The sequence below is a fragment of the Streptomyces sp. CBMA152 genome (assembly GCF_014596475.1).
GTDB lineage: Bacteria > Actinomycetota > Actinomycetes > Streptomycetales > Streptomycetaceae > Streptomyces.
Map to the genome: position 1 here is coordinate 285315 of NZ_MECJ01000028.1, position 112114 is coordinate 397428.

The following is a 112114-nucleotide window of genomic DNA, read 5'->3' on the forward strand; positions in this document are numbered from 1 at the left end:
GGCGCGGCGCTCGCGCTCTGCTCGCTCGGCATCACCCTGCACCACCAGGGCAACCTCACCGAGGCGGCCGCGAAGCTGCGCGAGGCGATCGCCCTCCAGTCCGCGCCCGAGCAGGACGAGGACCGGGCGTGGTCGCTGCACGCGCTCGCGGCCGTCGAGCGCGACCGCGCCGACCTCGCCCAGGCGCTGACTCTCCTCGACACCGCGCTCGCCCTGCACCGCGAGGGCGAGTCGCTGCACGGCGAGGCCTGGTCCCACTTCCAGCTGGGCCAGGTGTGTCTGCGGATGGGCGATGTGCCGCGCGCGGAGGACGAGTTGCGCACGGCGCTCGACCTGTACGGGCGCACCCGCGACGGCCGCGGCGTGGCCTGGGCGCTCACTCAGCTGGCCCGCGCCCGCCTCGTCGACGGCGACCCGTCGGTGGCCGTCGACCAGCTGCGCCAGGCGCTCTCGCGCCACCGCGAACAGGAGGACGCGCGCGGCGAGGCGTGGACGCTGTACTACCTGGGCCAGGCCCTGGAAGAGCGCGGCGACCGCGACCAGGCGGTCCGCGAACTGGAGCGCGCCCGCACGATGTTCTCCCGCATGCGGGACGTGTACGGCCTCGCCTGCGCCCGCCACCACTCCGGCCGCGTGACGAGGGACCAGCGCGCCGCCCAGACGGGCAACCTGCGCAACTCCGGCTTCGCCCGCCAGCTCCTGGTCGACGCCCGCGCCGACTTCCACCGCATCGGCGTGGCCCACGGCGAAGCCTGGACGTGCCTCGAACTCGCCCTGATCGACGCGGGCAACAACCGCGCCCCGCAGGCACTTTCCCTGTGCGACGAGGCGGTGGAGCTCTTCGCCTCCTACGGCGACCTACGAGGCGGCGACTGGGCCCGCTTCCTGCGCTGCACCCTCCTCCCGTACGCCTCGGCGGGCGGCTCGGAGATCGGCGCGGCGGTCGCCCAGGAGGAACTCTCCCAACTGATCCGCGCCCGCCACGCCACCCGCGACAGCAAACTGGAGGACTGCGCGGAGGCGTACGCCCTGATGCTGGAGCGCGGCATCGAGCTGGAGGACGGCTGGCAGGCGTGGCTCCTCGGCATGGTCCCGACACGACACTCCCGGGAGGTCATGGGGGTGCCGGTGGGGGCGGCGCGGTGAGCCGGGGACCGCGCCCGCTGCCGCCGGATCCTGTGCCGTTTTCGGGGCGGGAGGGGGAGGTTGGGGAGTTACGGGAGGTCGTGGTGCAGGGCGCGGGTGCCTCCGCCCCGGTCCCGCGTGCGCTGGTTCTGTGCGGTGCGGCGGGCGTGGGGAAGTCGGCGCTGGCCGTGCGGGTGGCGCGGGAGGCGGCGGAGGAGCTGGGGGTGCCGGCTTGTTGGGTGCCGGTGGGGGGGCTCGTGCCGGAGGCCGAGGTGGTACGGCTGCGGCTTACGAGTCTGTTCGGCGGAGCCGCCGTACTCGTATTGGATGACGTTCCGTCGCGGGAGTGGGGCGCGGAGTTCCTGAGCCTCCTCCACCCCGGCATCCCGGTCACCGTCGTGATCACCACGCGGGACGAGAGCTGGTGGGAGGGGCACGAGCGGCCCCACCGCCACGCTGTGGGCTTTGTGAAGGCCGGCTCCGAGGCCGGGACAGAGAGGACACGGCGGCTGAACGAACTGCCAATAGGGGCCCGGGCACTTCTCGACGTACTACGGATGTATCCAGCACCCGAGTTCAGCCTCAAGACCGCCCGCGAGTTGATGCCCCACGCCGTCCTCGCACGGAACAGTGACGCCGACGAGGCCGTCGCGGAACTGGTCCGCGCGGGGCTCGTCGAGCCGGTGCGGGAGGGGTTGCACGTCCTACACTCGGTCGTACGGGACCGGCCTCCGAACGAGGGACAGCTCTCGGGGCCAGGCAGGGCCACGCTCGACACCGCCTACCGAGCCATGAACCAACGCCTGCTGTCCCTGCCCGCCGGTTCCCTCGACGAGTACGTCAATGCGGCCGTCCGGTCCCCACTCGCCCGCCGCCTGCTGCTGGAGCGGCTGAGCCGTCTGCTGGTGATGCGCGGTGAGCACCATGAACTGGCGGCCCTGGCCCACGCGGCCAGGGGAGAACCCGTCGTACTGGAGGACCTGCGCGTTCCGCTGGCGGTGTCCGCCCGCGACACGGGCGATCCCCTGGCGGCACTCGACCGGCTCGGCGAAGACTCGGACCCGGAATCCCTCGTCGTGCAGGCGGTGACCCTGCGCCAGCTCGGACAACTGGAACTCGCCGTCGCACGACTGGACTTGATGGATTCAGCCGATACCAGCCGAGCGATGCAATACCAGAGGGCGGCTCTCACCGCCCGGGGAGCTGTCCTGATCGACCTGGGCCGGGCCGACGAGGCCGACGCCGCCCTGCGCATGGCCCGGACCGCCCACATCATGGCGAACGACCACCACGGGGCGGCCTGGAACGACCTGCACGCGGCACGGTTGCACCTGCTGCGCGGCGACGCGGCCCGATGCGTCATGGTGCTGGGTTCGGTGTCCCGGACCTTCTCGAAGGTGGACGACGCACGCGGGCGCGCCTGGGTCGCCACGCTGCAGTTGCGGGCGAACCACCTGAGCGACGAGAGGGCGACGCTGCTCCGGCATCAGTGGGACGAGGCTATCGCGCTGCATCGGGCCGCAGGGGATGCACGGGGCGTGGCATGGACGCAGTACTGGTTGGCGCTGGTGTTCGCCGACCGCGCCAACATGCATCGGGCCAAGCTGATCCTGACCACGGCACGGCTCGGCTTCCGGCACGTGAAGGACTCCCTGGGCGAGGCGTGGGCCGAGCACCACCTGGGCGTACTCACCCGCGACCCCGAACAGGCGGTGGCCCATCTGACCGCGGCTGCCCGGCTGTTCAGCGAATGCCCTTGCCCGCACGGTGCCGCCTGGACAGAGCTGGAGCTGGCGTTGTGGGCGCAAGAGGGCCATCTCGATCGCTACACGGAAGACGGACTCACCCTTGTGCGCACGGCCCAACGGTATTTCGAAGAGATCGGCGACCGGAGCGGATGGCTATGGGCCGAGTACATCGGGTATCCACCGCCTGAGGGGTCGGGCCCGGCCGCACTGAGAGCGCTGTGCGATGCGAAGTACCCGGCCCACCTCACGGCCCGCACGAGGCTCGCCGCCCACGAGGGGCGCGGCCCCGGGCAACCGCGTGCCCCGCGCCCTCTCCCCCGTATCGCCCGCGACACCGTCACCTCCGGCACATGGGACCGGCCCGTCACCCTGCTGAAGCGTCTGCCCCCCGCCCCCACCCACTGCCAAGTCCGCCTAACACTCCTCGACGACACCCAACCCCACCGCATCCGCCTAACCCTCACCCCCGGCCCCGCCCACCCCTGGTCCACCGAAGCCACAGACACCGACACCCCCTGGCTGCAAGCCACCGCAACCCCCCTCACCCCCGCCACCCTCGACCCCCCGACCGCACTCGTCCGGCCGTCCAGGAACCCCGCCCACCAGGCCGAGTTCACCTTCACCCCGCACTGCGCGGGCACCCACCGCGTCCGGTTCACGATCACCGACGAGCGCACCGGAACCGTCCTCCAGCGGGTCGAGACGGAGATGGACATCCCGGAGGCGCTGCAGAACGACAACGTCAGCGCGCCGCACCCCGAACACGTCCGGGGGGTCTGAGCACGATGCCGAAAGACCTCCCCGTCCGCGTCGTCGACGACCCCAGCGACGGCTTCACCCGCCTCCCGGGCCTCCATGTCACCGGCCCCGACGTCGTGTTCAGCCTCGACCTGGGCGGCGACCGGCTGCTGGCCCGGATGTACGGGCCGCGCGTGCCCACGCTCAAGGGGTGCGAGCACAAGGCCGAGCTCGCTGCCCGGCCGGACGCCGTACGGGCGGCGGCCCGGCTCTGCTCGAAGTGGAACGAACTGCTCGTACGGCACCGGCCGTTGGGGCCGGACGGCATGCCTGAACCCGGGCGCCCGGAGTTCCCGTACACCGAACTCACCGATCTCACCGGCCAGCCGCCGGGCGAGCTCGACGCGATCGTCGACGAGCTCGCGCACATCGGCATGGACCTGCTCTTCGGCGTACTGCTCCACGGCGGCAGCCGCGAAGTCGACGTCTTCCGGGGCTATCTCGTCGACACGCTCGCCCAGCAGGACCTCCGCATCCGGTTCGACTCGGATCTCTTCATCCCCTGGTCGATGCTGGCCATGCCAAAGGAGCACGCCAAAGCGCCTCTGCACCGCTTCCTCGGCCACCGGCACCAGATCGAGCAGACCGGGCTCTCCTACCCCTGGCCGGACGAGTACCCGGCCGCGCCCTGCACGCCCGTCGTCAGCCTCAACCACGACACCGCCATCGACCGCCGCCGACTCACCCGCGCCGCCGACGTCGCCGCCGCGCTCGCGCGGGACACCAAGCTCGTCGAGCGCACCACCCGCCGGGAGCTGATGGCCGCGCTCGACGACCGCGATCTCGACGACCAGTTGATGTACTTCTGGTGCCACGGTCACTTCGCGTACGACGGGGGTCAACCGCCTTATCTGGTCCTCAAGTTGAGCGACGACGTCGCCATCGACGCGCAGCTCGTACGAGAGCGGCGGCGGGCGTTCGGCCCCGACAGCCCGTTCCGGCCGTTCGTGCTGCTCAACGCCTGCCACGCGGGCGCGTCCGACGCCGAGGAGGACCACGCCGACCTCGGCCGCGCCCTCATCAGGAGCGGGGCGCGCGGGGTGCTCGGCCCGCAGATCGCGATGCCGCAGGCGTTCGCCGCCGAGTACGCGCTGGAGTTCGTCACCCGCTATCTTCGCGGCGGGCGGACCGCCGGCGAGATCGCCCACGCCCTGGCCCGCCACTTCGCGGACACCTGCCGCAATCCGCTCGGCTTCGCGTACGCCCTGCGCTGCGGCATGGACAGCCGTCTGGAGCGCGCCGACGAACCCGTCGGGGAACAGGAAGCCACCGTATGAACGTCGTCGATCTCGACGAGAGCGGGCGCGTGCTCGACGCCGGGCACCCCGTCCCCGTACACCGTCTCGACGACCACTTCGCCGCCGAGCTGCGGCCGCCGCCGTACGCCACCGACATCGTCGTGTACGTCCACGGCTGGCGGACCGGGTCGGACGCGGCGCACGCGGCGGCCGAGCGCCTCCTCGCGCTCACCACCGAGCAGTACGCGCGCCACGGCGCCCTCTATCCGGCGCTCGGCGCCGACTTCGCGCCCTGGCCGGTGCTCGTGCGCTGGCCGTCGCACAGCAGTCCGTCCCTGCCGGGCTATCGGCGCATCCGCGACCGTGCGCACGTACTGAGCAGGGGCGACGGGCACGCGGGCCGGGTGATCGGGCAGCTGCTCGGCTATCTCGACGCGCGCCGAGCCGACCCGGCCGCCGGGGGTGTGCTCGCCAACCGGGACGGGCAGTTCCTGCATCTGGTGGGGCACTCGTTCGGCTGCCGGGTGCTGTGCGAGGCCGTGCAGTGGGCGGCGAGGGAGAGCGGCACGCTCGGCTGGAGCCGACCGGGGCCGCCCGGGCGGCCGTTCACGGTGGACAGCATGCTGCTGTTGCAGATGGCAGCGCCGCGCGACGCCTTCGAGGAGATCTTCACGGCGCTCGCCGAGGCGCCGCTGCGGGGGCCGGTCGTCGCCACGTACTCGCATCACGACCGGGCCACCGGCCTGTGGCACCGCCTCGCCGAGCAGCGCGCCGGGATCGGCGGCCAGGGCATCGGGACCGCGCCCGAGCCCGTATCGGCGATCCGGATGATGGCGCCGGACACGCCGTATCCCCGCCGCGCGCTCGACCACTGGTTCGTCAGTGTCGACGCGGGCGGGGTCTTCAGCGAGGGACGGGGCCCCGCGGGCGCGCACTCCGACCAGCTGCGGCCGGAGTCCGCGCACCTGCTGCTGTCCCTCGCCGACCACGCCCGCTGAGGCGCGGCCTCGGGTGACCTGCGTCAGGCCTTCTTCGGGGCACCGTTGCCCGAGGCGGCGGCCGGGGTCGGCTCCGCCGCCTCCGGCGGCTCCTCGAAGTCGACCTTGCGCATGTGGCGGTTCATCGACTTCATCAGCATCCACACGCCCACGGCGAGCGCCGCGAAGACGATGAAGCCGAGGACGCCGGGCGTCACCTTGTTGTCGTCGACCTCCTTGGCCAGAGGGACGAGATGTGTCAGTGCGAGGCTTGCGCTCATATCAGGCATTCTCGCGTACGCCCGCGAAGAGGTCGTCCTCGGGGAGGGAAGTGTCCACGAGCGACTTCGCCAGCTCGTACTCCTCCGTCGGCCAGACCTCCTTCTGGATCTCCATCGGGACCCGGAACCAGCCGCCGTCGGGGTCGATCTGCGTGGCGTGCGCGATCAGCGCCTTGTCGCGGATCTCGAAGAACTCGGCGCACGGAACGTGCGTGGTCAGCGTGCGCTCGACCCGCTCGAACTCCTTCCAGCGCTCCAGCCACTCCGCGTACGGGGACTCCATGCCCCGGTCAAGGAGCGCGTGGTGCAGCGCCAGGGTGCGCGGCTTGTTGAAGCCCTGGTTGTAGTAGAGCTTCTGCGGCTGGTACGCCGGGCCGAACTCGGACTCCGGGAACTTCTCCGCGTCCGCCGCGCCCTCGAACGCCACCATCGAGATCTTGTGGGTCATGATGTGGTCGGGGTGCGGATAGCCGCCGTTCTCGTCGTACGTGGTGATCACCTGGGGACGGAACGAGCGGATCTGCTTCACCAGCTCGCCGGCCGCCTTGTCGACGTCCTCCAGCGCGAAGCAGCCCTCCGGCAGCGGCGGCAGCGGGTCGCCCTCGGGCAGCCCGGAGTCGACGAAGCCCAGCCACTCCTGCTTGACCCCGAGGATCTCGCGGGCCTCGTCCATCTCCTTCTTGCGCACCTCGTGGATGTGCTCCTCGATGTACTTGTCGCCCTGGAGCTTCGGATTGAGGATGGAGCCGCGCTCGCCGCCCGTGCAGGTCACCACCAGCACGTCCACCCCCTCGGACACGTACTTCGCCATGGTGGCCGCGCCCTTGCTCGACTCGTCGTCGGGGTGGGCGTGCACGGCCATCAGTCGCAGCTGCTCAGTCAAGACAAGATCCTCAGTGATTTCGGCGCCCTCTGTGTTGCCCTCTGTGATCCGGCGCGATGGGCGGCTTCTATAGTGACCGAATCGGGGGACGGAAAATTCCGGCACCCCCAGCAGCAGGAGGACGATCATGGCCGCGGCAAGCCAACCGCTCCCGGAGGGGCGCTACGGACGCACCGCGGACCAGCGTGCCGACCACAAGCTCAAGGTCATCGGCGCCGTGCTCGGCGCGGTCGCGCTCGGTGTGATCGGCTGGATCGGATACGACTATGTGTCCGGGAAGTCGGTTTCGGCCCAGGTCATCACGTTCCAGGTGGTCTCCGCCAAGGCCGTTGACGTGCATCTGGAAGTGCGCAAGGACAGCGGCGAGACCGGTGTCTGCACGCTGCGCGCCCTGGAGGCCGACGGCGACGAGGTCGGCCGCAAGGACGTCCGCTTCGAGCAGCACTCCGGCCGGATCGACCAGGTGATCAGGGTCCAGACGACGTCGCGGGCGACCGCGGTCGACCTGGTGGGCTGCAAGTCGGCCTGACCGGATCTTCCGCGGTTCGGCCCGCTCGGCCCCGCTCGACCCCGGCCGGTCAACCCGACCCGGTCGGCCCGGAGCGTCGACGCCCCCGCCCCGACGGCGCTGACCTGCGGCGACGATTCCCATACGGTTTCCGTCCTCCCCCTTCGGGCCCTGAATTGTTAGGCTCGTGGTTTCGCCCACCCGAGAGGGAACATCCTTCTGGGTAGGGCGATGCGCTTGTATTCCCAGTACCGACGAGGAGCACCTGTGACCCAGACCAGCGACAACGTCACCTGGCTGACCCAGGAGGCGTACAACCAGCTCAAGGCCGAGCTGGAGTACCTGTCTGGTCCCGCGCGCACGGAGATCGCCGTAAAGATCGCGGCGGCCCGTGAGGAGGGTGACCTCCGGGAGAACGGCGGGTACCACGCGGCCAAGGAGGAGCAGGGCAAGATGGAGCTCCGGGTCCGTCAGCTGACCCAGCTCCTTGAGCACGCCAAGGTCGGCGAGGCCCCCGCCGCCGACGGCGTGGTGGCCCCCGGCATGCTCGTCACGATCGCCTTCGACGGCGACGAGGACGACACCCTGGAGTTCCTGCTGGCCTCCCGTGAGTACGCGTCGACCGAGATCGAGACGTACTCCCCGCAGTCCCCGCTCGGCTCGGGCGTGAACGGCAAGAAGATCGGCGAGGACGCCCAGTACGAGCTCCCGAACGGCCGCAAGGCCTCGGTGAAGATCCTCGCGGCGACGCCGTACACGGGCTGAGCCCGCGTACGAGATCAGCAGATCCGTCCCACGAAGCCCCCGGCGGGATGCCGGGGGCTTCGTCATGTGCCGCGTTCCGGGGTCACCTAAGGGGCGCGGGGAACTGCGCGACCAGCCCCCACCGGTCCGCACCCGAACATCAACGCATCCAGCGACGCGTCACGCAGTGGCAGACCGATACTTACGCACCGCAAGCGTCCGGAACAGCACGATGATCACCACAGACCACAGCAGCGACGCGTACACGGGGTGCTGCATCGGCCAGGCGCCCGACTGTGAAACGCCAGGGTTGCCGAAGAGGTCGCGGCAGGCCTGGACGGTGGCGCTGAACGGGTTCCACTCGGCGATGTGGCGCAGCCAGGGGGTCATCTGGCCGGAGTCCACGAACGCGTTCGAGATGAAGGTGACCGGGAACAGCCAGATCAGCCCGCCCGACGTGGCCGCCTCGGGCGTCCGCACTGTGAGCCCGATCAGCGCGCCGATCCACGAGAACGCGTACCCCAGCAGAAGCAGCAGCGCGAACGCGCCGAGCGCCTTCGGTATGCCGTGGTGGATCCGCCAGCCGACCAGGAAGGCAACGACGGCGAGCACCACGACGGTCAGCGCCGTCTGCACCAGGTCGGCCAGCGTACGGCCGGTGAGGACCGCACCACGGGCCATGGGCAGCGACCGGAACCGGTCGATGAGCCCCTTGTGCATGTCGTCGGCGATGCCCGCGCCCGCGCCCGCCGTGGCGAACGTGACGGTCTGGGCGAAGATGCCTGCCATCAGGAAGTTCCGGTACACATCGGCGCTAGTGGAGCCGCCGATGTTCATCGATCCGCCGAAGACGTAGCTGAACAGCACCACGAACATGATCGGCTGGATCAGCCCGAAGATGATCATCTCCGGGATGCGCATCATCCGTATGAGGTTGCGCTTGGCGACGACCAGCGAATCGTTGATCGACTGGACGACGCCGCCGCGCGGCTGCGGAGCGACGAGGCGCGGGGCATCGATGACGGCGGTCACGAGGAGACCTCCTGCTCGGTCGGGTTCTTGCCGCGCTTACGGGACTTGGGGTCCTGCGCCTCGCCGTTCTCCTCCCTGAGCTCGGCCGCGTGGCCGGTCAGGGAGATGAACACGTCGTCGAGCGTGGGGCGGCGCAGCCCGATGTCGTCGATCTCCACACCCCGGTTGTCGAGCTCGCGGATGACCTCGGCCAGCAGCTTGGCGCCGCCGCTGACCGGGACCGTGAGCTTGCGGGTGTGCTCGGCGACGGTGACCTCGCCCTTGCCGAACCCGGCGAGCACGGCCCGGGCCGGGCCCAGCTCGTCGTGCTCGTGCACCACGACCTCGACGCGCTCGCCGCCGGTGCGGGCCTTGAGCTGGTCGGCGGTGCCGCGCTCGATGACACGGCCGTGGTCGACGACGCAGATGTCGTGCGCGAGGTGGTCGGCCTCCTCCAGGTACTGCGTGGTGAGCAGCAACGTGGTGCCGCCCGCGACGAGTTCCTGGATGACCTCCCACAGCTGCTGCCGGTTGCGCGGGTCCAGGCCCGTCGTCGGCTCGTCCATGAACATCACGGGCGGTGACACGACCAGGGCCGCGGCGAGGTCGAGCCGACGGCGCATACCGCCGGAGTACGTCTTGGCGGGGCGGTCGGCCGCGTCGGCGAGGTTGAACTTCTCCAGGAGCTCGCCCGCCCGGACCTTCGCCTCCTTGGACTTCATCTGGTAGAGCTGGCCGACCATTTGGAGGTTCTCGCGGCCGGTCAGATACTCGTCGACCGCCGCGAACTGGCCGGACAGGCCGATCGCGCGGCGCACCTCGTTGGGGTGCTTCAGCACGTCGATGCCCGCGACCGTGGCCCGGCCGCTGTCGGGCTGGAGCAGGGTGGTGAGCACGCGCACGGTGGTGGTCTTGCCGGCGCCGTTGGGGCCGAGCAGGCCCAGGACCGTGCCCTCGGGGACATCGAGGTCCACGCCGTCCAGAGCCTTTACGTCGCCGAACGTCTTCACCAGGCCTTCGGCATAGATGGCGCCTGGCATGAGGTACCCCCAGAGTTGGGTGTCGTTTGTACACAAATCCTAGATTTGCCGGACATGGAGTGCCCGGTGGAGCTGTGGCGCAGGACACAGGCTAACGCGATGTATCGCGTTTTCTCAAGGGGTTTTCGGCGGCCTCGGCGCGGGCGTCAGGAGATGATCTGGTAGCCCGCCTCCCGCAGCGCCGCCGAGACCTCCAGGCAGTGCTCCGGCCCCTTCGTCTCCAGGTGCAACTCCACCTCCACTTCCGTGAGTCCGAGCCGCGGGTCGGTCCGTACGTGGCCCACATCAAGGACGTTAGCGTCGACCACTGACAACGCCCTGAGAAGCTCGGCGAGCACCCCCGGCCGGTCCATGATCCGCACCCGCAGGCTCAGATAGCGCCCGGCCGCCGCCATCCCGTGCCGCAGGATCCGCTGCAGAAGGACCGGGTCCACATTGCCGCCCGACAGCACCGCCACCACCGGCCCCCGGAACCGCCCCGGATCGCTCAGCAGCGCCGCCACCGGGCTGGCGCCCGCGGGCTCCACGACCAGCTTGGCCCGCTCCAGGCAGAGCAGCAGCGCCGAGGACAGATCGTCCTCGGAGACCGTGACGATGTCGTCCACCAACTCCCTGATCAGCGCGAACGGCACGTCCCCGGGCCGGCCCACCTTGATCCCGTCGGCCATCGTCGGCGCCGGGTCGATCGCCACCGGGTGCCCGGCCGCGAGCGAGGGCGGATACGAGGCGGACGCCGCCGCCTGCACGCCGATCACCTTCACATCGGGGCGGACCGCCTTCACCGCGACCGCGATGCCCGCCGCGAGCCCGCCGCCGCCGATCCCGACGACGATCGTGCGTACCTCCGGGCACTGCTCCAGGATCTCCAGGCCGACCGTGCCCTGGCCCGCGATGATGTCCGGGTGGTCGAAGGGGTGGATGAAGACGGCGCCCGTCTCGCGCGCGTACTCCTCGGCGGCCTCAAGGGTCTCGTCGACGACGGCGCCGTGCAGCACCACCTCCGCGCCGTACTCGCGGGTCGCGGCGACCTTCGGCAGGGGCGCGCCGACCGGCATGAACACGGTGGAGCGCACGCCCAGGAGCGAGGAGGCGAGGGCCACGCCCTGTGCGTGGTTGCCCGCGCTCGCGGCCACCACCCCGGCCGCCCGCTCCTCCGGCCGCAGCCCGGCGATGCGTACGTAGGCGCCGCGCAGCTTGAACGAACCGGTGCGCTGAAGGTTCTCGCACTTGAGGTGGACCGGGGCGCCGACCAGCTGCGTCAGGTGCCGCGACCCCTCCATCGCGGTCATCCGCGCGACGCCCGCGAGCATCTTCTGCGCGCCTCTGATGTCATCGAGGATGAGGGGACGCAAGGGGCCAGGCGTGCTGAAGCTCATGACGTCAAGTCTCGCAGCTCATCGGCCCCGGGGCCGCTGCGGACCGGATCCGCCGGGCAGTTGTCCACAGCTTTGCGCAGGGCCGGTACGCGTACGGGTCGGGCCGCGTACTCTGTCCCCCACCACACCGACCGCCGCACGAGAGAGCCCCGGCCATGCCCACTACTCAGGACATGACTTCCCATCTCGACCCAGGTCTCCTCGATGCCCTCCAGCACCAGGTGGCCATCTTCGCGCGCCGCGCGGAGCAGACCCGTCTCGGCGGCGTCGGCCAGGTCCGCAACTCGATGGACCGCGCCGCCTATCTGCTGCTCAACAGGCTTGACCAGGAAGGCCCGATGGGCGTCAAGGCGCTCGCCGCGGGCATGGGCATCGACTCCTCGACCGTCACCCGCCAGGTCGCGCCGCTCGTCGACACGGGCCTGGTGAAGCGGACTTCGCACCCGGAGGACGGCCGCGCCGTCGTCCTGCAGCTCTCCCCGCGCGGCCAGGCCCGCCTCGAAGAGGTGCGCTCCTCGCGGCGCGAGCTGATGGCGCGGGTGACCGACGGGTGGACCGAGGACGAACGCGAGTCCTTCTGCACCCTCCTGACCCGCTTCAACTCAGCTCTCTCGGCCCGCCAGTCGGCGACCCAGGAACCGGCGGCGCCGACCTCTTGACCTGCTGCGCGCGCTGCCTTCAGATGAGGCCATGCGCGCGCGCCAGGCGGAACTGCGGCGCCGCAGCACCCGCGAGTTCGAGGCGTTCGTGGCGGGCGCGGGCGGCAGGCTGCTGCATGCCGCCACCCTGCTCACCGCCGAGCCCCCCGAGCACAACGAACGGGCCCGCCGCCTGCTGACGGCCGCCCTCGCCCGCACGTACGCGCGCTGGGACCCGCTGCGCGGCGACGACCCGTACGTCCGCACCCGCCAGGAGCTGGCCGCCAGGTTCGCCGCCACGGCCTGGCGCCACCATCTGCACCACGACCGCTCGGCGGGTGTCCTGGCCCCGCTCACCCCGCAGGAGCGGCTGATCCTGGTGCTGCGGCTGTACGAAGGGGTCGCGGAGGAGCAGGTCGCCGCGCTGATCGGGCTGCCGGTGGACCGGGTCCGGGTGATCTGCACGCGCGCGATCGCGACGATGCGCAGCACCCCGACGGGTGCCCGGCAACCGCGCCCGAGGGCGACGGCGGAGGGGGTGTCATGAGCCTGCCCGACCGCAAGGAGGCGGAGGTCCGCCGCCTCCTGGAGGGCCCGCATCCGCCGGTCCCGGCCGAACTCGCCACACAGGCGGCCGAGTTGGGGCTACGGATGCTGCGCCGCCGACAGGCCGCGCGGCGGCTGATGTGGCTGGTGATCCTTGCGGCGACGGTCGCCTTCACGGTGTGGGCGGCGCGGGTCCACCCGTGGACGGCGCCGCCGTCGACGGTGGCGCCACCGGTGGACGGCTTCTGAGCCGCATACGTAGTGAGGGTCCTGGGGCCGTCGACCCCAGGACCCCTACGGGGTCATGAAGGGATCAGCCCAGCGCCTGCTGGAGGTCGGCCAGCAGGTCGTCGACGTTCTCGATGCCCACCGAAAGACGCACCAGGTCACCCGGCACCTCAAGCGCGGACCCGGCGACGCTGGCGTGCGTCATCCGGCCCGGGTGCTCGATCAGCGACTCGACGCCGCCCAGGGACTCGCCGAGCGTGAAGACCTTGGTGCGGGCGCACAGGTCGACCGCCTCCTGCTCGCCGCCCGTGACCCGGAAGGAGATCATGCCGCCGAAGGCGCGCATCTGCTTGGCCGCGATCTCGTGGCCGGGGTGCTCGGGCAGCCCCGGGTAGAGGACGTGCGACACCTTCGGGTGGCGGGTCAGCATCTCCGCGATCTTCCCGGCGTTCTCGCTGTGCCGGTCCATACGGACCGGCAGCGTCTTGATGCCGCGCAGCACCAGCCAGGAGTCGAACGGCCCGGCGACCGCGCCCATCGCGTTCTGGTGGTACGCCAACTCCTCGCCCAGCTCGGCCGAGTTGGTGACCAGGGCGCCGCCGACGACGTCCGAGTGGCCCCCCATGTACTTCGTCAGCGAGTGCACGACGACGTCCGCGCCGAGCGCGAGCGGCTGCTGGAGGTAGGGGCTCGCGAAGGTGTTGTCGACGACCAGCTTCGCGCCGACGTCCTTGGCGACCGCCGCGACCGCCGCGATGTCGGTGATGCCGAGCAGCGGGTTCGAGGGCGTCTCGACCCAGATGACCTTCGTACGGTCGTTGACGGCGGCCCGTACGGCCGCCGGGTCGGAGGTGTCGGCGACCGACCACTCCACGCCCCACCGGGAGACGACCTTGGCGAAGAGGCGGAAGGTGCCGCCGTACGCGTCGTTGGGGATGACGACGTGGTCGCCGGGGACCAGCAGCGTTCGCAGCAGGCAGTCCTCGGCCGCCAGGCCCGACGCGAAGGCGAGCCCGCGGACACCGCCCTCCAGGGCGGCCAGGTTCTCTTCCAGGGCCGTACGGGTCGGGTTGGCGCTGCGGCTGTACTCGTAACCGCCGCGCAGCCCGCCCACGCCGTCCTGCTTGTAGGTGGAGACCTGGTAGATCGGGGGTACGACCGCACCGGTCAGCGGATCCGCGGTGTTTCCGGCATGGATCGCGATGGTCTCGAAGCTCTTGTCGAGGTGCTCGTGGCTCATGAGGCCAGAGCCTAGTTCGCCCGGTGGCGACATTGGGGGCGGTCACCGGGTGATGAGACACGGGGCGGCGGGGGGTGAGACGGGGCGGGGGCGAACCGGCCCGGAGCAGGGCGTCGGTGGGGCCGGGTCCGACGCGGGTCGGCCGTGCGGGTCGGGCCGGGTTATCCACAGGGCGGGGCGCGGGTTGGCCAGATGTCCGTGGGGTCTGGTTCGCTTGAGGCATGGAGATTCTCTGGATCCTGATCGCCGCGTGCATGCTGAGCATGGCCCTCGGCCCATGGATGATGCGCCGCCGCCGGGCCGGCATCCAGCTGGCCGAGCCGGGCGCGCCCGACGCGGCGGACCCTCAGGCGTACGGCTTCGCGCGCCAGGAGGAGCTGGACGTGCGGCTGCCGGGCCCGGACCAGGACCTCCTGGACGTACTGGACGTGGTGCAGCAGACGCAGGAGTGGCGGGCCGCGGCGCAGCTGCTCGCGGGCACGCCCAAGGAGGGCGAGGTGCGCTGGCAGCGCGTCCAGGCGTTCGCGGGCGCGGCGTCGCTCGAACTGGCGCAGCGCCCCGGCGTGGGCGGCGCGTGGCTGCGCAAGTGGCGCTCGGAGGCGCCCAAGGACGCGGGCGCGGCGCAGGTGCACGCGGAGTTCCTTGTGCAGCAGGCGTGGCGGTCGTCGTCGGCCGGCAAGGACGACTTCCGGATCATCCTGGAGGAGGCGCGCACGGTCTGCGCCGAGGCCGCGCTGCTGGCCCCGGGCGACCCGGTCCCGTACATCACTGAGCTGGCGGTGGCCCGCGGACTGGCGTACCCGCACGCGGAGTTCGAGCAGCTGTGGGCCAAGGTGATCGACCGCGCGCCGCAGCACATGGGGGCGCATCTGTCGGCCCTGCACTACTGGTGCGAGAAGTGGCACGGCTCGCGCGAGCTGGCGGACGAGTTCGCGACGTCGGCGGCGGCGCGGGCCCCGCGCGGCTCGCTGCTGTCCGCGCTGCCGCTGTTCGCGGTGTACGAGCACATGGACGACATCGTCATGGTCAGCGACTTCCACCGCACGGCGGTGGTGAGCCGCGCGATGGAGGGCGCGCTGCACGCGGTCCACGTGGCCCGCCCCGACGACCCGGTCCTGGCCCACGTACGCCACCTGCTCGCCTTCTTCCTGGTCGGCGCCCAGCGCTGGTCCGAGTCGATGGACCAGTTCGTCCACCTCGACGGCTACGTCGGCGCGCTCCCGTGGACCCTGTCCGAGGACCCGGCGGAGCAGTACGCGATATACCGCGCGCTGGCGGTGGCGGGGTACGAGGCGAACGGCGGGAACCCGGCGACGCTGCCGAGGTAGCGGTGGCCGGAATCCCTCGCACTCCCGAAACGTTGAACGGGTTGCACCCGACGGAACCGAACTGACTGCGCCCGACCCGACTCTCCTGGCGGAGGAGCCCCCGCGATGTTCCTGAACAGCCGTACGCCCGTACTCCCCACCCCCGAGCAGGCCCTCAAGGGCCGCCCGGAGCCCGAATTCACGGTTCCGTCCCGCCACACGGTCCTCGGCAACCCGCTGCTCGGCCCGTACCCCGAGGGCCTGGAGGTGGCGGACTTCGGCCTGGGCTGCTTCTGGGGCGCCGAGCGCAAGTTCTGGCAGACGGAAGGCGTGTGGACGACCCTGGTCGGCTACCAGGGCGGCTACACCGTGAACCCGGCGTACGAGGAGGTCTGCTCGGGCCTGACGGGCCACACGGAGGCGGTCCGCGTGGTCTTCGACCCCAAGATCGTCTCGTACGCGACCCTCGTGAAGCTCTTCTGGGAATCCCACAACCCGACCCAGGGCTTCCGCCAGGGCAACGACGTGGGCACCCAGTACCGCTCCGCGATCTACACCCACACCCCGGAGCAGGCCACGGTGGCGGAGGCGTCCCGCGAGGCGTACCAGCAGGTCCTGACGGCGGCGGGCCACCGGACGATCACCACGGAGATCCTCCCGGCACAGGGCCGCACGTTCTACCCGGCGGAGCCGTACCACCAGCAGTACCTCGACAAGAACCCGGACGGGTACTGCGGCATAGGCGGCACGGGGGTCAAGCTGAGCGACCCGTTCGAGACGAACTGGGGGGCGTCCTGCCCGACAGGTATCGCGCCTGCTCCGAACGAGGAGTGACCTCCCGGAGGGACGGCCCGCTCTCGTCGGCACCGTTGGAACCGCAGCTCCATTCCCTGGCGGAGTGGGGCCGGGGTCACGAGCAGGCCGGGTTCAGAACGGAAGCTCGGGCGTGATCGCGCCTCGCGTGATGCTCAGGACCCGTTCGTGGAAGTCGCGCGTGGCGATCTCGCGGGGGAAGCGGGCGCGTAGTTCCTCGTCCAGCTCGTTGGCGACTAAAAGCAGGGACGGCAGAGACTTCCGGTCGGCATCAAGGGCTTCGGTGCCCATGCCGACGGCTTCTTCTATCTCGCCGGTTCGGGCGGCGGCGACTCCGAGGGTCAGGCGGGCCTCCGCTGCACGCATGGGAGAGATCTCGGTGCCGTCCGGGCCCGTGCTGATTCGGATCACCGACCGGGCGTGGGTGGCGGCGCGCTCGTCGTCTCCGAGCAGACGGTACGCGTCCATTTCGTAGAAGTCCCACTTGTCCGGGTCGATGATGAAGTGGTGTTCGGGGTGCTCAGGGCGGGGCAGGCGGTCGAGCCTCGCGCGCCCGGCGTCCAGGGAGTCGCGGACCAGTCGATGGTTTCCCATGCGGGCGGCGGCGCGGGCCTTGTGCGCGTACAGCTGCACGCCGACGGAGTGCGCCTGGTCAGCGATGTGCCCGGCCTCGACCGCGTCGAGCATGTCCTGCCACCGGTTCTGGGTGAGGGCGAACCATGCCTCGATCTCCCACGCCCATGCCTTGATCTCGCCGTGTCCGGCCTCGTCACCTATCCGGAGTGCTGCGGCCTTGCTGAGGTTGGCGGCCTCCCGCTGGCCCCGGTCGTACTGGACGCAGGCGTTCAGCAGGAACAGCCACCCGGCATCGACCAGCAGTTCCCGGTGCTGGCGCAGTGTCATCCGGCTCTCAAGCTGCCTGGTGACGTACTGCAAGCCGTTCCGGGTGCGCTGGTGCAGGTAGTCGGCATCGGCGTACGGGTAGGCGCGGGCCAGTTGGTCGATGCCCAGCTCGATCGACTCCAGCGCCGCACTGTTGATGCTGGACATCTCTGTCCGCCGCAGTAGCTCGGCGATGTCCCAGAGGCCCGCACCCCCCTCCGCGAGCAACGTGCTCGGGTCCTCCGGCTGGGACGTGTTCGCCCGCTGCTCCAGCTCCCACGGGCGTGGGGAGAACCCAGCGAGGCGGCCGGGGATACGTAGCCCGTCGACCACTTCAAGGATCTTGCGGTACTGGGTGATCCGGGGCCGGACGCCTTTGCCTTCGGTTTCGTCCTTGGCCATCTTGCCGATGTGCTCGCGCTTGTAGCCGACGGCTTCGGCGATCTTGGCGTAGCTGATCTTGCCGTGCAGCCGGGCGAGTCTGAAGACCTCGCCGAAGTCGTGGTTGGCGATCGCTGAACGGACGTCGGCACGTTCCAGCACATGCGGCGGGAGCGCTGCTGGCGTCGGAGCAACTCCGGTCATCTCACTTCCCCGTCGTGATTGACCTGACAACTCTTCGGTGTGCGTGTCGCGAGTGTACCCACGAGGGGGGTCCCCAAGAGGGGGGAGCGACGGCGGGTACAGGGGGTGCATCCTCGGCCCACCCTGCCGGGAACGTCCCGGCAGACGTGACCGAGGGCGGTCGATCGTGTCATGGAATCCGGAAAGATCGTGCGCGGCTTACTCCCGGCATCCGCGGTGGGAGTTGTCGGGCAGGCCGGGGTAGCCGCAACGGACCGTTTCCGTGCGCTCATGCTCTTCGCGGATGCGGAGGACACCCCGCAGGCTGCACGGCGTATGGCTGTCGGGACACTCATGAACTGGGACCTCGGCCGCCTGGCAGAAGACGTGGAGCTGTGCGTCTCGGAATTGGTCAGCAACGTGGTGCTCCATGTGACCACTGGTCGTGACCCGATGGAGCCCGGACACCGTCCCGTCGTCACGCTCACCCTGCGGTCCTGGCCGCGATGGCTGTTCGTGGAGGTGGCCGACGAAGATACCGACCCGCCGACGCTGCCGCTCGGTGACGGCTTCGGCCCGGATCTGGCCGAGGACCTGCCCGAAGCACTGTTGCCCGATCACGGGCGGGGGCTGCACATCGTGCGCACCCTGGCCGATGGCTTGTGGTGGGCGCCTGATGACGGCGGGGGTAAGAGCGTGCTTTGTCGCTTCGACCTTGACCGAGGCTCCGGCGGAGCGCCGTCTACGACTGCTGGTGGGAGGCGGTCGGCGTGAGGACGCGGGCGGTCTGGCGCTACGCAGACTGGGTACTGAGGCCGGACTCCTCCGGGAGCGGGCCGATCTACGCGGCGGAGTGCACGACCTGCGGGGACGCCTCAGACGGCGCGGAGGACACGGCGGCGCCGGAGATCTGGAGCCTCCGACACGCAGGGCGGACGGGCCACACGGGCTTTCGGAACATCATCACCAGCTTCTCGCGGGCCTCCCTGGTGGAGGGACCATGCTGATGCCACCCGTACCTGTCCCGCAGAGCTGGATCGCGTACGACAACCTCATACGAGACTCACGCTGGCCCGCCGAATCCGGCGGGCACCAGCCCCGACCTGCGGGGACGTCTCAGGGACGTCGGATGGCAAGGGGTGCAGCCCGCAGGAGCGTGGGCTCACCGACCTGAGTATGGCGGGGCGGCGGCCGGGCGCGCATGATCGGAGGAGAGGCACGCGGAGGTGCGCGATGACGCTGTCGGAGATCACGGAGAGCGTTCACGTGGATGCCGCTCCGGACGAGGTGTGGACGCTCGTGGCGGACGTGCGGCGGCACCCGGAGTTCGCCGGGCCCAAGAGCATCACCAAGGGCATCGAGTTCGACGGGCCGCTGGAGATCGGGGCGCGGTGGGTGGCGCACGAGAGGTTCGGGCCGTCGAGGTTCGACGCCCCGTCGGAGGTCACGGCGGTGGACCGCGGGCATGACTTCGGCTGGGTCTCGTTCCTTCCGATGAAGGAGGAGAACCGGGGCTCGGGCGGCCGTGCGTACTGGGACTACCACCTGGAACCCGAGAACGGCGGCACCCGGCTGTCCCACCACATGCGGGTGGAGGAACCGGCCAGGGGCGCACTGCCGATGAAGGCGATGTACAAGGTGCTGAACCTCCCGAAGAAGCAGCGCGCGGCCATTCTCACGACACTGGGGAACGTCAAGGAGGCCGCGGAACACCACAGCGGCGGAGGGTAGCGAGGTACAGCGGAGCTGAACGCACGGACGGCGACGTTCACTTCACATGGGGGGGTGTCCGGAGGTCGTGCCGGCCCGCCCGTCGGCCCGGCTCAGGTTCCAGCCGTTGAGGCGTCGACGGTCGATGTCCTCTGTCCCGGGGGCACCGGGTTTATGCGAGGACGTGCATAGTCGCGTGTATGCATGGACGGCCGCGCGCGACCTCCGTACCGTCGGCCTCACCGGCTCCAACCGGGGCCTCGCAGCAGGGGGTTTCGCATGGCCGAGCGTGCAGGGCTGACCCGCCTCACCGGCACGGGCAACGGGAACGGGGAGTGCGGCGAGGACGACTGCCCCCATGTGTACGCCACCGATCGTGGGTCGTTCGTCGTCCAGGGCGTTGTGTTCGGCGACTTCACTCCGCCTCAAGGGGAAGGGCTCGTCGAGATCCCGGAATCGGTGCTGCGGGAGGCAGTTCGTGCTCTTGGATGGTGACGAGTGGCGCGCAAAGCTCCGGGAGTTCCAGAGGGAAGCTTGGCGGCTGGAAACCCTGCCGCAGTATCTGGTCCCCCAGGAGTCCGCGGAGTTCGAAGCGTTCAAGAACGGCGCGCAGGTCGATCCCCGTTCGTACTCGTCTCCATATACGGAGGACTTGAAACGGTTGCGCAACGAGGGCAAGCAAAAGGGACGGGTCCATCTTCTCAGTCAGCCACTCTCGGACTACCTGCGCTTCGAGTTCTCCCGCTACTACACACCTCACTCTCTCGCCGGTGAGGACATCAGAATTCTGGACGTCACGGGCCGCAAGAATCCACTCCCGAAAGTCCCGGATTTCTGGATGTTCGACCGCTCCACGGTCGTCCTCATGCACTACGAGACCGACGGAACACAGATCGGCCGCGAGCTGTACGAGGGCGACGTCGCGCCGTTCATCGCGTATCAGCACATCGCGATATCCGAATCCGTGCCATTTCCGGAGTACGTGACTGGAGTACGTGAAGGGTGACGTTCGACCCTGAGCGGCTCGGTCGTTCCTCTCAGGAGCTGGCCGCGAAACTCCGCTCGCTGCGCAAGCAAGCCGGTCTCTCGGGGGATCGGCTTGCGGCGCGTTGCAACATGTCCCAGTCGAAGGTGAGCCGTATCGAGAACGGGAAGGTACGCCCTTCCCTGGTCGACATCGAGCAGATCCTGAAGGCTCTCGATGCGCCGCCCGACCTGGTCGCGGAGGTCTCCGCGCTGGCCCGGATCGCCAACACCGAGTGGCGCAACCTGCGGGATCTGCGGCGAAAGGGACTGGGCACCCGGCAGTCGGAGCTGAAGGCGCTCGAAGCTTCCTCGACCGAGATCCGCTTCTTCCTGCTCTCCATGGTCACAGGACTGCTGGCGACGCCCGAATACGTCCGGGCCAGTCTTGCCCACTCCACGGCGGATACGCGCAAGGCCGTCGCCGGGAAGCTGGAGCGACAGGCTGTCCTGTACGACACCTCCAAGACGTTTCGGTTCCTCCTCACCGAGCAAGCCGTCAGATGGCCCGTCGTCAGCCCCCTCGCTCTCGCCGAACAGATGGACCGCCTGTCGTCTCTCACATACCTGCCGAATGTGCGGCTCGGCGTGATTCCCGTGGGAGCGTCCACACCGACAGTCCCCTTGAATACGTTCACTGTTTACGACTCGTCATTGGCGACGGTCGAGACGTCGACAGGGAGCCTGGTGCTGCGTGACCACCAGGATATTCGCAGCTACCTCGCCGACTTCTCCGGATACGAGAGGTGCGCGCTCTTCGGATACGAAGCGAGAGGGAAGCTGTCCGAGTGGGCAGCTGTTTGCCGTTCCTGATCTTTAGTCGACAGCGCGACTGAATGCGCGTCCTGCCTGTTTTCCGGGCGACGATTGCTCGCGACGTGAGCAACCGCCCAGGGAGGCGTAGAGCGTGAGAAACACGAGGACGACAATGGACAGCCCAGTCAATCTGTCCCTGCCGTGCAATCCGCCCGAGCCGGCGAAGGGCTGCGACGTGTGCGTCGCGCTGGTCGGGCAGCGGCAGGGCGCGCGGGATCGGGGAGATCTGTCGGGTGTTACGGATGCGGACGTGGAGATCCGTAACCATCCGCATCGGACTCGGGGCCCGCGATGACCGCCCGCTCGGTACTGCGGTATGTCGAGCATCGGATCGCTCGACATCCCGGCACGGACGTGACGTTCGAGGCGGAGTGCCTGGGGTGCGACTGGCAGGCGGCGGCCTCAACGGACGGCGCGGCCGTCGACGTGGAGTGCATGAGCCACACAGGGCGGTCGGGGCACCCGGGGTTCCGTCGGGTGTGTACCTCGTTCGCTCGCGTCGAACGCGCCGAGTAGCCGCTTCAGGCGGCCCTGTCACCTCTTCGGCCAATGCCAGACCGGCTCGTCCAGCACCCCCTGTCCCTCCACCACCGTCTGGCCGAACTCCTTGACCAGTTCTATGACGTTGGCCCGGTGGGACAGGGCGTCGGCCAGGGGGCGGGCGTGGGTGACCACCACCAGTTGGGTGTGCTTCGTCGCCTTGCGGATCAGGGCGGACAGGGGGGTGAGCAGGTCGGGGTGGAGGCTTGTCTCCGGCTCGTTCAGGACCATCAGCGCCGGGGGGCGCGGGGTCAGGAGGGCCGCCACCCAGAGCAGGTAGCGCAGGGTGCCGTCGGAGAGTTCCGGCGCGGTCAGGGGGCGGAGCAGGCCGTGTTGGCGCAGGCGGAGTTCGAGGCGGCCGCCGACCAGGTCGATCTCGACGCGGCTGCCGGGGAACGCCGCGTCCACCGCCTCGTCCAGCCCCTCCCGGTCGCCGATCTCCCGGATCGTCTGGAGCGCGGCGGCGAGGTCCGCGCCGTCGCCGCTCAGGACCGGCGTACGGGTGCCGATGTGCGTGCCCCGGGCCGGCGCGTGCGCGTCCGTACGTACATGGTCGTAGAAGCGCCACGCACGGACGCGTTCGCGGACCGCCAGGACGTCCGGTGCCCGCTGCGGGTCGGCGAGTTCGCCGAGCATCGAGTCGTACGGACGGATCTCGCCCGCCGAACGCTGCCAGGTGCCGTCGGCCGACCGGACCTTCACCGCCTGCCCGGCCCGCTCGGAGAGCACGGTCGCCGGGCGCAGCACCGGGCCGCTCCAGATCGACTCGCGTTTGATCTCCGGGTCGAGCGTGAAGAGCGAGTCGGGGTCGCCCGCCGCGCCGCCGGGGTGGCCGAAGTCGACCGCGTAACCGAAGTCGTCGCCCGCGAATCCGAGGCGCAGGCTCACCGGTTCGGTGCGGACCGTGCCCTGGAGCGGGCTGCGGCCCTCGCGGACCGCCCGGCCCGTCCGCTCGGGGCCCGCCCACAGCGTCGACGGCAGTCCGCCCTCGCGCGCGAGGGCCGCGACCGCGCCCCCGCGCGCGGAGTCGGCGAGCAGCCGCAGCGCGCGGTACAGGGACGACTTCCCGGTCCCGTTGGCACCCGTCACCACATTGAGGCGGTCGAGTCGTACGACCAGGTGCCTCAGTGAGCGGTAGTTCTCGACGGCCAGCGTGGTGATCATGTCTTCGAGGGTAGGGACCAGGTCTGACAATCGCCGCCCGGCGACCGGCCGTGGCAACCCCCGTGCGTCCTGGTGCGTCCCTGTGGACAGCCCGTGAGAGCGATCACTGTCTGTGTCAGTGCGGGACCGTAGGGTGGGGCGACGTGGGGATCAGCCAAGTCCTGTGGACCGACAGGACCGACGCGACCAGGGACGGAGCCATCTCGCCGTTGCGCGGCGGATGGCTGCGACCCGAGTGGCGCGTGCCCGCCGTCGTCACCGCGGTCGTCGTTCCGCTGTACGTGGTGTGGGCGCTGCTCCTCGCGACCGGCGGCGGCGACCTCGCGGCCCAGCTCGCCTGGGCGGGCTTCGCGGCGCGGCATCCGGTCTCCGCGTACAACCTCTCCTGGTATGGCGGCGCGCACACCGCCAACTACAGCCTGCTCACGCCGTGGTTGATGGCCGCGTTCGGGGTGCGGGCCGTCTCGGTCGCGGCGGGGTTGTCCGGTACGTGGCTGATGGCCCTGCTGTTCGTACGGGCGGAGGGCGCGCGGGGCGACGGGGGTGACCGTCCCTGGCGGGGGCTGTGGCCCGCGCTTCTGGCGGCGGCCGCGCTCTGGTGCAATGTCGTCTCGGGGCGGACCACGTTCGCGGTGGGGGTGTCGTTCGCCCTGGCCGCCTGTCTGTTTGTGCAGGGGGCGGGGTCAACAACCGTTCGGCGAGCAGTGGTCCGGGATCGGAGCAGTGCTCTCGGATCGGCCGAGCGGTCCGGAACGCGACTCGTGCTCGCATGTGTGAGCACCGCTCTCGCCACCATGGCCAGCCCCGTCGCCGGGCTCTTCCTGCTCGTCGTCGGCGCCGCGTACGGGCTCGACAGGCAGTGGGCGAAGGCCGCCGTGCTGAGCGCGCCGCCGTGCGCGGTCGTCGGAGCCACCACCCTTCTCTTCCCCTTCGAGGGCGAACAGCCCATGGCGCTGGGCAAGGTGTGGATGCCGCTGGCCGTATGCGCCGCGCTGCTGCTCGCCGCGCCCGTCGCCCGTACGTGGAAGGTGGTGCGGGTCGGGGCCGCCGTGTACGCGGTCGGTGTGGTGCTCACGTACCTCGTCGCCTCGCCCGTCGGGTCGAACGTGGAACGGCTCGTCGGGCTCGCCGGGCCGCCCGTCCTGCTCGCCGCGCTGCTCGCGCCCGGGCTCGACCGGACGCGGCGGGTCGTGCTGGCCGTGACGCTGCTCGTCTCCGTCAACTGGCTGCGCGACAAGACGCTCGACGACATTCACGTCTCCACCGTCACGCCCGCGTGGGCGGCGCATACGGACGGGCTGGTCAGCGAGTTGCGGCGGCTCGGGGCGGACCGCACGCGGGTCGAGGTCGTACCGGCGCGCAACCATCGCGAGGCCGCGGTGCTGGCGGCGGACGTCAATTCCGCTCGCGGCTGGAATCGGCAGCTCGACGTCGAGCGCGGCCGCCTGTTCTACGACGGGTCGTTCACGGCGGCGCGGTATCGCGACTGGCTCGATCGGTGGGCCGTCGGATACGTCGCCGTGCACGACGGGCTGCCCGACGGGCCCGCCACGGCGGAGGCCTCGCTCGTTCGGGAGCAGCCGCCGTGGTTGGAGCATGTGTGGCGGGATGAGCACTGGACGGTGTACCGGGTGCGGGGTGCCGTGCCGTTGGTGTCCGCGCCGGGGGTGGCCGTGGGGGGTGATGACGCGTCGCTCGTGGTGCGGATGCCGCGTGCGGGATCCGCGGTGGTGCGGATCGCGTACTCGCCGTGGTTGCGGGCGACGGGGGGTGCGTGCGTTGCTCGTGACGGGGAGTTTGTTCGGCTCACCGTGCCGCGGGCCGGGGAGTATCGGCTTGAGTCGCCGTATCGGTGGCCTCGTGGGGGCGGGTGTTGAGCGCCGCCGGGGTTTGGGTGAGTGGTGCGGTGCGGGTTGTGTGTGGCTTGTCGCGCCCACGCGGCGGAGCCGCACAATGTCACAGCCCCGCGCCCCTAGGAATCTTCGGCTCCGCCGTCGTCACCGTGCGGACCGTGCTTGGTTGATCGCGCAGTTCCCCGCGCCCCTAAAAGCCCTGTAGGGCGCCCCAACTACGCCGACTGCGCGGCCCTGAGACGGGCTGCCGTCGTCGCCGCCTGGTAACCCTCCCCCACCCCCTCCACCAGCACCGCATCCCCCTCGATGTGGTTCGTACGCAGCGGGAGCAGGGCCTGGTACTCCGGGGAGTCGTACCAGGCCCGGGCCGCGGCTATGTCCGGGAACGCGATGACCACCAGGGCGTTCGGCCACGTCCCCTCCCGCACCTCCAAGGTCGCACCGTGGACCAGGAAGTGGCCGTCGAAGGGGGCCAGGGTGGACTGGATGGTCTCCATGTAGACGAAGACGTCCTCGGGCATCGTCGCGGTGCGGCGCAGGTTGGCGATGGCGTACGCGGTCATGGCAGTGACCTCCTCGGTCGGCAGTCCCCGCCCGGATATGCCGGTGCGGCGATGCCCCGATCCTGCCGGGCCACCGCCGCACCGTCGATTACCTCAGACGTAAGGCAAACGGACTCAGATCGTCGCCGCGTCGATCACGAACCGGTAGCGCACATCGCTGGCCAGCACCCGCTCGTACGCCTCGTTCACCTGCTCCGCGCGGATCAGCTCGATCTCCGCGCCCAGGCCGTGCTCCGCGCAGAAGTCCAGCATTTCCTGGGTCTCCGCGATGCCGCCGATCATCGAACCGGCGAGGATCTTGTTGCCGCCGATGAGGCCGAACATGTTGAGCGCGTTCGGCTCCTCGGGGGCGCCCACGTTCACCAGCGCGCCGCCCGGCTTCAGGAGCGAGAGGTAGGCGCCGAGGTCCAGCGGGGCCGAGACCGTGGAGACGATCAGGTCGAGCGAGCCCGCGAGCTTCGAGAAGGTCTCCGGGTCGCTCGTCGCGTGGAAGTGGTCCGCGCCGAGCTTCAGGCCGTCCTCCTGCTTGCGCAGCGTCTGGCTGAGCACGGTCACCTCGGCGCCCAGCGCGTGCGCGATCTTGACGCCCATGTGGCCGAGGCCGCCGAGCCCGAGGATCGCGACCTTCTTGCCGGGGCCCGTCTGCCAGCGGCGCAGCGGCGAGTACAGCGTGATCCCGGCGCACAGCAGCGGCGCCGCGACGTCCAGGGAGAGGCTGTCGGGGATGCGCAGGGCGAAGCGCTCGTCGACGACGACGTGGGTGGAGTAGCCGCCGTAGGTGGGCTCGCCGTCGCGGCCGATCGCGTTGTACGTGCCGACGCCCTGGGCGCAGAACTGCTCCTGCCCGGCCCGGCACTGCTCGCACTCGCCGCAGGAGTCGACGAAGCAGCCGACGCCGACCCGGTCGCCGACCGCGTACTTCGTCACGGCCGAGCCGGTCTCGGCGACCACGCCCGCGATCTCGTGGCCCGGGACCATCGGGAAGATGGCCTCGCCCCAGCCCTCGCGGGCCTGGTGGATGTCGGAGTGGCAGATGCCCGCGTACTTGATCTCGATCAGGATGTCGTGCGCGCCGACGGGACGGCGCTCGATGGTGGTGCGCTCCAGCGGTGCCTTGGCGGCGGGGGCGGCGTAGGCGGCGACGGTGGTCATTGCCTTCTCCTCAAGATCTCGGATACGTCCACCACGGTGCCGCGTCCGGGGCCTGTCACCCAGCCCCCTGGTCTACGTACGTCCGCCGTGCGTACCACCGGTGTGCGTACTACTGGCAGGGTCAGGCTCACGGTCGTACGACAGCGGATACTGGGATGTCATGGACCAGCGTGCCGAACTCAGCGAATTCCTCCGCTCCCGCCGGGCCCGGCTCAAGCCCGGGGACGTGGGGCTGCCCGACTTCGGGCGGCACCGGCGGGTGCCGGGGCTGCGCCGCGAGGAGCTGGCGCAGCTGGCCGGGGTGTCGGTCGCGTACTACACCCGCCTGGAGCAGGGGAACGGGCAGAACGTGTCGACCGAGGTCCTGGACGCGATCGCCCGGGCGCTGCGGCTGACCGAGGCCGAGCAGCAGCATCTGACGCACCTCGCCAAGCCGACCACGACGAAGAAGAAGCGGGCGGCGATGGCCCGCCAGCAGCGGGTGCGGCCGGAGCTCCAGCATCTGATCGACTCGATGGAGTCGGTCCCGGCGTATCTGCTCGGCCGCCGGCTCGACCTGCTGGCCTGGAACCGGATGGCGGCCGCCCTGATCGGCGACTTCGTCGAACTGCCGCCGGAGGAGCGCAACTTCGCCCGCCATGTCTTCCTCGACCCGACCGCCCGCGAGCGCTACCTCGAATGGGAGGACAAGGCGGCCGAGGTGGTGGGCGTGCTGCGGCTGTGCGCGGGCTGCTACCCGGACGACCCGCTGCTCACCGCGCTGGTCGGCGAGCTGTCGGTGAAGAGCGACGAGTTCCGTACGTTGTGGGCGGCCCACACCGTCCGCCAGAAGGGCCACGGCAGCAAGCGGCTGCACCACCCGGTGGTGGGTGAACTGACCCTCTCGTACGAGACGTTGAAGATGCCCGACGAGCACGATCTGTCGCTGGTGACCTATTACGCGGAACCCGGCTCGGCCTCGGCCGACTCGCTGCGGCTGCTCGCGAGCTGGGCGGCGGCCCCCGAGACCGGGAGCCGCCCCACACCCGTCACACCGCCCACCGGCGCCGCGTAGACGTCACGCCGCCGACGCGTTCTCCGTGATCGTCACCCTGCCCTTGCGGATGACCGCGATGCGCGGGGCGCGGCGGGCCAGCGCGGTGTCGTGGGTGACCATCACGAACGTGAGGTGGTGCTCCTTCCAGAGCGCTTCGAGCACCTCCATGATCTCGTCGCGCATGCCCTCGTCGAGGTTGCCGGTGGGCTCGTCGGCGAGCAGCACCTTGGGGCGCTTGACGACCGCGCGGGCGATCGCGACGCGCTGCTGCTGACCGCCGGACATCTCGCCGGGCAGATGGGACAGCCGCTCGCCCAGGCCCACCGACGTCAGCGCCTCGGCGGCGCGCTCACGGCGGTCGGCGGCCTTGAGGCCGAGCGGGACGAGGGCGGTCTCGACGTTCTCCTGGGCGGTGAGCGTCGGGATCAGGTTGAAGCTCTGGAAGACGAAGCCGATGGACTCGGCCCGCACCTTGGTGAGCCGGGCCTCGGGCAGGCGCCCGAGGTCGACGCCGTCGAGGACGACGCTGCCCTCGGTCGGCCGGTCGAGCCCGCCGAGCATCTGGAGCAGGGTGGACTTGCCGCCGCCGGTGGGCCCCTGGATGACCAGGCGTCCGCCGTCCTCGATGGTCAGATCGACCCCGTCGAGCGCGTTGATGGTGTCCTTGCCCCGCCGGTACCGCTTGGTGACGCCGCTGAGTTCGTACATGACTCGGGGTCGGTTCCTTTCGTACGTACGTGAGATGGGCGGTGCGCGGACGGCTACTCGACGCGGCGCAGGGCGTCGGCCGGGCGCAGCCGGGAGGCGCGCCAGCCGCCGAAGCCGCCCGCGACGAGACCGCCCGCGACCGCGAGGGCCACGGCGAGGCCGATGGTGGTGAGGGAGACCGGCGCGGTCAGCGCGATGTCGACGGCCTTGGCGGCGCTCCGGCGCCCGAAGCCGCCGCCACCGAAACCTCCGCCGCCGTTGCCGCCACCGCCGCCGAGCTGCGCGGTGAGCGTCGGGCTGATCGCGGTGACCGCGTACGCGCCCGCGAGGCCGAGCGCGATGCCGAGTGCGCCGCCCATCAGGCCGTTGACCAGGGCTTCTCCGACGACCTGGCGGGTGACCCGGCCGCTCTTCCAGCCGAGCGCCTTGAGCGTGCCGAACTCCCGCACCCGGCGGCTGACCGCCGACGAGGTGAGCAGCCCGGCCACCAGGAAGGCGGCGGCGAGCACCGCGATCGAGAGCCACTTGCCGACGTTGGAGGCGAGGCTGGAGGCGGTGGACAGCGAGCCGGACACGGTGTCGGCGAGATCGGCGGAGGTGGTGACCGTCGTCCCCGAGACGTTCTTCTGGATGGCCGTCTTCACGCCCGCGATCCGCTGCGAGTCGGCCGCCTTCACATACACCGTGGTGATCTTGTCCTTGGCGCCCGCGAGCGCCTGCGCCTCGCCGAGCGGCAGATAGACGTTGGCGGCGGCGTTCCCGCTGTCGGCGGTGGCCAGGCCGATGATCGTGTACTTGGTGCTGGAGATGGTGACGCTGCCGCCGGCGGCCAACTGCTTCTCCTTGGCGTACGCGCTGTCGACGACCGCGACCTTGCCGGCGCTCTCGTCGCTGCGGAAGGTACGGCCCGAGGTGATCTTGGAGGAGGTCAGCGGGCCGAGCTGCTGCTTGGTGACGTCCGTGCCGTACACCGTGAAGGAGTTGACGTCGAAGGAGGCGCCGCCGCCCTGGACCTCGCCCTGCGGGCCGGTGCCGCCCGAGCCGCGCCGGGACTTCTGCTGCTGGCGGTACTGCTTGAACTCGCCGCGCGTGAACTGGCCGTTGACCTTCAGGACGGTCAGGTTCAGGCCGCCGACCGCGTCCGCGACGCCGTCCTGCTTGTCCACCTGGCCCACCGTCGAGGACGCCAGGGTCTGGAAGCCCTGCACCATCACCCGGTCGCTGCTCTGGTCGCCGGTGTCGCCGCTGCCCTTGGCGTCGAACTTGAAGCGGGGGCGGCCGCCGTCCGAGGAGCCGGGCGGGGGCGCGGCCTTGGTGACGGTCATGTCGGTGCCGAGCCCGTACAACGACTGCAGGACCTTGCCCTGCGCCCGCGTCATCCCGGTCGACACCGAACTGACCACGATGACCAGCGCGATGCCGAGCGCGAGCCCCGACGCGACGACGAGCGCCGCTTTTCTGCGGCGGCGCAGCTCGCGCCGGAGATAGGTGAAGAACATGGGCGCGAAGGTAGGCGCGAGGGGTGATGAGGAGTTAAGGCCGCGATGAGAGCGCCATGAGAACCCTCAACGACGGCTCTGTGTACGGACGTACGACAGTGGCCGCGCACCGGAATCCGGGCGCGGCCGCTGTCGTACGGACGGAAGGGGCTCAGGCGGCCGAGCCGGCCTGCCAGGCCGACCAGCTCAGGTTCCAGTCGCTGAAGCCGTTGTCGGGCGCGATGGTCTTGTCGCCGGTGTTCTTGACGATGACCACGTCACCGACGATCGAGTGCTCGTAGAACCAGGCACCCGCGGTGCCCGCGTCGTCGGCGCCCTTGGTGTCGGACAGGCCCACACAGCCGTGGCTGGTGTTGACGCTGCCGAAGATGGACTTGTCACCCCAGTAGTTGCCGTGGATGAACGTGCCGGAGGCGGAGAGCCGCATGGCGTGCGGGACGTCCTTGATGTCGTACTCGCCCTTGCCGTCACCGTCGGTGAAGCCGACCGTGGCGCCGTTCATCCGGGTCTCCTTGAACTTCTCGGAGATCACCATCGTGCCGTTGTACGTCTTGTGGTCGGGCGCGCCGGCCGAGATCGGGATGGTCTTGACCGTCTTGCCGTCCTGGGTGACGGTCATCTGGTGCGTGTTGGCGTCGACCGTCGAGACCTGGTTGCGGCCGATCTTGAAGGTGACCGTCTTCTCCTGGACGCCGGTGATGCCGTTGGACGCCTGGACGCCGTCCAGGTCGAGCTTCATCGTCACGGTCGAGCCGGACTTCCAGTAGTCCTGCGGACGGAAGTCCAGGCGCTGGGCGCCGAACCAGTGGCCGACGACCTCCTGGCCGCTGCTGGACGTCACCGAGATGTGGGACTGGACGTCCTTCTTGTTGGTGATCGCCTTGTCGAAGGTGACCGAGACCGGCATGCCCACGCCGACCGTCGAGCCGTCCTCCGGCGTGAAGTTGCCGATGAAGCTGTTGCTGGGCGAGACGGTCGAGAACGAGGCGTTCTCGTGGGCCTCGCGGCCCTTCGCGTCCTTCGCGGCCGCCGTGATCTTGTACTTGGCGGAGCGCTTCAGCTGCTTGTCCGGCGCCCAGCTGGCGCCGTCCGCCGAGATCTTGCCGGTGACCGCGGTGCCGTCGGCCGAGGTCATGGTGACCGAGGTCAGCTTGCCGTCGGCGACGGTGACCTTGGTGCCGTTGTTGATGCCGACGTTGTCGGCGCCGTTCTTGGGCGTGATGGTGATCTTGGCGTCGGAGGTGTCCTTCTCGGCCGCCTTGTCGACCTGGGACTGTGACGTCTTCGAGGCGTCGGCGCCGCCCTTGTCCTTGGAACTGTCGTTGCAGGCCGACAGCACCAGAACGCCACCGAGCACGGCGGACGCGACCACAAGTCCCTTGCGCCGCTTACTCTCCGTTATCACACGCTTCTCCATCATCGCCGGTCCCCAACCATCGACTGAACAACGTAGCCGCTGAGGCTGTGGTTCCATTTCCGGAGGAGGTGTGGGAAAGCCCACCCGGCGGCGCCACCCGGGCCGGGTGACCCCGGCCCTGCGGCTCCGCGGACGCTACGGCCTCGGGCCGCCGTCCCCGTCCTCCTCGTCCGTCTCATCTTCCTCGTCGAGGTCCCAGTCCTCGTCGTCGGGGTCGTACTCGATCTCCTCGCTGCTCCACGAAGCCTGGGCGAGCTCGACCCCCGGCACCTCGGCGATCAGGTCGAACGGATCGACCAGATACGCCAGGGCCTCCGCCTCGTCTTCCCGCACCGCCGACTCGGCATGCGCGCGTTCGAGCTCCGGAAGGAGTTCGTCCGCCGTGATGCGCTCAAGCGCCGCGCCCGTCAGCGCCTCCGTGTCGTCGATCTCCAGGATCAAATCAACCCGGAGGCGTACATAACGTGGTGTCTCTTCAGTGGTCATGCGACGGAGCGTAGGGCTCCGGGCCGCCGCGACTTTCCTGCGACCCGCTGCTTTCACTAGCATCGGCACACACCACCAATTCGCCGTATCCACAAGGGGGATCGACCAGGTGCCCATCGCTCGCCGGCCGCTGCTCACCGCCACCGCGGCGGGCTCGCTGCTCTGCGCCCTGTGGTTCGTCCCATCCGCCAACGCCACGGACGCGCCCGGCAAGCCGCAGTCGGCCCCGGCCCACTCTTCGGCGACCACCTCCGGCACGGAGTCGGACCCGGCCCTCGCCGACACGGGCAGCGTGGACACGTCCCCGTACCTCTTCGGCGGCACGCTGTTCCTGGGCGTGGGCGCCGGTTTCGTCGCGTTCTCGGTACGGCGGGCGCGCCAGCAGTACTGAGCACGTACGAGACCGTACGAGAAAGGGCGCCCCGGAAATCCAGGGCGCCCTTTGCCGTACGTACGGATCAGGCCAGCGGGCCCGTCACCGGCTCCACGGCGGCGACCAGCTCACCGCTGCGCACGAACGCGTCGGCGGCGGCCAGGTCGGGCGCCAGGAAGCGGTCGGGGCCGGGGCCGCCGACACCGGCCGCGCGGGCGGCCGCGATGGCGGCCTGCGAGGCGGGCGCGGGGGTCAGGCCGTGGCGCAGCTCGATGCCGCGGGTCGCCGCGTACAGCTCGACGGCGATGATCCGGGTCAGGTTGTCGATCGCGGTCCGCAGCTTGCGGGCGGCCGACCAGCCCATCGAGACGTGGTCCTCCTGCATGGCGGAGGAGGGAATCGAGTCGGCGGACGCCGGGACGGCGAGACGTTTCATCTCACTGACCAGGGCGGCCTGGGTGTACTGGGCGATCATCAGGCCGGAGTCGACACCGGCGTCGTCCGCGAGGAACGGCGGCAGGCCGTGCGACCGGTTCTTGTCGAGCAGCCGGTCGGTGCGGCGCTCGGCGATCGAGCCGAGGTCGGCGGCGGCGATGGCGAGGAAGTCCAGGACGTACGCGACGGGGGCGCCGTGGAAGTTGCCGTTGGACTCGACGCGGCCGTCGGGCAGGACGACCGGGTTGTCGACGGCCGAGGCGAGCTCGCGCTCGGCCACGGTCAGGGCGTACGCGATGGTGTCGCGTCCGGCGCCCGCGACCTGGGGCGCGCAGCGCACCGAGTACGCGTCCTGGACACGCGGGGCCTCGTCCTGCTGGAAGTGTCCGGTCAGGCCCGAACCCTTCAGCACGGACAGCATGTTGGCGGCGGAGGCGCCCTGGCCGGGGTGCGGGCGGATCGCGTGCAGCTCGGGCGCGAGGACCTTGGCGGTGCCGAGGAGCGCTTCGAGGGAGAGGGCGGCCGTGATGTCGGCCGACGTGTAGAGCTTCTTCAGGTCGGCGATGGCCATGACCAGCATGCCGAGCATGCCGTCGGTGCCGTTGAGGAGGGCCAGGCCCTCCTTCTCGCGCAGCACGACGGGCTCGATACCGGCCTCGGCGAGCAGTTCACCGGCGGGCCGCACGACGCCGTCGGGGCCTTCCGCGTCCCCCTCGCCCATGAGCGTCATCGCGCAGTGCGAGAGCGGGGCGAGGTCGCCGGAACAGCCGAGCGAGCCGTACTCGTGGACGACCGGGGTGATGCCGGCGTTGAGGATGTCCGCCATGGTCTGCGCGACGGACGGGCGTACGCCGGTGTGGCCCGAGGCGACGGTCTTGAGCCGCAGGAACATCAGCGCGCGCACGACCTCGCGCTCCACGCGCGGGCCCATGCCGGCGGCGTGCGAGCGCACGATGTTGCGCTGGAGCTGGGCGCGCAGGTCGGGGCTGATGTGCCGGCTGGCGAGGGCGCCGAAGCCGGTGGAGACGCCGTACACGGGCTCCGGCTTCGCCGCGAGGGCGTCGACGATCTCGCGGGCTCTGGCGAGGGCGTCGAGCGCTTCGGCCGAGAGTTCGACCCGGGCGCCCTGACGGGCGACGGCGACGACGTCCTCCGGGGTCGTCCCGGACGTCCCCACCACGACAGTGTGCATATCCATATTCAGCAGCGTACGGACTGAATCGCCGCGTGTCACTAGTGGGCGGGGGGAGGACCCCTTACGGGGGCGATTCCCCACCCCGCCCCTTCCCGAAAGCCCTGGGCGGGCGGCCGGGTTCTTTGGCTGACCGCCGGTGGGGGCTTGTCGCGCAGTTCCCCGCGCCCCTAAAGGAGGGCCCGAAGGGCCCATCTAAGGGGCGCGGGGAACTGCGCGCGCAACCCAGCACGGTCCGCACCCGAAGAGCCCCCTCGGAGAGTTTCGGGAAGGGGCGGGGTGGGGAATTCACCCCCGGCCACGGAAGCGGCGGCGTTCCGCCCGTTCCGGCACAGGCGCGTCCGCCAGGGGGACCACCGCGTCGTCCCGGCCCGCCACCACCGGCTTCGGCGCGCGCGCAGCCTTCGCGCGGTACTGGGCCGCGTCCGCGAGGCGGAAGAGGCGGCGGGCCGAGCGGACCGGCCCGATGGGGTCACCCGTCGAGGCGACACCGCACGCCACACCCTCACCCAGCTCCAACTCCCCCGCCCGCAGGCACAGTTCGGATGCCACCCGCACCACCTCCTCCGCCGACGGACCCAGCGTCAGAAGGCAGAACTCGTCACCGCCCAGGCGTGCCGCGAGCGCGCCCGGGAGCATCGCGCCGCACAGCGACAGGACGGAGCCGAAGCGCTCCAGCAGCCGGTCGCCCACCGCGTGCCCCCGCGTGTCGTTCACCCGCTTCAGCCCGTTCAGGTCGCACACGACCAGGCTCACCACCACCCCGTCCCGCCGATGCGCCTCGATCGCCTCGTCGAGACGTACGTCCACCGCGCGGCGGTTGGCCAGACCCGTCAGCGGGTCGGTGAAGGCGAGGCGGCGGACCTCTTCCAGGCGTTCCGTCTGGGCGATCCCCGCCGCCGCGACGGAGGCGAGAACGGTGGCGAAGTCGGCGTCGGACGCGTCGAAGACGGGGGCGCCGAGCGGACGGGCCACGTACAACTCGCCCCACGCCCGCCCGTGCAGCACGATCGGCGCGACCACACAGCAGCCGCGCCCGCGCCGGCGCAGGGCCGTCACCCGCTCGTGGCAGTAGCCCGCCGAGTCGTCGGGCCCGGCCGCAGTCTCCACCCACGCGTTGGGCTCGCCCCCGCCTGCCCAGCGCTCGTGCAGGAACTCGGTGATCTCGGGGAACTGGTGCACCGGATACGTCTCGTCCTCGGGGAACTCCTCCTCCCCCGCAGCCCGTTCGCCCGCGTTCACCAGCACCCGCAGCCGCCCCAGCTCCCGCTCCCAGGTGGAGAGCGCGGCGAAGTTCCCGGCGAGCGCGTCCCGCGCGCCGAGCGCGGCCGCCCGCCAGGACTCGCGCGGGGTGTGGGCCGCCGCCATGGCCTGCGCCAGCGACACCACGGCCCTCAGCCGTACGTCCTCGGCTCCGCCGACACCCTCACCCTCACCGCGCATCCCTCCAGCTTAGGTAGGTTTGCCCGGTTTTGAGCCACTGGCCGGGCCAGCCGTTCACGCCCCCGGCCCACCTACCGGCTCACTCCCCCGGCCACTTCGGCTTCCGCTTCTCGTTGAACGCCGCCACGCCCTCCGCCCGGTCCCCGGAGAAGGCCACCGACCGCCAGGCCGCGTCCTCGACCTCCAGGCCCGCCCGCAGGTCGAGGCCGTGGCCGAGCCGCATCGCCCGCTTGGCCGCGCGCAGCCCGACCGGCGAGTTCGCGGCGATCCGCGCGGCGAGCGCCAGCGCCTCGGTACGGTCCTCGCCCGCGTCGACGAGTACGTCCACGAGGCCCAGCTCGCGCGCCTCCGCCGACTCCACCCGCCGCGCGGTGAAGACCAGTTCGGCCGCCCGGGCCGCCCCCACCCGCCGGGGCAGCAGCTGCGTACCGCCGCCGCCGGGGATGACACCGACGGAGACCTCGGGCAGCCCGACGACGGCCGTCGCGTCCGCCACGATCAGATCGCAGGCCAGCGCCAGCTCGAACCCGCCACCGAGCGCGAAGCCGTGCACGGCCGCGACCGTCGGCATCGGCAGGTCGAGCACGCCGGTGTAGCAGGCCCGCGCGGTCGGCCGCTGGCGTACGAGCTCTGCGTCGGTGAAGGAGTTGCGTTCCTTCAGGTCCGCGCCCACGCAGAACGCCCGCTCGTGCGTCGACGTCAGCACGGTGGCGCGCACCTGCGCGTCGGCCGCGAGCGCGTCGCAGGCGGCCGCGATCGAGCGGGCCATCTCGGACGAGACGGCGTTCATCGCCTTGGGCCGGTCCAGAACCAGCTCGGCGACGTACTCATGCCGCCGCACGGCCACGAACTCCCCGTACCGCTGCTCATCCGTACCCATCAGACCCTCCCGACGACGTTAACGAACGTTACGTCGGGGATCCTAGGCGGACTCTTGGAAGGCCGATACGGCGCCGGGTGCCCTACTAGGGGCGCGGGGAACTGCGCGACCAGCCCACGACGGCCCGCAGACGAGTAACCGCACCCCTGGCTAGGCGGAGCTACGTACGCCGGTGCAGCATCCACGGCTCCACCACGCCCAAGCCACGCACCGGCCGCTGCCACATCGGCTGGAGCGCGAACCGGTACCGAGGCGGCTCCTCGCCCTCCTTCTCGGCGGCCGCCGCCTCCTCGGCGGCCTGCGCCTCCGAGACCGGCGCGTCCCCGGCCCGGGTCAGCTCCTCCGCGAAGGCGCCGTCGACCAGCACGGAGTCCTTCGGCGCTATCGACGTGAGCCGGCTCGCCAGGTTCACGGTCGTGCCGAAGACATCGCCCATCCGGGTGGTGACCGTGCCGAACGCGATGCCGACGCGCAGCGCCGGCATCGTCTCGTCATGGCTCATGGTCTCGATCAGCCGGAGCGATATCTCGGCGGCGGTCCCGGCGTCGTCGGCCGCGAACAGGACCTCGTCGCCGAGCGTCTTGATGAGGCGGCCGCCATGGGCCGCGACGAGGTCGGCAGCGGTCGTCTCGAACGCCTCGACCAGCTCGCCGAGCTCCTCCTCCTCAAGGCGCCGGGTCAGCCGGGTGAAGCCGACGAGGTCGGCGAAGCCGACGGCGAGACGCCGGTCGACCATCTCCTCGTCGTCGGCGGCCTGCACCACGCGCCCGGTCGCGGCGGCGAGCTGGCGCCGCCACACATAGACCAGGAACTCCTCCAGCTCCGGCAGCAACAGCTCGACCAGCGGATACGTCACTTCCGTACGGGTCATACCGGGCTCGGGCGGCTCGGTCAGGCCCTCCAGGAAGGAATCGATCTGCCACTCCGCCAGCCGGGCGGTGGTCTGCCCGGTGGAGCGGGCCACCTGGACGGCCATGGGCTCGCTGAGCAGCCCCGCCTCGACCAGACCGGCCAGGCGCCGCAGCGCGAGCACGTCCGCCTCGGTGAGCGCCTTGGCCTGTCCGATGTCGGCGAACCCCATGGCCCGCCAGAACCGCGAGGCGAGCTCCATGGAGACACCAGCCGTACGAGCCGCCTGGAACGGCGTATAGCGGCGGTCCGCGCCGAGGATCAGCTGCTCAAGCCGGATCGCGAGCGGGTCGTGCGTCGGCTCGGCGGTGTGGTCCACGGCGTGGTGCGGGGTCGGGTACGCGGAGCTTGGGGCCGGTTCCGACGGAGGGCGGCCCCCCTCGCCGGACTGCTTGTCGTCGACGGTCACCAGCCGCCTCCTGCCCGTTCCCTGCGCATTCCCTGCCGATCTGTCGCTGGATCGGGCTCCACGATACGGCAGGTGTGCCGTAGCTCACGTCCCTGTGGCCCGTCGACTCTCCGCCAGGGTGGTGCTGTCGCTACCCGTCCGCCCGGCGCGTCAGCTCGCGGCGGGGCGCAGGTGGACGATGTCGCCCGCCGCAACGGGCTCGCGTACGCCCTCCTCCGTGGCCAGGACCAGCCGCCCGTCGCCGTCGACCGCGACCGCCTCGCCGGTCAGGGAGCGGTCGCCCGGCAGCTCCGCGCGCACGCTCCGGCCGAGCGTCGCGCAGCCCGCCGTATACGTCTCCTGCAACCGGGACGCCGCCGGGTCGCCGCCCGCCTCGCGCCAGTCCACGTACCACTGCTCAAGCGAGCGCAGTACGGCCCGCAGCAGTGTGTCGCGGTCGGTGGAGACGGCGCCGGCGAGCGCCAGCGAACCGGCGGCGGGGACGGGGAGTTCGTCGGCGCGCAGCGACACGTTCAGGCCGATTCCGACCACCACCGCGTCCTCGCCCGCGCGCTCGGCCAGGATGCCGCCCGCCTTGCGCTCCTCGCCGTCGACCGTGACCAGCAGGTCGTTGGGCCACTTCAGCGCGGTGTCGACGCCCCCGGCGCGGGACAGACCCGTGGCCGCCGCGACACCGGTGAGCAGCGGCAGCCAGCCCCAGCGCTCCATCGGGACGCCCGGGCCGGGCTTGAGCAGGACGGAGAAGAACAGGCCGGAGCGCGAGGGCGCCGTCCAGCTGCGGTCGAGGCGGCCCCGGCCCGCCGTCTGCTCCTCGGCCACCAGGACCGCCCCCTCGGGGAGCGAGGCCGCCCGGGCCGCGAGGTCGGAGTTGGTGGAGCCGGTCTCCTGGACCACCTCCAGGGAGGTCCACAGGGCGCCGGGCCGCACCAGCGCGTGGCGCAGGGCGGCGGCGTTGAGCGGCGGCCGGTCGAGGTCGGACCAGCGGCTGTCGGGTGCGTCCGAGGGCGTCATGTAGCCAGGTTAGGCGGGAGAACAGCCGGTTCGGGACACCTGCGGGGGCGCACGCCGGTGTGGCCAACGCCGCACTGCCGAACGGTATCCGCGCCACTACCCTACGAGTCAGTAGCCAGCCGAACCCGTGACCAGGCAGGGAGCCGCATCCCGATGTCCGAGCCGGAAAAGACCGACATCCACACCACCGCGGGCAAGCTCGCGGATCTGCAGCGCCGTATCGGCGAGGCAACGCACGCCGGCTCCGAACGCGCTGTGGAAAAGCAGCACGCGAAGGGCAAGTTGACCGCCCGTGAGCGGGTCGACCTGCTCCTCGACGAGGGGTCGTTCGTCGAACTCGACGAGTTCGCCCGGCACCGCTCGACCAACTTCGGGATCGAGAAGAACCGCCCGTACGGCGACGGTGTCGTCACCGGTTACGGAACCGTCGACGGCCGCCCCGTCTGCGTCTACTCCCAGGACTTCACCATCTTCGGCGGCTCGCTCGGCGAGGTCTACGGCGAGAAGATCGTCAAGGTCATGGACTTCGCGCTGAAGACCGGCTGCCCGGTCATCGGCATCAACGACGGCGGTGGCGCCCGGATCCAGGAGGGCGTGGTCGCGCTCGGCCTGTTCGCCGAGATCTTCCGCCGCAACGTGCACGCCTCGGGTGTCGTCCCGCAGATCTCGCTGATCGTCGGCCCGTGCGCGGGCGGTGCGGTGTACTCGCCCGCCATCACCGACTTCACGGTGATGGTCGACCAGACCTCGCACATGTTCATCACCGGCCCGGACGTCATCAAGACGGTCACCGGCGAGGACGTCGGCTTCGAGGAGCTGGGCGGCGCGCGCACCCACAACACCACGTCGGGCGTGGCGCACCACATGGCGGGCGACGAGAAGGACGCCATCGAGTACGTCAAGTCGCTGCTGTCGTACCTGCCGTCGAACAACCTGAGCGAGGCCCCGGCCTTCCCCGAGGAGGCCGACCTCGAAGTGTCGGACACCGACCGGGAGTTGGACACCCTCATCCCGGACTCCGCGAACCAGCCGTACGACATGCACACGGCGATCGAGCACGTCCTGGACGACGGCGAGTTCCTGGAGACGCAGGCCCTGTTCGCGCCGAACATCCTCACCGGGTTCGGGCGCGTCGAGGGCTACCCGGTCGGCATCGTGGCCAACCAGCCGATGCAGTTCGCGGGCTGTCTGGACATCGACGCGTCCGAGAAGGCCGCGCGGTTCGTGCGCACCTGCGACGCGTTCAACGTGCCGGTCCTCACCTTCGTCGACGTGCCCGGCTTCCTGCCCGGCGTCGACCAGGAGTACGGCGGCATCATCCGGCGTGGCGCCAAGCTGATCTACGCGTACGCCGAGGCCACGGTCCCGCTGATCACGGTCATCACCCGCAAGGCGTTCGGCGGCGCGTACGACGTCATGGGCTCCAAGCACCTGGGCGCCGACCTCAACCTCGCCTGGCCGACCGCGCAGATCGCGGTGATGGGCGCGCAGGGTGCGGTGAACATCCTGCACCGCCGCACGATCGCGGCCGCCGACGACGTCGAGGCCACGCGTGCAGAGCTGATCGCGGACTACGAGGACACGCTCCTCAACCCGTACATCGCGGCCGAGCGCGGTTACGTCGACGCGGTGATCATGCCGTCCGACACCCGGGCGCACATCGTGCGCGGGCTGCGTCAGCTGCGCACGAAGCGGGAAAGCCTTCCCCCGAAGAAGCACGGCAACATTCCCCTCTAGGCCCCGAGGAGCCGTCATGATCAAGGTCGTACGGGGCAATCCGACCCCGGAGGAGCTGGCCGCCGCACTGGCGGTGGTCCGTGCGCGCGCCGCGGCGACGGCATCGGTGTCGTCCGGTGCGCCGCTGCCGCCCGAGGAGTGGTCGACCCCGGCCCGCATCGCCCGCCACCCGGTCCCGAGGCCGGGTCCGCGCGCGTGGGCACGTACGTACTGGCCGGCGTAGTCCCGAGGGCCCGGGCGCCTGAGTACTCGTACTCAGGCGCCCGGGCCCTCGCCGCCGCAGTATCGAAGGCATGCTGTGGTCCGACCCGAAGAACGAGCCGCCGAAGGAACTGCGCGAGGCACAGGCGAAGATGCGCCGCGCGGGGCTGGTGCTCGCGCTGCTGATGATGTTCGCGATGCTCGTGGTGAGCGTGCACTGACGGCTGACGTGCGGGGACGCCGTACGCCGTCAGAGCCTCGCGTGCGCGCTGTCTACGATGGCCCGTATGACTTCCGCCGCGCGCCGTCTCGTTCTCGCCTCCGCCTCGCCCGCCCGCCTCGGGCTGCTGCGTCAGGCCGGGCTCGCCCCCGAGGTGATCGTCAGCGGGGTCGACGAGGACGCGCTCACCGCGCCCACGCCCGGCGAGCTGGCCCTCGTCCTGGCCGAGGCGAAGGCCGACGCGGTGGCCGCCCGCCCCGAGGCCGCCGGAGCCCTGCTCATCGGCTGCGACTCGGTCCTGGAGCTGGACGGCGAGGCGCTGGGCAAGCCCGCCGACGCCGAGGAGGCCACCGCCCGCTGGAAGTCCATGCGCGGCCGCGCGGGCGTGCTCCGCACCGGCCACTGCGTGATCGACACCGCGACCGGGGCGCGCGCCTCGGCCACCGCCTCCACCACGGTCCGCTTCGGCGAGCCGAGCGACGCGGAGATCGCCGCGTACGTGGCGAGCGGCGAACCGCTGCACGTGGCGGGCGCGTTCACCCTGGACGGGCGCTCGGCGCCGTTCGTGGACGGCATCGACGGCGACCCCGGCAACGTCATCGGCCTCTCGCTCCCGCTGCTGCGCGCGCTGCTCGCGGAGCTGGGGATCGGCATCACCGACCTCTGGGCGTAAGACTTCAGGCGGTGGCAGGGCTCGGCGGGGTGCCGTTCTCCGTCGGGACCTCCGCGGGCTCCCCGTCCTCCGGCTCGGGCGGCGCGGCGGGCGCGTACATCATCAGGACGAGCACGATCAGGGCCAGCACGACCATCATGAACGCGAAGGCGGTCCAGCCCACCAGACCGACCGTCAGCGCGCCCAGCACCCCGTGCACCACCGCGCAGCTGATCAGCAGGATCCGGCCGAAACGCCCGGGCGCACGGTCGCGTACGGCGATGAGCAGCATGGCCACCCCGCACACGGCAAGGTAGAAACCGGACACGCCCCCCATGATGTACGTGCTGTTTCTCATCGTGTCCGAGGAGATGCCGCCGAGGGACATGTTCTGCTGATCGACGAGCCGGCCCATGAACCAGTTGATCAGCACGATGCCGAGGGCTTCGCCCAAGAGAACGATCGCGGCCACCACGGCCACCGGTCTGCGCGCCATGGGCGCACCACCCCCTGTGTTCCTGCGACCTACCCCTGTTACCGGTAGTACGTCTGACATGGGAACGCTACTAACGGGTAAACCTGTGGGCAAGGGTCCGGACGTGACCTTGAACCGGACCTTTCACTCGCAAAGAATCATTCGGCCATTCGTAGGGACTCCACAAAGAATGCGAGCCGCCCACTGGCCGGGCGGACAGAGACCTTGACCACACCGGAACGCTAATGTGCCGGACAGGGACCCGGCGTACCGTGGTGCGACAAGGGATTTCGTCACACGAGCGAGCCCCGGATCACACTCCGTGTGGGCAAGCTCACCACAGGGGACGGGTCGTGGGCCGGTGTACGGCTTCCCTAAACTCAGCTTGTTTCAAGGAGGGAGCCATCGTGCGCAAGGTGCTCATCGCCAACCGTGGCGAAATCGCTGTCCGCGTTGCCCGGGCCTGCCGGGACGCCGGGATCGCCAGCGTAGCCGTCTACGCCGACCCGGACCGGGACGCTCTGCACGTCCGCGCGGCCGACGAAGCATTCGCTCTGGGCGGTGACACCCCGGCCGCCAGCTACCTGGACATCACCAAAGTCCTCCAGGCCGCAGCCGACTCCGGCGCCGACGCCATCCACCCCGGCTACGGCTTCCTGTCGGAGAACGCGGAATTCGCGCAGGCGGTGCTGGATGCCGGGCTGACCTGGATCGGCCCGCCCCCGCAGGCCATCCGCGACCTGGGCGACAAGGTCGCGGCCCGGCATATCGCGCAGCGGGCGGGTGCGCCGCTGGTGGCGGGTACTCCCGACCCGGTTGCAGGTGCCCATGAGGTCGTCGCCTTCGCCGAGGAGCACGGCCTGCCGATCGCGATCAAGGCGGCCTTCGGCGGCGGCGGACGCGGCCTCAAAGTCGCCCGCACCCTCGAAGAAGTGCCCGAGCTCTACGAGTCGGCCGTCCGCGAAGCCGTTGCCGCCTTCGGACGCGGCGAGTGCTTCGTCGAGCGCTACCTCGACAAGCCCCGCCACGTCGAAACCCAGTGCCTCGCCGACACCCACGGCAACGTCGTCGTCGTCTCCACCCGCGACTGCTCGCTCCAGCGCCGCCACCAGAAGCTCGTGGAAGAGGCCCCCGCACCGTTCCTCTCCCCGGAGCAGAACGCACAGCTCTACAGCGCTTCCAAGGCGATCCTGAAGGAAGCCGGCTACGTCGGCGCGGGCACCGTCGAGTTCCTGGTCGGCGTGGACGGCACGATCTCCTTCCTTGAGGTCAACACCCGCCTCCAGGTCGAGCACCCGGTCACCGAAGAGGTCACCGGCATCGACCTGGTCCGCGAGATGTTCCGCATCGCCGACGGCGAAGCCCTCGGCTACGACGACCCGGCGGTGCGCGGGCACTCCTTCGAGTTCCGCATCAACGGCGAAGACCCGGGCCGCAACTTCCTGCCCGCCCCCGGCACCGTCACCACCTTCAACCCGCCCACCGGCCCGGGCGTGCGCCTGGACGCGGGCGTCGAATCCGGCTCGGTCATCGGCCCGGCCTGGGACTCGCTGCTGGCGAAGCTGATCGTCACCGGCGCCACCCGCGAGCAGGCCCTCCAGCGCGCCTCCCGCGCGCTTGCCGAGTTCAATGTCGAGGGCATGGCCACCGCCATCCCCTTCCACCGCGCCGTCGTGGTCGACCCCGCCTTCACCAGCGACCCCTTCACCATCCACACCCGCTGGATCGAGACCGAGTTCGTCAACGAGATCAAGCCCTTCGCCGCCCCGGCCGACGCCGAGACGGACGAAGAGGCCGGTCGCGAAACGGTCGTCGTCGAGGTCGGCGGCAAGCGCCTCGAGGTCTCCCTGCCCTCGTCGCTCGGCATGTCGCTGGCCCGTACCGGCCTCGCCGCCGGTGCCAAGCCCAAGCGCCGCGCCACCAAGAAGGCAGGCTCCGCCGTCTCCGGCGACACCCTCGCGTCCCCGATGCAGGGCACCATCGTCAAGGTCGCCGTCGAGGAAGGCCAGGAGGTCAAGGAAGGCGACCTCATCGTCGTCCTTGAGGCCATGAAGATGGAACAGCCGCTCAACGCCCACCGCTCCGGCACCATCAAGGGCCTCTCCGCCGAAGTCGGCGCCTCCGTCACCTCGGGCGCGACGATCTGCGAGATCAAGGACTGAACTCCCGCACCCAGCTGAGCTGTTGAGGCCCCCGCCGGTTCGTCCGAGCGGGGGTCTCGGCGTTCGGCCCGGCGGTACGCTGCGGCGGTGTCCGATCAACGCACCGAGGCCACCCGGCAGTTGATGGCCGGTGTCCATCTCGACGCCCGCTTCCGCGACGCGGTCATCGACGAGCTGTACGAGCACCCGGCACGCGTCGCCGCCCCCGCGTACGACTTCGACGCGGTCCCCGTCCTTGTCGAAGCCTTCCGCGCTCGCCGCCTGGCCCGGCTCTGGGCGCTGCCGACCGCACTTCTGTGGATCACCGGTTTCGTCCTGCTCGGCTGGCTCTTCGCGGTGTATGCGGTGGGGGCGTCGGCGCTGTTCGGCGCGGCCCGGGTGCTGGGCGACCGGGCGTCGCCGCTGCCCACCGCCGTGGTCGCCCGCCGCCCACCGCCGACGCGCGGGGCGCGGCTGTGGGGCGGGGCCCTGCGTGGCTTCGGACGGCTGACGCTGGTGGGGTACGCGACGCTGGTGGTGGCCTTGTCCGGGGTGGACGGGCCGCGCGTGTGGGGCGTGGCCCCCTTCGTCGCGGCGATCCCTCTGACCGCGATGATGGTGGTGGTGACGGGGTTCCATCGGCGCTCGGTCGTCCGGCAGTTGACCGGGATCCAGTCGCATCCGCCGAGCTCGCGCGGGCCCGGCGCCACCCTCGCCGAACTGGGCCCGACGATCTCCCAGATCACCCGCACCCAGGCTTCGCGGATGGTCGTGCACCCACCCGGCGACCCCTTCGTCGGGTCGGGCACAGCGCTGCACGCGGAGTGCGTCACCACCCGGCTGCGGCCGTCGGACCGGCCCGACGTGGAGCGCTTCGTCGCCCGCAGGATCCTGGACGTCGTCGGCGCTTCCGTCGCACGCGTGAGCGCTCTCGCCCAGCAGGTGGACAACTGCCTGTTCCTGTCCGAGGACGTGGCACCGCCCCCCTCCCGGCTGTACGACTCGCGGGACCTGGATCGGCTCCACGACAGCGCGTTGGGCGGCTCCGGCCCCGGCATCAGGCTGCTGCGGATCGTCTGCCGCGGCCCTCGCTCCCAGCTGACCACCGTGTTCGTACGCGTCCGGCTCGTCAACCCGTACCTCAGCGTCGAGCTCCACACCTACGTACTCCCACCGGTACGGCCGGACTTCGCGGCGGCCGGGCGGCCCGGGGAAGGGTGGCAATCCAGCGGCCACCCGTTCGTGCCGCGCTCCGAAGGCCGGTCTCTGGCCCTGGCGTTCCTGCGCACGCCCTCGGCCGGTGCGGGCGCCCTCGCCGAGCTGGCCGTATGGCCGGTGCGCCGACTGCGGGCGCTGTCGCTGCTCGACAGCCTCGGGGTCACCGGTCCCCGCGTCTCGATCCGCGAACTCGCCGCCGAGCGGGAGCTGTCGGAACCGGAGCTCCTGGACAGCCACCGGATCGCCGGGATCGTACGGCAGTTGGTGCTCGACACCGTGCGGGCCGAGCTGGCCGCCCTCGGACTGTCGGCGCCGGGCCTCACCGACCGCGAACACGAGTCGTACGAGAGCCGTGGCGGTATCCAGATCCAGATCGGCAACATCACCCCCGGCAACATGGCCACCGGCAGCTCGGCCCGCGCGACCGGCCCCCTCCGCCACACCTCCCCCGGCCCCACCACCAACCCCGACGACGACTCCTGGGACGACGACCTTGGGTGACATCGCCAAGGGGGTGCTCGGCGGGGCGTGGACGCTGCTCGTGGGGTGGATACTGCCGACCGCGCTGAACCTCGGCGTCTTCGCGCTGGCCGTCGCGCCGAGCCTGCGCCGGACCGCCGTCGCCCAGCGGCTGTGGCCGGGCAGCGCGCCCGGCGCGATGCTGGTGCTGCTGACCTCCGCGCTCCTGTTCGGCCTGGTCCTCAGCGCGCTGCAGAACCTGCTGTACCGCCTCCTTGAGGGGTACGTGTTGTGGCCCGCGCGGGCGTACGAGGCGGGGTGCCGGCGGGCGCGGGCCGCGCAGGGCGCGCTCGCCGACCGGCTGCTGCTGCTCGGCCTGGAGCGGCGCCGCAGGGACGGGACCGCGCTGGCACCGCTCGCCGCCGCCGATCTCGTACGCGTCAGCAGTGATCCACGGCTCGCGCGGGCCGTGCGCAAGGACCGGCGGCGCACGTCGGCGCAGCGGGCGCTGCTCCAGGAGCGCCTGAGCCGGTTCCCGGTGGACTCCGCGCAGATCGCGCCGACCCGGCTCGGCAACGCGATCCGCCGCTTCGAGGAGTACGGGCACGACCGGTACCGCCTGGACACCCAGCTGCTGTGGAACGAGCTGACCGGGGCGGGTCCCGACAAGCTGTGCCGTCAGGTCGAACTCGCGCGCACCAGCGTGGACTTCTTCGTCGCGCTGCTCGCCGGGCACACGGCGGTCGCGCTGATCGCGCTCGCCACGCTCCCCGCCGCCTCGGCGGACGTACCGCTGCTGCTGACCACGGCGGTGGCGCTCGGTGTGCTGGTGCCGCTCTGGTACCGGGCGGCGGTGACCGCGACCGACGAGTGGGCGGCGTCGGTACGCGCGCTGGTCAACGCGGGCCGCAAGCCGCTCGCGGACGCGCTCGGCCTGGTGCTGCCCAAGGAGCTCGCCGAGGAGCGCAAGATGTGGACGATGGTGTCGCGTCTGTCCCGCATCCCGTTCCATGAGCGGGCCTCGGCCCTGGACCGGTACCGGGCGGCCCCGTGAGCGCGGTGTTCGGGCATCCTTGGACTATGACGACGAGGCCCATGCGTGCCGACGCGCGGCGCAACTACGAGCGGCTCCTGGGCGTGGCCAGGACCGCGTTCGCGGAGCACGGGACGGACGCCTCGCTCGAAGACGTGGCCAAGCGCGCGGGCGTCGGGATCGGCACCCTGTACCGGCACTTCCCGAACCGGCAGGCGCTGATGAACGCGATCTTCCAGAGCGAGGTGGACGTACTCCTCACGCGCTCACGGGAGTTGCTGGACGCCGAGCAGCCGTGCACGGCGCTCGTGGAGTGGCTGCGCGCCATCATCACTCATACGGGTGAGTACAGAGGGGTGGCCCGAGCCCTCATGTCGGCGTCGCACGACGACAGTTCGGCCCTCGCGCAGTGCAGCGTGCCGATGCGCGAGGCGGGCAGCGCACTGCTCGTACGGGCCCAGCTGGCCGGGACCGTACGAGTCGACGTGACCATCGGCGATCTGATGCAGCTCACCAACGCCATCGCACTGGCGGCCGAACAGGCCCCGGACGACCCGGAGTTGGCCGACCGCCTCCTCGCACTGACGTTGCGGGGCCTGAAGCCGTGACAGCCTGCACCAGCTTGGCGCACCCGGACCGGAGGGCCCGGGTCCGCACGTGGCCGAATAGCCTCTAGCGGCGCCGCAGGTCGGCCACTCTCGCCCGGTCGCCGGGTCCCTGCTGGTCACCGAGCGCTGCCGCGCTGCGCAACTGGGGGCCCGCGCCCGGGACATGGCTGCGGCGCTGGCCGGGAACCGGCACGTCCCGGCGGGGCTGGCGCCCCGGCGGGACGCCCTCGCCGCCCGAGCCCGTCCCGGCCACCGCGATCTGCACGCCCTGATCGGCCAGAGCCTGGAGCTCGGTACCGGCCCGGTCATCATGGCCGGGGGGCTCGTCGGTGACCAGGCGCGTGATCACGTCCGTCGGCACCGTCTGGAACATGGTGTCGGTGCCGAGCTTGGTGTGGTCGGCCAGGACCACGACCTCGGCCGCGGCCTGCACCAGGGCGCGGTCGACGCTCGCGGAGAGCATGTTGGACGTCGACAGGCCGCGCTCGGCGGTGAGCCCGCTCCCCGAGAGGAAGGCGCGGGAGACCCGCAGCCCCTGGAGCGACTGCTCGGCCCCGCTGCCCACCAGGGCGTAGTTGGAGCCGCGCAGGGTGCCGCCGGTCATGACGACCTCCACGCGGTTGGCGTGGGCCAACGCCTGGGCCACCAGCAGGGAGTTGGTGACGACGGTCAGGCCGGGGACCCGGGCGAGCCGGCGGGCCAGCTCCTGCGTGGTCGTCCCCGCGCCGACCACGATGGCCTCGCCCTCTTCGACAAGACTTGCGGCGAGATCGGCGATGGCCGTCTTCTCCGCGGTCGCGAGATGGGATTTCTGCGGAAAGCCGGACTCTCGCGTGAATCCGCCCGGCAGTACCGCACCGCCGTGCCGGCGGTCGAGGAGTCCTTCGGCCTCCAGTGCCCGCACGTCTCGCCGTACGGTCACTTCGGAGGTCTGGACGACGCGGGCGAGCTCCCGGAGCGATACCGCCCCGTTGGCGCGCACCATTTCGAGGATCAATTGGCGACGTTCTGCAGCGAACACGAAACTGACAGTAACCTGAGCGGCCGATTGTTTTCAGCAGTTTGCGCCGAATAACAGAAGGTGTGCACAGAGGTGTCCACGAAGTGGTATAGGCGCCCTCTCGGGCGCCTTGTTCCGCGCCGCCGCGCTCCCCGCGCGCCTCTGTTACGCCTCCCCCGCCTTCTTGCGGGTGTGCAGCTGCCGTGCGACCTCGGCGATCGAACCCGACAGGGACGGGTAGACCGTGAACGCGTTCGCGATCTGCTCGACGGTCAGGTTGTTGTCGACCGCGAGCGAGATCGGGTGGATCAGCTCCGAGGCGCGCGGCGAGACGACCACGCCGCCGACGACGATCCCGGTGCCCGGGCGGCAGAAGATCTTGACGAAGCCGTCGCGGATGCCCTGCATCTTGGCGCGCGGGTTGCGCAGCAGCGGCAGCTTGACCACGCGCGCGTCGATCTTGCCCGCGTCCACGTCGGCCTGCGAGTAGCCGACGGTGGCGATCTCGGGGTCGGTGAAGACGTTCGAGGAGACCGTCTTCAGGTTCAGCGGGGCCACCGCGTCGCCCAGGAAGTGGTACATCGCGATCCGGCCCTGCATGGCCGCGACCGAGGCGAGCGCGAAGATCCCGGTGACGTCACCGGCCGCGTACACGCCGGGCGTGGACGTACGGGAGACCTTGTCGGTCCAGATGTGGCCGGACTCCAGGAGCTTGACCCCGGACTCCTCCAGGTTCATGCCCGCCGTGTTCGGGATCGCGCCGACCGCCATCAGGCAGTGCGTGCCGCTGATGACCCGGCCGTCGGAGAGCGTGACCTCGACCCGGTCGCCGACGCGCTTGGCGGACTGGGCGCGGGAGCGGGCCATGACGTTCATGCCGCGGCGGCGGAACACGTCCTCCAGGACCGCGGCCGCGTCCGGGTCCTCGCCCGGCAGCACCCGGTCGCGGGACGAGACGAGCGTGACCTTGGAGCCGAGCGCCTGGTAGGCGCCCGCGAACTCGGCGCCGGTGACGCCGGAGCCGACCACGATCAGCTCCTCGGGCAGCTCCTCCAGGTCGTAGACCTGGGTCCAGTTGAGGATCCGCTCGCCGTCCGGCAGGGCGTCGGGGATCTCGCGCGGGTGGCCGCCGGTGGCGATCAGTACGGCGTCGGCGGTGAGGATCTCCTCGCTGCCGTCGGCGGCGGTGACGATGACGTCACGGGTGCCGTCGATGCCCTGGGGTCCGCCGAGCTTGCCTCGGCCGCGCAGCACGCGCGCACCCGCACGCGTGACGGACGCGGTGATGTCGTGGGACTGCGCCAGCGCGAGGCGCTTGACGCGTCGGTTGACCTTGCCGAGGTCGACGCCGACGACGCGGGCCGCCTGCTCGTTCGGAGGGGTGTCGTCGGCGACCAGGATGCCCAACTCCTCGTACGAAGAGTCGAAGGTGGTCATCACCTCGGCCGTCGCGATCAGAGTCTTCGACGGCACGCAGTCGGTGAGCACCGACGCCCCGCCGAGACCGTCGCAGTCGACGACGGTCACCTCCGCGCCGAGCTGGGCGCCCACCAGGGCCGCCTCGTATCCGCCGGGTCCGCCACCGATGATCACGATCCGGGTCACGAAATGTTCCGCCTCGCATTGTGGAAATGCAGTACGTAGCTCATTGTCCCGCACGCTTCAAGATGCTTCGTCCCCGGGGCGCCATCCGGCCGTCACACCCGTGTGCCATTCTCGCGCGAGCACGCACGGGCCGCTGTCGTACCCTCGACACCATGTCGCTCTACGCCGCGTACGCCGGCAACATGGATCCGCGGCTGATGACGCGCCGCGCCCCGCACTCCCCGCTGCGCGGCACCGGCTGGCTCAACGGCTGGCGGCTGACCTTCGGCGGGGAGCAGATGGGCTGGGAAGGCGCCCTCGCCACGATCGTGGAGGCACCGCGCTCCCAGGTCTTCGTCGCCCTGTACGACATCGCGCCGCTCGACGAGGACTCGATGGACCGCTGGGAGGGCGTCGGCCTCGACATCTACCGCCGCATGCGGGTACGTGTGGACACGCTGGACGGGGAGGAGCCGGCGTGGATCTACGTACTCAACGCCTACGAGGGCGGTCTGCCGTCCGCGCGCTACCTGGGCGAACTGGCCGACGCGGCGGAGTCCGCTGGCGCGCCACATGACTACGTCATGGAGTTGCGCAAGCGCCCCTGCTGAGTGGACCCCCGTTCATCTGCGGACCGTGCTGGGCTGGTCGCGCCCACGCGGCGGAGCCGCACATGTCACAGCCCCGCGCCCCTAGGGGGTCGGGGCTCGTGGGAAACGACAACGCAACGATCCAACCCTTGTGCCGCCAGTCATCTACGCGCGTAGGGAACCAGCAGTTACCCTCGTCGTCGTGAACGCATCTGTTATTCCGGACAACATCCAGGGCGACCCCCACGCCGCCGCCGACGCCGCCGCCGCGCGCCTTCGCGAGCTGACCGGCGCCGAGACCCACGACGTCGCCCTCGTGATGGGCTCCGGCTGGGCGCCGGCCGTCGACGCGCTCGGTGAGCCCGAGGCCGAGTTCCCCGTCACCGAGCTGCCCGGCTTCCCGCCGCCGGCCGTGGAGGGTCACGGCGGCAAGGTCCGCTCGTACAAGATCGGTGAGAAGCGCGCGCTGGTCTTCCTGGGCCGTACGCACTACTACGAGAAGCGTGACGTCACCGCCGTCTCGCACGGTGTGCGCACCGCCGTCGCCGCCGGCTGCAAGACCGTCGTGCTGACCAACGGCTGCGGCGGTCTGCGCGAGGGCATGCGCCCCGGTCAGCCCGTGCTGATCAGCGACCACCTCAACCTCACGGCCGCGTCCCCGATCATCGGCGCCAACTTCGTGGACCTGACCGACCTGTACTCGCCGCGGCTGCGCGCGCTGTGCAAGGAGGTGGACCCGACCCTCGAAGAGGGCGTGTACGTCCAGTTCCCCGGGCCGCACTACGAGACCCCGGCCGAGATCAACATGGTCCGCGTGCTCGGCGGCGACCTCGTCGGCATGTCGACCGTCCTGGAGGCCATCGCCGCCCGTGAGGCCGGCGCCGAGGTGCTCGGCATCTCGCTGGTCACCAACCTGGCCGCGGGCCTGACCGGTGAGCCCCTCAACCACGAAGAGGTGCTCCAGGCCGGCCGTGACTCGGCGGCGCGCATGGGCTCGCTGCTGACCCGGGTACTCGACCGCATCTGACCCCGATCCGTATCGGAAGGGATTTCGACGTGACGCAGGACCTGATCGCGCTGGCCAAGGCCTGGCTGGCCGAGGACCCGGACGGCGAGACGCGCGAGGAGCTGGCCAAGCTCATCGACGGCGAGGACCTGACGGAGCTGGCCGCGCGGTTCGCGGGCACGCTCCAGTTCGGCACGGCCGGGCTCCGCGGCGAGCTGGGCGCCGGCCCGATGCGGATGAACCGCTCGGTCGTCATCCGCGCCGCCGCCGGGCTCGCCGCGTATCTGAAGGCGAAGGGCCAGGGCGACGGCCTGGTCGTCGTCGGCTACGACGCGCGCTACAAGTCCGCGGACTTCGCGCGCGACACGGCCGCCGTGATGACCGGCGCGGGCCTGAAGGCGGTCGTGCTGCCGCGCCCGCTGCCGACGCCGGTCCTCGCGTACGCGATAAGGCACCTGGGCGCCGTCGCGGGCGTCGAGGTGACCGCGAGCCACAACCCGCCGCGCGACAACGGCTACAAGGTCTACCTCGGCGACGGCTCGCAGATCGTGCCGCCCGCCGACGCGGAGATCGCCGCCGAGATCGCGGCGATCGCCTCCCTGCACGACGTCCCCCGGCCCGAGAACGGCTGGGAGACGCTGGGCGAGGAGGTCCTGGAGGCCTATCTGGCGCGTACGGACGCGGTGTTGACCCCTGGGTCCCCCCGCACCGCCCGCGTCGTCTACACGGCCATGCACGGCGTCGGCAAGGACGTCCTGACGGCGGCCTTCGCCCGGGCGGGCTTCCCGCCGCCGGCGCTGGTGGCCGAACAGGCCGAGCCCGACCCGGCGTTCCCGACGGTCGCGTTCCCCAACCCGGAGGAGCCGGGCGCGATGGACCTCGCGTTCGAGGCCGCGCGCGCGGTCACTCCGGACATCGTCATCGCCAACGACCCGGACGCGGACCGCTGCGCGGTCGCCGTGCCGGACGCGTCGGTCGAGGGCGGCTGGCGGATGCTGCGCGGCGACGAGGTCGGCTCGCTGCTCGCCGCCCACCTCGTCTCCAGGGGCGTCTCCGGCGTCTTCGCCGAGTCGATCGTGTCGTCCTCGCTGCTCGGCCGGATCGCCGAGGCGGCCGGTGTCGGTTACGAGGAGACGCTGACCGGCTTCAAGTGGATCGCCCGCGTCGACGGTCTGCGCTACGGCTACGAGGAGGCGCTGGGCTACTGCGTCGACCCCGAGGGCGTGCGCGACAAGGACGGCATCACCGCCGCCCTGCTCGTCGCCGAGCTCGCGTCCGTCCTCAAGGAGCAGGGGCGTACGCTCCTGGACCTCCTCGACGACCTGGCCGTGGAGCACGGGCTGCACGCCACCGACCAGCTGTCGGTGCGCGTCGAGGACCTCTCGATCATCTCGGACGCGATGCGGCGGCTGCGCGAGAAGGCGCCGACCTCGCTCGCGGGCCTCGCGGTCACCAAGGCCGAGGACCTGACCGAGGGCACCGAGGAGCTGCCGCCGACCGACGGTCTGCGGTACTACCTCGAAGGCGCCCGCGTGATCGTCCGCCCCAGCGGCACCGAGCCCAAGCTCAAATGCTACCTGGAGGTCGTGGTCCCGGTCGGCTCCGCCGACAGGCTGCCCGAGGCGCGCGACAGGGCGACCGTCCTGCTCGCCGGGATCAAGAAGGACCTGGCGGTGGCCGCGGGCATCTGAACCCCCTGCGGAGTCCGCCCGTACGAGTGAATCCCGTACGGCGTCCGACGCAGCTCCCGGCCCTTTCCGGATCATCCGAGAAAGGGTGGGCCGGTACCGTCCGCCGAGCCCAGGAGCAGCCGCAGTGCCCCCGATCGCCGCACCGGCGGCCCGTACGCGCACGCGTACGGGCCGCCGTCCCGTCCCCGCAGCCCGCCGCCACCAGGCCCCGGGCGGCGGGGACGGTTTCCGTTCGCCGCCGGCCCGGCTGGGCGACGCCCTCGCCCGGGCCGCGCCCGCGCTGCTCGGCTATCTCGCGGTCCGGCTGCTGGGCCTGGCGGTCCTCGCCAAGTGGGCGCACCTCAAGGGCCACGGCGTCTGGACGACGCTGGCCACGTCCTGGGACTCCCACTGGTACCTGGGCATCGCCGACCACGGCTACGACCAGGTGCTCGGGACCCAGCTCAACCACAACGACCTGGCGTTCTTCCCGCTCTACCCGGTCGTGGTGAAGGCGTGCGCGGCGGTAACGCCCGGCTCGCGCGCGAGCGTCGGGCTGGTGGTCGCGGTGGTGTGTTCGGCATTCGCCGCGTGGGGCGTGTTCGCGGTGGGCGACCGCTTGTACGGGCGGCGCACCGGAACCGTACTGGCGATCCTGTGGGGCTCGCTGCCGGTGGCGGTGGTGCAGTGGATGGGCTACACGGAATCACTCTTCACGGCGCTGGCGGCGTGGTCCCTGTACTGCGCCCTGACGGGCCGCTGGGTGACGGCGGGAACCCTGGCCGCCCTGGCGGGCCTCACGCGACCGACGGGGATCGCGGTGGCGGCGGCGGTGACCCTGGCGGCCCTGGCGACGCTATGGCGCTCGGGCTTCGCCAAGAGGCCACTCGCGGGGGCGCTCCTGGCCCCCCTGGGCTGGTTCGGATACGTGGCCTGGGTAGGGGCCCGACTGGGCCGCTGGGACGGCTACTTCGCGGTCCAGAAGCTCTGGGGCAACCAGTGGGACGGCGGCGCGGACACCCTGCGCGAACTGCGCACACTCCTGGTGTACGACCGCTCCCCGGCGCTCTTCCTGGTGGTCGTATCCCTGGTGCTGATCATGTCAGGAGCGCTGTTCCTGCTGTGCCTGGCGGACCGCCAGCCACTGGTGCTGCTGATCTTCACGGGAATGCTGCTGGTGGTGGTCCTGGGCAGCGGCGGCGTCTACTTCCCCAGAGCCCGCTTCCTGATCCCCGGCTTCCCCCTCCTGCTCCCCCTGGCCCTCTCCCTGTCGCGGGCGAGACGCCATGTGGCGGCATTGCTGACGGTGGCGGCGGCACTGTCATCGGCCTGGCTGGGCGCCTACATGCTGCTGGTGTGGCCGGGCCCACCGTGAGGGTCGGGGCGCGGCGGCCGGGCTCGCGATGACGGCTGGGGTGCCCAGGCTTTTAGGGGCGCGGGGAACTGCGCGACCAGCCACAGACGACCCGCAGACGAAACCGCACCTACAACCGCTCAGCCAACGGCAAGCAGCACCACAAGCAGCACCGCCCCCACGACAACGGGCGCGATGACCTCGTAAGCCCACCGCACGCTGGGCGACCCCTGCGCACCCTCACGCCCACCGTTGCGCTCGGCAAGCTCCCGAAGCTCACGAATGGTCCGGTCCGCAGGAGCAAGCCGGGACTTCTCGTCATCGGCCCGCGCAGAAGTGGACGTACGCCCGTACGGATCATTCGCCGCGTCACGAACCTGCGCCCGAGCCGCCCGCTTCCGCTGCCGCAGCGAAACAGGAATGGCCCACAGCTGGTACTTCTTACCGCCCTGGTCGAAGACTTCACTGGAGTACCCGGACCGCACGTCCGCGACCGACGCCCACGGCAGCGTGATCGTCCGGAACGGATTGCGCACCCGCAGCCGCTCGTCGTTGGCGTACACGGCGGGCCGAAGGGTGAACGCGAACACCAGCGGAACCAGGCAGATCACCCCCGCCAGCGCCAGCCACGGCGCACTGCCGTGGCCCCGCACGATCGCGTCCCCGGCGAGCCACAGCCCGAGGCCGAGCAGCAGCACGCCCGCGGCGATACCGGCGGGTGACCGGTACACGCGGTCGGCGTAGGTGGGCTCGGCGGGCGGCGTGGGGCTCGTCATGGGGCCGATTGTGCCGTACGTGTTCGAGTACGGCCGAGAGGGGCGCCACAGCGGAGCGGGGCGCCGCCACGGTGTCAGGTCGTGGCGGCGCCCCGGGTACGGGTGCGGCTCGGGTCAGCGGCGCGCGGACCGGCGGCGCAGCGCGGCGAAGCCGAGCCCGGCGACGCCCACGGACGCGAGGCCCGCGCCACCGGCGACGAGCGCGGTGTTGCCGTTGCCGGAGCCCTTGACCTCGGCCCCGGCCGCGACGGCGCCCTGGGGGACGATCTGCGGGCCGGTGGAGGCGGTCTGCGGGGTGACGTCGGAGGTGGCGGTGGCGGTCTTGGCCGTCGGCGCGCCCGCCTTGCTGCCGGACTTACCGGACGTACCGGTGGTGGTCGCGCAGCCCTTGCCCGACGGCTTCGCCGGGAACGGGATGGTGGCCCACATCTTCGTGCCCGGGGCGCTCGCCACGTGCATCTGGAAGACGGGCCCGCCCGCCACGTCCATCATCACCCGGGCGCCGCCGAGCACCCCGGTCGGGTGGGTGGCGGAGAGACGGTCGTAGACCGGGCCGCCGTGGACGTCACCCACCTCGGCGATCGCGCCCTCCGGGCCGTTCGACAGCTTCAGGTTCAGGCCCTCGAACGGGGTGCCGCTGGTACGGAACGTCGTGCAGCCCTTGGTGGCGTCGAAGTCGCCGTCGAAACGGCCGGGCGCCGGGTTGAGCCAGGAGCCCACCTTGCCGCTGCCGTTGAGGCCGACCCACATGCCGCCGATCTGCTTGCCGTCCTCGATGCCCGGCCAGGCCGTGACGGAGCCGCGCGGCTTGCCGTCCCGCGTGCCGAGCTCCAGGACGTACGTGCCGTCGTCCTTCTTCCACAGCTCGGCGGACGAGCCGTCGGCCAGCGCGCGGGCGCCCAGGTCCTGGCCCGCGGTCGCGCCGTCGTGCACGCGCTCGGGGAAGGAGACCGTGGTGTTGGTGCTGCCCTTGCCCGAGACGACGAGCTTCGGCAGGTCGCCCCGGTCCAGGTACAGGTCGATGCCGTCGACCACGGCGCTGGTCTTGTTGTCGTCCAGCACCTCCATGACGTGGAGCATGTAGTTGTCGCCGGGCTTCCAGTTCGGGCCCACGGCGCGGATCCAGGCCTCGGGGCCGCCGTCGGAGGTGTGGTTGCGCAGCACCGCGACGTACCCCTTGCCGATGTAGACCGGCGTTCCGGAGTAGCGGTCGTTGTTCGACGGGGCCGCCTTGGAGACGGAGACCGGGACGGACGGCGCGGCGAGCGCGGTGGTCGCGGCGACAACCGGGGTGAGGGCTACACCGGCGACGACCGCGCTGGCGAGGGCGGTGCGAAGGACGTTACGCATGACGACTCCCTTGGAGACAAGTGGTGTGAGTGGGAAGAGCCGCATGCCGCTGTTTTCTCGTTCGGTCGGGGCCGGTGAGCGTTCGGCGGGCTGCATGGATAAATCTATTGATCTTGTTCTTCGGAGCCGTCCGCTCCATGTCACAGCGGTGTGACAGGAACCCGCTCGCAGCGGTTCGATCAAGACCGGAGGCCCTCGTTCCAAAGCGCCCCTGGTCAGCGGGGCTGTACAGGACGCTACGCGCGTAGATATGCTCATCTGGTGACCATGCCCACCAATGCACCCGCAGCTGCCCTCGCCGACGCGACCGCGTCGGACGCGGCTCTGCGCCGCTTCCTCCACGGGCTCCCCGGCATCGATCCGGTGGGCCTGGAAGCGCGCGCCGCGTCCCTCGGCACCCGTTCGATCAAGACGACGGCCAAGGCGTACGCCATCGACCTGGCCATCTCGATGATCGACCTGACGACGCTCGAAGGCGCGGACACCCCGGGCAAGGTCCGGGCGCTCGCCGCCAAGGCCGTCCACCCCGACCCGCTGGACCGCACCACCCCGGCCACCGCCGCCGTCTGTGTCTACCCCGACATGGTCGCCACCGCCAAGGAGACCCTGAAGGGCTCGACCGTGAAGGTCGCGTCCGTCGCCACGGCCTTCCCGGCCGGCCGCGCCGCGCTCCCGGTGAAGCTCGCGGACGTACGCGACGCCGTGGCCGCCGGGGCCGACGAGATCGACATGGTGATCGACCGGGGCGCGTTCCTGGCCGGTCACTACCTCAAGGTGTACGAGGAGATCGCGGCCGTGAAGGCCGAGTGCGGTGACAAGGCCCGCCTCAAGGTCATCTTCGAGACCGGCGAGCTCTCCACGTACGACAACATCCGCCGCGCCTCCTGGCTCGGCATGATGGGCGGCGCCGACTTCATCAAGACGTCGACCGGCAAGGTCGCGGTGAACGCGACGCCCGCCAACACCCTGGTCCTGCTTGAGGCCGTGCGCGACTACCGCGCCCAGACCGGCGTCCAGGTCGGTGTCAAGCCCGCCGGCGGCATCCGCTCGACCAAGGACGCCATCAAGTTCCTGGTCCTGGTCAACGAGACCGTGGGCGAGGACTGGCTGGACAACCACTGGTTCCGCTTCGGCGCCTCCTCGCTGCTCAACGACCTGCTGATGCAGCGTCAGAAGCTGGCGACCGGCCGTTACTCCGGCCCCGACTACGTGACGGTGGACTGATCACCATGGCATCTGTTTTCGAGTACGCACCGGCGCCCGAGTCGCGTTCGGTCGTCGACATCGCGCCTTCGTACGGCCTGTTCATCGACGGCGAGTTCGTCGACGCGGCCGACGGCAAGGTCTTCAAGACCGTCAGCCCCTCGTCGGAGGAGGTCCTGTCCGAGGTCGCCCAGGCGGGCGAGGCGGACGTGGACCGGGCCGTGAAGGCCGCCCGCAAGGCGTTCGAGAAGTGGTCGGCGCTGCCCGGCTCCGAGCGCGCCAAGTACCTGTTCCGTATCGCCCGGATCATCCAGGAGCGCTCGCGCGAGCTGGCCGTCCTGGAGACGCTGGACAACGGCAAGCCGATCAAGGAGACCCGCGACGCGGACCTCCCGCTGGTCGCCGCGCACTTCTTCTACTACGCGGGCTGGGCCGACAAGCTCGACCACGCCGGTTACGGGCCGAACCCGAAGCCGCTCGGTGTGGCGGGCCAGGTCATCCCGTGGAACTTCCCGCTCCTGATGCTGGCGTGGAAGATCGCCCCGGCGCTGGCGACCGGTAACACGGTCGTCCTCAAGCCCGCCGAGACGACCCCGCTGACCGCGCTGTTCTTCGCGGACATCTGCCGCCAGGCGGGCCTGCCCAAGGGCGTCGTCAACATCCTCACCGGGTACGGCGACGCGGGCGCGGCCCTCGTCGAGCACCCGGACGTCAACAAGGTCGCCTTCACCGGCTCGACCGCCGTCGGCAAGGCGATCGCCCGGTCGATCGCGGGCACCGACAAGAAGGTCACCCTGGAGCTGGGTGGCAAGGGCGCCAACATCGTCTTCGACGACGCCCCCATCGACCAGGCCGTCGAGGGCATCGTCAACGGCATCTTCTTCAACCAGGGCCAGGTCTGCTGCGCGGGCTCGCGCCTGCTGGTCCAGGAGTCGATCCAGGACGAGCTGCTGGACGCGCTGAAGCGCCGCCTGTCCACCCTTCGCCTCGGCGACCCGCTGGACAAGAACACCGACATCGGCGCCATCAACTCGGCCGAGCAGCTGGCCCGTATCACCGCGCTCGCCGACACCGGCGAGGCCGAGGGCGCCGAGCGCTGGTCCCCGGCGTGCGAACTGCCCGAGAACGGCTACTGGTTCGCGCCGACGCTCTTCACGAACGTGACGCAGGCGCACACCATCGCCCGCGACGAGATCTTCGGCCCGGTCCTGTCCGTGCTGTCGTTCCGTACGCCGGACGAGGCCGTCGCCAAGGCCAACAACAGCCAGTACGGCCTGTCGGCGGGCATCTGGACCGAGAAGGGCTCCCGCATCCTCGCGGTCGCGGGCAAGCTGCGAGCCGGTGTCGTCTGGGCCAACACGTTCAACAAGTTCGACCCGACCTCGCCGTTCGGCGGCTACAAGGAGTCGGGCTTCGGCCGCGAGGGCGGCCGGCACGGTCTGGAGGGCTACCTCGATGTCTGAGTCCGCAACGTCCGCAACGCGTCTGAGCGTCTTCAAGACCTACAAGCTGTACGTGGGCGGGAAGTTCCCGCGTTCCGAGAGCGGCCGGGTGTACGAGGTGAGCGACTCCAAGGGCAAGTGGCTGGCGAACGCCCCGCTGTCCTCCCGCAAGGACGCCCGTGACGCGGTCGTCGCCGCGCGCAAGGCGTTCGGCGGGTGGTCGGGCGCGACCGCGTACAACCGCGGTCAGGTGCTGTACCGCGTCGCGGAGATGCTCGAAGGCCGCCGGGAGCAGTTCGTACGGGAGGTCGGCGAGGCCGAGGGCCTGTCGAAGTCGAAGGCCGCGGCCGTTGTCGACGCCGCCATCGACCGGTGGGTCTGGTACGCCGGGTGGACCGACAAGATCGGGCAGATCGTCGGCGGCGCCAACCCGGTCGCCGGGCCGTACTTCAACCTGTCCACGCCCGAGCCGTCCGGTGTCGTGACGGTCGTCGCGCCGCAGGAGTCGTCGTTCCTGGGTCTGGTGTCGGTGATCGCTCCGGTGATCGCGACGGGCAACACGGTCGTGGTGATCGCGAGTGAGACCGCGCCGCTGCCTGCACTGTCGCTCGGCGAGGTGCTTGCCACGTCCGACGTGCCGGGTGGTGTCGTCAACATCCTCTCGGGCAAGACGGCGGAGCTGGCGGTGCCGTTGGCTTCGCACCAGGATGTGAACGCGCTGGATCTGGCGGGTGCGGATGCCGAGCTCGCGCGCGAGCTGGAAGTCGCCGCGGCGGACAACCTGAAGCGGGTGCTTCGGCCTGGTGCCGTGGACTGGTCGGCGGACCAGGGGACTCAGCGGATGACTGCGTTCCTGGAGACCAAGACCGTGTGGCACCCGACGGGATCGCTTGGCGCGTCGGGCTCCGCCTACTAGGTCGGTTGTTTGACTGCGGGCCGTATGTGGCTGGTCGCGCAGTTCCCCGCGCCCCCAAGGGGGCGCCACCTCAGCCGGGGAAGAACAGGAGCGCCGTGCCCCCTGGGGCATAAAGCTCAGCCCGGAAGCAGTCGCGAAGCGGCGCCCAGGATCGGGAGGTCCTTCAGGGCGCCGCTTTCGTGTAGCGGGGCTGTGGCGAGCGCCGTGGAGATCGGCTTGAAGTCGGCCACCTGGGTGCCGACCGCGTTGTCCAGCGGGTCCACCGACGTCTTGGCGAAGGGGTTGAGACTGAGCGTCTTCGCGGGAGCGAGGCCGTTCGTCACGCCCGCCGACAGGTCGCCCATCACGGAGCGTGTCGGTCCGTCGAGCGCGGCCGGGTCGGCGGCCGGGCGGCCCACCGGCGGCGGGGCCGCCTCGGCCAGCGCGGCCGCGCCCACGAGGGCCGCTCCGGCCATCGTCATGGTGAGCCCGGCGCGCAGCAGTACGCGATTTCGTGCCATGGTCGTCCACTCTCCTCCGTATCGATACGAGCACGCAGCGTAGTTGAGGTGTGATGCTCGATACCAACGGGCTCCCCGAGGGGTCCACCTCCCGGGTGGATGCCTCAGACTGGTGTCCCGTGACCGCACACGCCATCCCGACCCGCGTCGTTCTGCTCGCCGGCCCCTCCGGTTCCGGAAAGTCGTCCCTCGCCGCCCGTACGGGCCTGCCCGTCCTGCGCCTCGACGACTTCTACAAGGAGGGCGACGACCCGACCCTGCCGCGTGTGCCCGCCTCCACGGACATCGACTGGGACTCCCCGCTCTCCTGGGACGCCGACGCGGCCGTGGCGGCCGTCGTCGAGCTGTGCCGTACGGGGCGTACGGCCGTGCCCGAGTACGACATCGCGACCAGTTCGCGGACCGGGACGAGCCTGTTCTCCATCGACCGGACCCCGCTGTTCGTCGCCGAGGGCATCTTCGCCGCCGACATCGTGGCCCGGTGCCGGGAGCTCGGCGTGCTCGCCGACGCGCTCTGTCTGCGCGGGCGCCCCTCGACGACCTTCCGCCGCCGGCTCGCCCGCGACCTCAAGGAGGGGCGCAAGTCGGTTCCGTTCCTGTTGCGTCGGGGCTGGCGCCTGATGCGCGCCGAACGCGGGATCGTGGCCCGGCAGTCCGCCCTGGGCGCGCACCCGTGCGGCAAGGAGGAGGCCCTGGGCCGCCTCGCGGCGGCGGCCGCCGGCCGGTGTGTCGCCGCGCCCAAGGCGCGGGTCTGAAGTTCCCCGTAACAGCGAAAAGCGGGACCGAGTGGGCCCCCCGGCCCCATCGGTCCCGCTTTCCCGTTTCCCCCGTCATCCGTACGTCCGACGTATCCCCCGAGACGCCGGCCCCCGTACGCTCCCCCCTGATCCCCGTACTCCGGTGGCTGCCACCACCGGCCCCGACCTTCAGGCCACCAGCTCGCCGAAGGACTCTTCCTCGTCACGGCCGAAGGCGAGGACCTCGTCCTCGCGCAGCCGGCGGAGCGACCGCCAGATGCTCGACTTGACCGTGCCGACACTGATGTCGAGTATGTCCGCGATCTCCGGGTCGGTGCGGCCCTCGTAGTACCGCAGGACCAGCATCGTGCGCTGGAGTTCGGGCAGTCGCGCAAGCGCCTGCCACAGGACCGCGCGCAGCTCCGTGCCGCGCATCGCGTCCGTGTCGCCCGCCGTCTCCGGCAGCTCCTCGGTCGGGTACTCGTTCAGCTTGCGGCGGCGCCACGCGCTGATGTGGAGATTGGTCATGGTGCGGCGGAGGTAGCCCCCGACCGCGGCCTTGTCGCTGATCCGGTCCCAGGCCCGGTAGGTCGAGAACAGCGCGCTCTGCAGCAGGTCCTCGGCCTCGTACCGGTCGCCGGTCAGGTGGTAGGCGGTGGCGTACAGGGAGGCCCGGCGCTCCTGCACATAGGCCGTGAACTCGGCCTCGGAGGCGGAACGCTCCCCCGTGGGCTCCCCGTACGCCGCATCCCCGCTCGTCCCCACGCCGCGCAGCGGCGTGACGGGCACCGCGTCGAGCACCGTCATGTACGTCTGGTGCTGACGCCCGGTGCCGCGAGCGCACCCCCGTCCGCCCACGGCACCGGACTTCTCGCTCCGCACGACGTCGTGGAGACGCGTGACAACTGCGCTTGAGGTGGTGCTGTGCAGTGCGTTCATCTCGCGCCCCCCGTCGGTGGAGTCTTGTTTCGGTCGGTACGAGGAAGACTCTGCCCGGCCAGTTTCATGGCGGTGTCCGACGACTGTCACAGGCCTGTCACAGCGCCCTGTGAACGGCGTTGTACGAGCGAAGTCCGGGGGAGGTCGAACTCCGCTCCCCCATGGGCCAGAATGACCTCCGTGCCTTTCCTGTTGCTGATCGAGGACGACGACGCCATCCGCACGGCGCTCGAACTCTCCCTGTCCCGCCAGGGCCACCGTGTGGCCACCGCGGCGACGGGAGAGGACGGCCTGAAGCTGCTCCGTGAGCAGCGGCCGGACCTTGTCGTGCTGGACGTGATGCTGCCCGGCATCGACGGCTTCGAGGTGTGCCGCCGTATCCGGCGCACCGACCAGCTGCCGATCATCCTGCTGACCGCCCGCAGCGACGACATCGACGTGGTGGTGGGCCTGGAGTCCGGCGCCGACGACTATGTGGTCAAGCCGGTCCAGGGCCGGGTCCTCGACGCCCGTATCCGCGCGGTGCTGCGGCGTGGCGAGCGCGAGGCGACGGACTCGGCGACGTTCGGCAGTGTGGTGATCGACCGCGCCGCGATGACGGTCACCAAGAACGGCGAGGACCTGCAACTGACGCCCACCGAGCTGCGGTTGCTGCTCGAACTGAGCCGACGGCCGGGGCAGGCGCTGTCCCGGCAGCAGCTGCTGCGGCTGGTGTGGGAGCACGACTACCTCGGCGACTCCCGCCTGGTCGACGCGTGTGTGCAGCGGCTGCGCGCCAAGGTCGAGGACGTGCCCTCGTCCCCGACACTGATCCGTACGGTGCGCGGGGTGGGCTACCGCCTCGACACCCCCTCCTGACCCTCGCTTCCCGGATGACCCCAAGAAAGCAGCGTTTCGGAACGTGAAGAAGGCGATACTCGCCGGCCTCCGCTGGACCAGCCTGCGCCTGCGTCTGGTCGTCGTGTTCGCGCTCGTCGCGCTGACCGCCGCCGTCTCCGCGTCGGGGATCGCGTACTGGCTCAACCGCGAGGCCGTCCTCGTCCGTACGCAGGACGCGGCTCTCGGCGACTTCCGGCAGGAGATGCAGAACCGGGCCGCCTCGCTGCCGCTCCAGCCCACCGAGCACGACCTCCAGGTGACGGCCCAGCAGATGGCAGCCAGCAGCCGCTCCGGCTACCACGTCAGCTCCGGCTACCAGGTGCTCCTGGTGGACCAGCGCGACCCGGGCAAGCCGATCATCGGCGCGTCCGACGTGGACCGCTTCACGCTCGACGACGTACCGGCCTCGCTCCAGGAGGCGGTGGACAAGAAGCAGAAGGTCACCGACTCCAACGCGTATCCGTACCACCTGTTCTGGCAGCGCAGGACCCTGCGCGGCAAGCCGTACCTGGTGGGCGGGACGAAGATCATCGGCGGCGGCGCGACCGGCTACATGCTGGCCTCGCTCGACCAGGAGCGCCAGGACCTCAACTCGCTCGCCTGGTCGCTCGGCATCGCCACCGCGCTCGCGCTGCTCGGCTCCGCGCTGCTCGCGCAGGCCGCCGCAACGACCGTGCTGCGGCCCGTCCAGCGGCTCGGCGACGCGGCCCGCCAGCTCGGCGAGGGCAAGCTCGACACCCGGCTGCGGGTCTCGGGCACGGACGAACTGGCCGATCTGTCACGTACGTTCAACAAGACCGCCGAGAGCCTGGAGAAGAAGGTCAGCGACATGAGCGCGCGCGAGGAGGCGAGCCGGCGGTTCGTCGCCGACATGTCGCACGAGCTGCGCACCCCGCTGACCGCGCTCACCGCCGTCACCGAGGTCCTGGAGGACGAGGCGGACAGCCTCGACCCGATGATCGCCCCGGCCGTGCAGCTGGTGGTCTCCGAGACCCGGCGCCTGAACGTCCTGGTCGAGAACCTGATGGAGGTCACCCGCTTCGACGCCGGCACCGCCAGGCTGGTCCTCGACAACGTCGACATCGCCGACCAGATCACCGCGTGCATCGACGCGCGCGCGTGGCTGGACGCGGTGGACCTGGACGCCGAACGCGGCATCATGGCGCGGCTCGACCCGCGCCGCCTGGACGTGATCCTGGCCAACCTGATCGGGAACGCGCTGAAGCACGGCGGCTCCCCGGTGCGGGTCTCGGTGCGGGTGGAGGGCGAGGAACTGGTGATCTCCGTACGGGACCACGGCCCGGGCATCCCCGAGGACGTGCTGCCGCACGTCTTCGACCGGTTCTACAAGGCGAGCGCGTCCCGGCCGCGCTCCGAGGGCAGCGGTCTGGGCCTCTCCATCGCCATGGAGAACGCCCATATCCACGGCGGCGACATCACCGCCGCCAACTCGCCCGAGGGCGGCGCGGTGTTCGTGCTGCGGCTGCCGCGCGACGGGGGTGAGGAGGCGTGATCGGACGACTTCTCAGACCCGCGCCACGGCGTGCCCGGCTGTTCGGCGGGGTGCTCGCGCTGCTCGCGCTCGGCGGGGCCGCCACGGGCTGCGGCATCCGGCCCACGGCCGTCCCGGTGGACGCGGGCCCGGCCCCCTCCCGGGTCCCCTGCGAGCTCCCGGGCAACGCGGTGACCCCGCAGTTCGAGGGCGTGACCGTACGGGTCTATCTGGTCTGCGGGGCCCAACTGGTCTCCGCCGAGCGGTCGGTGCGCATCCCGGAGGGCCGGGCCTCGGCGGACCGGCTGCGCTTCGCGGAGGCGCTGCTCGGTGAGCTGGAGGTGACCCCGGCGGGCGACGAGAAGGCCGCCGGGTACACCACCGACGTACGGGGCCCGCTGACCGTCATGGGCCCGCGCAAGGGCGACCCGGCGGGCGCGCTGCGCCTGAGCCGCCGCCCCGAGGACCTGCCGGCCCTCGCGCTCTCGCAGATCGTGTGTACGTACGCGGAGAACACCCCGACGTCCTCGGGCACCCAGCAGGTGGTCCTGGGCGGCCCCGGCGAGGACCCCGCGCGCGGCTACGCCTGCACGGCGGAGATGAAGACCCGCCCGGACGCCTCCCCGACCCTGGGCGACGCGCTGCACACCTGAGCCGGTCGGGGGCCGGGGTCCTGTCGGTCCGGGGGCTCCCGTCCCCTCGGCGGGCGCCCAGCGGCCCCCGCACCCCGCTCCAGGGCGCGGAAAGGGGCTCCGGGGACGCCGTCCCCGAGAACGCGGAACCGATCGCGCGATCCGGCGCGTCTTGGGGGGCGTGCAACAGCGTCATGGTCTCGGCGGCAGCGCCGCCCTCGGGTTCCGCGTGGTGGGATGCGCTCTCCTCCTCGCGCATCTGGTGCTCGTGGCGTGGCTCACGCTGCGGCCCCGCGACGTCATGTGGGTGACCGCCCCCAATCTCACCCCGCTCGCCGGGATCAGAGCCGATCTGGCTCTGGGCCCCCTGGAGGCCGCGCGGCAGATCGGCGAGGGGCTGCTGCTGCTCGCGCCCCTCGGCGTACTGCTGCCGCTGGTGGGCGGGCGTCTGGACGTCTCCCCGGTCGCCTCCCTGCTGCGTACGACCGCGTCCGGCGCGCTCGTCTCGCTCGGCATCGCGCTGTTGCAGACCGCGGTGCCGGGCCAGGTCGCCGATGTGGACGCGCTGCTCCTGAACACCGCCGGGGTCGCCTTCGCGCACATCGCCGTGGTGCCGTTCGGGCGCATCGCGCTGCGGCACCGGCAGGAGCGGGCCGTTCCGGTCTCCGTCCCGGTACCGGCTCAGGGTCGGACCCCGACGATTCCCAGGGTCGGAATCGCCCCGTAGTCCGAGGCTTTCGCCCGATTCGGGGCCCAGGATTGAGGCATCGCACCACACCACCTCACTCCTAGAAGGAGCCCCACAATGAACACCCTCGCCCGCCCCCGTGACGGACGGATGATCGGCGGGGTGTGCGCGGCGCTGGCTCGGCGCTTCGGCACCTCGGCGACCACCATGCGCGTGATCTTCCTGCTGTCCTGTCTACTGCCCGGCCCGCAGTTCGTGCTCTACATAGCGCTGTGGATCCTGTTCCCGGCCGAGAAGCGCCCCAGCACCGCGTGGTGAACCCCTAGGGGGCCCGCACGAGCCCTCAGCCCAGTACCTCGCGCACCTTCGCCAGTTGCTTGTCGGCCACATCCTTGGGTACCTCGACCAGCTCCTGCGCCTTGCCCTGCACGGGCGCGCCGAGGTTGATCGTCATGAACCGGACGATGACCGAGCCCTGGCGGACGACGACGATGTGGACCGGCGTCGTGACGTTCACCTGCGTGGACGCCGCGGACCAGCTCACCGACTCGTCGCCGCCGATCCGGTACGGCCGCGCCTTCACCTGTGCGTACGTACTGCTGCTGCCGCCGCCGAGCGCGGCGCTGAAACCGGAGCACCCGGCGACGGCCGTGCGCAGGTCCTTGATCAGGCGCTGCGCGTCGCCTTCCTTGTACGAGCTGAGCGAGGCGGCGACGGCGAGGCCGAGCTCGCGTTGCGAGCCGAGGCCCCGGTTGACGGTCTCGTGCGCCTGCGGGTTGGGCTCGTCGCCCATGATGTCGGCGAGCGGCTGGCAGGCCTTCTTGTCGGCCTGCGGGCGGGTCCGGCCCGTCGCCGTGGAGTCGGCGGAGACCTGGTAGCCGGGGACGTCGCCCTGTTCGAGGGCGGCCATCTGGAGTCTGGTGCGGGTCTTGGCCGAGGACGAGGAGCCGTTCGGCTTGGCGGTGGCGCCCCTGTTGTCCGAACCGCCGCCGGACGAGCCGCCACAGGCGGCGGTGAACAGCAGCGCCGACGCCGTCAGCACGGCAAGTCCAGTCGCCTTCACACGCATCGTCGCAACCCTACTCACCTGTCAATTCCCAGCGTACGAGCGGCGATCCTGACACACACGCGGTGGGGCGCACACCCGGAACCGGATGTGCGCCCCACCACAACGCCTCAACACGCCGCAGAACGGCGCGATTCGGCCATCGGCCGTCAGCCGCCGAGAGGCAGCCCGCCCAGCGCGCCGGTCGGCAGGCCGCCGCCGGCCGGCAGCCCGCCGAGCAGACCGCTCACCGGGTCGGCGCCACTGGTCGGCAGCGTGGACGCGCCCTTGGCCAGGGCGTTCTGACCGGCCGCCAGGGACTGCGGAGCCCCGGGCGTGAGCTTGTTGGTGACGTTTTCGAGGGGCAGCGACTTGGTGAGCCCGGACAGCGCCGGGAGGTCGGGGACTCCGGCCACGGCGGGGGCGGCCGAGGCCGTACCCGCAGCGGCGGCGGCGAAGGCGACACCGACAGCGGCGGCACCGAGAGTCTTGACGGCAGACTGCTTCATCTGGAATTCATCCTAGGGAAGGGGATGTGAGCGGCTCTGCAAGCTAGTCACGCCGCCGCACGGCCCGCAAACCCGCGAATATGACAGAAACGGCCGGGAAAGGTGATTCCCGGCCGCTTCTGCGTTTTACCTGATCAGCCCATGGATGCGGAGGATCCGCTGGTCGCAGAGGTCTGCTGGAACAGCCATTCGGATTTCAATTCCGCGTAACCGGGCTTGATCACGTCATTGATCATGGCGAGGCGTTCGTCGAAAGGAATGAACGCTGATTTCATCGCATTGACAGTGAACCACTGCATGTCGTCGAGCGAATAACCGAACGCGTCGGTCAGGTGCTCGAATTCCTGGGTCATGCTGGTGCCGCTCATCAGCCGGTTGTCGGTGTTGACGGTCAGCCGGAAGTGCAGCTTGCGCAGCAGTCCGATGGGGTGCTCGGCGTACGAGGAGGCGGCGCCGGTCTGGAGGTTGGAGGTCGGGCACATCTCCAGCGGGACGCGCTTGTCCCGTACGTACGCCGCGAGCCGCCCCAGCTTCACCGAGCCGTCCTCGGCGACCTCGATGTCGTCGATGATGCGCACACCGTGGCCCAGCCGGTCGGCGCCGCACCACTGGAGCGCCTGCCAGATGGACGGCAGGCCGAACGCCTCGCCGGCGTGGATGGTGAAGTGGTTGTTCTCCCGCTTCAGATACTCGAACGCGTCGAGGTGGCGGGTGGGCGGGAAGCCGGCCTCGGCGCCCGCGATGTCGAAGCCGACGACGCCCGAGTCCCGGTAGGAGTTGGCCAGTTCGGCGATCTCCAGGGCGCGGGCGGCATGCCGCATCGCCGTCAGGAGCGCCCCCACGCGGATGCGGTGGCCGTTGGCGCGGGCGCGGCGCTCACCCTCGCGGAAGCCCTCGTTGACGGCCTCCACGACCTCCTGGAGGGTCAGCCCCGCCTCCAGGTGCTGCTCCGGGGCGTAGCGCACCTCGGCGTAGACGACCCCGTCCTGGGCCAGGTCCTCGGCGCACTCGGCGGCGACGCGGAAGAGCGCGTCGCGGGTCTGCATGACGGCGCAGGTGTGCGCGAACGTCTCCAGATACCGCTCCAGGGAACCGGAGTCGGCGGCTTCGCGGAACCAGATGCCGAGCTTGTCGGCCTCGGTCTCCGGGAGACCCGAATACCCGGTCTCTTGGGCGATGTCGATGATGGTTCCCGGACGCAGACCGCCGTCGAGGTGGTCGTGGAGCAGCACCTTCGGGGCACGGCGGATCTGGTCCGGGGTCGGTACGTCGGTGGTCTGGCTCGTCATCTGCGCATGCTAGCCCCTACGCGCGTAGATCGCCGGGAGTCGATCGGTTGCCGATACGTAACAGTGACCGCGCGGACGGGTGGCGTACACCTCGCCTTCTGAGACTGTTCTGCCATGGCTCAGCTTGCGATCCCCCAGCCTGCCGCCAGGCTCGGACGGGCCGTCGGCGCACCCGGCGCCGGCTCGTCGGTCGGCGGTGTGGCGCTGGTGCTGCCCGACGGCGATCCCGTCTCGGCGCGCCGCCCCTCGTCCCTCGCGTACGTCTCGGTGCTGCCGCTGGCCCGCCGACTGGCCCGGGCGGGCCGCGACGACGGCCTGGTGGCGCACCTCGTCCACTACCGGGGCCGGGGCTGGAACGGCGGCGACGCCCGGCTCGCGGCGGACGCCGAGTGGGCGCTGGACGAGGTGGTGCGGCGGTACGGGGACGTGCCGGTGTGCCTGGTCGGGCAGGGCATGGGCGGCCGGGCGGCGCTGCGCGCGGCAGGCCATCCGGCGGTCAACTGCGTTCTCTCCCTTGCCCCTTGGCTGCCCGAGGACGATCTGGCGGCGACGTCGGAGCCGGTGAAGCAGCTGGTCGGGCGGCGGGTGATGATCGTGCACGGCACCAACGACCGGCGCAGCGACCCGGAGTTGTCGTTCCGGCTCGCTGCGCGCGCGAAGAAGACGAACCGCGACACCTGCCGCTTCGAGGTCCACTCCGACGGTCACGCGTTACGCCAGCACCGCTTCGAAGTCCTCAACCTTGCGGTCGACTTCGTCGCGGGCTCCCTCTTCGCCCACCCGTACGCGCGCCCGGTGGCCGACGCGCTGGCCGCGCCACCGCCGCTGGGCCTGCGGATGCCACTGGCGGCGGGGTTCGGGAAGTCACTGCGGGCGTGACAGTCGCTACGCGCGCGTACGGCCGCACAAGCGCCACGCACGTGTACGCCTTCACTCCGGCAGCAACTGCCCCCGGCGGGACAGCAGGAACGCCTTGAAGGCGGCCACCGGCGGGGTGTCCGGGTGGCCGTCCAGCCAGGCCACGCCGATCTCGCGGACCGCGCGCGGCGCCGTCACCGTCAGCTCGACGACGCCCGGGCGGGCCACGGCGGGCGGCGGCAGCAGGGCCACGCCCAGGCCCGCCGCCACGAGCCCGCGCAGAGTCTCCGCCTCCTCCCCCTCGAACGCCACCTTCGGTGTGAACCCCGCCTCGGCGCACAGGTCGTCCGTGATGCGCCGCAGCCCGTAGCCGGGCTCCAGGGTCACGAACGTCTCGTCGGCGGCCTCCGCGAGCCGGACGCGCTTGCGGGCCGCCAGACGGTGGTCGTCGGGGACGACGAGGCGGAGCCGCTGCTCGTCCAGACGCCGGGCCACGAGGTCGGGCGCGTCGGGGACGGGCGAGGTGAGGCAGAGGTCCAGCTCCCCCGCGCGCAGCCGCTCGATCATCGCCTCGCCGTAGTTCTGCACCAGCGTGAAGCGCACCCGGGGATGGTCGACCCGGAAGGCGCGGATGAGGCCGGGGACGGTCTCCGAGCCCATGGTGTGCAGAAAGCCGAAGGCGACCTTGCCGGTGGCGGGGTCCGCGTCGGCCCGTACCGAGTCGGCGGCCCGTTCGACCTCGGCGAGGGCGCGCTCGGCCGAGCCGAGGAAGGTGCGGCCGGCCGGGGTGAGCGAGACGGTGCGGCCCTTGCGGGCGAACAGCGCGACCCCCAGGTCCTCTTCGAGCCGCACCATCGCGCGCGAGAGCGTCGACTGGGGCACCCCGAGCTCGTGCGCCGCGCGCGTGACGTGCTCGTGCCGGGCCACCCCGGCGAAGTACGCGAGGCGGGGTGCGAGCACCGTGACGATGTCTTCTTCGTTACTGTTCAATGACAGACACCCGCCTGAACTGTGCTTATGCGTACGTGGATCGATTATGGCCACTTTTCGCATTGGACGCATAAATGCCGGCGGGCCTACGGTCGAGCCATGCCTCCTGCCAGTACCGGGGCACCCACCACCGTGGGTGCCTCCACCGCGCCGTCCCCTGTTGCGCCCTCCCCCGTTCAGCTCGCCCCGGGCGCGCCCGGCTACCGCCGGATGAGCTTCGCGCTCTTCGCCGCCGGGGTCGCGACCTTCGCCCTCCTCTACTCCACCCAGGCCCTGCTCCCGCTGATCTCCGGCGACTTGGGGGTGTCCGCCTCGGCGGCGAGCTGGACCGTGTCGGCGGCGACCGGCGCGCTGGCCCTGTGTGTGCTGCCGCTGAGCGCGCTGTCCGAGCGGTTCGGGCGGTCCCGGATGATGACGGTGTCGCTGGTGGTCGCGGTGGCGGTGGGGCTGCTCGTCCCGTTCGCGCCGAACGTGGGCGCTCTGGTGGCGCTGCGCGCGGTCCAGGGCGCGGCCCTCGCGGGACTGCCCGCCTCCGCCATGGCCTACCTCGCGGAGGAGGTGCGGCCCAAGGCGCTGGTCGCGGCGATCGGCCTGTTCGTCGCGGGCAACTCCATCGGCGGCATGAGCGGCCGCATCCTGACCGGCTGGGTGGCCCAGGCGTGGGGCTGGCGCGCGGCGCTGCTCGCGGTGGGCGCGCTCGCCGCCGTCTGCGCGGTGGCCTTCCGGCTGCTGCTCCCCAAGTCCCGTAACTTCACGGCGGTCTCGCTCAACCCGAGCGCGCTGGCGGCGACCGTGCGCGGCCACCTCGCCAACCCGCTGCTTGTCCGCCTGTACGCGATCGGCGCGCTCTTCATGACCGTGTTCGGCGCGGTCTACACGGTGATCGGCTACCGGCTCACCGCCGCGCCCTTCCACCTCCCGCAGGGCGTCGTCGGCTCGATCTTCCTGGTCTATCTGGTCGGTACGGTCTCCTCGGCCGCGGCCGGGAAGCTGGTCGCACGGCTCGGCCGCCGGGGCGCGCTGTACCTGGCCGTCTCGACGACCGCCGCCGGGCTGATGCTGAGCCTGCTCGACTCGCTGGCCGCGATCCTCGCGGGCCTGGTCCTGATCACCGCAGGGTTCTTCGCGGGCCACGCGGTGGCCTCCTCCTCGGTGAGCCGGACCGCCGAACGGGGCCGCGCGCAGGCCTCCGCGCTGTACCAGTCCGCGTACTACCTGGGCAGCAGCGCGGGCGGCACGCTCGGGGCGATCGCCTTCCACGCGGGCGGCTGGCCCGCGACCGTCCTGCTCGGTCTGCTCGCGGTCCTCGGCGTGGTCTCCGTGACGCTGTACGGCAGCCACGCGGCCCGGGTCGAGCGCCGACTCGCCACGCCCCATGTGACCTGCTGAAACGTCCGCCCGAGGCGCGATTGTCAGTGGGCTCCTGTAGCTTCCGAAGGGCTGGAGCACATGGGCGACCTGGGGTGGACGCGATGAGTGATCTGTCAACGGCGACGGACCTGGACGCACGCCTGGAGAGGCACCGGGTCGAGCTGACGGGGTACTGCTACCGGATGCTCGGCTCGGCCTTCGAGGCGGAGGACGCGGTACAGGACACGCTGGTACGGGCGTGGCGGAGTTACGAGAAGTTCGAGGGCCGCTCGTCCCTGCGGTCCTGGCTCTACCGGATCGCCACCAACGTCTGCCTCGACATGCTGAGCGCGAGCGGCAAGCGGGCCCGCCCGATGGACCTCACGGCCCCGCAGACCGCGTCCTCGGCGGTGCTCAACTCACGGCCGGAGGTGACCTGGCTGGAGCCGGTGCCGGACGCGCGCGTGCTGCCGTCGGTCGACGATCCGGCCGAGACGGCGGTCGCGCGCGAGAGCGTCCGGCTCGCCTTCGTCGCCGCGCTCCAGCATCTGCCGCCCCGGCAGCGGGCGGTGCTCATCCTGCGCGAGGTGCTGGCGTGGAAGGCGAGCGAGGTCGCGGAGCTGCTCGGGACGACGGTCGCGTCGGTCAACAGCGCGCTCCAGCGGGCGCGTTCGACCCTTGCGGAGTCGGAGCCGCGCGCCTCGGATGCGGCGGATCCGCTCTCCGAGGCGCAGCAGAGGCTGCTCGCCCGCTATGTGGAGGCGTTCGAGGGGTACGACATGACGGCCCTCACCGCGCTGCTCCATGAGGACGCGACGCTGTCGATGCCGCCGTATGACTTGTGGCTGCGGGGGCATGAGGACATCGTGGCTTGGCATGTCGGGCCCGGCCACGGCTGCCGTGGCTCGCGTCTGGTGCCGACGGTGGCCAATGGGACGCCCGCGTTTGGGCAGTACCGGGCCAGTGGCCCTGGCGGGCGGCATGAGCCCTGGTCGCTCCAAGTCGTGGAGATCTCCGACGGGAAGATAGTCGGGCTCAACGCGTTCTTGGACACAGCCCGTTGGTTTCCGTTGTTCGGGTTGCCGGAGCAGCTGGACGACTAGGGGTGTCGTTTCGGGTGCGGGCCGGTGGGGGCTGGTCGCGCCCACGCGGCGGAGCCGCAAATGTCACAGCCCCGCGCCCCTGTAGGTGACCCCGTACCGCACTAGCGCTCCAGCAATCCCGCCAAGCCCGTCAGGTGCAGCAATGCACGCAACCCCGGGCCGGCGTTCCGTAACGTGATTCCGCCGCCCGCCCTCCTCGCCGTCAGTGCCAGGCGGGCCACCGTCTCCACCGCTGCCAGGTCCGCCCTCAGCAGCGCGCCCACGTCGCAGACCACCGCCACTGCCCCCGCCGCGTACAGCGCCTCCAAATGGGCGCACAGCGGCGGGACATCGGCGAGGAGGACCCGCTCGGGTATCACGAGCACGGGTTCGGGGTCGGTGGGGTGCACAGCAGTCAGACCGGACGTCGGCGGAAAACTCATCGGCCGGACCCGGTGGACGGACCGGATCCGGCCGAGGGCCGGGCCCGGCGGCGGGAGGGCGCGCCGGGCTCGTGGAGGGGTGGTTACGGGGTGTCAGGCGATCCGGTCGAGGACGATCGGGTTCGCGGTGAACGCGGTGCCCGCCGGGGCGATGTCGTACGACTCGCCGAGCGTCTGCAGCGCGTAGTCGAACTTCTCGGGGGTGTCCGTGTGCAGGGTGAGCAGCGGCTGGCCGGCCGTGACCGTGTCGCCGGGCTTGGCGTGCAGCTCGATGCCCGCACCCGCCTGCACCGGGTCCTCCTTGCGGGCCCGGCCCGCACCGAGGCGCCAGGCGGCGACGCCGATGTCGTACGCGTCGAGGCGGGTCAGGACGCCCGAGCTCGGGGCGGTGACGACGTGCTGCTCGCGGGCGACCGGCAGGGTCGCGTCCGGGTCGCCGCCCTGGGCCGCGATCATCCGGCGCCACACGTCCATCGCGGAGCCGTCGGCGAGAGCCTTCTCGGGGTCGGCGTCCTTGATCCCGGCCGCGTCCAGCATCTCGCGGGCCAGTGCCAGGGTGAGGTCGACGACGTCCCTCGGGCCGCCGCCCGCCAGCACCTCGACGGACTCGCGTACTTCCAGGGCGTTGCCCGCCGTGAGGCCGAGCGGGGTGGACATGTCGGTGAGCAGGGCCACCGTCTTGACGCCGCTGTCGGTGCCCAACGCGACCATGGTGGAGGCCAGTTCGCGGGCGTCCTCGATGGTCTTCATGAAGGCGCCGGTGCCGACCTTGACGTCCAGGACCAGCGAGCCGGTGCCCTCGGCGATCTTCTTCGACATGATCGAGGAGGCGATCAGCGGGATCGCCTCGACGGTGCCGGTCACATCGCGCAGCGCGTACAGCTTCTTGTCCGCCGGGGCCAGGCCGTCGCCCGCCGCGCAGATGACCGCGCCGGTGGTGTCCAGGACGTTCAGCATCTCCTCGTTGGAGAGCAGCGCGCGCCAGCCGGGGATGGACTCCAGCTTGTCCAGGGTGCCGCCGGTGTGGCCCAGACCCCGGCCGGAGAGCTGCGGCACGGCCGCGCCGCACGCGGCGACCAGCGGGGCGAGCGGCAGCGTGATCTTGTCGCCGACGCCGCCGGTGGAGTGCTTGTCGGCGGTGGGCCGCGACAGCGCGTCGAAGTTCATCCGCTCGCCGGAGGCGATCATCGCGGCGGTCCAACGGGCGATCTCCGTGCGGTTCATGCCGTTGAGCAGGATCGCCATCGCGAGCGCCGACATCTGCTCGTCGGCCACGACACCGCGCGTGTACGCGTCGATGACCCAGTCGATCTGCTCGGGGCTCAGCTCGCCCCGATCTCGCTTGGTGCGGATGACGGAGATGACGTCCATGGCATTCCTTCCGGCAAGTGCGGTTCGTCCGTACGGTACACGCGACTCTACGCGCATAGAGAGGGGTGACGAGGGCGGCCCCTCCATCGCTGATCAGCAACGAAGGGGCCACCGTGGTCAGTTGAGCGGGCCCGTCCTGAGATGGTCCGGGCCGAAGGCCTGCGGGAGCATCGCGGAGAGCGGCAGGATGCCTTCCGGGGTCTCCACCAGCAGCTCCGGACCGCCGTGCTCGAACAGGAGCTGGCGGCAGCGGCCGCAGGGCACCAGGGCGGCGCCGTGGCCGTCGACGCAGACGAAGTGCGTCAGCCGGCCGCCGCCGCCCAGGCGCAGCGCCGAGACCAGGCCGCACTCGGCGCACAGCGCGAGTCCGTACGAGGCGTTCTCGACGTTGCAGCCGGTGACGGTGCGGCCGTCGTCGACCAGGGCCGCCGCGCCGACCGGGTAGCCCGAGTACGGGGCGTACGCGCGGGACATGGCGTCCCGGGCGGCCTCGCGCAGGGCCTCCCAGTCGACGGCGGGGGCGGTCACTTGCCCTGGCCCTTGCGGTAGCGCATGCCGTCGGCCTTGGGCATCCGCAGGCGCTGCGCGGAGAGCGAGAGCACCAGCAGCGTGACGACGTACGGCGTGGCGCCGACGAAGTCACCCGGGACCGTGTCGGTCATCAGGTACCAGACCAGGATGACCGCGGCGATCACCGCGCTCACGACGGCCTGGACCAGGGCCTTCTTGTACGCCTTCCAGGCCGCCAGGAGGCCGAGCAGGACCACCAGGAGCAGCAGCAGCGCGTGGACGGTCTCGCCGCCGTTGCGCAGCTGGAGCGCGTCGGAGAAGCCGAACAGGCCGGCGCCCATGGCGAGTCCGCCCGGCCGCCAGTTGCCGAAGATCATCGCGGCGAGACCGATGTAGCCGCGCCCGCCCGTCTGGCCCTCCAGGTAGATGTGCGAGGTGACGAGCGAGAGGAACGCGCCGCCGAGCCCGGCCAGACCGCCGGAGACGGCGACCGCCGCGTACTTGTACGAGTAGACGTTGACGCCGAGGGACTCGGCGGCCACCGGGTTCTCGCCGCAGGAGCGCAGCCGCAGACCGAACGCGGTCTTCCACAGCAGCCACCAGGTGCCGACGAAGAGCGCGACCGCGAGGACCGTCACCCACGAGACGTCGGTGACCAGACCGCCGAGGATGCCGGCGAGGTCCGAGACCAGGAACCAGTGGTGCTTCTCGATCGAGTGGAGACCCGACGAGAGACCGGGGATGGTGAAGCTGGGCAGGGCATCGGCGGGCGGCGACTGCTTGGGGTTGCCGCCCTTGGTCGCCGCGTCGCCCTCGTTGAAGAAGAGCTTGGCCATGTACTGCGTGGCGCCGAGCGCCAGCAGGTTGACCGCCACACCGGAGACGATGTGGTCGACGCCGAAGGTGATGGTGGCGACCGCGTGGACGAGACCGCCGAGCACGCCGAAGCCGACACCGGCGAGCAGGCCGAGCCAGGGGCTGGTCTGCCAGCCGACCCAGCCGGCGCCGAACGTACCGAGGATCATCATGCCTTCGAGGCCGATGTTGACCACGCCGGCCCGCTCGGACCACAGGCCCGCCAGGCCCGCGAGGCCGATCGGCACGGCAAGACCCAGGGCGGCGCTGATCTGGCCGGCGGAGGTGAGCTGGTCGGCGCCGGTGATGATGCGTACGGCGGAGACCAGGAGCAGGGCGCCCGCGACGATCAGCAGGATCTGCGCGAGGGAGGCCTTGCGCTTGAGGTTGCCGCGCTTGACCCCGGCCGGAGGCGGGGTCGTGGTCGTGTCGGTCGTGACGCTCATGCCGTCACCTCCTGCTGGTCGGACTTGGCGGCCTGGGCCGCGAGCTCGGCGCCGACGCGCTGCTGCTGGCGCTTCAGGCCGTAGCGGCGGACGACTTCGTAGGCGATGACGACGCACAGGACGATGACGCCCTGGATCACGCCGAGGATCTCCTTGTCGAAGCCGATGAATTCGAGGTGGCTGGTGGTGCGCTCCAGGAAGCCCCACAGGAGCGCGCCGAGCGCGATGCCGACCGGGTGGTTGCGGCCGAGCAGCGCGATCGCGATACCGGTGAAGCCGAGGCCCACCGGGAAGCTGTTGTCGTACTGGTGGCTGTCGTTGAGCAGGGTCGGCAGACCGACCAGACCCGCGACGGCACCCGAGATGATCATGCTGGTGGCGACCATCTTCTTGACGCTGACACCGCTCGCGGCGGCCGCGGACTCGGACTGGCCCACCGCCCGCAGGTCGAAGCCGAAGCGGGTGCGGCCGAGCACGAACCAGTAGGCGACACCCGCGAGGGCGGCCACGAAGATGAAGCCCCACAGCGTGCCGGCGGCGCCGGTGTCGATGCTGAAGAACCACGAGTCCTTCGGCAGCGGCTTGGTGGAGACCAGGGTCCCCGCCGAGTCGAGCTGGCCGAGGCGGTCCGGCTGGAGCAGATACGCGATGACGGCGGTCGCGATCGCGTTCAGCATGATCGTCGAGATGACCTCGCTGACGCCCCGGGTCACCTTGAGGATGCCCGCGACGGCCGCCCACATCGCGCCGACGAGCATCGCCACGATGATCATCAGCGGGATGGCGACGAAGCCCGGCAGGGACATCGCACCGCCGGCGACGGCCGCGAAGAACGCCGCCATACGGTACTGACCGTCCACACCGATGTTGAACAGGTTCATCCGGAAGCCGATGGCCACCGCGATACCCGCCAGGTAGTACGTGGTCGCCTTGTTCAGGATGTAGATCTGGCTGTCACTGGCCGAGCCGTACGACAGCATGTCGTTGAAGGCCGTGAACGGGTTCTTGCCGGTGATCAGGATGACCACGGCCGTCACGGCGAGCGCGGCGACCACCGCGAGCACCGGGGCCGCGATCGCGAGGAGCAGGCGCTCCTTGTCGATCCTGGAGGTGAGCTTCTTCATCGGTCCTCTCCCCCGTCCGTACCGGACTCTTCGCCCTCAACGTGCTCCAGGTGGCCGGAGGCCGCACCCGTCATCGCGGAGCCGAGTTCCTCGGGGGTGATCGTGGCGGGGTCGGCGTCGGCGACCAGGCGGCCGCGGTACATCACCCGCAGGGTGTCGGACAGGCCGATCAGCTCGTCCAGGTCGGCGGAGATCAGCAGCACCGCGAGGCCCTCGCGGCGGGCCTCCCGGATCTGGTCCCAGATCTGCGCCTGCGCGCCGACGTCCACGCCCCGGGTGGGGTGCGCGGCGATCAGCAGCTTGGGGGTGTGGCTCATCTCGCGGCCGACGATCAGCTTCTGCTGGTTGCCGCCGGAGAGCGAGGCCGCGGTGACGTCGATGCCGGGGGTGCGCACGTCGTACTCGCGCACGATCCGCTCGGTGTCGACGCGGGCCGCCCGGTTGTCGAGCAGGCCGCCCTTGGAGTTGGGGCGCTCGGTGACATGGCCGAGGATGCGGTTCTCCCACAGCGGCGCTTCCAGGAGCAGGCCGTGGCGGTGGCGGTCCTCGGGGATGTACCCCACGCCGCTCTCGCGGCGCTTGCGGGTCGGCGCGTGCGAGATGTCGATGTCGTCGAGGGTGATGACACCGCCGTCCGGGTCGCGCATGCCCATGATGGCCTCGACGAGCTCGGCCTGGCCGTTGCCCTCGACACCGGCGATGCCCAGCACCTCGCCCTTGTGGATGGTGAACGAGACGTTGGAGAGCACGTCGCGCACGACCCCGTCGGGGTCGGTCGCGGCCAGCTGGAGCCCGGCCACCTTCAGCATCGCCACATCGGTGACGGTCGACTCGCGGGTCTCCGGGGACGGGAGCTCGCTGCCGACCATCAGCTCGGCGAGCTGCTTGGAGGTGGTGGTCTTCGGGTCGGCCGTGCCCACCGTCGTACCGCGCCGGATGACGGTGATCTCGTCCGCGACCTTCAGGACCTCGCCCAGCTTGTGGGAGATGAAGATGACGGTCAGGCCCTCGGCCTTGAGCTCGCGCAGGTTGTCGAAGAGCGCCTCGACCTCCTGGGGCACCAGGACGGCGGTGGGCTCGTCGAGGATCAGCGTGCGGGCGCCGCGGTAGAGGACCTTGAGGATCTCGACGCGCTGACGGTCGGCGACGCCGAGGTCCTCGACGAGGGCGTCGGGACGCACCCCCAGGCCGTACGCGTCCGAGATCTCCTTGATCTTGTTACGGGCCTTGGCGCCGATGCCGTACAGCTTCTCGCCGCCGAGAACGACGTTCTCCAGGACGGTGAGGTTGTCGGCGAGCATGAAGTGCTGGTGCACCATGCCGATTCCGCGCGCGATGGCGTCGGCGGGGCTGTGGAAGACCGCCTGGTCGCCGTCGATGGTGATGGTTCCCTCGTCGGGCTTCTGCATGCCGTAGAGGATCTTCATCAGGGTCGACTTGCCGGCACCGTTCTCACCGCAGAGGGCGTGGACGGTGCCCTTGGCGACGGTGATGTCGATGTCCTTGTTGGCGACGACGCCGGGGAATCGTTTGGTGATGCCGCGCAGTTCGACGGCGGGAGGGCTGGACGCGTTGATGGCGCACTCTCCTACGAGAAGGAGGGGGGTGGGGGCAGAGGGCGTGGAGACGCTAGCGCGCCAACTCGCGCCTACGCGCGTAGAGTTGACACATCGTTATGGGCTCGGCGGGGAGGGGGCTCACCCTCCCCGCCGAGCCCGTGCACTACAGGTGCCGTGACCGGAGCCGGCCCCCGCGAGGAGGCCGGGTCACGGACCGGGTCACGGGGTGGTCTTGACCTTGACCGAACCGTCGACGATCTTCTTCTGGGCCGCGTCGAGCTGGGCCTTGATGTCGTCGATGAAGCCGCCGCTGGTGGCGAGCGAAACGCCGCCCTTGGCCAGCGAGTAGCTGTTGGTGCCGGTCAGCGGCTTGCCGTCCTTGACGGACTTGACCAGCTCGTAGACGCCGACGTCGACGTTCTTGACGACCGAGGTCAGGATCGACGCCTTGTACTTGGCGAGCGAAGCCTGGTTGTACTGGTCGGAGTCGACGCCGATCGCCCAGGCGCCCTTCTTGCCCGCGACGGCCTCGATGGCACCGGTGCCGGAGGAGCCGGCCGCGGTGTAGATGACGTCGATGCCCTTGTCGAGCATGCCCTGGGCGGCTTCCTTGCCCTTGTCGGGGCTGGCGAAGCCGGAGGTGTCCGAACCGTGCGACAGGTACTGGACCTCGACCTGGTCGGCCGGCTTGGTGTCCTTGACGCCCTGGGTGAAGCCCGCCTCGAACTTCTTGATGAGCGGGACGTCCACGCCACCGATGAAGCCGACGTGGCCGGACTTCGACTTCAGCGCCGCGGCGACACCCGCGAGGTAGGAGCCCTGCTCCTCGGTGAAGGTGATGCTGTCGACGTTCGGCGCGTCCACGACGGAGTCGACGATGCCGAAGGTGACCTTCGGGAACTTGGCGGCGACCTTCGTCATCGAGGTGGCGTAGGCGTAGCCGATGCCGACGACCGGGTTGTAGCCCGCCTGGGCCAGGTCGGTGAGGCGCTGGACGCGGTCGGCCTCGGTGTCCGTGGTCTTGGCGGTCAGCTCCTTGATCTCACCGCCGAACTCCCCCTTGGCCTTGTCGATGCCGCGCGCGGCGGAGTCGTTGAACGAGTGGTCGCCACGGCCGCCGACGTCGTACGCGACACCGACCTTGACACCCTTGCCGCCCGCGCTGGACGACGCGGTGGAGCCCTTGTCCTTCTCGGAGGACGTGCTGCCACACGCGGTGGCGGAAAGCGCGAGCGCGGCGGTGGCGATACCTGCCGCAGCGATCTTGGATACCCGGCGCACGAGGAGGTCCCTTCACAACGAACCGAGAGCGCCCCTACCGGCGCTGGTTTCGCGTCGGATCGTAACGCGCGTAGATGTCGCGTAAAGACCTGTTCGGAAGCCGTTATCGGATCGTCGCGAACAGGGGATGAAGTGTCCGGTTACGAACGGTGTCCTTCCAGCAGCGCAGTGGCAGTGAAGAGCTCGACTCCGACCTCGATGGCCGCCTCATCGGCGTCGAAATCACCCCTATGCAGGTCAAGGCGGGCATTGGAGCCCGGGGTGCGCACGCCGAGCCGGGCCATCGCGCCCGGCACATGCTCCAGGTACCACGAAAAGTCCTCGCCACCCAGACTCTGCTCGGTGTCCTCGATCGAATACGCCCCTCGGCGCGCCGTCTGAGCCTCGCGCAGGAGTTCGGTCACCGCCGGGTCGTTGACGACCGGCGGCACCCCTCGTACGTACGTGATCTCGGACTTGGCCCGGTGCAGGGTGGCGATCTCGTCGATCGCGGCGTGCACCTGGTCGGGCGCGTCGCGCCAGGCGTCGAGGTCCAGGCAGCGAACGGTTCCGGCCAGCTCGGCGCGCATCGGGATGACGTTGCAGGCGTGGCCCGCGTCGATGCGGCCCCAGGTCACCGCGAGCCCGGCGCGCGCGTCGATACGGCGGGCGAGCAGCGCGGGCACGTCGGTGACCACCCGGGCGGCGGCGGTGACCAGGTCGGTGGTCAGATGCGGGCGGGCGGTGTGGCCGCCGGGCCCGGCCAGCGCGATCTCCAGCCGGTCGCAGGCGGAGGTGATCGCCCCGACCCGCAGCCCGATCCGGCCCGCGTCCACGCGCGGGTCGCAGTGCACCGCGACGATCTTCCCCACACCGTCGAGCACCCCGCCCAGGATCGCGTCGGCGGCGCCGCCGGGCAGCACCTCCTCGGCGGGCTGGAAGATCAGGCGCACCGGGTGCGGCAGCAGGCCCTGCCGGTCGAGTTCGGCGAGCACCAGACCGGTGCCGAGCACCACGGTGGTGTGGATGTCGTGGCCGCACGCATGCGCCCGATCGGGGACGGTCGAGCGGTACGGCGTGTTGACTTTGGCGTCCGGGATCGGCAGCGCGTCGATGTCCGCCCGAATGGCCAGCATGGGCCGTACGCCGTCCCAGGTACCGATGTCGCACACCAGTCCGGTGCCGCTGGCGAGCACCCGCGGCTTGAGCCCGTCCGCCTCAAGGCGCTTCTTGATCGCGGCGGTGGTCCGGAACTCCTGGTTCCCGAGCTCGGGGTGCATGTGCAAGTCCCGGCGGAATGCGATGAGTTCGGCGCGCAGCGACTCGGGCAGCGCGCCGGGCAGCGGAGCTTCCCCGGGCAGATCGGCTTCGGACTCGTCGGAGGCGCGCGACATCAACTGGTTCACCTGTTGAAGGGTAGGCCCCTTCAGGGGCCAACTAACCGGCGATCAACAAAAGTTCAGCCCGATAGGGGAAAGAATCCTGGCCGCGCGGCGCATATCGCCCACGCGGGCTGGGTAAACTCGGCGCCCGGTTCTCAGCTCCGTGCCAGCCGGGTCGCAGCCCCCTCTCAGCGGGCTCTCAGCGCCGTCTCAGGTCTGCGCCCATGCCTCATCCGTACGGGTGTTCAGGCGGTCAGGCAGTCGGGCGGCCGGGCCGCCACCATGCGCAGGCCGTGGGCGTCGCGGGCCGTGCCGGTCACGTCCGCGAGGAAGCCCTGGGCGCGCGGGGACGCCTTCTCGGTGAGCCATGCGGGGTCGATGTCGCAGACCAGCAGGCGCACGCCGGTGCCGTCGAGCGCGGGCGGCAGGGTGTGGACGACGGTGGACGGAAAGCTCAGGACGGTACGCCCCACCGGGCCCCGGCGGGCGATGAGTTCGAGCGGCAGGTCCGGTCGTACGATCTCCAGACCGGTCCGCGCGTGCAGGGTGTGCAGCTTCTCGGTGGACTCGCGGCGGTGCGCGAAGTAGCGGGTCACGCCGTGGGTGCGGGCCAGCGTCGCGACCGCCTCCAGATAGCGCTCCGGGTCGACCACGCCCGTCTCCACCAGCGAGGTGCCCACCATGTCGGCGCCCTTGGTGATGCGCGGCGGGCCGAACCGGGACCGCGTCCAGCCGAAGGTGTTGCGGGTGACCGTGACCGCCTCGGGGGCCTCCACGGGCATCGCGCTGAACACCTCGACCGTACGGCTGCACGACGGGGTGAGGCGGCGGCGCGCGGAGGCCGCGACCGGTGCGAAGAGCAGATCGCGCGCCCCGGCCCGGCTGCCGCGCCGGTGCCAGCGCACCAGCCGCTCGCCGCTGGCCAGTTGGGAGACGAACTCCATGGTGGCCGTGCCGTCGTCGACGACGACCAGGTCGCGCGAGCGCGCCACGGTCAGCAGCAGCTGCACATAGCGCGAGAACGGGTCGCCGATGACGATCCGCTCGGCGCCGCGCAGCAGCGAGGAGAGCCCGGCGATGGTCTGCAGCGGCGCCAGCGGCCCGCCGCGCGCCTCCTCCCAGCGCACCCGCATGCCCTCGTCACGGGCGAGCTCGGCCATCCGGCGCAGCTGGCCGCGCGACATCGGGTCGGTGGGCGACAGGACGACGACGGTGAGGTCGTCGTGGACGGCCGCCGCGTCCCCGGGTCCGGTCCGCTGGGCCGGCACACCGTTCAGGAGCGGGCGCGTCGAATGGGCCCACTCCAGCACGTTGAGCAGCTGGACCGGGCTCTCCACGAAGGCGATCGTGGCGGAGGTGTCCCGAGGAGGCACGGCGGCCGGCCCGGCTCAGACCGCGACCGGCGCGCGGTCGGCCTCGGCGGCCTCGGCCTCGGCGACGACACCCGCGACCCGGCGCAGCTTCTTCATCGGGGCGCGCTCCGACTCGTACACCTTCTTGACGCCGTCGCCGAGCGCGGCCTCGATGGTGCGGATGTCGCGGACCAGGCGCTGCAGGCCGCCCGGCTCGACGGACGCGGCCTGGTCCGAGCCCCACATCGCGCGGTCCAGGGTGATGTGGCGCTCGACGAACGTGGCGCCGAGGGCGACCGCGGCCAGCGTGGTCTGCAGGCCCGTCTCGTGGCCGCTGTAGCCGATGGGCACGTTGGGGTACTCGGCCATCAGGCTGTTGATGACCCGCAGGTTGAGCTCCTCGGCCTTCGCCGGGTACGTGGAGGTGGCGTGGCAGAGCAGGATGTTGTCGCTGCCCAGGACCTCGACGGCGTGGCGGATCTGCTTCGGGGTGGACATGCCGGTCGAGAGGATGACCGTACGGCCGGTGGCGCGCAGGGCGCGCAGCAGCTCGTCGTCGGTGAGCGAGGCGGAGGCGACCTTGTGGGCCGGCAGGTCGAACTTCTCCAGGAACGCGACGGCCTCGGTGTCCCACGGGGAGGCGAACCAGTCGATGCCGCGCTTCTTGCAGTGCTCGTCGATGGCGCGGTACTCCGACTCGCCGAACTCCACCCGGTGGCGGTAGTCGATGTAGGTCATCCGGCCCCACGGGGTGTCGCGCTCGATGTCCCACTGGTCGCGCGGGGTGCAGATCTCCGGCGTGCGCTTCTGGAACTTGACGGCGTCGCAGCCCGCGTCGGCGGCGGCGTCGATGAGGGCGAGGGCGTTGCCCAGGTCACCGTTGTGGTTGATGCCGATCTCACCGGTGACGTACACCGGCTGACCCGGTCCGGCGGTGCGGCTGCCGAAGGTGCGCAGACGGTTGCTCATGAGGGTGATTCCTTACTGGGCGGGGGAGTTGTGGAGCTCGGGGGAGGGGGTGGGGTGTGGCCGAGGGGTGTGGTGGAGCTCGGGTCCGAGGAGCCAGGCGGCGATCTCGCGGATCGCGCCCTCGCCGCCGGGGGTGGCGGTGACCGCGCGCGCGGCGGCGCGTACGGAGTCATGGGCGTCGGCGACCGCGACCGGCCAGCCGACGAGGGAGAAGCAGGGCAGGTCGTTGACGTCGTTGCCCGCGTAGAGCACCCGTGCCGGGTCGATCCCCGCCTCCTCGCACCACTGCTTGAGCGCGAGGTCCTTGCGGTCGATGCCGTGCAGTACGGGGATCTGGAGCTTGCGGGCGCGGGCGGCGACCACCGGGTTCTGCTCGGTGGACAGGATCAGCAGCTTCAGCCCGGCGCGGCGCAGGGCCGCGACGCCGAGCCCGTCGCCCCGGTGCACGGCGACGAGTTCGCGGCCCTCGGAGTCGATGAGGACCCGGTCGTCGGTCTGGGTGCCGTCGAAGTCCAGGACGACCGCGTCGACGTCCTCGCGGAACGGGGTGCGGACCGGGTCGAGCAGCGGGGCGAGCGCGCGGGCGCGGGCCAGGTCGTGCGGGTCGTCGATCTCCAGGACCCGCGCGGGGTCGGTGCGCACGAGCGCGGTGCGGCCGAAGAAGCGGTGCCGGTGGGTGCGGAACCCGGCCGCGTCCATGGCGTACGCGGCGCCGGTCTCCAGGAAGTCCTGCGGACGGTCCTGGCGGCGCGGGCGGTACGCCTTGTCGTGGCCCATGCCCTCGCCGCCGCCCTCGTCCGCCGACTCGCGCCAGACGAAGCCGTGGAAGGGGGCGACGGTGACGGCCGTGTCGGCGCCGTCCACGACGACGGCCTCGGCGACGCCCTCGACGTCCTCGTGGCTGAGGAACGGGCTGGTGCACTGGACGAGGAGGACGACCTCGGCGTCCGCGTGGCCTTCGAGCGCGTGCAGCACGGCCGCCTCGCTGGACGCGGTGTCCCCCGCGATGGCGGCGGGCCGGACCACCACGTGCGCCCCGGCGGAGGCCGCCGCCGCCGCGATGCCCGGGTCGTCCGTGGAGACGGCGACGTCGGTGACGTACCGCGCGGCGAGACAGGCCTGTACGGCCCGCACCACCAGCGGGATGCCGCCGACCGGGGCGAGGTTCTTGCCGGGGACGCCCTTGGAGCCGCCCCGGGCGGGGATGACGGCGAGCACCTTGCGGCGCCCGGGCGCGGCCTGCGTCGCCGCGGCCTCGGGCTCGGCGGGCGGGGTCTCGTAAGGCGGGGTCACAGTTCTCCCATCCGGCGGATGACCGGGGCCACGCGCTGGACGCCGTGGCGATAGGCCCCGCGGGCCGCGTCCCGTACCGCGTCGCGCACCAGACGGCGTACGCCGGTGGCCTCCGCTTCGGGTGCGGCGCCCGGCAGCGGGGTGCCGTCGGGGGCGAGGTGGTGGCGGGCGAGGAGGCCCGGGAGGTATCCGGGCGCGGTGGCGAGCGTGTAGTAGGGCTGTACGGGCGGGAGTTGGGGCCGTGACACGAGTTCCGCGATCCGCTCGCGTACGCCGTCGAAGGCGGTCGCGTACGCCTCCCCCGGGGCCACTCCCTGCGCGGCGAGCCAGTCGGCGGCGGGGGCGGGGCGGTGTCCGGCGTCCAGCTGATCCCAGGAGGCGAGGCAGCCGGAGCCGACGAAGTGGTGGTTGCCCAGGGTTTCGCGGACGCCCAGATCGGTGAGGACGGCGGTCGGCACCGAGCGGTGCAGGGACTCCAGGGCGGCCGTCGAGGAGACCGTGACCAGGAGGTCGGTGCGGTCCAGGACCTCGCCCATGTTCCCGTACACCAGACGGAAGTTGGGCGGCAGCTCCATCGAGCGGGCGAGCTTCTGGTACGGCTGCTCCTCGATGTGCGTGGTGTGCTCACCGGGCTTGGAGCGCAGCTTGAGCAGCACCTCGCGGCCGGGGTGGCGGCGGGCGTGCCCGACCAGGCGCCGCAGGAGGTACAGCCGGTCGGCGCGGCTCTCCGGCACCGACGGCTGCGCGGCGAACACCACGGTCTCGCGGCCGGGTTCGGGCCGGTAGGGCGCGCCGCCCAGGAACGGCAGCGCGGCCTCGGTCACCGCCGACGCTTCGGCGCCCACCCCCTCGTACACCGCGCGGAAACGCTCCGCGTCATGACGGGAGTTGGCGAGGACGACATCGGCGCCGTGGCGCAGCAGCAGCCCGTCCGCCAGCTTCTCGTAGACGACGCCCACATAGCCGGTGACCAGGACGGGCCTTTGTGTGTGGCCGGGCCACAGGCGGGCGAGGCCGTGCAGCGCCGCCTGGGCCGCGCCACCGACGAGCGCGAGGACCACCACGTCGTACGGCTCCCGCTCGATCGCCCGCAGGAACGCGGCCATCGTCACCTCGCGCAGCGCGTCCGCGTCGACCCCGACCTCGCCGACCTCGGCGAGCTGCCGGGCGGTGGGCGTGGCCCGGCAGCGCACCAGGAATCCGCTGAGTTCGGGTGCGCGCTCGGCTATGCGGCGGGCGGTGAGGGCACCCCATTTCCACCGGGTGTCGGAATCCGCGACAACGGCGATCCGGAGCGGGGCGTCGGCGGGACGGGTACGTGATGGCACGTCGAAGAAGCTAGGAATCCATTCCGATTGATGGCCCAACTGGACCGCAACAGATGGTTAACAGCGCGACTACTCAAGGGGAAAGAGCCCGCAAAGCGAACCGGTTAACAATCCGGCCGCCCAGTGTTCACCCACCGTCCCTCGCCCGGCCAGTACGAATGACGCGGCGGCACTTAGCGTCACGCGGGTGGTCAAGCTCTCCGTGGTAGTGCCGTTCTACAATGTGCGGACATATGCCCCCGACACCCTGAGAAGTCTGCGCGACAACGCGCGCGACGACTTCGAGTTCCTTCTGGTCGACGACTGCTCCTCGGACGGGACGGCCGAACTGCTCGCCCGCGCCGAGCGCGAGCTGCCGGGGGCGGTGGTCCTCAGACACGAGAAGAACGGCGGCCTCGCCACGGCGCGCAACACCGGCATCGACGCGGCGCGCGGCGAGTACGTCACGTTCCTCGACGGCGACGACTGGCTGGCGCCCGGCTACTACTCCCAACTGGTCGCCACCATCGAGGAGTTGGGCTGCGACTTCCTGCGCACCGACCACGTGCAGTGCACCGGCAAGGACCGCACGGTGCAGCGGGTGCCGCACGGGCGGCGCGGCGAGGTGATGAACCCGCGCGACGCGATCCTGCCCACCACCCGCTCCACCTCGGTGGACTACGCGTTCGCCTGGGCGGGGATCTACCACCGCCGCCTGGTCGAGCGGGGCCTGCTGCACTTCACGGACGGGCTGCGCACCGCCGAGGACCGGCCGTGGATCTGGCGGCTGCACCGCGAGGCGGAATCGTTCGCGGTGGTGGGTCTGCTCGGCGTCTACTACCGCCGGGGAGTGGCGACTTCTCTGACCCAGATCGGAGACGTACGCCAGCTCGATTTCATCCGGGCATTCGACCAGGTAATCGAGGACACCGCCCAAGATCCAAATTCGGCGGAACTGCTTCCGAAGGCGGTACGGACGTACTGCGCCATTATTTCCCATCACCTGGGGAACAGTGAAAGGTTCGAACCCGCCGTGGCACGGAAACTGCGGACAATGAGCGCGGGAGCGCTGAAAAGGATGCCGCAGGACGTACTGAACGAGGCGCTGAACGCGATGGACGCGGGCCGCGCCTCCCGGCTGCGGCGACTGCGCGGCCGCACGGTCTCGACGCCGTCCGCCACCGCCGCCCGGAGCGCGGGGGCCGCGGCCTGATGCGTACGACGCAGATCTTCCTCGCGACCACGCTGTACGGGATGGCGACGCTGGCCGCCGCGATCGACAGCGACTGCTTCGCCCCGGCCGACCGGCGACTGCTGCTGATCAGCAACAACGCGCCGATTCCGGAGACTTCACCCTCGCTCGACACGATGCCGGGCTTCGAGCTGCTACGGGAGCGCTTCGACGGCGTGCTGTCGTGGAACGCCGCGATCGCCCCGCTGCACCCGGGCGGCTGGGGGCCGCGCGCCGACGACGTACCGCTGTGGGAGCGGCAGCTGCGGCGCGAGTGGGACCTCGGCGACGACCGGATCGAGCTGGCGGTGGAGTCCCTCCAGGTCAACCCGGCGGGCGCGGTCGCCCAGCTCTTCCCGGACGCGCCGCTGCACGTGTACGCGGACGGCCTGATGAGCTACGGCCCCACCCGCAACAAGCTGGACCCGCTGGTGGGTTCGCGGGTGCGCCGGGTGCTCCACCTCGACCTGGTGCCGGGCCTGGAGCCGCTGCTCCTGGGCGAGTTCGACACCCCGGCGGAGGTGATCCCGACGGCGGCGTTCACGAAGGTGGTGAACGAACTAGCAGTGGATAGCGGCGAGTTGGACGTGCCCGAAGGCGCGGCGCTGCTCCTCGGCCAGTACCTCGCCGCACTCTCGATCCTCACCGAGGCGGAGGAGGAGGAGCTCCACATCAGCATGCTGAAGGGGGCGGCCGGGCGGGGCCACCGCCGGATCGTCTTCAAGCCGCACCCGTCGGCCCCGCCCGCGTGGTCGCGGTCGCTGCGCACCGAGGCGGCGAAGCTCGACGTCGAACTGACCATCCTGGAAAGCCCGTTGCTGGCCGAGGTGCTGTACGAGCGGATCGGCCCCGAGCTGGTGGTGGGCTGCTTCTCGACCGCGCTGCTCACGGCGTCGGCGTTCTACGGCATCCCGGCCGCCCGCACCGGCACCGAGTTGCTGCTCGACCGGCTCACGCCGTACCAGAACAGCAACCGGGTGCCGGTGACGCTGGTGGACGCGCTGCTGCCACCGCTGACCGGGCCCGCGCCCGAGCCGCCGAAGGACCTGGCGGCCCTGGTGGCGGCGGTCGGCTACGCGATGCAGTCCGAGATCCGCCCGGACCTGCGCGGCACGGCGGAGCGATACCTCTCGCACCACCTGACCGACCACACCTGGCGCTACTTCAAACGCCGCCGCCTGACCACACTGGGCCTCCCGGGCGCGATCCCGTCGCAGCTGGCGTTCATCCCGCGGAACGCGACGGTACGGAAGCTGGCCCGGCGGGCCAGAGCGGTGGCCCGCCGGGCCCGGCTCACTTAGCGGCGCCGCACCGCGTCAGGTACTCCCCCAGCCCCCGGTCCGTCTCCCCGGCCCAGCCGACGTAGCCGTCCGGGCGGACGAGGAACAGGCCGCGCCCGTACGTCTCGTACGCGCTCAGGGTATGCACGTGGACCAGCTCGCTCCGCACCGCCGGGGGCTCCGTGCCGATGGCGAGGAGGGTGAAGTGGGGGCCGCTGAACAGGTCGAAGAGGCGGCCCTCGGGCAGGACGCCGTCGGGGGCGCGGTCGCCGGCCTCCAGGGCTCCGGCCGCGCCCGAGGAGAGCGGGCCGCCCCGGTAGCCGATGCCGAGCTGCTTGACCACGTTGCCGCGCTGGCTGTCCCCGCCGAGCAGGGCCTGGCGGTGCAGCCGGGTGCTCATGCCGAGGACGTCGGCGGCGACCGGCTGCCGCTCCTGCTCGTAGGTGTCGAGCAGCTCGGCCGGAGCGCCGTGCCGCAGCACCTGGCCGAGCTTCCAGCCGAGGTTGTAGGCGTCCTGGACACTGGTGTTGAGGCCCTGGGCACCGGCCGGCGAGTGCACATGGGCGGCGTCCCCGGCGAGGAAGACCCGGCCCACCCGGTACCGCTCGGCCAGTGCGGCCCGCGGCCGGAACTCCGAGGCCCAGACGACCTCGGTGATCTCGTCGGCGGTCACCGGCGTACGGGTGGCGATCAGCTTCCGTACGCCTTCGGGGGTGGCGTCCGGCACCGCCTCCACGTCCTCGTACTGGGCGACCAGCTGGAACAGCCGGGGGGCGCCCGGCAGCGGGCAGAGCACCACGGCGCCGCCGCTCGCGCCGGTCCACGCGTGCCAGTGGTCCCCGTCGACGAACGCGTCCGGCGCGACGACCACGTCGGCCACCAGCATCGGCTTGGGGTCGACCGCATCGCCGTTCATGGCGACGCCGAGCAGTCGGCGCACGGTGGACCGGCCGCCGTCCGCGGCGACCAGATAGCGGGCGCGGACCTCACGGCCGTCCGCGAACGTGGCCGTGACCGCGTCGGCGTCCTGGTCGAGCCCGGTCAGCTCGGCGTCGAAGACGACCTCGCCGCCGAGGGCGCGCAACTCGTCGTGCAGCAGCGCCTGGAGGTGTGCCTGCCCGATGAGCAGGCCGTTCGCGTACGGGGTCTGCTCGGTGGGCTCCGAGACCTCCATCATGTCCCACTCGCGCCCGCGCACGGTGCCGTCCGGGCCCTCCCAGCCGAGCATCCGGGGGTACTCGCGCCCGGCCGCGCGGACCGTGTCCAGGATCCCGAAGTCGTGCAGCACCTCCTGGGTGCGCGGCTGGAGTCCCTTGCCGCGCGAACCGGGGAAGAGCCGGTCGGACTTCTCCACGAGCAGCGCGGACACGCCCCGGCGGGCGAGGTCCATGGCGAGCACAAGACCGGTGGGGCCCGCACCGCAGATGAGTACGTCGACGTCGACGGTGGTCGAGCCGCCGAAGGCTTCCTTAACGTTGTTAAGTTCCATGCCGCGAGGATGCGCTTAACGGTGTTAAATTGTCAAGGTGGCTACGACGAGAATCGACCGCGCGCTGGTCGCCGACACCGCGCTGCGGCTCCTGAACGAGGTGGGCCTCGACGGCCTCACCCTCCGCGCGATCGCCAAGGAGCTCCAGGTCCAGGCGCCCGCGCTGTACTGGCACTTCAAGAACAAGCAGGAGCTGCTCGACGAGATGGCGACGGTGATGCACCGCCGCATGACGCACGCGGCAGGCGGCGTCCCCGGCCTGGCCCGCGGCGCCACCTGGCAACAGCTCCTCGTCGCCACCAACACCGAGCTGCGGAAGATGCTCCTGAGCTACCGGGACGGCGCGAAGGTGTACGGCGGCGCGAGCTTCACCGGCACCGACCACGCCGAGTCCCTGGAGGCGTTCCTCGCCCTGATGACCGCGGCGGGCTTCCCCCTGCGCGACGCGGCCCGGGCCGTGATGACCGCGTACGCGTACACGATGGGCTTCGTCGCCGAGGAACAGGGCATGGCCCCCCACCCCATGGACGTCCCCGACCGAGCCAACCGCCTGGCGTCCTACCCCCTGGCAGCAGCGGCGGGCCCGGACCTCTTCACCTCGTACGAGGAACGCTTCGAGGAGGGACTGAGGGTACTGATCGCGGGGATGGAGACGGTGTACGGCCCGCGTTCCGCCTGATCCCCGGGCCGCCCGATCCCTCCGCCCGGGGCACGCCGTAATACCTAAGGGGCGCGGGGAACTGCGCGACAAGCCCCCACCGGCCCGCAGGCAACGTACAACTCAGAACACCTCGTGCGGCACATACGCGCCCCACACCTCCCGCAGCGCCCCACAAACCTCCCCCACCGTCGCGCGAGCGGCCAGCGCCGACTTCATCGGATACAGAACGTTGTCGGCGCCCGACGCGGCCCGCCGCAGCTCGGTGAGTGCCGCCTCCACGGAACGACCGTCACGCTCGGCCCGCAACCGCTCCAGGCGAGCAGCCTGACGGTCCTCAATCGCCGGATCGACGCGCAGGGGCGAATAAGGCTCCTCCGCATCGAGCTGAAAGCGATTCACCCCGACCACCACCCGCTCACCCGCATCCGTCTCCCGAGCGATCCGATACGCCGACCGCTCGATCTCCCCCTTCTGGAACCCCTGTTCAATCGCGCTGACGGCACCGCCAAGGTCCTCGACCCGCTCCATGAGCGCGAGCGCGGCCGCCTCCACATCGTCCGTCATGGCCTCCACCGCGTACGACCCCGCGAACGGATCGACGGTAGCCGTCACATCCGTCTCGTACGCGAGCACCTGCTGCGTACGCAGGGCGAGCCGCGCGGACTTGTCCGTGGGCAGCGCGATGGCCTCGTCGAAGGAGTTGGTGTGCAGCGACTGCGTACCGCCGAGGACCGCCGCAAGGCCCTGGACGGCGACCCGCACCAGGTTCACCTCGGGCTGCTGCGCGGTGAGTTGCACCCCGGCCGTCTGCGTGTGGAAGCGCAGCATCAGCGACTTCGGGTTCCGCGCCCCGAACTCGTCCCGCATCACCCGCGCCCAAATCCTCCTGGCCGCACGGAACTTGGCCACTTCCTCAAGCAGCGTCGTCCGCGCGACGAAGAAGAACGACAGCCGCGGGGCGAAGTCGTCGACGTCCATCCCGGCCGCCACAGCCGTACGTACGTACTCGATGCCGTCCGCCAGCGTGAACGCGATCTCCTGCGCGGGCGAGGCACCCGCCTCCGCCATGTGGTACCCGGAGATCGAGATCGTGTTCCACTTCGGGATCTCGGCCCCGCAGTAGCGGAAGATGTCGGCGGTCAGCCGCAGCGACGGCTTCGGCGGGAAGATGTACGTGCCCCGGGCGATGTACTCCTTGAGCACGTCGTTCTGGATCGTGCCCGTCAACTGCCCCGCCGATACGCCCTGTTCCTCCGCCACCAGCTGGTACATGAGCAACAGCAGCGCGGCGGGCGCGTTGATCGTCATCGAGGTGGAGACCCGGTCGAGCGGGATGCCGTCGAAGAGCACCCGCATGTCGTGGACCGAGTCGATCGCCACGCCCACCTTGCCGACCTCGCCGTGCGCGAGCGGCGCGTCGCTGTCGTGGCCCATCTGGGTGGGCAGGTCGAAGGCGACGGAGAGGCCGGTCGTGCCGTGGGCGATCAGCTGCCGGTAGCGCGCGTTGGACTCGGCCGCCGTGCCGAACCCGGCGTACTGCCGCATCGTCCAGGGCCTCCCGGTGTACATCGTCGGGTACACACCCCGCGTGAACGGGTACGCCCCCGGCTCGCCGAGCCGCTCCGACGGATCCCAGCCCTCCAGGGCGTCCGGCCCGTACACCGCCTCGATGGGCAGCCCGCTCTCGGTGCGCCGGGCATCCTCGGCGTCGCGCGCCATGTGCTCGCCTCGCTTTCCTCGCGGCTTCTCTGCAACCGTTCGGCCCGCGTAAGAGTCTCTGGGTGCACCAGAGACTCATAAGGGGGGCGACGATGCGCCGGATCCATCTCACCACTGTCATAGCCAGGACGCTCGCCGCGGCGACCGTGCTGACGGTCACAGCCGCGTGCGGCGCCGGGACGGACAAGGCCGCGGTGGGGGTCGCTCCGACGACACCGGCGGCGTCGGTGCCCGCTGCGGCCGCGGCCGACGACACCACCAACGACAACAAGGCCGACGGCGCCGCGAGCCCGGCCTCGTCCACCGACAGGACCGCCGCGAAGACGCCCGGCAAGGTCCTGATGGCCAGCGGCGCCAAGGGCGACCAGGTCAAGGACCTCCAGGCCCGGCTCGCCCAGGTCGGCTGGTTCGACGACACGCCCTCCGGAACGTACGGCAGTGTCACCTCCGCCGCCGTCAGGGGCTTCCAGGACAAGCGTCAGCTCCCCGCCACCGGCTCCATGGACACCGCGACCTGGCAGAAGCTGTCCGCGATGACGACCAGGCCGACCCGCGAGGAGCTCGCCGGAACGACGGTCGTCAAGCAGAAGACCAAGCTGGACAAGCGCTGTATGACCGGCCGCGTGCTGTGCATCAGCAAGACCACCCGCACCCTCAACTGGGTGGTGAACGGCAAGGTCCTCTCCTCCATGGACGTGCGCTTCGGCTCGCAGTACACGCCGACCCGCGAGGGCACCTTCAAGGTGTTCCTGAAGAGCAAGAACCACGTCTCGACGATCTACCACACGCCGATGCCGTACGCGATGTTCTTCAGCGGCGGCCAGGCCGTGCACTACTCGTCGGACTTCGCCAAGCGCGGCTACGCGGGCGCCTCGCACGGCTGCGTCAACGTGCGCGACAAGAAGAAGATCGCCGCGCTCTTCGACCAGGTGAAGATCAACGACAAGGTCGTCATCTACTGGTGAGCCGGAGCCACCCCTGAACAAGACCGAGCCCCCCACCGGATCACCGGTGGGGGGCTCGGTCGTACGGGAGAGGGCGCGGGCGGGATCGGGGGAACGTGTCCCGCCCGCGCCATTCGCGCCGAGCCGTGGGTACGGGGGGAACCCCGGCTCTGTGCGCCGCCGATGACCAGTCGGCTCACTTCTTACTGCGCCACCGGGCCGAAAAGTGTCACACCCAGCGATCGAGGCCGCTGTCGAGCCGTCGATCGGCCGTTCGCGCGGCGGTGTCCGGGGTCTGCTGCGGGGACGCGGTGACGCTCGTCCGGTACGCCGACGACAGCACCGGCGCCTGCGTCGGCAGGCTCGGCGAGGCGTCCGCGCCGCCCGGAACGACGGGCGGCCACGGGTTCGCCGAGGGCGCGCTGCTCCAGCTCACGGTGGGCAGCTTCGGGGCCGAGCCGTCACGTCCGCCGCGTCCGCCGTCCGTGCCGCCGGGGGCCCAATGGCCGTCCCCCTTGTCGTCGCCGGAGCCGCCCTTGCCGCCCGAGTCACCGGAGTCGCCCTTGCCGCCCGAGTCGCCCTTGCCGCCGGAGCCCTTCTTGGCGGCCTTGTCCGCCTCGTCGATCACCCGGTCGCACAGCCGCTTCACATTGGCGGCGCCCTGAGCGGCGTTTTCCAGCCAGTGCCGACGCGTCTGGTCGAGCCGGTCCGAGCGGTAGTCGCGGCACGCCTCGACGGTCTTGGCGGCCCAGTCGGCGGCGGGCACATCGTCCTTGGTCGCCGGGTCGGGCGTGGCCGACGGGTGCCCGTCGGTACCGGCGGACGCGCCGGCGCTCGGCGAGCCGGGCCCGCCCGAGGGCGTACGGCTCGGCGACGGCGACTTCGGGGCGTGCGACCGGCCCGTACTCGCGGGCGAGTCCGAGGAGATGGGCCCGGGGGTCGCGGCGCCCGACACCGACGAGACGGGCTCGGGGTCGGCGGTGCCGAGCCCGGGCAGCACACCGGTACCGGCGGCCACGGCCACCCCGCCGAGCGCGCACCCGGCCAGGGCCGCGGCCAGGCCGAAGCGGACGGGCCGCAGGCGGCGGCTCCGCCCGGGCTCGCGGGACTTCTTCGAGCTGCGGCCGACCTGGACGACGTGGTCGGCCACGGCGGCGGTGGGTGCGGCGGCGCTCTGCGCGCGCGCCTGCCGGAAGGCGGCCAGCGCGGCCGCCTCACCGGGGAGTTCACGGGCGGCCGGGGCGGGCGCGGTCTGCGGGTGCTCGATCGCGCGCAGCACCGCGGAGAGCCGTTCGGCCTGCTCGCGCGCGTGATCGTCGACGGGTACGACCGGTTCGCCGCGGAGCAGCCGCTCTGCGGCGTCCTCGTCCAGCCACTCGTGGCGCTCGTCGGCCATCACATGTCCTTCTGCGTCGGCGCGCCCGATTGCGTCACACCGCACGACCGATTGCGTTGCGGCGGCACACCACCGAGATCCGGGCCGTTCTCCGAGCCGAGCAGCTCGGCCAGCCTCTTGAGGCCGCGATGGGCGGCCGTGCGCACCGCGCCGGGCCGCTTGCCCAGCGTCTCGGCCGCGCTCTTCGCGTCGAGCCCGACCACCACCCGCAGCACCACGGCCTCGGCCTGGTCCTGCGGCAGTTGTGCGATGAGCGCCATCGTACGTCCCGTGGCGAGGGACTCCATCGCCTCGCCCGCCGTGTCCGAGTCGGCGGCGCGGCCGGTCAGCTCGGTCTCGTCGCCGCCGACGGCGGGGCGCCGGCCCCGCATGCGTATGTGGTCGAGCGCCCGGTTGCGCGCGATGGTGGCGGCCCAGCCCCGGAAGCGGTCCGCGTCGCCGCTGAACCGCTCGATGTCCCGCGCTATCTGGAGCCACGCCTCGGAGGTCACGTCCTCGGCCTCGGCCTCGCCCACGAGTGTGCGGGTGTAGCCGAGCAGCCTCGGGTGCACCGCGCGGTACACGGCACGGAACGCGTTCTCGTCGCCGTCCTGTGCCGCGAGTATCGCGGTGGTCAGCTCCGCGTCTTCCCCCTGCACTCTCCGCACCCTGCCCTGGTGTCGCAGCCGGTCCCGCTGCCGCGCCGATCGGCGCGAAGGAGCACGCTACGGCCTGTACGGCGGTTAAGTCCATTACTTGTACAACCCGCAACAATTCACTGACTCAGCGCGGTGTGACAGAAACCGCAGCGTTGGCGCTGAGAGGAGTACGGGGTCGCCACACGGCCCCGACGGAAGGCGACCGGGGCCTCTCCTGTGGGGGGTGGCGGCCCCGGTCGTCCTCCCGATCTCCGACTCCCGCTCCCCGTGCGCCCGTTACGGCGCCGCGCGAGCCGGTCACGAGTCCTCCTCCGGCGACAGCCGTGCCGCGAGGCGGCGCAACCCCCGGTGTGCGGCGGTGCGGACCGACCCCGGGCGTTTGCCGAGGACCCTTCCCGCCGCGGCCCCGTCGAGCCCGGCCACCACCCGTAGCAGTACCGCCTCCGCCTGTTCGCGGGGCAGCGTGGCGATCACCTCCAGGACCCAGCTCGTCGCCAGCGCCTCCAGGGCCGCTTCGGCCGTGTCCTGGCCGCCGGGGAGTTCCAGGGCCTCCTGGTCGAGCGGTACGCCCCGGGGTCTTCGGCGCTGGCGGCGCAGATGGTCCATGGCGCGATGGCGGGCGATCGTGGCGCTCCAGGCCCGGAACCCGGCCCCGTCGCCCCGGAAGCGCGCCAGATCACGGGCTATCTCCAGCCACGCCTCGGACATCACGTCCTCGGCGTCGGCCCCCACCAGACCGCGTACGTACGCGAGCAGCCCCGGGTGAACGAGCCGGTAGGCGACCGCGAAGGCCCGCTCGTCCCCCTCCTGGGCACGCGCGACGGCCGCTCCGAGCTCCGCGTCGTCGCTCCGGTTCCGGCCACGGCGCTGGTCCCCACCCCTGCCCATGGTCTGTTCTGCGCGCGGGGGCGCGGAAGTGTCACTTCCGCGCCCCCGTGCGGCACCGCGCTCAGCCCAGCTTGTCCGCGAGCTCCTTGAACGCCTCCCACTCCAGGGCGGGCGTCCGCGGGTCCCAGAGCTTCTGGGCCAGCGCCCGCAGCGGCATCCGGATGCCCTTGGCCACCTGGTCCTGGGTCTGCGCGTCGGCGTAGTCGCACCACACCGCGAGCCGGGCGCCGAGGATCTGGTCCGAGTAGCGCGCGGGCACCGGCGTGGTGCCGCGCAGCACCAGCGGGGTCCACTCCTGGTAGATGCGGCGGCCGGTGGGGTACTTGAAGTCGTTGGGCTCGCCGAGCACGTAGTACAGGTACTCGTCGTTGAGGTTGACCGTCCTGCGGCCCTCGGCCAGGTACTCCTCGGGCGGGCGCGCGCCCAGCTCCTTGCCGGTCCAGTACTCGACCTCGCGGGCCGGGTCGGGGGCGACGTGGGTGCCCTTGAAGTAGCCGTCGTTCCACGCCTTGAACGTCTTGCCGAACGGCCGCAACGTCGCCGCCCGGTCGTTCAGCCAGCCGGTCGCGAGGTCCTGTATGTCGCCCTTGGCGCCGTACTTGGCCTGCGCGGCGGCGGCCAGTCCCGGGTAGGCGGCCTCGGGGTCCTTGGCCATCAGCGCCAGGTACTCGTCGCCGCCGAGGTGCCAGTACGCGCCCGGGAAGAGGTCCGCGTACTCGCGCAGCAGATCGTCCACGAGCTTCGCCGCGGCCGGGTCGGCGATGTCGACCGCGCCCTTGGTGACCTTGCCGGTGGCGTCCTTCAGCTCCAGGTCGGGGTGCGCCTTGAGGACCGCGCCCAGGTGCCCCGGCGAGTCGATCTCCGGGACCACCTCGATGTGCAGGCGCCGGGCGAGCGCCACGATCCGCTCCACCTCGCGCTTGCTGAGGTGGTCGCGCGAGACCACCTCGGGGTGCGAGGCGGACTCGATACGGAAGCCCTGGTCGTCGGAGAAGTGCAGCCCCAGCTGGTTCATCTTGAGGTCGGCCATCTCGCGCAGCCGGGCCTCTATCCAGGCCGCGGTGAAGGGCTTGCGCGCGATGTCGAGGTTGAGCCCCCGCTGCGGGCGGTCGGGCTTGTCCTCGACGGTGCCCTCGGGCATCACCCCGCCGCCGCGCAGCGCCTGCTTGAGGGTGCGGGTGCCGTAGAAGACCCCGGCCTCGTCGGGCCCGGTGATCTTCACCGTACGGTCGCGGGCGGTCAGCGTGTACGACTCGGGGGCGGCCTGCTTGGTGGGGGTCAGGGCCAGCTCTATGTCGCCGGGGCGCGGCGCCGCGCCCTGCGCGTACTCCGCGGACAGCTCCCCGGCGAGCAGCTGGCCCTCGTCGGTCAGCGCCTCGCTGCCGGTGGCCACGACCACGCGGGTGGTCGCGACGGGCCGGAAACCGGGGCCGCGCGCGGGCTCGTGGCGGGCCACGGCGGGGATGGTGCGGGGCGGCGAGGAGAGCGGGTAGATCGGGGTGGGCGAGGCGGTCGCGCCCGGCTTGGCGTCGACACGCCCGCCGTGGCCGCCGTGGGTGTCGTCCTCGGGCCAGACCACCACGGTGAGCGCGAGGGCGGCGGCCGCCACCACGGCGACGCGTGCCACCAGGGCGCCCCGGGACATCCGGGTCGTCCGGTCACCCCGGGCGCCATCGGCGCCGGCACTCCTGGACTGCGACATCACTCAGAATCCTCCCATACGGGAACAAGTCCGGCGAAAGCGAGCGAAAGTGGCCCGGAGGCGTCCACTATGCGCACCTCACCCCGCACGTCCGGGTGAAATTCGCGCATCCGTCGGGCACCCCCCACCTCGCGTCGATAGCGTGGCGGCACTCCCACCTCTGCTTCCCCTCCCGCCTCTGCGTCGTCTCCCCGGCGGCGTGCGTATGAAGCCGCCGTTCCCCCGTACGTTCCTCCAGCTCGTCGCCCGCTCTAGGAGCCCACGCTGTCCAGCGAATCCCACGCCGGCCCCCGGAAGCGACCTTCGCCACTTCATCACACTCCCTGCCCCGCGCCCCGTCCGGCCACAGTGGGGCAATCCCATGCGAACCCCGGCATTCCGGGCCCGTACGAGGCTCTGGCCGATGGACTCCGGCGCCTCAACCATGCCCCGGCGGCGGCCGCCGAAGCCGCGCTGCTCGCCTGCTGTGCCAGCCGCCGGTGGGCGCTGCGGCTGACCGCCCACCGGCCGTACCCGGACCTGGACGCGCTGCTCGCCGCCGCCGACGAGGCCAGCTACGACCTCTCCCCCGGCGATCTCGCCGAGGCCCTGGCCGACGAGCGCTCGCCCGGTCTGCACCCCTCGGCCCCGCAGTCGGCGCACACCGCGCTGCGGGCCGCGCACGCCGCGTACGAGAGCAGGTTCAAGTACGCCTTCGTGATCTGCCTGGAAGGGCTGCGGCCCACCGAGCACCTCAACCAGATGCTCGCGGGGATCCGGGTGCGGATGACCAACGAGCGCGAGGAGGAGTCCGTCATCGCCGCGGAGGAGCTGCGCCGACTCGCCCGTGCGCGGCTCGCCCATCTCGTAACCAATCATCCAGAAACGGACAGCGCGGTCGCCACCCGCTGAACGCCTGTCCGCCACCGGCCCGCTGACGGCTCGTCCACGCCCGCAGTGGGCCCGTCGGATAGCCCGTCCGAGGCTGTTTGATTGCCTGTTTGATCACACCTGCGGACCCCGCGCGAACGAACCGACATCTCGTCGCTACGATGACCGGGGCCGGTGGACCGTACCCGGCCGGGTCAGACCGACAGTCAAGCCGGCCGGCCCTAGTCCCCGCTCCCGGAGGGTTTTTCCGTGCCGGCTGGAACGCTGTACCGCGGCCGGGAAGGTATGTGGTCGTGGGTGGCTCATCGAGTCACCGGTGTCCTCATCTTCTTCTTCCTGTTCGTCCATGTCCTCGACACCGCACTCGTGCGTGTCTCCCCCGAGGACTACGACAAGGTCGTCGCTACCTACAAGACGCCCATCGTGGCGCTTTTGGAGTACGGCCTCGTCGCCGCCATCCTCTTCCACGCGCTCAACGGTCTCCGCATCATCGCGGTCGACTTCTGGGCCAAGGGCCCCCGATACCAGAAGCAGATGCTGTGGTCCGTCGTGGGCATCTGGGTCGTTCTGATGATCGGCGCGCTGTACCCCGTGCTCGGTCACGCCGCCCGTGAACTGTTCGGGAGCTGAGGTCTGATCATGTCTGCCGAAACCACTGCCGCGATCGGCGAGGTCGAGGGCGCGAGCCTGTACGACGCCGACAATCCGGCGCCGCTCATCGAGGCCCCGCGTCAGCGGACCAAGAAGACGCCGAAGTCGACGCGCACCAACTTCGAGCTGTACGGCTGGCTGTTCATGCGGCTGTCCGGCGTCGTCCTGGTCGTCCTCGTCGTCACCCACCTGTGCATCCAGCTGGTGCTCGACGGCGGCGTCTCCAAGATCGGCTTCGCCTTCGTGGCGGGCCGCTGGGCGAACCCCTTCTGGCAGGTCTGGGACCTGGCCATGCTGTGGCTCGCGATGCTGCACGGCGCCAACGGCCTGCGCACGGTCATCAACGACTACGCGCAGCGGGACAACACCCGCTTCTGGCTGAAGATGCTGCTCTACACCGCCACGGTGTTCACCGTCCTGCTGGGCACGCTGGTGATCTTCACCTTCGACCCGAACATCCGCTAGGCCACGGGCTGAGGGACTGAGGAATTCACTGATGAAGATCCACAAGTACGACACCGTCATCGTCGGCGCCGGTGGCGCCGGTATGCGCGCCGCCATCGAGGCGACGAAGCGCAGCCGCACCGCCGTGCTCACGAAGCTCTACCCCACGCGTTCCCACACGGGCGCGGCGCAGGGCGGCATGGCCGCCGCGCTCGCCAACGTGGAGGAGGACAACTGGGAGTGGCACACCTTCGACACGATCAAGGGTGGTGACTACCTGGTCGACCAGGACGCCGCCGAGATCCTGGCGAAGGAGGCCATCGACGCGGTCCTCGACCTGGAGAAGATGGGCCTGCCGTTCGGCCGTACGCCGGCCGGCGAGATCGACCAGCGCCGTTTCGGCGGTCACTCCCGCAACCACGGCGAGGCCCCGGTCCGTCGTGCCTGCTACTCGGGCGACCGCACCGGCCACATGATCCTCCAGACGCTGTACCAGAACTGCATCAAGGAGGGCGTGGAGTTCTTCAACGAGTTCTACGTGCTCGACCAGCTCATCACCGAGGTCGACGGCGTCAAGACGTCCGCCGGTGTGGTGGCGTACGAGCTCGCGACCGGCGAGATCCACGTCTTCCAGGCGAAGTCCGTGATCTACGCCTCCGGCGGCACCGGCAAGTTCTTCAAGGTGACCTCCAACGCGCACACCCTGACCGGTGACGGCCAGGCCGCCTGCTACCGCCGCGGTCTGCCCCTGGAGGACATGGAGTTCTTCCAGTTCCACCCGACGGGCATCTGGCGCATGGGCATCCTGCTGACGGAGGGCGCCCGTGGTGAGGGCGGCATCCTCCGCAACAAGGACGGCGAGCGCTTCATGGAGAAGTACGCGCCGGTCATGAAGGACCTCGCGTCCCGTGACGTCGTGTCGCGCTCCATCTACACGGAGATCCGCGAGGGCCGCGGCTGCGGTCCCGAGGGCGACCACGTCTACCTGGACCTGACGCACCTCCCGCCGGAGCAGCTGGACGCCAAGCTCCCGGACATCACCGAGTTCGCGCGGACGTACCTGGGTATCGAGCCGTACACGGACCCGATCCCGATCCAGCCCACCGCGCACTACGCCATGGGCGGCATCCCGACCAACGTCGAGGGTGAGGTCCTGTCGGACAACACCACCGTCGTCCCGGGTCTGTACGCGGCCGGCGAGGTCGCCTGTGTCTCCGTGCACGGCGCCAACCGCCTGGGCACCAACTCGCTCCTGGACATCAACGTGTTCGGCAAGCGCGCGGGCATCGCGGCGGCGGAGTACTCGGCGAAGGCCGACTACGTCGAGCTGCCGGAGAACCCGGCCGAGCTGGTCGAGAAGCAGGTCAAGAACCTGCTCGCATCCACCGGCACCGAGCGGGTCGCGGTCATCCGCAAGGAGCTGCAGGAGACCATGGACGCCAACGTCATGGTCTTCCGCACCGAGCAGACGATCAAGACGGCGGTCGAGAAGATCGCCGAGCTGCGCGAGCGCTACAAGAACGTGTCCGTCCAGGACAAGGGCAAGCGCTTCAACACCGACCTCCTGGAGGCCATCGAGCTGGGCAACCTGCTCGACCTGGCCGAGGTCATGGCCGTGTCGGCCCTGGCGCGCAAGGAGTCCCGCGGCGGTCACTACCGCGAGGACTACCCCAACCGCGACGACGTCAACTTCATGCGCCACACCATGGCGTACCGCGAGGTCGCGGACGGCGGCAAGGACTCGATCCGCCTCGACTACAAGCCCGTCGTCCAGACCCGCTACCAGCCGATGGAGCGTAAGTACTGATGGCCACCCCGACCCTGGACAAGCTTGAGGCGGACTCCACGTCCTCGCACCTCATCACGGTCACCTTCCGGATCCGCCGGTTCAACCCGGAGATCTCGGACGAGGCGACGTGGGAGGACTTCCAGCTGGAGATCGACCCGAAGGAGCGCGTGCTCGACGGTCTCCACAAGATCAAGTGGGACCTGGACGGCTCGCTCACCTTCCGCCGCTCCTGCGCCCACGGCATCTGCGGCTCCGACGCGATGCGGATCAACGGCAAGAACAGGCTCGCCTGCAAGACGCTGATCAAGGACATCAACCCGGAGAAGCCGATCACGGTCGAGGCCATCAAGGGCCTCACGGTCCTCAAGGACCTGGTCGTGGACATGGACCCGTTCTTCCAGGCGTACCGCGATGTGATGCCCTTCCTGATCACCAAGGGCAACGAGCCGACGCGCGAGCGTCTGCAGTCCCCCGAGGACCGCGAGCGCTTCGACGACACCACCAAGTGCATCCTGTGCGCCGCGTGCACCTCGTCGTGCCCGGTGTTCTGGAACGACGGCCAGTACTTCGGCCCGGCGGCGATCGTCAACGCGCACCGCTTCATCTTCGACTCGCGTGACGAGGCGGCGGAGCAGCGGCTGGAGATCCTGAACGACAAGGACGGCGTGTGGCGTTGCCGCACCACGTTCAACTGCACGGACGCGTGCCCGCGAGGCATTGAGGTCACGAAGGCGATCCAGGAAGTGAAGCGCGCGCTGATTACGCGCCGGTTCTGATCTTTCCTGTCGTACGCGTACGAGGGCCCCGCTTCCCGTCCGGGAGGTGGGGCTTTCGCGTACCGCGCGGTTCGTTTCGTCTGCGGGCCGGTGGGGGCTGGCCGCGCAGTTCCCCGCGCCCCTGTAGGTCACCCCACGTCCAGCGCTCAGCCCCGTGCCTCGGCGACGACCATGATCCGCCGCAGCATGTCGTTGAGGAGCTCGCGTTCGGTAGGGGACAGGGCGCTCAGGACCCGGGACTCCTCGTCGCCGAGCATGTCCATCGCGCCCGTCCACGTGGCCCGGCCGGACTCGGTCAGTTCGACGTGGACCCGTCGCCGGTCCGTCGTGGACGGCGTACGGCGTACGAAACCGCGCCGCTCCAGCGCGTCCAGGCGCCCCGTGACGGACGCAGGCGCGAGATCCAAATCCGTGGCCAGTTGGGACGGCGTCGCGGTACCCCCACGCCCCGCCAGCTTGTGCAGCGTGTCGAACTCCGGCCGGTCAAGCGCGAAGTCGACCAGGGACTGCTCCCGTACCCGCTTGAGGTGGACGGAGAGCCGCTTCATCCGGGTCACCGCGCCCTCGACGACCGGGTCGAGCCCCGGCAGGACGGGCAGCCACCGCTCCACATGCCCGTCGGTCCAGTCCTGCGCCCCGCCTGCGTGCTCCATGCCTTGATCGTACGTACGCCGAGGAGCGGCGCCACCCCTTCAGCACCAGATATTTCGTTGACGAATTATTCGGTACCGAAATATATTCCGGGACATGCCCCCTCTCCCCCACCCCCTCCGCACCCGCTCCTTCCGGCTGCTGTTCATCGGCCGGTCGCTCTCGCTGCTCGGCGACGCCGTCATCCCCGCCGCTCTCGCCCTCGCCGTCTACATGGCGACCGGCTCCACGGCCGACCTCGCGATCGTGCTCGGCTGCTCGATGGTTCCCAAACTGCTGCTCCTGCCGTTCGGCGGGGTGGCGGGCGACCGCTTCAACGCGCGTACGGTCGCGCTCACCACCGACCTCGTACGGTGTGCAACCCAGCTCTTCGTCGGCTACGAACTGCTCGGCGGGGACCCGAAGTTGTGGCAGATCGCGCTCGCGGAGGCGATCGGCGGCAGCGCGTCCGCGTTCGCGATGCCCGCGCTGGCGCCGCTGCTCACCGGCACGGTCGACAAGGAGAACCGGCAGCGCGCCAACGCCCTGATGGGGGTGGTCAACAGCACGACCCGGATCGGCGGCCCGGCGGTCGCGGGCGCGCTCATCCTCACCGCGGGCCCCGGCTGGGCCTTCGTCCTGGACGCCGCGTCCTTCGCGATCAGCGCGGCGCTGCTGAGCGCGATACGGGTGCGGCACGTTCCGCCGGTGCGGCGCTCGCTGGTCGCCGACCTCAAGGAGGGCTGGGGCGAGGTCCGTTCCCGCGACTGGTACTGGACCAGTCTGTTCGCCCACTCCGCCTGGAACGGCGCGGCCGCCGTCCTGATGACGCTCGGCCCCGCCATCGCCTTCAAGGAGTTCGGCGGCAAGACGTTCTGGCTGGTGTTCCTCCAGGCGGGCGCCATCGGGCTGCTGCTCGGCTCGCTGGTCGCCGGGCGCGCCCGGCCCAAGCGGCCCATCCTCACCGCCAATCTGGGCCTGGCCACCTACGCCCTGCCGCTCACGCTGCTCGCCGTGTCGGCCCCGGCGCCGCTCGCCATCGCCGCGTACGGCATCGCCCAGGCGGGCCTCGGCTTCCTCTCGCCGGTCTGGGAGACCTCGGTCCAGTCGGCCATCCCCTCGCACGCCCTGGCCCGCGTCACCTCGTACGACTGGCTGCTCTCCCTGGCGGCTGCCCCGGTGGGTTACGCGCTCGCGCCGCTGGCCGCCGACGCCTGGGGCCCCGAAGTCCCGCTCATCGCGGCCGCGTTGCTCGTCGGCGGGGCATGCCTGGCGACGGCGGCGGTCCCGGGTGTCCGCCGGTTCGGGCAGCAGGACGAATCGCAGGCGGCGCGCACAGCACCGGTGCTCGCAAAGGGGTGACCTGCGGTATCGCTCAAAGGACGGCCCATTACGCTCGTGCCGTGCCAGCAGAGAACGAGCGTGTGCCCGCCGCCTCCGAGCCTTCCCGCAGCGAGTCGAGCCCCGCCAAGGGCGAGCAGACCCGCACCCTGATCCTGGAGACCGCGATGCGGCTGTTCCAGGAACTCGGTTACGACAAGACGACCATGCGGGCGATCGCCAAGGAAGCGGGGGTCTCCGTCGGCAACGCGTACTACTACTTCGACGGCAAAGAGCACCTGATCCAGGGCTTCTACGACCGGATCGCCGCCGAACACCAGGCGGCGGTCCGGGACGTGCTCGACCGCGAGACCGATCTGGAGGCGCGGCTCGCCGGGGTGCTGCGCGTCTGGCTGGACATCGCGGCGCCGTACCACGAGTTCGCCGCGCAGTTCTTCAAGAACGCGGCGGACCCGGACAGCCCGCTCAGCCCGTTCTCCCCCGAGTCCCAGCACGCCCGCGACGCAGCGATCTCCGTGCATCGCGAGGTGCTGGCCGGAACCAAGACCAAGGTCTCGGCCGAACTCACCGACGTACTGCCCGAGTTGATGTGGCTGTCCCAGATGGGCCTGGTCCTGTACTGGGTCTTCGACCGCTCGGAAGGCAGCGAGCGCAGCTACCGCCTGGCGGCGCGCGGCGCGAAGCTGACGACGCGGGGCGTGGCCCTGGCCCGCTTCCGCGTACTGCGCCCGCTGGTCCACGAGGTGCACGAGCTCTTCACGGACTTCCTGCCGGGAATGGCGCAGGCGGCGACGTCCCGAAAGAAGCGCTGAGCGGCCCTCAGATCCAGCCCAGCTCCCACAGCCGCCAAACCCCCGTCCCATCGGACAGATACTGCAACCCGCTCACACTCCGGTGGGACACCACATAGTTCTTGCCCTGCCACAGCGGAATCAGCGGCACATCCTCCGCGATCTTGTCCTGAAGCGCCTTGAAGTCGTCGGCGGTACGCCCCCGGTCGCTGTACTGCTGCGTACGCTGGATGATCTCGTCGACGGACTTGTCCGAGTACCCGGTGTGCAGGCTGTTGCCCGTCCCGACCAGCGGCTGGCTGAAGTTGTCGGGGTCGGGGAAGTCGGCGATCCAGCCCGCGGTGTACGCGTCGTACACACCCGCCGCGTAGTTCTTCTGCATCTTCGGCCAGTCGGACTCGGCGATCAGCTCGATCTTGAACAGGCCGCCCTTCTCCAGCTGGGACTTGAGCTGCTCGGCCTCCGCGCCGTTGGCGCCCAGCTTGCGGTACGCCAGCGTGAACTTGACCGGCGTCTGCACCCCCGCCGACCGCAGCAGCCCCTTCGCCTTCGCCACGTCGACCTTGGGGTAGGTGTCGAAGAACGCGGTGCTGTGGCCGGTGAAGCCCTGCGGGATGAGCGAGAACAGCGGCTCGACCGTGCCCTGGTAGACCGCGGCCGCGAGCGCGGGCCGGTCGATCAGCGTGGCCGCGGCCTCGCGGACCTTGGCCTTCGCGAGCGGGCGCCCGGGGCGGACGTTGAGGTTCAGGTTGCGGGTCTCGGCGCCCGGCGTCTCGCTGATGCGGATGCTCGGGTCGCCGGGCGAGAGCTTGGCGAGCACGGCCGGCGGCATCTCGCGGTGCGCCACCTGCACGTCCCCGGCCTGCCACGCCCGGTTGAGCTGGTCGGACTCGGCGAAGTAGCGCACCTCGACCGGCAGGCCCTTGCGGGTCACCGCGCCCTTGTAGTGCGGGTTCGGTTCGAGGACCGCGCTCTGGCCGCGCTTGTACGTCTTGAGCAGATACGGGCCGGAGCCGACGACCGAGTTGCCCTTGCGCAGCGCCTTGTCCGGGTACGTACTGCTGTCGACGATGGCACCCGCGCCGGTCGCGAGCTTCGACGGGAAGGTCGCGTCCTTGGTCTTCAGGTTGAAGGTGATGTTGGAGCCGTCGGCCTGGACCGAGCCGATGACGGACAGCAGCGGGGACGGCCCCAGCTCGCTGTTGATCTTCGCCACCCGGTCGAAGGAGAACTTGACGTCCGCCGGAGTGATCTTGCGGCCGGAGGAGAACGTCAGGTCGTCCCGGAGCACGCACTGATACGTCTTCAGCGTCATGCCGATGAACTTGCAGCTGCGCGCGGCATCCGGCACCGGCTCGGCGGAGCCCGGCCGGAAGGTGAGCAGCGACTGGTACACGTTGCTGTAGAGCGCCCAGGAGCCGGCGTCATAGGCGCCGGCCGGATCGAGCGAGGTGATCACGTCGGTGGTGCCGACCGTGATCGGGTCCTTCTTCTGCTGATCGGACGGCAGCAGCTGCCATCCCCCCACCCCGACGACCACCAGGGCCGCACTAACCGCCAGAATCCGCATACGGATCGACCGCATCGCCGTGCTCTCCTCGGAACGCCCCACCCCTTCAGGCGTGCCGAACCCCCTCGCGCACAGCCTGTGATGGCGCTCACCCAATCACACGGGTTTCACATTCGGAAGAGGAAATCTTCACTGCACAGGTACTCGTTAGCCGCGCGTGACAAGGGGGCCGCGACTAGTCGTTAGCAGCCCGTGACCCAGCCGCGTCCATGCTCTCCGTACGCAGTTGGCGTACGGAACGCAACCCGATGAGGCCGACGACCGTCCCCAGAAGAAAGGACACGATGGCGAGCGTCAGGTGCACCCAGAAGTACGCGGTGGGGTGGCCGGCGTCGTCGAAGGCGAGCCCGCTGCCGTCCTTCCATAGATTTTTAACGAAAGTGACCCAAATGGCCCAGCTCCACACTCCGAACGCGAGCAGGAACCAGGAGACGGGGCGATTGAGCTTCATGGGTTCAGTATCCGACTTGGGGGCCGGGCACCCCCGGGCGGGTGGGAGCTCCCGGCGGGTCCCCCCGCCGGTGTCGGGATCGCCGGGCACGACCTGTACGTTCTCGTCCGTGTCTGCTGTGAACAAGCCCGCGAGAATCGCACTGGCGGCGGCCGCCGCCGCGCTGCTGCCCGTGCTCGCCGCCGCGCCCGCCGTGGCCGTGCCGTACGACGTCAAGCCGGGCACGCCGGGCCCCTCCCCCAGCCTGTCGGCCTCACCCGGCGCGTCGGCCTCACCGGGCAAGCCGGGAACCGACGCGAAGCCCGGCCGGACCCGCAAGGACCCCGACCCGCCGCCGGCCTCGATGTCGACGGTCGGCGGCGCACTGCTCGCCCAGCCGGGCACCCAGGCCAAGCTCGGTCCGGGGGCGCCGGTGCTGCCGATGGATCTGACGGGCCGTTCGTGGATCGTCGCGGACGCCAAGAGCGGCGAGGTGCTCGCCTCGCACAACGCGCACTGGCGGCTGCCCCCCGCCTCCACCCTGAAGATGCTCTTCGCGGACACCGTGCTGCCGAGCCTGCCCAAGACCGAGGTGCGCAAGGTCACCCAGGCCGATCTGGAGGGCGTCGGCGAGGGCAGCAGCCTGGTCGGGGTCAAGGAGAACGAGTCGTACACCGTGCACGACCTGTGGCTCGGCGTCTTCCTGCGCTCGGGCAACGACGCCGTGCATGTGCTCTCCTCGATGAACGGCGGTGTGCCCAAGACCGTCCAGGACATGCAGGCGCACGCCGACGACCTCCAGGCGCTCGACACCCATGTCATCTCGCCGGACGGCTATGACGCGCCGGGCCAGGTCTCCAGCGCGTACGACCTGACGCTGTTCGCCCGCTCGGGGCTGCAGAAGAAGGACTTCCGCGAGTACTGCTCGACCGCCTCCGCGAAGTTCCCCGGCGGCGAGGGCAAGAACAACGAGCGCGACTACTTCGAGATCCAGAACACCAACCGGCTGCTCACCGGCGACTACGGCATCAGCCCGTACAAGGGCATCGCGGGCGTCAAGAACGGCAACACCACCAACGCGGGCGCGACCTTCACCGGGGTCGCCGAGCGCAACGGCCGGGTGCTGCTGGTCACCGTGATGAATCCGGACTCCGGCGAGAGCCAGGCCGTCTACAAGGAGGCCGCCCGCCTGCTCGACTGGGGCTTCGCGGCGGCCGGCAAGGTGACCCCGGTCGGCGCGCTGGTGGCGCCCAGGTCCGCCCTGCCCAGCGGCACCCCGCCCGGCTCCCGGCCGAGCCAGGCGGGCGCGCAGGACCCGGCGAAGGCGTCGGTCGCCGCCCGCAAGGGGCCCGGCTCCGGCGGCGTCGGGACCGCGCTGGCGATCACGGGCGGCGCGCTGGTGGTGGTCGCGGGCGGGCTGTTCCTGCTCAACCGCCGCTGGCCGCTCCCGGAGCTGGTCCGCCGGAAGAAGTGATCTCCGGGGTGCGGGGCCCGTCGGATTCCTTCGGGCCCGGCTCCGCCGGTTCGGCCGCCTCGTCCGTCTTCGACGGGGTGGCCGTCCAGGCCGCGCAGAACAGCAGCAGTTTCGCGGTAAAGTTGATCCACAGCAGCAGCGCGATGGGCACCCCGAAGGCGCCGTACATGCTCTTGCCCGCGACGCCCTGCATATAGCCGCCGAGCAGCAGCTTCAGGAGCTCGAACCCGACCGCGCCGATCAGCGCGGCCACCATCAGTCTGCGGCGCGGCGGGGACACCCCCGGCAGCAGCGTCAGTACGTACAGCAGGACCAGGAAGTCGGCGGCGACCGCGATGGCGATGGCGGCGATCCGCAGCAGGACCCGGCCCGCGCTGTTCTCGTCGATGCCGAGGTGGTTCGCGCTCCAGCCGACGGCCGTCGAGCCGACGGAGGAGGCCAGGAACGAGGCGAGGCCCGCGCCGCCGAGGCCGAGCAGGATGCCGCCGTCCTTGAGGGTGCGCAGGAACGGGTTCTCGCCCTCGTCGTCGTCCCGCTCCCACACCGCCCGCAGACAGCCCCGCATCGAGCCGATCCAGCCGATGCCGGTGAACAGCAGGAGCGCTCCGGCGACGACCCCGACCGTGCCCGCGTTACGGGTGAGGTCCTGGAGGTTGAGCTGGTCGGAGATGCCGGGGACCTGGTCGGCGAGGGTGTTCTGGAGTTTCTGCACCCGGCCGGGGGTCAGCAACGCGGCGGCGACGGCCGCGCTCACGGTGAGCAGCGGGAAGAGCGCCAGGAAGCTGATGAAGGTGATCGCGGCGGCGAGCCGGGACCATTTCACCCGGTCGAGCCGCTCGTACGAACGCCAGACGTGCGTCCGCATGAAACGTGCCACCAGCGGCCCGATGACGGGAAGATTCTTCAGCCAGTCCATGAGGTCCGAGTACCCCTCTCGACGGGGAAGACAAGCGTCCTGGTGCCCCAAAAGCGCAGGCAGGTGGCGAGGGCCATGCCAAAGACGGCCCCCGAGAGCGTGTCGGCACGCGGCGAGGTGAGGCCGAGGCCGTAGTGCGTGATGCCGAGGCAGAGCAGTTGCACGAGTGCGCCCGCGATGTTCACGGCGAAGAAGACGACATACTGGCGCCGCCCGGCCCGGCTGCCCCGGTATGTGCCGAAGGCGTTCCCTACGTACGCGACGGTGCAACCCACCACGAACGAGAGGGACTTGGCGGCGATCGGGTCCCAGCCGAGGCCTGACCGCAGCCAGACGAAGAGGCCGAGGTCGGCGGCGTACGCGCAGATCCCGGCTAGCGCGAAGCCGACGAGCTCGGCGCGCCGCACACCGACGGGCCTCACAGGTCCGCCACCGCAAGGCCGTACAGTGCGACCCAGACCAGGCCGATGACGGCGAGCGCCCGGTCGTGCAAGATCACGTCCTCGGGGGCGCCGGCCGTGCCCCGGTCGGCGAAGACCGCGTACCGCAGGATCCCGCCGATGAACGGGACCATCGACAACTGCCGCCACGGCAGCAGCGAGCCGCCCGCCATGCCGCCCGCCTCCAGCGCCCACATGCAGTACGCGAGCACCGCGACCCCGGCCGCGAGCTGCCAGACGAACCGCAGATAGCCGGTGGTGTACGCATCCAGCAACGCGCGGGTGGCGCCGCCCTGCCCCTCCATCTGGACGGCCTCCGAGTACCGCTTGGCCGCCACCATGAACAGCGCGCCGAACCCGGCGGTGATCAGGAACCAGCGCGAGAGCGGAATGGCGAGCGCGACCCCGCCGACCATCGCCCGCATCAGGAACCCGGCAGTGACGACCACCAGGTCGACGACGAGGACGTGCTTGAGCTTCACGCAGTAGGCGAGCTGCATCACCACGTATCCGGTGAGCAGGGTCGCCGTCATCGCGTTGCAGGTGAGGGCGGCGGCGAGCGGGGCGAGCACCGCGAGCACGGCGCCGACCGCGTACGCGAGGGGCACCGGCACCTGTCCGGTCGCCACCGGGCGGTGGCACTTCTGCGGATGCGCGCGGTCGGCGGCCGCGTCGCGTGCGTCGTTGACGAGGTAGACGGCGGAGGCGGCGGCCGTGAACAGCACGAAGACGACGGCGAGTTGGCGCAGGGTGTGGCGCGAGTCCAGCTGTCCGGCGGCGGCGGGTGCGGCGGCCACCAGCACGTTCTTGATCCACTGGCGGGGCCGCGCGGTCCTCAGCAGCCCGGCGGGCAGCGCGAGCGCCCGGCGCGCGGGTCCGGCGGGCCGCTCGTCGAGGACGACGAGCCCGGGCCGGTTCACGAGCCCGCCCCCATCCACCTGGCGCCGAGGCGGGCGGTCGCGCCGCCGAGGAGGGCGCCGAC

The 112114-nt window shown here is 71.0% G+C and carries 109 protein-coding genes and 1 pseudogene (2 of these 110 only partly in view); 55 read left to right on the forward strand and 55 right to left on the reverse strand.

The genetic code is table 11. The features are described 5' to 3' along the window. The 4 genes and pseudogenes from BG418_RS24785 to BG418_RS24800 form a co-directional block, all read left to right on the forward strand. Positions 1-1146: pseudogene (locus BG418_RS24785) on the forward strand (tetratricopeptide repeat protein); it begins 2073 nt to the left of the window's first position. An 83-nt stretch (positions 1147-1229) separates the two neighbouring features. After that, positions 1230-3653, forward strand: coding sequence for a hypothetical protein (locus BG418_RS24790; protein WP_223185351.1), 2424 nt, complete (start codon positions 1230-1232; stop codon positions 3651-3653). A gap of 5 nt (positions 3654-3658) precedes the next feature. Next, complete coding sequence (locus BG418_RS24795) at positions 3659-4948, forward strand: CHAT domain-containing protein (RefSeq protein WP_188276185.1); 1290 nt, start codon at positions 3659-3661, stop codon at positions 4946-4948. After that, positions 4945-5907, forward strand: coding sequence for an alpha/beta hydrolase (locus BG418_RS24800; RefSeq protein ID WP_188276186.1), 963 nt, complete (start codon positions 4945-4947; stop codon positions 5905-5907). Before BG418_RS24795 ends, BG418_RS24800 begins: the two co-directional genes overlap by 4 nt. Positions 5908-5930: 23 nt before the next feature. Here the strand turns inward: BG418_RS24800 and BG418_RS24805 are convergent, their stop codons facing one another. Then, positions 5931-6176, reverse strand: coding sequence for a hypothetical protein (locus BG418_RS24805; protein WP_188276187.1), 246 nt, complete (start codon positions 6174-6176; stop codon positions 5931-5933). Next, positions 6169-7050 (reverse strand): mycothiol conjugate amidase Mca, encoded by an 882-nt coding sequence (gene mca / locus BG418_RS24810; protein ID WP_188276188.1) that lies wholly within the window; start codon positions 7048-7050, stop codon positions 6169-6171. Before mca ends, BG418_RS24805 begins: the two co-directional genes overlap by 8 nt. A gap of 127 nt (positions 7051-7177) precedes the next feature. On the opposite strand from mca, the gene BG418_RS24815 reads away from it, so the two are divergent. Continuing rightward, entirely contained in the window at positions 7178-7579 is a 402-nt protein-coding gene (locus tag BG418_RS24815; RefSeq protein WP_188276189.1) for a DUF4307 domain-containing protein, read from the forward strand. 246 nt (positions 7580-7825) lie between these two features. Then, complete coding sequence (greA, locus tag BG418_RS24820; protein ID WP_188276190.1) at positions 7826-8323, forward strand: transcription elongation factor GreA; 498 nt, start codon at positions 7826-7828, stop codon at positions 8321-8323. Between the two features lie 159 nt (positions 8324-8482). Here greA and BG418_RS24825 read toward each other — a convergent pair whose 3' ends face one another. From BG418_RS24825 to ilvA, 3 genes are all read right to left on the reverse strand, one after another. Next, a complete protein-coding gene (locus BG418_RS24825) occupies positions 8483-9334 on the reverse strand; it encodes an ABC transporter permease (RefSeq protein WP_188276191.1) in 852 nt (283 codons plus the stop codon). Then, the gene (locus BG418_RS24830) at positions 9331-10353 is read right to left on the reverse strand and encodes an ATP-binding cassette domain-containing protein (protein ID WP_188276192.1); all 1023 of its coding nucleotides are present in this window, start codon (positions 10351-10353) and stop codon (positions 9331-9333) included. The genes BG418_RS24825 and BG418_RS24830 overlap by 4 nt, the downstream gene beginning before the upstream one ends. A gap of 146 nt (positions 10354-10499) precedes the next feature. Continuing rightward, a complete protein-coding gene (ilvA, locus tag BG418_RS24835; RefSeq protein ID WP_188276193.1) occupies positions 10500-11729 on the reverse strand; it encodes a threonine ammonia-lyase in 1230 nt (409 codons plus the stop codon). 155 nt (positions 11730-11884) lie between these two features. Here ilvA and BG418_RS24840 point away from each other — a divergent pair, with 155 nt between their 5' ends. From BG418_RS24840 to BG418_RS24850, 3 genes are read left to right on the forward strand one after another with little or no spacing between them, the layout of a single operon-like run. Beyond that, complete coding sequence (locus BG418_RS24840) at positions 11885-12388, forward strand: MarR family winged helix-turn-helix transcriptional regulator (RefSeq protein WP_188276194.1); 504 nt, start codon at positions 11885-11887, stop codon at positions 12386-12388. Positions 12389-12419: 31 nt separating this feature from the next. Next, positions 12420-12914, forward strand: a complete 495-nt coding sequence (locus tag BG418_RS24845) for a sigma factor-like helix-turn-helix DNA-binding protein (RefSeq protein WP_188276195.1) — start codon at positions 12420-12422, stop codon at positions 12912-12914. Beyond that, positions 12911-13162, forward strand: a complete 252-nt coding sequence (locus BG418_RS24850) for a hypothetical protein (protein ID WP_188276196.1) — start codon at positions 12911-12913, stop codon at positions 13160-13162. Before BG418_RS24845 ends, BG418_RS24850 begins: the two co-directional genes overlap by 4 nt. Positions 13163-13226: 64 nt before the next feature. Here BG418_RS24850 and BG418_RS24855 read toward each other — a convergent pair whose 3' ends face one another. Continuing rightward, complete coding sequence (locus tag BG418_RS24855) at positions 13227-14381, reverse strand: cystathionine gamma-synthase (RefSeq protein ID WP_188276197.1); 1155 nt, start codon at positions 14379-14381, stop codon at positions 13227-13229. Positions 14382-14602: 221 nt separating this feature from the next. On the opposite strand from BG418_RS24855, the gene BG418_RS24860 reads away from it, so the two are divergent. Both BG418_RS24860 and msrA read left to right on the forward strand, forming a co-directional pair. Next, entirely contained in the window at positions 14603-15709 is a 1107-nt protein-coding gene (locus BG418_RS24860; RefSeq protein ID WP_188276198.1) for a hypothetical protein, read from the forward strand. A 105-nt stretch (positions 15710-15814) separates the two neighbouring features. After that, positions 15815-16522 (forward strand): peptide-methionine (S)-S-oxide reductase MsrA, encoded by a 708-nt coding sequence (gene msrA, locus BG418_RS24865; RefSeq protein WP_188276199.1) that lies wholly within the window; start codon positions 15815-15817, stop codon positions 16520-16522. 93 nt (positions 16523-16615) lie between these two features. Here the strand turns inward: msrA and BG418_RS24870 are convergent, their stop codons facing one another. Continuing rightward, positions 16616-17968: a tetratricopeptide repeat protein gene (locus tag BG418_RS24870; RefSeq protein WP_188276200.1), complete on the reverse strand. Its 1353-nt coding sequence runs from the start codon at positions 17966-17968 to the stop codon at positions 16616-16618. Between the two features lie 270 nt (positions 17969-18238). On the opposite strand from BG418_RS24870, the gene BG418_RS24875 reads away from it, so the two are divergent. The 5 genes from BG418_RS24875 (at position 18239) to BG418_RS24895 (ending at position 21493) form a co-directional block, all read left to right on the forward strand. Beyond that, positions 18239-18721 carry an ATP-binding protein gene (locus BG418_RS24875; RefSeq protein ID WP_223185353.1) on the forward strand — a complete coding sequence of 161 codons (483 nt, stop codon included), beginning with the start codon at positions 18239-18241 and terminating at the stop codon, positions 18719-18721. 459 nt (positions 18722-19180) lie between these two features. Continuing rightward, positions 19181-19678: an SRPBCC family protein gene (locus tag BG418_RS24880; protein WP_188276202.1), complete on the forward strand. Its 498-nt coding sequence runs from the start codon at positions 19181-19183 to the stop codon at positions 19676-19678. Positions 19679-19936: 258 nt separating this feature from the next. Beyond that, positions 19937-20152: a hypothetical protein gene (locus BG418_RS24885; RefSeq protein WP_188276203.1), complete on the forward strand. Its 216-nt coding sequence runs from the start codon at positions 19937-19939 to the stop codon at positions 20150-20152. Further along, positions 20136-20663: a DUF6879 family protein gene (locus tag BG418_RS24890; RefSeq protein WP_188276204.1), complete on the forward strand. Its 528-nt coding sequence runs from the start codon at positions 20136-20138 to the stop codon at positions 20661-20663. The genes BG418_RS24885 and BG418_RS24890 overlap by 17 nt, the downstream gene beginning before the upstream one ends. Beyond that, positions 20660-21493 carry a Scr1 family TA system antitoxin-like transcriptional regulator gene (locus BG418_RS24895; RefSeq protein ID WP_188276205.1) on the forward strand — a complete coding sequence of 278 codons (834 nt, stop codon included), beginning with the start codon at positions 20660-20662 and terminating at the stop codon, positions 21491-21493. The genes BG418_RS24890 and BG418_RS24895 overlap by 4 nt, the downstream gene beginning before the upstream one ends. 537 nt (positions 21494-22030) lie before the next feature. On the opposite strand, the gene BG418_RS24900 is transcribed toward BG418_RS24895, so the two are convergent. Beyond that, entirely contained in the window at positions 22031-23200 is a 1170-nt protein-coding gene (locus BG418_RS24900; RefSeq protein ID WP_188276206.1) for an AAA family ATPase, read from the reverse strand. A 242-nt stretch (positions 23201-23442) separates the two neighbouring features. Between BG418_RS24900 and BG418_RS24905 the strand changes: the two genes are divergently transcribed. Beyond that, entirely contained in the window at positions 23443-25077 is a 1635-nt protein-coding gene (locus tag BG418_RS24905) for a hypothetical protein (protein ID WP_188276566.1), read from the forward strand. A 191-nt stretch (positions 25078-25268) separates the two neighbouring features. On the opposite strand, the gene BG418_RS24910 is transcribed toward BG418_RS24905, so the two are convergent. After that, entirely contained in the window at positions 25269-25616 is a 348-nt protein-coding gene (locus tag BG418_RS24910) for a DUF1330 domain-containing protein (RefSeq protein WP_188276207.1), read from the reverse strand. A gap of 114 nt (positions 25617-25730) precedes the next feature. After that, a complete protein-coding gene (locus BG418_RS24915; protein WP_188276208.1) occupies positions 25731-26768 on the reverse strand; it encodes an NAD(P)-dependent alcohol dehydrogenase in 1038 nt (345 codons plus the stop codon). Between the two features lie 160 nt (positions 26769-26928). Between BG418_RS24915 and BG418_RS24920 the strand changes: the two genes are divergently transcribed. Next, the gene (locus tag BG418_RS24920; RefSeq protein WP_188276209.1) at positions 26929-27822 is read left to right on the forward strand and encodes a helix-turn-helix domain-containing protein; all 894 of its coding nucleotides are present in this window, start codon (positions 26929-26931) and stop codon (positions 27820-27822) included. A gap of 3 nt (positions 27823-27825) precedes the next feature. Here the strand turns inward: BG418_RS24920 and BG418_RS24925 are convergent, their stop codons facing one another. The 4 genes from BG418_RS24925 to BG418_RS24940 form a co-directional block, all read right to left on the reverse strand. Then, positions 27826-28512, reverse strand: coding sequence for an ABC transporter ATP-binding protein (locus BG418_RS24925; RefSeq protein ID WP_188276210.1), 687 nt, complete (start codon positions 28510-28512; stop codon positions 27826-27828). Positions 28513-28565: 53 nt separating this feature from the next. Then, on the reverse strand, positions 28566-30011 hold the full coding sequence (locus tag BG418_RS24930; protein WP_188276211.1) for an ABC transporter permease: 1446 nt from the start codon (positions 30009-30011) through the stop codon (positions 28566-28568). A gap of 151 nt (positions 30012-30162) precedes the next feature. After that, positions 30163-31428 (reverse strand): Ig-like domain-containing protein, encoded by a 1266-nt coding sequence (locus tag BG418_RS24935; protein ID WP_188276567.1) that lies wholly within the window; start codon positions 31426-31428, stop codon positions 30163-30165. A gap of 135 nt (positions 31429-31563) precedes the next feature. Beyond that, positions 31564-31914, reverse strand: a complete 351-nt coding sequence (locus BG418_RS24940) for a hypothetical protein (protein WP_188276212.1) — start codon at positions 31912-31914, stop codon at positions 31564-31566. A 109-nt stretch (positions 31915-32023) separates the two neighbouring features. On the opposite strand from BG418_RS24940, the gene BG418_RS24945 reads away from it, so the two are divergent. Further along, on the forward strand, positions 32024-32305 hold the full coding sequence (locus tag BG418_RS24945; protein ID WP_188276213.1) for a hypothetical protein: 282 nt from the start codon (positions 32024-32026) through the stop codon (positions 32303-32305). A 67-nt stretch (positions 32306-32372) separates the two neighbouring features. Here the strand turns inward: BG418_RS24945 and hutH are convergent, their stop codons facing one another. The 5 genes from hutH to BG418_RS24970 all read right to left on the reverse strand — a co-directional run bounded on the left by hutH (position 32373) and on the right by BG418_RS24970 (position 38566). Continuing rightward, on the reverse strand, positions 32373-33914 hold the full coding sequence (hutH, locus tag BG418_RS24950) for a histidine ammonia-lyase (RefSeq protein WP_188276568.1): 1542 nt from the start codon (positions 33912-33914) through the stop codon (positions 32373-32375). Positions 33915-34202: 288 nt separating this feature from the next. Further along, the gene (locus BG418_RS24955; protein WP_223185355.1) at positions 34203-35357 is read right to left on the reverse strand and encodes a sensor domain-containing diguanylate cyclase; all 1155 of its coding nucleotides are present in this window, start codon (positions 35355-35357) and stop codon (positions 34203-34205) included. A 79-nt stretch (positions 35358-35436) separates the two neighbouring features. Then, positions 35437-36240 carry an enoyl-CoA hydratase/isomerase family protein gene (locus tag BG418_RS24960; protein WP_188276570.1) on the reverse strand — a complete coding sequence of 268 codons (804 nt, stop codon included), beginning with the start codon at positions 36238-36240 and terminating at the stop codon, positions 35437-35439. 157 nt (positions 36241-36397) lie between these two features. Further along, positions 36398-37555: an adenylate/guanylate cyclase domain-containing protein gene (locus BG418_RS24965; protein ID WP_188276214.1), complete on the reverse strand. Its 1158-nt coding sequence runs from the start codon at positions 37553-37555 to the stop codon at positions 36398-36400. A 150-nt stretch (positions 37556-37705) separates the two neighbouring features. Then, entirely contained in the window at positions 37706-38566 is an 861-nt protein-coding gene (locus tag BG418_RS24970) for a biotin--[acetyl-CoA-carboxylase] ligase (protein WP_188276215.1), read from the reverse strand. A 153-nt stretch (positions 38567-38719) separates the two neighbouring features. On the opposite strand from BG418_RS24970, the gene BG418_RS24975 reads away from it, so the two are divergent. From BG418_RS24975 to BG418_RS24985, 4 genes are all read left to right on the forward strand, one after another. Further along, positions 38720-40303 (forward strand): acyl-CoA carboxylase subunit beta, encoded by a 1584-nt coding sequence (locus tag BG418_RS24975; protein WP_188276216.1) that lies wholly within the window; start codon positions 38720-38722, stop codon positions 40301-40303. A gap of 16 nt (positions 40304-40319) precedes the next feature. Continuing rightward, positions 40320-40526 carry an acyl-CoA carboxylase epsilon subunit gene (locus BG418_RS24980; protein ID WP_188276217.1) on the forward strand — a complete coding sequence of 69 codons (207 nt, stop codon included), beginning with the start codon at positions 40320-40322 and terminating at the stop codon, positions 40524-40526. Between the two features lie 70 nt (positions 40527-40596). Next, positions 40597-40725, forward strand: coding sequence for a morphogenic membrane protein MmpB (gene mmpB / locus BG418_RS40595; RefSeq protein ID WP_262928610.1), 129 nt, complete (start codon positions 40597-40599; stop codon positions 40723-40725). A gap of 57 nt (positions 40726-40782) precedes the next feature. Next, the gene (locus BG418_RS24985; protein ID WP_188276218.1) at positions 40783-41397 is read left to right on the forward strand and encodes a nucleoside triphosphate pyrophosphatase; all 615 of its coding nucleotides are present in this window, start codon (positions 40783-40785) and stop codon (positions 41395-41397) included. Between the two features lie 4 nt (positions 41398-41401). Here the strand turns inward: BG418_RS24985 and BG418_RS24990 are convergent, their stop codons facing one another. Continuing rightward, entirely contained in the window at positions 41402-41872 is a 471-nt protein-coding gene (locus tag BG418_RS24990) for a hypothetical protein (RefSeq protein WP_188276219.1), read from the reverse strand. Positions 41873-42258: 386 nt separating this feature from the next. On the opposite strand from BG418_RS24990, the gene BG418_RS24995 reads away from it, so the two are divergent. The 4 genes from BG418_RS24995 (at position 42259) to BG418_RS25010 (ending at position 47310) form a co-directional block, all read left to right on the forward strand. Continuing rightward, positions 42259-44013, forward strand: coding sequence for a biotin carboxylase N-terminal domain-containing protein (locus tag BG418_RS24995; RefSeq protein ID WP_188276220.1), 1755 nt, complete (start codon positions 42259-42261; stop codon positions 44011-44013). Between the two features lie 87 nt (positions 44014-44100). Next, positions 44101-45711, forward strand: a complete 1611-nt coding sequence (locus tag BG418_RS25000; protein WP_188276221.1) for a hypothetical protein — start codon at positions 44101-44103, stop codon at positions 45709-45711. After that, complete coding sequence (locus BG418_RS25005) at positions 45704-46723, forward strand: hypothetical protein (protein ID WP_188276222.1); 1020 nt, start codon at positions 45704-45706, stop codon at positions 46721-46723. Before BG418_RS25000 ends, BG418_RS25005 begins: the two co-directional genes overlap by 8 nt. A gap of 26 nt (positions 46724-46749) precedes the next feature. Beyond that, a complete protein-coding gene (locus BG418_RS25010; RefSeq protein WP_223185356.1) occupies positions 46750-47310 on the forward strand; it encodes a TetR/AcrR family transcriptional regulator in 561 nt (186 codons plus the stop codon). A 64-nt stretch (positions 47311-47374) separates the two neighbouring features. On the opposite strand, the gene BG418_RS25015 is transcribed toward BG418_RS25010, so the two are convergent. Both BG418_RS25015 and BG418_RS25020 read right to left on the reverse strand, forming a co-directional pair. Beyond that, positions 47375-48331, reverse strand: coding sequence for a DeoR/GlpR family DNA-binding transcription regulator (locus tag BG418_RS25015; protein ID WP_188276223.1), 957 nt, complete (start codon positions 48329-48331; stop codon positions 47375-47377). Between the two features lie 144 nt (positions 48332-48475). Continuing rightward, positions 48476-49915: an NAD(P)H-quinone dehydrogenase gene (locus BG418_RS25020; RefSeq protein WP_188276224.1), complete on the reverse strand. Its 1440-nt coding sequence runs from the start codon at positions 49913-49915 to the stop codon at positions 48476-48478. A 152-nt stretch (positions 49916-50067) separates the two neighbouring features. Between BG418_RS25020 and BG418_RS25025 the strand changes: the two genes are divergently transcribed. The 4 genes from BG418_RS25025 to BG418_RS25040 all read left to right on the forward strand — a co-directional run bounded on the left by BG418_RS25025 (position 50068) and on the right by BG418_RS25040 (position 54535). Further along, positions 50068-50505, forward strand: coding sequence for a gamma-glutamylcyclotransferase (locus tag BG418_RS25025; RefSeq protein WP_067163405.1), 438 nt, complete (start codon positions 50068-50070; stop codon positions 50503-50505). Between the two features lie 181 nt (positions 50506-50686). Next, positions 50687-51511 (forward strand): purine-nucleoside phosphorylase, encoded by an 825-nt coding sequence (locus BG418_RS25030; protein WP_188276225.1) that lies wholly within the window; start codon positions 50687-50689, stop codon positions 51509-51511. A gap of 29 nt (positions 51512-51540) precedes the next feature. After that, complete coding sequence (locus BG418_RS25035) at positions 51541-53181, forward strand: phospho-sugar mutase (RefSeq protein ID WP_188276226.1); 1641 nt, start codon at positions 51541-51543, stop codon at positions 53179-53181. A gap of 124 nt (positions 53182-53305) precedes the next feature. Next, the gene (locus BG418_RS25040) at positions 53306-54535 is read left to right on the forward strand and encodes a glycosyltransferase family 39 protein (protein ID WP_317453749.1); all 1230 of its coding nucleotides are present in this window, start codon (positions 53306-53308) and stop codon (positions 54533-54535) included. A gap of 119 nt (positions 54536-54654) precedes the next feature. Here the strand turns inward: BG418_RS25040 and BG418_RS25045 are convergent, their stop codons facing one another. Together BG418_RS25045 and BG418_RS25050 are read right to left on the reverse strand one after the other, a co-directional pair. Next, the gene (locus BG418_RS25045; protein ID WP_188276227.1) at positions 54655-55290 is read right to left on the reverse strand and encodes a PH domain-containing protein; all 636 of its coding nucleotides are present in this window, start codon (positions 55288-55290) and stop codon (positions 54655-54657) included. A 114-nt stretch (positions 55291-55404) separates the two neighbouring features. Continuing rightward, complete coding sequence (locus BG418_RS25050; protein WP_188276228.1) at positions 55405-56640, reverse strand: hypothetical protein; 1236 nt, start codon at positions 56638-56640, stop codon at positions 55405-55407. A 267-nt stretch (positions 56641-56907) separates the two neighbouring features. On the opposite strand from BG418_RS25050, the gene deoC reads away from it, so the two are divergent. Genes deoC through BG418_RS25065 form a run of 3 tightly spaced genes read left to right on the forward strand, consistent with a single transcriptional unit; the run spans position 56908 to position 60201 of the window. Next, the gene (gene deoC, locus BG418_RS25055) at positions 56908-57864 is read left to right on the forward strand and encodes a deoxyribose-phosphate aldolase (protein WP_101389756.1); all 957 of its coding nucleotides are present in this window, start codon (positions 56908-56910) and stop codon (positions 57862-57864) included. A gap of 5 nt (positions 57865-57869) precedes the next feature. Further along, positions 57870-59306: an aldehyde dehydrogenase family protein gene (locus BG418_RS25060; protein ID WP_188276229.1), complete on the forward strand. Its 1437-nt coding sequence runs from the start codon at positions 57870-57872 to the stop codon at positions 59304-59306. Further along, the gene (locus BG418_RS25065; RefSeq protein WP_188276230.1) at positions 59299-60201 is read left to right on the forward strand and encodes an aldehyde dehydrogenase family protein; all 903 of its coding nucleotides are present in this window, start codon (positions 59299-59301) and stop codon (positions 60199-60201) included. Before BG418_RS25060 ends, BG418_RS25065 begins: the two co-directional genes overlap by 8 nt. 116 nt (positions 60202-60317) lie before the next feature. On the opposite strand, the gene BG418_RS25070 is transcribed toward BG418_RS25065, so the two are convergent. Further along, the gene (locus BG418_RS25070) at positions 60318-60701 is read right to left on the reverse strand and encodes a hypothetical protein (protein ID WP_188276231.1); all 384 of its coding nucleotides are present in this window, start codon (positions 60699-60701) and stop codon (positions 60318-60320) included. 53 nt (positions 60702-60754) lie between these two features. On the opposite strand from BG418_RS25070, the gene BG418_RS25075 reads away from it, so the two are divergent. Then, on the forward strand, positions 60755-61456 hold the full coding sequence (locus BG418_RS25075) for a uridine kinase (RefSeq protein WP_188276232.1): 702 nt from the start codon (positions 60755-60757) through the stop codon (positions 61454-61456). A 171-nt stretch (positions 61457-61627) separates the two neighbouring features. Here the strand turns inward: BG418_RS25075 and BG418_RS25080 are convergent, their stop codons facing one another. Further along, positions 61628-62377, reverse strand: coding sequence for a SigE family RNA polymerase sigma factor (locus BG418_RS25080; RefSeq protein WP_188276233.1), 750 nt, complete (start codon positions 62375-62377; stop codon positions 61628-61630). Between the two features lie 180 nt (positions 62378-62557). On the opposite strand from BG418_RS25080, the gene afsQ1 reads away from it, so the two are divergent. The 5 genes from afsQ1 to BG418_RS25105 all read left to right on the forward strand — a co-directional run bounded on the left by afsQ1 (position 62558) and on the right by BG418_RS25105 (position 66386). Beyond that, on the forward strand, positions 62558-63235 hold the full coding sequence (afsQ1, locus tag BG418_RS25085) for a two-component system response regulator AfsQ1 (protein WP_188276234.1): 678 nt from the start codon (positions 62558-62560) through the stop codon (positions 63233-63235). 43 nt (positions 63236-63278) lie between these two features. Then, positions 63279-64769 (forward strand): ATP-binding protein, encoded by a 1491-nt coding sequence (locus BG418_RS25090; RefSeq protein ID WP_188276235.1) that lies wholly within the window; start codon positions 63279-63281, stop codon positions 64767-64769. After that, positions 64766-65401 carry a hypothetical protein gene (locus BG418_RS25095; protein ID WP_317453750.1) on the forward strand — a complete coding sequence of 212 codons (636 nt, stop codon included), beginning with the start codon at positions 64766-64768 and terminating at the stop codon, positions 65399-65401. Before BG418_RS25090 ends, BG418_RS25095 begins: the two co-directional genes overlap by 4 nt. 160 nt (positions 65402-65561) lie before the next feature. Then, a complete protein-coding gene (locus tag BG418_RS25100) occupies positions 65562-66107 on the forward strand; it encodes a VanZ family protein (RefSeq protein ID WP_188276236.1) in 546 nt (181 codons plus the stop codon). Between the two features lie 78 nt (positions 66108-66185). Beyond that, positions 66186-66386: a PspC domain-containing protein gene (locus BG418_RS25105; protein WP_188276237.1), complete on the forward strand. Its 201-nt coding sequence runs from the start codon at positions 66186-66188 to the stop codon at positions 66384-66386. A 25-nt stretch (positions 66387-66411) separates the two neighbouring features. On the opposite strand, the gene BG418_RS25110 is transcribed toward BG418_RS25105, so the two are convergent. The 3 genes from BG418_RS25110 to BG418_RS25120 form a co-directional block, all read right to left on the reverse strand. Further along, entirely contained in the window at positions 66412-67137 is a 726-nt protein-coding gene (locus BG418_RS25110; protein WP_188276238.1) for a hypothetical protein, read from the reverse strand. Positions 67138-67283: 146 nt separating this feature from the next. Continuing rightward, complete coding sequence (locus BG418_RS25115) at positions 67284-67622, reverse strand: ATP-binding protein (protein WP_188276239.1); 339 nt, start codon at positions 67620-67622, stop codon at positions 67284-67286. A gap of 134 nt (positions 67623-67756) precedes the next feature. Beyond that, on the reverse strand, positions 67757-68911 hold the full coding sequence (locus BG418_RS25120) for an adenosine deaminase (protein ID WP_188276240.1): 1155 nt from the start codon (positions 68909-68911) through the stop codon (positions 67757-67759). A gap of 114 nt (positions 68912-69025) precedes the next feature. On the opposite strand from BG418_RS25120, the gene BG418_RS25125 reads away from it, so the two are divergent. Next, positions 69026-69790, forward strand: a complete 765-nt coding sequence (locus tag BG418_RS25125) for a S9 family peptidase (protein ID WP_188276241.1) — start codon at positions 69026-69028, stop codon at positions 69788-69790. A 51-nt stretch (positions 69791-69841) separates the two neighbouring features. On the opposite strand, the gene BG418_RS25130 is transcribed toward BG418_RS25125, so the two are convergent. Beyond that, a complete protein-coding gene (locus BG418_RS25130) occupies positions 69842-70822 on the reverse strand; it encodes a LysR family transcriptional regulator (protein ID WP_188276242.1) in 981 nt (326 codons plus the stop codon). Between the two features lie 36 nt (positions 70823-70858). On the opposite strand from BG418_RS25130, the gene BG418_RS25135 reads away from it, so the two are divergent. Both BG418_RS25135 and BG418_RS25140 read left to right on the forward strand, forming a co-directional pair. Continuing rightward, positions 70859-72148 (forward strand): MFS transporter, encoded by a 1290-nt coding sequence (locus BG418_RS25135; RefSeq protein WP_188276243.1) that lies wholly within the window; start codon positions 70859-70861, stop codon positions 72146-72148. An 83-nt stretch (positions 72149-72231) separates the two neighbouring features. After that, the gene (locus tag BG418_RS25140; RefSeq protein ID WP_188276244.1) at positions 72232-73212 is read left to right on the forward strand and encodes a sigma-70 family RNA polymerase sigma factor; all 981 of its coding nucleotides are present in this window, start codon (positions 72232-72234) and stop codon (positions 73210-73212) included. Between the two features lie 101 nt (positions 73213-73313). On the opposite strand, the gene BG418_RS25145 is transcribed toward BG418_RS25140, so the two are convergent. From BG418_RS25145 to BG418_RS25200, 12 genes are all read right to left on the reverse strand, one after another. Next, the gene (locus BG418_RS25145; RefSeq protein WP_188276245.1) at positions 73314-73634 is read right to left on the reverse strand and encodes an STAS domain-containing protein; all 321 of its coding nucleotides are present in this window, start codon (positions 73632-73634) and stop codon (positions 73314-73316) included. Positions 73635-73727: 93 nt separating this feature from the next. Further along, positions 73728-75005, reverse strand: a complete 1278-nt coding sequence (locus tag BG418_RS25150) for a thymidine phosphorylase (protein ID WP_188276246.1) — start codon at positions 75003-75005, stop codon at positions 73728-73730. 117 nt (positions 75006-75122) lie between these two features. Continuing rightward, positions 75123-75533 (reverse strand): cytidine deaminase, encoded by a 411-nt coding sequence (locus BG418_RS25155; RefSeq protein WP_188276247.1) that lies wholly within the window; start codon positions 75531-75533, stop codon positions 75123-75125. After that, positions 75530-76816, reverse strand: coding sequence for an ABC transporter permease (locus tag BG418_RS25160; protein WP_188276248.1), 1287 nt, complete (start codon positions 76814-76816; stop codon positions 75530-75532). The genes BG418_RS25155 and BG418_RS25160 overlap by 4 nt, the downstream gene beginning before the upstream one ends. Then, positions 76813-77940 (reverse strand): ABC transporter permease, encoded by a 1128-nt coding sequence (locus BG418_RS25165; protein WP_188276249.1) that lies wholly within the window; start codon positions 77938-77940, stop codon positions 76813-76815. Before BG418_RS25165 ends, BG418_RS25160 begins: the two co-directional genes overlap by 4 nt. Beyond that, positions 77937-79517 (reverse strand): ABC transporter ATP-binding protein, encoded by a 1581-nt coding sequence (locus BG418_RS25170; protein WP_399000411.1) that lies wholly within the window; start codon positions 79515-79517, stop codon positions 77937-77939. Before BG418_RS25170 ends, BG418_RS25165 begins: the two co-directional genes overlap by 4 nt. Positions 79518-79718: 201 nt before the next feature. After that, on the reverse strand, positions 79719-80780 hold the full coding sequence (locus tag BG418_RS25175; RefSeq protein ID WP_188276250.1) for a BMP family protein: 1062 nt from the start codon (positions 80778-80780) through the stop codon (positions 79719-79721). Positions 80781-80920: 140 nt separating this feature from the next. Continuing rightward, the gene (locus BG418_RS25180) at positions 80921-82153 is read right to left on the reverse strand and encodes an amidohydrolase (protein WP_188276575.1); all 1233 of its coding nucleotides are present in this window, start codon (positions 82151-82153) and stop codon (positions 80921-80923) included. A gap of 233 nt (positions 82154-82386) precedes the next feature. Then, on the reverse strand, positions 82387-83478 hold the full coding sequence (locus tag BG418_RS25185) for a hypothetical protein (RefSeq protein WP_317453751.1): 1092 nt from the start codon (positions 83476-83478) through the stop codon (positions 82387-82389). A gap of 51 nt (positions 83479-83529) precedes the next feature. Further along, complete coding sequence (locus BG418_RS25190; RefSeq protein ID WP_188276252.1) at positions 83530-84462, reverse strand: N-acetylneuraminate synthase family protein; 933 nt, start codon at positions 84460-84462, stop codon at positions 83530-83532. A 12-nt stretch (positions 84463-84474) separates the two neighbouring features. After that, positions 84475-85680 (reverse strand): cytidylyltransferase domain-containing protein, encoded by a 1206-nt coding sequence (locus tag BG418_RS25195; RefSeq protein WP_188276576.1) that lies wholly within the window; start codon positions 85678-85680, stop codon positions 84475-84477. A gap of 71 nt (positions 85681-85751) precedes the next feature. Beyond that, a complete protein-coding gene (locus BG418_RS25200; protein WP_188276253.1) occupies positions 85752-87083 on the reverse strand; it encodes a DUF6716 putative glycosyltransferase in 1332 nt (443 codons plus the stop codon). A 187-nt stretch (positions 87084-87270) separates the two neighbouring features. On the opposite strand from BG418_RS25200, the gene BG418_RS25205 reads away from it, so the two are divergent. After that, positions 87271-88275 (forward strand): glycosyltransferase, encoded by a 1005-nt coding sequence (locus BG418_RS25205; RefSeq protein ID WP_188276254.1) that lies wholly within the window; start codon positions 87271-87273, stop codon positions 88273-88275. Beyond that, positions 88275-89594: a polysialyltransferase family glycosyltransferase gene (locus tag BG418_RS25210; RefSeq protein WP_188276255.1), complete on the forward strand. Its 1320-nt coding sequence runs from the start codon at positions 88275-88277 to the stop codon at positions 89592-89594. The genes BG418_RS25205 and BG418_RS25210 overlap by 1 nt, the downstream gene beginning before the upstream one ends. Here the strand turns inward: BG418_RS25210 and BG418_RS25215 are convergent. After that, the gene (locus tag BG418_RS25215) at positions 89587-91062 is read right to left on the reverse strand and encodes an FAD-dependent monooxygenase (protein WP_188276256.1); all 1476 of its coding nucleotides are present in this window, start codon (positions 91060-91062) and stop codon (positions 89587-89589) included. The genes BG418_RS25210 and BG418_RS25215 overlap by 8 nt on opposite strands. 37 nt (positions 91063-91099) lie before the next feature. Between BG418_RS25215 and BG418_RS25220 the strand changes: the two genes are divergently transcribed. Continuing rightward, positions 91100-91741, forward strand: coding sequence for a TetR/AcrR family transcriptional regulator C-terminal domain-containing protein (locus BG418_RS25220; protein WP_188276257.1), 642 nt, complete (start codon positions 91100-91102; stop codon positions 91739-91741). A 102-nt stretch (positions 91742-91843) separates the two neighbouring features. Here the strand turns inward: BG418_RS25220 and BG418_RS25225 are convergent, their stop codons facing one another. Continuing rightward, complete coding sequence (locus tag BG418_RS25225) at positions 91844-93442, reverse strand: methylmalonyl-CoA mutase (protein ID WP_188276258.1); 1599 nt, start codon at positions 93440-93442, stop codon at positions 91844-91846. A 92-nt stretch (positions 93443-93534) separates the two neighbouring features. Between BG418_RS25225 and BG418_RS25230 the strand changes: the two genes are divergently transcribed. Further along, the gene (locus tag BG418_RS25230; RefSeq protein ID WP_188276259.1) at positions 93535-94407 is read left to right on the forward strand and encodes a L,D-transpeptidase family protein; all 873 of its coding nucleotides are present in this window, start codon (positions 93535-93537) and stop codon (positions 94405-94407) included. A gap of 208 nt (positions 94408-94615) precedes the next feature. On the opposite strand, the gene BG418_RS25235 is transcribed toward BG418_RS25230, so the two are convergent. From BG418_RS25235 to BG418_RS25250, 4 genes are all read right to left on the reverse strand, one after another. Continuing rightward, a complete protein-coding gene (locus BG418_RS25235; protein ID WP_188276260.1) occupies positions 94616-95782 on the reverse strand; it encodes a hypothetical protein in 1167 nt (388 codons plus the stop codon). Next, on the reverse strand, positions 95782-96420 hold the full coding sequence (locus BG418_RS25240; RefSeq protein WP_188276261.1) for an RNA polymerase sigma factor: 639 nt from the start codon (positions 96418-96420) through the stop codon (positions 95782-95784). The genes BG418_RS25235 and BG418_RS25240 overlap by 1 nt, the downstream gene beginning before the upstream one ends. A gap of 297 nt (positions 96421-96717) precedes the next feature. Further along, on the reverse strand, positions 96718-97308 hold the full coding sequence (locus tag BG418_RS25245; RefSeq protein ID WP_188276262.1) for an RNA polymerase sigma factor: 591 nt from the start codon (positions 97306-97308) through the stop codon (positions 96718-96720). 61 nt (positions 97309-97369) lie between these two features. After that, complete coding sequence (locus tag BG418_RS25250; protein WP_188276577.1) at positions 97370-98953, reverse strand: glycoside hydrolase family 20 protein; 1584 nt, start codon at positions 98951-98953, stop codon at positions 97370-97372. Positions 98954-99358: 405 nt separating this feature from the next. On the opposite strand from BG418_RS25250, the gene BG418_RS25255 reads away from it, so the two are divergent. From BG418_RS25255 to BG418_RS25275, 5 genes are all read left to right on the forward strand, one after another. Further along, complete coding sequence (locus BG418_RS25255; protein WP_399000188.1) at positions 99359-99901, forward strand: 2-oxo-4-hydroxy-4-carboxy-5-ureidoimidazoline decarboxylase; 543 nt, start codon at positions 99359-99361, stop codon at positions 99899-99901. Positions 99902-100129: 228 nt separating this feature from the next. Beyond that, complete coding sequence (gene sdhC, locus BG418_RS25260; RefSeq protein ID WP_188276263.1) at positions 100130-100510, forward strand: succinate dehydrogenase, cytochrome b556 subunit; 381 nt, start codon at positions 100130-100132, stop codon at positions 100508-100510. A gap of 9 nt (positions 100511-100519) precedes the next feature. Further along, positions 100520-100996 carry a succinate dehydrogenase hydrophobic membrane anchor subunit gene (locus tag BG418_RS25265; RefSeq protein WP_188276264.1) on the forward strand — a complete coding sequence of 159 codons (477 nt, stop codon included), beginning with the start codon at positions 100520-100522 and terminating at the stop codon, positions 100994-100996. A 31-nt stretch (positions 100997-101027) separates the two neighbouring features. Continuing rightward, positions 101028-102782 carry a succinate dehydrogenase flavoprotein subunit gene (sdhA, locus tag BG418_RS25270; protein WP_188276265.1) on the forward strand — a complete coding sequence of 585 codons (1755 nt, stop codon included), beginning with the start codon at positions 101028-101030 and terminating at the stop codon, positions 102780-102782. After that, entirely contained in the window at positions 102782-103540 is a 759-nt protein-coding gene (locus BG418_RS25275) for a succinate dehydrogenase iron-sulfur subunit (RefSeq protein WP_188276266.1), read from the forward strand. The genes sdhA and BG418_RS25275 overlap by 1 nt, the downstream gene beginning before the upstream one ends. Before the next feature lie 146 nt (positions 103541-103686). Here the strand turns inward: BG418_RS25275 and BG418_RS25280 are convergent, their stop codons facing one another. Beyond that, complete coding sequence (locus BG418_RS25280) at positions 103687-104193, reverse strand: MarR family winged helix-turn-helix transcriptional regulator (protein WP_188276267.1); 507 nt, start codon at positions 104191-104193, stop codon at positions 103687-103689. A gap of 94 nt (positions 104194-104287) precedes the next feature. Here BG418_RS25280 and BG418_RS25285 point away from each other — a divergent pair, with 94 nt between their 5' ends. Then, positions 104288-105532: an MFS transporter gene (locus tag BG418_RS25285; protein WP_188276268.1), complete on the forward strand. Its 1245-nt coding sequence runs from the start codon at positions 104288-104290 to the stop codon at positions 105530-105532. A 146-nt stretch (positions 105533-105678) separates the two neighbouring features. After that, on the forward strand, positions 105679-106323 hold the full coding sequence (locus BG418_RS25290) for a TetR family transcriptional regulator (protein ID WP_188276579.1): 645 nt from the start codon (positions 105679-105681) through the stop codon (positions 106321-106323). A gap of 7 nt (positions 106324-106330) precedes the next feature. Here BG418_RS25290 and BG418_RS25295 read toward each other — a convergent pair whose 3' ends face one another. Both BG418_RS25295 and BG418_RS40090 read right to left on the reverse strand, forming a co-directional pair. Further along, positions 106331-107887, reverse strand: a complete 1557-nt coding sequence (locus BG418_RS25295; RefSeq protein ID WP_188276269.1) for an ABC transporter substrate-binding protein — start codon at positions 107885-107887, stop codon at positions 106331-106333. Between the two features lie 160 nt (positions 107888-108047). Beyond that, on the reverse strand, positions 108048-108323 hold the full coding sequence (locus BG418_RS40090) for an SCO4848 family membrane protein (protein ID WP_223185360.1): 276 nt from the start codon (positions 108321-108323) through the stop codon (positions 108048-108050). Between the two features lie 109 nt (positions 108324-108432). On the opposite strand from BG418_RS40090, the gene BG418_RS25300 reads away from it, so the two are divergent. Then, positions 108433-109776, forward strand: coding sequence for a D-alanyl-D-alanine carboxypeptidase family protein (locus BG418_RS25300; protein ID WP_399000197.1), 1344 nt, complete (start codon positions 108433-108435; stop codon positions 109774-109776). On the opposite strand, the gene BG418_RS25305 is transcribed toward BG418_RS25300, so the two are convergent. The 4 genes in view from BG418_RS25305 to BG418_RS25320 are tightly spaced (each overlapping or abutting the next) and all read right to left on the reverse strand, a layout consistent with a single transcriptional unit that may run on beyond the window. Then, positions 109730-110692, reverse strand: a complete 963-nt coding sequence (locus tag BG418_RS25305) for a YihY/virulence factor BrkB family protein (protein WP_188276271.1) — start codon at positions 110690-110692, stop codon at positions 109730-109732. The genes BG418_RS25300 and BG418_RS25305 overlap by 47 nt on opposite strands. Continuing rightward, positions 110680-111114, reverse strand: coding sequence for a GtrA family protein (locus BG418_RS25310; protein WP_317453753.1), 435 nt, complete (start codon positions 111112-111114; stop codon positions 110680-110682). The genes BG418_RS25305 and BG418_RS25310 overlap by 13 nt, the downstream gene beginning before the upstream one ends. Further along, a complete protein-coding gene (locus BG418_RS25315) occupies positions 111111-112052 on the reverse strand; it encodes a decaprenyl-phosphate phosphoribosyltransferase (protein ID WP_188276272.1) in 942 nt (313 codons plus the stop codon). Before BG418_RS25315 ends, BG418_RS25310 begins: the two co-directional genes overlap by 4 nt. Further along, on the reverse strand, positions 112049-112114 hold the 3' portion of the coding sequence (locus BG418_RS25320; protein WP_188276273.1) for a phosphatase PAP2 family protein. Its footprint extends 450 nt past the window's final position; only the last 66 of its 516 coding nucleotides appear in the window; its start codon lies off the right edge, out of view; it ends in the stop codon at positions 112049-112051. Before BG418_RS25320 ends, BG418_RS25315 begins: the two co-directional genes overlap by 4 nt.

What these genes read in the sequence shown, in the direction of transcription:
- BG418_RS24795 (WP_188276185.1), top strand. Translation starts at nt 3,659, where the DNA reads ATGCCGAAAGACCTCCCCGTCCGCGTCGTCGACGACCCCAGCGACGGC.
- BG418_RS24800 (WP_188276186.1), top strand. Translation starts at nt 4,945, where the DNA reads ATGAACGTCGTCGATCTCGACGAGAGCGGGCGCGTGCTCGACGCCGGG.
- BG418_RS24805 (WP_188276187.1), bottom strand. Translation starts at nt 6,176, where the DNA reads ATGCCTGATATGAGCGCAAGCCTCGCACTGACACATCTCGTCCCTCTG.
- BG418_RS24815 (WP_188276189.1), top strand. Translation starts at nt 7,178, where the DNA reads ATGGCCGCGGCAAGCCAACCGCTCCCGGAGGGGCGCTACGGACGCACC.
- BG418_RS24830 (WP_188276192.1), bottom strand. Translation starts at nt 10,353, where the DNA reads ATGCCAGGCGCCATCTATGCCGAAGGCCTGGTGAAGACGTTCGGCGAC.
- ilvA (WP_188276193.1), bottom strand. Translation starts at nt 11,729, where the DNA reads ATGAGCTTCAGCACGCCTGGCCCCTTGCGTCCCCTCATCCTCGATGAC.
- BG418_RS24840 (WP_188276194.1), top strand. Translation starts at nt 11,885, where the DNA reads ATGCCCACTACTCAGGACATGACTTCCCATCTCGACCCAGGTCTCCTC.
- BG418_RS24845 (WP_188276195.1), top strand. Translation starts at nt 12,420, where the DNA reads ATGCGCGCGCGCCAGGCGGAACTGCGGCGCCGCAGCACCCGCGAGTTC.
- BG418_RS24850 (WP_188276196.1), top strand. Translation starts at nt 12,911, where the DNA reads ATGAGCCTGCCCGACCGCAAGGAGGCGGAGGTCCGCCGCCTCCTGGAG.
- BG418_RS24855 (WP_188276197.1), bottom strand. Translation starts at nt 14,381, where the DNA reads ATGAGCCACGAGCACCTCGACAAGAGCTTCGAGACCATCGCGATCCAT.
- BG418_RS24860 (WP_188276198.1), top strand. Translation starts at nt 14,603, where the DNA reads ATGGAGATTCTCTGGATCCTGATCGCCGCGTGCATGCTGAGCATGGCC.
- msrA (WP_188276199.1), top strand. Translation starts at nt 15,815, where the DNA reads ATGTTCCTGAACAGCCGTACGCCCGTACTCCCCACCCCCGAGCAGGCC.
- BG418_RS24870 (WP_188276200.1), bottom strand. Translation starts at nt 17,968, where the DNA reads ATGACCGGAGTTGCTCCGACGCCAGCAGCGCTCCCGCCGCATGTGCTG.
- BG418_RS24875 (WP_223185353.1), top strand. Translation starts at nt 18,239, where the DNA reads ATGCTCTTCGCGGATGCGGAGGACACCCCGCAGGCTGCACGGCGTATG.
- BG418_RS24880 (WP_188276202.1), top strand. Translation starts at nt 19,181, where the DNA reads ATGACGCTGTCGGAGATCACGGAGAGCGTTCACGTGGATGCCGCTCCG.
- BG418_RS24885 (WP_188276203.1), top strand. Translation starts at nt 19,937, where the DNA reads ATGGCCGAGCGTGCAGGGCTGACCCGCCTCACCGGCACGGGCAACGGG.
- BG418_RS24900 (WP_188276206.1), bottom strand. Translation starts at nt 23,200, where the DNA reads ATGATCACCACGCTGGCCGTCGAGAACTACCGCTCACTGAGGCACCTG.
- BG418_RS24910 (WP_188276207.1), bottom strand. Translation starts at nt 25,616, where the DNA reads ATGACCGCGTACGCCATCGCCAACCTGCGCCGCACCGCGACGATGCCC.
- BG418_RS24915 (WP_188276208.1), bottom strand. Translation starts at nt 26,768, where the DNA reads ATGACCACCGTCGCCGCCTACGCCGCCCCCGCCGCCAAGGCACCGCTG.
- BG418_RS24920 (WP_188276209.1), top strand. Translation starts at nt 26,929, where the DNA reads ATGGACCAGCGTGCCGAACTCAGCGAATTCCTCCGCTCCCGCCGGGCC.
- BG418_RS24925 (WP_188276210.1), bottom strand. Translation starts at nt 28,512, where the DNA reads ATGTACGAACTCAGCGGCGTCACCAAGCGGTACCGGCGGGGCAAGGAC.
- BG418_RS24930 (WP_188276211.1), bottom strand. Translation starts at nt 30,011, where the DNA reads ATGTTCTTCACCTATCTCCGGCGCGAGCTGCGCCGCCGCAGAAAAGCG.
- BG418_RS24935 (WP_188276567.1), bottom strand. Translation starts at nt 31,428, where the DNA reads ATGGAGAAGCGTGTGATAACGGAGAGTAAGCGGCGCAAGGGACTTGTG.
- BG418_RS24940 (WP_188276212.1), bottom strand. Translation starts at nt 31,914, where the DNA reads ATGACCACTGAAGAGACACCACGTTATGTACGCCTCCGGGTTGATTTG.
- hutH (WP_188276568.1), bottom strand. Translation starts at nt 33,914, where the DNA reads ATGCACACTGTCGTGGTGGGGACGTCCGGGACGACCCCGGAGGACGTC.
- BG418_RS24955 (WP_223185355.1), bottom strand. Translation starts at nt 35,357, where the DNA reads ATGCGCGGTGAGGGTGAGGGTGTCGGCGGAGCCGAGGACGTACGGCTG.
- BG418_RS24970 (WP_188276215.1), bottom strand. Translation starts at nt 38,566, where the DNA reads ATGACGCCCTCGGACGCACCCGACAGCCGCTGGTCCGACCTCGACCGG.
- BG418_RS24975 (WP_188276216.1), top strand. Translation starts at nt 38,720, where the DNA reads ATGTCCGAGCCGGAAAAGACCGACATCCACACCACCGCGGGCAAGCTC.
- BG418_RS24980 (WP_188276217.1), top strand. Translation starts at nt 40,320, where the DNA reads ATGATCAAGGTCGTACGGGGCAATCCGACCCCGGAGGAGCTGGCCGCC.
- mmpB (WP_262928610.1), top strand. Translation starts at nt 40,597, where the DNA reads ATGCTGTGGTCCGACCCGAAGAACGAGCCGCCGAAGGAACTGCGCGAG.
- BG418_RS24985 (WP_188276218.1), top strand. Translation starts at nt 40,783, where the DNA reads ATGGCCCGTATGACTTCCGCCGCGCGCCGTCTCGTTCTCGCCTCCGCC.
- BG418_RS24990 (WP_188276219.1), bottom strand. Translation starts at nt 41,872, where the DNA reads ATGGCGCGCAGACCGGTGGCCGTGGTGGCCGCGATCGTTCTCTTGGGC.
- BG418_RS25010 (WP_223185356.1), top strand. Translation starts at nt 46,750, where the DNA reads ATGACGACGAGGCCCATGCGTGCCGACGCGCGGCGCAACTACGAGCGG.
- BG418_RS25025 (WP_067163405.1), top strand. Translation starts at nt 50,068, where the DNA reads ATGTCGCTCTACGCCGCGTACGCCGGCAACATGGATCCGCGGCTGATG.
- BG418_RS25045 (WP_188276227.1), bottom strand. Translation starts at nt 55,290, where the DNA reads ATGACGAGCCCCACGCCGCCCGCCGAGCCCACCTACGCCGACCGCGTG.
- BG418_RS25050 (WP_188276228.1), bottom strand. Translation starts at nt 56,640, where the DNA reads ATGCGTAACGTCCTTCGCACCGCCCTCGCCAGCGCGGTCGTCGCCGGT.
- deoC (WP_101389756.1), top strand. Translation starts at nt 56,908, where the DNA reads ATGCCCACCAATGCACCCGCAGCTGCCCTCGCCGACGCGACCGCGTCG.
- BG418_RS25060 (WP_188276229.1), top strand. Translation starts at nt 57,870, where the DNA reads ATGGCATCTGTTTTCGAGTACGCACCGGCGCCCGAGTCGCGTTCGGTC.
- BG418_RS25065 (WP_188276230.1), top strand. Translation starts at nt 59,299, where the DNA reads ATGTCTGAGTCCGCAACGTCCGCAACGCGTCTGAGCGTCTTCAAGACC.
- BG418_RS25070 (WP_188276231.1), bottom strand. Translation starts at nt 60,701, where the DNA reads ATGGCACGAAATCGCGTACTGCTGCGCGCCGGGCTCACCATGACGATG.
- BG418_RS25075 (WP_188276232.1), top strand. Translation starts at nt 60,755, where the DNA reads ATGCTCGATACCAACGGGCTCCCCGAGGGGTCCACCTCCCGGGTGGAT.
- BG418_RS25080 (WP_188276233.1), bottom strand. Translation starts at nt 62,377, where the DNA reads ATGAACGCACTGCACAGCACCACCTCAAGCGCAGTTGTCACGCGTCTC.
- BG418_RS25105 (WP_188276237.1), top strand. Translation starts at nt 66,186, where the DNA reads ATGAACACCCTCGCCCGCCCCCGTGACGGACGGATGATCGGCGGGGTG.
- BG418_RS25110 (WP_188276238.1), bottom strand. Translation starts at nt 67,137, where the DNA reads ATGCGTGTGAAGGCGACTGGACTTGCCGTGCTGACGGCGTCGGCGCTG.
- BG418_RS25115 (WP_188276239.1), bottom strand. Translation starts at nt 67,622, where the DNA reads ATGAAGCAGTCTGCCGTCAAGACTCTCGGTGCCGCCGCTGTCGGTGTC.
- BG418_RS25120 (WP_188276240.1), bottom strand. Translation starts at nt 68,911, where the DNA reads ATGACGAGCCAGACCACCGACGTACCGACCCCGGACCAGATCCGCCGT.
- BG418_RS25125 (WP_188276241.1), top strand. Translation starts at nt 69,026, where the DNA reads ATGGCTCAGCTTGCGATCCCCCAGCCTGCCGCCAGGCTCGGACGGGCC.
- BG418_RS25130 (WP_188276242.1), bottom strand. Translation starts at nt 70,822, where the DNA reads ATGCGAAAAGTGGCCATAATCGATCCACGTACGCATAAGCACAGTTCA.
- BG418_RS25135 (WP_188276243.1), top strand. Translation starts at nt 70,859, where the DNA reads ATGCCTCCTGCCAGTACCGGGGCACCCACCACCGTGGGTGCCTCCACC.
- BG418_RS25140 (WP_188276244.1), top strand. Translation starts at nt 72,232, where the DNA reads ATGAGTGATCTGTCAACGGCGACGGACCTGGACGCACGCCTGGAGAGG.
- BG418_RS25145 (WP_188276245.1), bottom strand. Translation starts at nt 73,634, where the DNA reads ATGAGTTTTCCGCCGACGTCCGGTCTGACTGCTGTGCACCCCACCGAC.
- BG418_RS25150 (WP_188276246.1), bottom strand. Translation starts at nt 75,005, where the DNA reads ATGGACGTCATCTCCGTCATCCGCACCAAGCGAGATCGGGGCGAGCTG.
- BG418_RS25160 (WP_188276248.1), bottom strand. Translation starts at nt 76,816, where the DNA reads ATGAGCGTCACGACCGACACGACCACGACCCCGCCTCCGGCCGGGGTC.
- BG418_RS25165 (WP_188276249.1), bottom strand. Translation starts at nt 77,940, where the DNA reads ATGAAGAAGCTCACCTCCAGGATCGACAAGGAGCGCCTGCTCCTCGCG.
- BG418_RS25180 (WP_188276575.1), bottom strand. Translation starts at nt 82,153, where the DNA reads ATGTCGCGCGCCTCCGACGAGTCCGAAGCCGATCTGCCCGGGGAAGCT.
- BG418_RS25190 (WP_188276252.1), bottom strand. Translation starts at nt 84,462, where the DNA reads ATGAGCAACCGTCTGCGCACCTTCGGCAGCCGCACCGCCGGACCGGGT.
- BG418_RS25210 (WP_188276255.1), top strand. Translation starts at nt 88,275, where the DNA reads ATGCGTACGACGCAGATCTTCCTCGCGACCACGCTGTACGGGATGGCG.
- BG418_RS25215 (WP_188276256.1), bottom strand. Translation starts at nt 91,062, where the DNA reads ATGGAACTTAACAACGTTAAGGAAGCCTTCGGCGGCTCGACCACCGTC.
- BG418_RS25225 (WP_188276258.1), bottom strand. Translation starts at nt 93,442, where the DNA reads ATGGCGCGCGACGCCGAGGATGCCCGGCGCACCGAGAGCGGGCTGCCC.
- BG418_RS25230 (WP_188276259.1), top strand. Translation starts at nt 93,535, where the DNA reads ATGCGCCGGATCCATCTCACCACTGTCATAGCCAGGACGCTCGCCGCG.
- BG418_RS25235 (WP_188276260.1), bottom strand. Translation starts at nt 95,782, where the DNA reads ATGGCCGACGAGCGCCACGAGTGGCTGGACGAGGACGCCGCAGAGCGG.
- BG418_RS25245 (WP_188276262.1), bottom strand. Translation starts at nt 97,308, where the DNA reads ATGGGCAGGGGTGGGGACCAGCGCCGTGGCCGGAACCGGAGCGACGAC.
- BG418_RS25250 (WP_188276577.1), bottom strand. Translation starts at nt 98,953, where the DNA reads ATGTCCCGGGGCGCCCTGGTGGCACGCGTCGCCGTGGTGGCGGCCGCC.
- BG418_RS25265 (WP_188276264.1), top strand. Translation starts at nt 100,520, where the DNA reads ATGTCTGCCGAAACCACTGCCGCGATCGGCGAGGTCGAGGGCGCGAGC.
- sdhA (WP_188276265.1), top strand. Translation starts at nt 101,028, where the DNA reads ATGAAGATCCACAAGTACGACACCGTCATCGTCGGCGCCGGTGGCGCC.
- BG418_RS25275 (WP_188276266.1), top strand. Translation starts at nt 102,782, where the DNA reads ATGGCCACCCCGACCCTGGACAAGCTTGAGGCGGACTCCACGTCCTCG.
- BG418_RS25280 (WP_188276267.1), bottom strand. Translation starts at nt 104,193, where the DNA reads ATGGAGCACGCAGGCGGGGCGCAGGACTGGACCGACGGGCATGTGGAG.
- BG418_RS25285 (WP_188276268.1), top strand. Translation starts at nt 104,288, where the DNA reads ATGCCCCCTCTCCCCCACCCCCTCCGCACCCGCTCCTTCCGGCTGCTG.
- BG418_RS25290 (WP_188276579.1), top strand. Translation starts at nt 105,679, where the DNA reads ATGCGGCTGTTCCAGGAACTCGGTTACGACAAGACGACCATGCGGGCG.
- BG418_RS25295 (WP_188276269.1), bottom strand. Translation starts at nt 107,887, where the DNA reads ATGCGGTCGATCCGTATGCGGATTCTGGCGGTTAGTGCGGCCCTGGTG.
- BG418_RS40090 (WP_223185360.1), bottom strand. Translation starts at nt 108,323, where the DNA reads ATGAAGCTCAATCGCCCCGTCTCCTGGTTCCTGCTCGCGTTCGGAGTG.
- BG418_RS25305 (WP_188276271.1), bottom strand. Translation starts at nt 110,692, where the DNA reads ATGGACTGGCTGAAGAATCTTCCCGTCATCGGGCCGCTGGTGGCACGT.